Annotated in this window: 92 protein-coding genes (1 of these 92 cut by a window edge); 44 read left to right on the top strand and 48 right to left on the bottom strand. The window is 60.7% G+C overall.

Features of this window, described 5'->3' with window-relative positions:
• Window positions 1–75: 75 nt before the first annotated feature.
• The 6 genes from ABD937_RS06010 to ABD937_RS05985 form a co-directional block, all read right to left on the bottom strand.
• Window positions 76–651, bottom strand: coding sequence for a Crp/Fnr family transcriptional regulator (locus ABD937_RS06010; RefSeq protein ID WP_345254232.1), 576 nt, complete (start codon window positions 649–651; stop codon window positions 76–78).
• Between the two features lie 24 nt (window positions 652–675).
• Window positions 676–1,827 (bottom strand): L-dopachrome tautomerase-related protein, encoded by a 1,152-nt coding sequence (locus tag ABD937_RS06005; RefSeq protein WP_345254230.1) that lies wholly within the window; start codon window positions 1,825–1,827, stop codon window positions 676–678.
• Window positions 1,828–2,127: 300 nt separating this feature from the next.
• Entirely contained in the window at window positions 2,128–2,736 is a 609-nt protein-coding gene (locus tag ABD937_RS06000) for a superoxide dismutase (RefSeq protein WP_345254229.1), read from the bottom strand.
• Complete coding sequence (locus ABD937_RS05995) at window positions 2,699–4,519, bottom strand: sensor histidine kinase (protein WP_345254227.1); 1,821 nt, start codon at window positions 4,517–4,519, stop codon at window positions 2,699–2,701. The genes ABD937_RS06000 and ABD937_RS05995 overlap by 38 nt, the downstream gene beginning before the upstream one ends.
• A gap of 69 nt (window positions 4,520–4,588) precedes the next feature.
• Entirely contained in the window at window positions 4,589–5,026 is a 438-nt protein-coding gene (locus ABD937_RS05990; RefSeq protein ID WP_345254226.1) for a nucleoside deaminase, read from the bottom strand.
• 597 nt (window positions 5,027–5,623) lie between these two features.
• Window positions 5,624–7,597: an LTA synthase family protein gene (locus ABD937_RS05985; protein WP_345254224.1), complete on the bottom strand. Its 1,974-nt coding sequence runs from the start codon at window positions 7,595–7,597 to the stop codon at window positions 5,624–5,626.
• 270 nt (window positions 7,598–7,867) lie between these two features.
• Between ABD937_RS05985 and ABD937_RS05980 the strand changes: the two genes are divergently transcribed.
• Entirely contained in the window at window positions 7,868–9,157 is a 1,290-nt protein-coding gene (locus tag ABD937_RS05980) for a hemolysin family protein (protein ID WP_345254222.1), read from the top strand.
• Window positions 9,158–9,412: 255 nt separating this feature from the next.
• Here ABD937_RS05980 and ABD937_RS05975 read toward each other — a convergent pair whose 3' ends face one another.
• Window positions 9,413–9,901 carry a DUF6702 family protein gene (locus ABD937_RS05975; protein WP_345254221.1) on the bottom strand — a complete coding sequence of 163 codons (489 nt, stop codon included), beginning with the start codon at window positions 9,899–9,901 and terminating at the stop codon, window positions 9,413–9,415.
• An 86-nt stretch (window positions 9,902–9,987) separates the two neighbouring features.
• Between ABD937_RS05975 and ABD937_RS05970 the strand changes: the two genes are divergently transcribed.
• The 6 genes from ABD937_RS05970 to ABD937_RS05945 all read left to right on the top strand — a co-directional run bounded on the left by ABD937_RS05970 (window position 9,988) and on the right by ABD937_RS05945 (window position 16,540).
• A complete protein-coding gene (locus tag ABD937_RS05970) occupies window positions 9,988–10,569 on the top strand; it encodes a HupE/UreJ family protein (RefSeq protein WP_345254219.1) in 582 nt (193 codons plus the stop codon).
• A 19-nt stretch (window positions 10,570–10,588) separates the two neighbouring features.
• A complete protein-coding gene (locus ABD937_RS05965; protein ID WP_345254217.1) occupies window positions 10,589–12,976 on the top strand; it encodes a M1 family metallopeptidase in 2,388 nt (795 codons plus the stop codon).
• A gap of 243 nt (window positions 12,977–13,219) precedes the next feature.
• Window positions 13,220–14,413, top strand: a complete 1,194-nt coding sequence (locus ABD937_RS05960) for an acetyltransferase domain-containing protein (RefSeq protein ID WP_345254215.1) — start codon at window positions 13,220–13,222, stop codon at window positions 14,411–14,413.
• An 83-nt stretch (window positions 14,414–14,496) separates the two neighbouring features.
• The gene (locus ABD937_RS05955; RefSeq protein ID WP_345254213.1) at window positions 14,497–14,826 is read left to right on the top strand and encodes a recombinase family protein; all 330 of its coding nucleotides are present in this window, start codon (window positions 14,497–14,499) and stop codon (window positions 14,824–14,826) included.
• 66 nt (window positions 14,827–14,892) lie between these two features.
• On the top strand, window positions 14,893–15,498 hold the full coding sequence (locus tag ABD937_RS05950) for a hypothetical protein (protein WP_345254211.1): 606 nt from the start codon (window positions 14,893–14,895) through the stop codon (window positions 15,496–15,498).
• On the top strand, window positions 15,470–16,540 hold the full coding sequence (locus ABD937_RS05945; protein ID WP_345254208.1) for a nucleotidyl transferase AbiEii/AbiGii toxin family protein: 1,071 nt from the start codon (window positions 15,470–15,472) through the stop codon (window positions 16,538–16,540). Before ABD937_RS05950 ends, ABD937_RS05945 begins: the two co-directional genes overlap by 29 nt.
• A 139-nt stretch (window positions 16,541–16,679) precedes the next feature.
• On the opposite strand, the gene ABD937_RS05940 is transcribed toward ABD937_RS05945, so the two are convergent.
• Window positions 16,680–16,874, bottom strand: coding sequence for a hypothetical protein (locus ABD937_RS05940; RefSeq protein WP_345254206.1), 195 nt, complete (start codon window positions 16,872–16,874; stop codon window positions 16,680–16,682).
• A 285-nt stretch (window positions 16,875–17,159) separates the two neighbouring features.
• On the opposite strand from ABD937_RS05940, the gene ABD937_RS05935 reads away from it, so the two are divergent.
• The 3 genes from ABD937_RS05935 (at window position 17,160) to ABD937_RS05925 (ending at window position 18,896) form a co-directional block, all read left to right on the top strand.
• Window positions 17,160–17,696, top strand: a complete 537-nt coding sequence (locus ABD937_RS05935) for a DUF2975 domain-containing protein (protein WP_345254204.1) — start codon at window positions 17,160–17,162, stop codon at window positions 17,694–17,696.
• Window positions 17,697–17,699: 3 nt separating this feature from the next.
• Entirely contained in the window at window positions 17,700–17,927 is a 228-nt protein-coding gene (locus ABD937_RS05930) for a helix-turn-helix domain-containing protein (protein ID WP_345254202.1), read from the top strand.
• A 147-nt stretch (window positions 17,928–18,074) separates the two neighbouring features.
• On the top strand, window positions 18,075–18,896 hold the full coding sequence (locus ABD937_RS05925; protein ID WP_345254201.1) for an alpha/beta hydrolase: 822 nt from the start codon (window positions 18,075–18,077) through the stop codon (window positions 18,894–18,896).
• A 262-nt stretch (window positions 18,897–19,158) separates the two neighbouring features.
• Here ABD937_RS05925 and ABD937_RS05920 read toward each other — a convergent pair whose 3' ends face one another.
• Window positions 19,159–19,932 (bottom strand): toxin-antitoxin system YwqK family antitoxin, encoded by a 774-nt coding sequence (locus ABD937_RS05920; protein WP_345254199.1) that lies wholly within the window; start codon window positions 19,930–19,932, stop codon window positions 19,159–19,161.
• 15 nt (window positions 19,933–19,947) lie between these two features.
• Here ABD937_RS05920 and ABD937_RS05915 point away from each other — a divergent pair, with 15 nt between their 5' ends.
• The gene (locus ABD937_RS05915) at window positions 19,948–22,503 is read left to right on the top strand and encodes a WD40/YVTN/BNR-like repeat-containing protein (RefSeq protein ID WP_345254197.1); all 2,556 of its coding nucleotides are present in this window, start codon (window positions 19,948–19,950) and stop codon (window positions 22,501–22,503) included.
• Between the two features lie 87 nt (window positions 22,504–22,590).
• Here the strand turns inward: ABD937_RS05915 and ABD937_RS05910 are convergent, their stop codons facing one another.
• Both ABD937_RS05910 and ABD937_RS05905 read right to left on the bottom strand, forming a co-directional pair.
• Window positions 22,591–23,556, bottom strand: a complete 966-nt coding sequence (locus tag ABD937_RS05910; RefSeq protein ID WP_345254195.1) for a peptidoglycan DD-metalloendopeptidase family protein — start codon at window positions 23,554–23,556, stop codon at window positions 22,591–22,593.
• 99 nt (window positions 23,557–23,655) lie between these two features.
• A complete protein-coding gene (locus ABD937_RS05905) occupies window positions 23,656–35,130 on the bottom strand; it encodes a CARDB domain-containing protein (RefSeq protein WP_345254193.1) in 11,475 nt (3,824 codons plus the stop codon).
• A 460-nt stretch (window positions 35,131–35,590) separates the two neighbouring features.
• Here ABD937_RS05905 and ABD937_RS05900 point away from each other — a divergent pair, with 460 nt between their 5' ends.
• Window positions 35,591–36,697 carry a mechanosensitive ion channel family protein gene (locus ABD937_RS05900; protein WP_345254191.1) on the top strand — a complete coding sequence of 369 codons (1,107 nt, stop codon included), beginning with the start codon at window positions 35,591–35,593 and terminating at the stop codon, window positions 36,695–36,697.
• A gap of 284 nt (window positions 36,698–36,981) precedes the next feature.
• Here ABD937_RS05900 and ABD937_RS05895 read toward each other — a convergent pair whose 3' ends face one another.
• Window positions 36,982–38,292 (bottom strand): acetyl-CoA hydrolase/transferase family protein, encoded by a 1,311-nt coding sequence (locus ABD937_RS05895; RefSeq protein WP_345254189.1) that lies wholly within the window; start codon window positions 38,290–38,292, stop codon window positions 36,982–36,984.
• Window positions 38,293–38,450: 158 nt separating this feature from the next.
• On the opposite strand from ABD937_RS05895, the gene ABD937_RS05890 reads away from it, so the two are divergent.
• Window positions 38,451–40,580, top strand: a complete 2,130-nt coding sequence (locus tag ABD937_RS05890) for an FUSC family membrane protein (RefSeq protein ID WP_345254187.1) — start codon at window positions 38,451–38,453, stop codon at window positions 40,578–40,580.
• On the opposite strand, the gene ABD937_RS05885 is transcribed toward ABD937_RS05890, so the two are convergent.
• The gene (locus tag ABD937_RS05885) at window positions 40,561–40,986 is read right to left on the bottom strand and encodes a type II 3-dehydroquinate dehydratase (protein ID WP_345254185.1); all 426 of its coding nucleotides are present in this window, start codon (window positions 40,984–40,986) and stop codon (window positions 40,561–40,563) included. The genes ABD937_RS05890 and ABD937_RS05885 overlap by 20 nt on opposite strands.
• Window positions 40,934–41,539: a GNAT family N-acetyltransferase gene (locus ABD937_RS05880; RefSeq protein ID WP_345254183.1), complete on the bottom strand. Its 606-nt coding sequence runs from the start codon at window positions 41,537–41,539 to the stop codon at window positions 40,934–40,936. Before ABD937_RS05880 ends, ABD937_RS05885 begins: the two co-directional genes overlap by 53 nt.
• Before the next feature lie 97 nt (window positions 41,540–41,636).
• Here ABD937_RS05880 and ABD937_RS05875 point away from each other — a divergent pair, with 97 nt between their 5' ends.
• A complete protein-coding gene (locus ABD937_RS05875; protein ID WP_345254181.1) occupies window positions 41,637–43,847 on the top strand; it encodes a TonB-dependent receptor plug domain-containing protein in 2,211 nt (736 codons plus the stop codon).
• A gap of 64 nt (window positions 43,848–43,911) precedes the next feature.
• Here ABD937_RS05875 and carA read toward each other — a convergent pair whose 3' ends face one another.
• The 10 genes from carA to ABD937_RS05825 all read right to left on the bottom strand — a co-directional run bounded on the left by carA (window position 43,912) and on the right by ABD937_RS05825 (window position 51,015).
• Window positions 43,912–45,018, bottom strand: coding sequence for a glutamine-hydrolyzing carbamoyl-phosphate synthase small subunit (gene carA, locus ABD937_RS05870; RefSeq protein WP_345254179.1), 1,107 nt, complete (start codon window positions 45,016–45,018; stop codon window positions 43,912–43,914).
• 171 nt (window positions 45,019–45,189) lie between these two features.
• The gene (locus tag ABD937_RS05865) at window positions 45,190–46,143 is read right to left on the bottom strand and encodes a DUF2167 domain-containing protein (protein ID WP_345254177.1); all 954 of its coding nucleotides are present in this window, start codon (window positions 46,141–46,143) and stop codon (window positions 45,190–45,192) included.
• A 276-nt stretch (window positions 46,144–46,419) separates the two neighbouring features.
• Window positions 46,420–46,950: a 50S ribosomal protein L17 gene (gene rplQ / locus ABD937_RS05860; RefSeq protein WP_345254175.1), complete on the bottom strand. Its 531-nt coding sequence runs from the start codon at window positions 46,948–46,950 to the stop codon at window positions 46,420–46,422.
• A gap of 161 nt (window positions 46,951–47,111) precedes the next feature.
• The gene (locus tag ABD937_RS05855) at window positions 47,112–48,113 is read right to left on the bottom strand and encodes a DNA-directed RNA polymerase subunit alpha (RefSeq protein WP_345254174.1); all 1,002 of its coding nucleotides are present in this window, start codon (window positions 48,111–48,113) and stop codon (window positions 47,112–47,114) included.
• A gap of 157 nt (window positions 48,114–48,270) precedes the next feature.
• Window positions 48,271–48,876, bottom strand: a complete 606-nt coding sequence (rpsD, locus tag ABD937_RS05850) for a 30S ribosomal protein S4 (protein WP_345254173.1) — start codon at window positions 48,874–48,876, stop codon at window positions 48,271–48,273.
• Window positions 48,877–49,037: 161 nt separating this feature from the next.
• Window positions 49,038–49,448: a 30S ribosomal protein S11 gene (gene rpsK / locus ABD937_RS05845; protein WP_345254172.1), complete on the bottom strand. Its 411-nt coding sequence runs from the start codon at window positions 49,446–49,448 to the stop codon at window positions 49,038–49,040.
• A 243-nt stretch (window positions 49,449–49,691) separates the two neighbouring features.
• Window positions 49,692–50,072 (bottom strand): 30S ribosomal protein S13, encoded by a 381-nt coding sequence (rpsM, locus tag ABD937_RS05840; protein WP_345254170.1) that lies wholly within the window; start codon window positions 50,070–50,072, stop codon window positions 49,692–49,694.
• 48 nt (window positions 50,073–50,120) lie between these two features.
• On the bottom strand, window positions 50,121–50,237 hold the full coding sequence (ykgO, locus tag ABD937_RS05835) for a type B 50S ribosomal protein L36 (RefSeq protein WP_345254168.1): 117 nt from the start codon (window positions 50,235–50,237) through the stop codon (window positions 50,121–50,123).
• Between the two features lie 44 nt (window positions 50,238–50,281).
• Window positions 50,282–50,500: a translation initiation factor IF-1 gene (gene infA / locus ABD937_RS05830; protein ID WP_026752042.1), complete on the bottom strand. Its 219-nt coding sequence runs from the start codon at window positions 50,498–50,500 to the stop codon at window positions 50,282–50,284.
• Between the two features lie 104 nt (window positions 50,501–50,604).
• Window positions 50,605–51,015 carry a hypothetical protein gene (locus ABD937_RS05825; RefSeq protein WP_345254142.1) on the bottom strand — a complete coding sequence of 137 codons (411 nt, stop codon included), beginning with the start codon at window positions 51,013–51,015 and terminating at the stop codon, window positions 50,605–50,607.
• Between the two features lie 120 nt (window positions 51,016–51,135).
• On the opposite strand from ABD937_RS05825, the gene ABD937_RS05820 reads away from it, so the two are divergent.
• On the top strand, window positions 51,136–52,725 hold the full coding sequence (locus tag ABD937_RS05820) for a DUF6770 family protein (RefSeq protein WP_345254141.1): 1,590 nt from the start codon (window positions 51,136–51,138) through the stop codon (window positions 52,723–52,725).
• 57 nt (window positions 52,726–52,782) lie between these two features.
• On the opposite strand, the gene ABD937_RS05815 is transcribed toward ABD937_RS05820, so the two are convergent.
• Window positions 52,783–53,940, bottom strand: a complete 1,158-nt coding sequence (locus ABD937_RS05815) for a homogentisate 1,2-dioxygenase (protein ID WP_345254140.1) — start codon at window positions 53,938–53,940, stop codon at window positions 52,783–52,785.
• A 262-nt stretch (window positions 53,941–54,202) separates the two neighbouring features.
• On the opposite strand from ABD937_RS05815, the gene ABD937_RS05810 reads away from it, so the two are divergent.
• Window positions 54,203–54,697, top strand: a complete 495-nt coding sequence (locus tag ABD937_RS05810) for a metallophosphoesterase family protein (protein WP_345254139.1) — start codon at window positions 54,203–54,205, stop codon at window positions 54,695–54,697.
• Window positions 54,698–54,859: 162 nt separating this feature from the next.
• On the opposite strand, the gene ABD937_RS05805 is transcribed toward ABD937_RS05810, so the two are convergent.
• The 3 genes from ABD937_RS05805 to ABD937_RS05795 form a co-directional block, all read right to left on the bottom strand.
• Complete coding sequence (locus tag ABD937_RS05805; protein WP_345254138.1) at window positions 54,860–55,312, bottom strand: hypothetical protein; 453 nt, start codon at window positions 55,310–55,312, stop codon at window positions 54,860–54,862.
• Between the two features lie 165 nt (window positions 55,313–55,477).
• The gene (locus tag ABD937_RS05800; protein ID WP_345254137.1) at window positions 55,478–56,227 is read right to left on the bottom strand and encodes a M12 family metallo-peptidase; all 750 of its coding nucleotides are present in this window, start codon (window positions 56,225–56,227) and stop codon (window positions 55,478–55,480) included.
• A gap of 310 nt (window positions 56,228–56,537) precedes the next feature.
• Window positions 56,538–57,605 (bottom strand): TolB family protein, encoded by a 1,068-nt coding sequence (locus tag ABD937_RS05795; protein WP_345254136.1) that lies wholly within the window; start codon window positions 57,603–57,605, stop codon window positions 56,538–56,540.
• A 74-nt stretch (window positions 57,606–57,679) separates the two neighbouring features.
• Here ABD937_RS05795 and ABD937_RS05790 point away from each other — a divergent pair, with 74 nt between their 5' ends.
• The 5 genes from ABD937_RS05790 (at window position 57,680) to ABD937_RS05770 (ending at window position 66,319) form a co-directional block, all read left to right on the top strand.
• Window positions 57,680–58,651: a tetratricopeptide repeat protein gene (locus ABD937_RS05790; RefSeq protein ID WP_345254135.1), complete on the top strand. Its 972-nt coding sequence runs from the start codon at window positions 57,680–57,682 to the stop codon at window positions 58,649–58,651.
• A 241-nt stretch (window positions 58,652–58,892) separates the two neighbouring features.
• Window positions 58,893–59,543, top strand: coding sequence for a ribulose-phosphate 3-epimerase (gene rpe / locus ABD937_RS05785; RefSeq protein ID WP_345254134.1), 651 nt, complete (start codon window positions 58,893–58,895; stop codon window positions 59,541–59,543).
• Window positions 59,544–59,603: 60 nt separating this feature from the next.
• Window positions 59,604–60,350, top strand: a complete 747-nt coding sequence (locus ABD937_RS05780; protein ID WP_345254133.1) for a class I SAM-dependent methyltransferase — start codon at window positions 59,604–59,606, stop codon at window positions 60,348–60,350.
• A gap of 49 nt (window positions 60,351–60,399) precedes the next feature.
• Entirely contained in the window at window positions 60,400–62,880 is a 2,481-nt protein-coding gene (locus tag ABD937_RS05775) for a TonB-dependent receptor (protein WP_345254132.1), read from the top strand.
• Between the two features lie 157 nt (window positions 62,881–63,037).
• Window positions 63,038–66,319, top strand: coding sequence for a carboxypeptidase regulatory-like domain-containing protein (locus tag ABD937_RS05770; protein ID WP_345254131.1), 3,282 nt, complete (start codon window positions 63,038–63,040; stop codon window positions 66,317–66,319).
• Between the two features lie 35 nt (window positions 66,320–66,354).
• On the opposite strand, the gene ABD937_RS05765 is transcribed toward ABD937_RS05770, so the two are convergent.
• Complete coding sequence (locus ABD937_RS05765; RefSeq protein WP_345254130.1) at window positions 66,355–66,828, bottom strand: hemerythrin domain-containing protein; 474 nt, start codon at window positions 66,826–66,828, stop codon at window positions 66,355–66,357.
• A gap of 289 nt (window positions 66,829–67,117) precedes the next feature.
• Here ABD937_RS05765 and gcvP point away from each other — a divergent pair, with 289 nt between their 5' ends.
• Together gcvP and ABD937_RS05755 are read left to right on the top strand one after the other, a co-directional pair.
• On the top strand, window positions 67,118–70,033 hold the full coding sequence (gcvP, locus tag ABD937_RS05760) for an aminomethyl-transferring glycine dehydrogenase (protein WP_345254128.1): 2,916 nt from the start codon (window positions 67,118–67,120) through the stop codon (window positions 70,031–70,033).
• A gap of 522 nt (window positions 70,034–70,555) precedes the next feature.
• Entirely contained in the window at window positions 70,556–71,209 is a 654-nt protein-coding gene (locus ABD937_RS05755) for a DUF1579 domain-containing protein (protein WP_345254126.1), read from the top strand.
• Between the two features lie 67 nt (window positions 71,210–71,276).
• Here the strand turns inward: ABD937_RS05755 and ABD937_RS05750 are convergent, their stop codons facing one another.
• The 4 genes from ABD937_RS05750 to ABD937_RS05735 form a co-directional block, all read right to left on the bottom strand.
• The gene (locus tag ABD937_RS05750; protein WP_345254124.1) at window positions 71,277–72,410 is read right to left on the bottom strand and encodes a YciE/YciF ferroxidase family protein; all 1,134 of its coding nucleotides are present in this window, start codon (window positions 72,408–72,410) and stop codon (window positions 71,277–71,279) included.
• A 365-nt stretch (window positions 72,411–72,775) separates the two neighbouring features.
• Window positions 72,776–73,516: an EcsC family protein gene (locus tag ABD937_RS05745; RefSeq protein ID WP_345254123.1), complete on the bottom strand. Its 741-nt coding sequence runs from the start codon at window positions 73,514–73,516 to the stop codon at window positions 72,776–72,778.
• Between the two features lie 409 nt (window positions 73,517–73,925).
• On the bottom strand, window positions 73,926–74,675 hold the full coding sequence (locus tag ABD937_RS05740) for a TerB family tellurite resistance protein (RefSeq protein ID WP_345254121.1): 750 nt from the start codon (window positions 74,673–74,675) through the stop codon (window positions 73,926–73,928).
• 46 nt (window positions 74,676–74,721) lie between these two features.
• Window positions 74,722–74,994, bottom strand: a complete 273-nt coding sequence (locus ABD937_RS05735; protein ID WP_345254119.1) for a hypothetical protein — start codon at window positions 74,992–74,994, stop codon at window positions 74,722–74,724.
• Window positions 74,995–75,093: 99 nt separating this feature from the next.
• On the opposite strand from ABD937_RS05735, the gene ABD937_RS05730 reads away from it, so the two are divergent.
• Window positions 75,094–75,510: a response regulator gene (locus tag ABD937_RS05730; RefSeq protein ID WP_345254117.1), complete on the top strand. Its 417-nt coding sequence runs from the start codon at window positions 75,094–75,096 to the stop codon at window positions 75,508–75,510.
• A 176-nt stretch (window positions 75,511–75,686) separates the two neighbouring features.
• Window positions 75,687–76,157, top strand: coding sequence for a YkgJ family cysteine cluster protein (locus tag ABD937_RS05725; protein WP_345254116.1), 471 nt, complete (start codon window positions 75,687–75,689; stop codon window positions 76,155–76,157).
• Between the two features lie 185 nt (window positions 76,158–76,342).
• Here the strand turns inward: ABD937_RS05725 and ABD937_RS05720 are convergent, their stop codons facing one another.
• From ABD937_RS05720 to folK, 4 genes are all read right to left on the bottom strand, one after another.
• On the bottom strand, window positions 76,343–77,245 hold the full coding sequence (locus ABD937_RS05720) for an MBL fold metallo-hydrolase (RefSeq protein WP_345254114.1): 903 nt from the start codon (window positions 77,243–77,245) through the stop codon (window positions 76,343–76,345).
• A 188-nt stretch (window positions 77,246–77,433) separates the two neighbouring features.
• On the bottom strand, window positions 77,434–78,681 hold the full coding sequence (locus ABD937_RS05715; RefSeq protein ID WP_345254112.1) for an MFS transporter: 1,248 nt from the start codon (window positions 78,679–78,681) through the stop codon (window positions 77,434–77,436).
• Between the two features lie 171 nt (window positions 78,682–78,852).
• On the bottom strand, window positions 78,853–79,488 hold the full coding sequence (locus ABD937_RS05710) for a deoxynucleoside kinase (protein ID WP_345254110.1): 636 nt from the start codon (window positions 79,486–79,488) through the stop codon (window positions 78,853–78,855).
• 53 nt (window positions 79,489–79,541) lie between these two features.
• Window positions 79,542–80,036 carry a 2-amino-4-hydroxy-6-hydroxymethyldihydropteridine diphosphokinase gene (gene folK / locus ABD937_RS05705; RefSeq protein WP_345254108.1) on the bottom strand — a complete coding sequence of 165 codons (495 nt, stop codon included), beginning with the start codon at window positions 80,034–80,036 and terminating at the stop codon, window positions 79,542–79,544.
• 45 nt (window positions 80,037–80,081) lie between these two features.
• Here folK and sppA point away from each other — a divergent pair, with 45 nt between their 5' ends.
• From sppA to ABD937_RS05655, 10 genes are all read left to right on the top strand, one after another.
• Window positions 80,082–81,827: a signal peptide peptidase SppA gene (gene sppA, locus ABD937_RS05700; RefSeq protein WP_345254107.1), complete on the top strand. Its 1,746-nt coding sequence runs from the start codon at window positions 80,082–80,084 to the stop codon at window positions 81,825–81,827.
• Between the two features lie 199 nt (window positions 81,828–82,026).
• Window positions 82,027–83,133: an ABC transporter permease gene (locus ABD937_RS05695; protein ID WP_345254105.1), complete on the top strand. Its 1,107-nt coding sequence runs from the start codon at window positions 82,027–82,029 to the stop codon at window positions 83,131–83,133.
• Window positions 83,134–83,532: 399 nt separating this feature from the next.
• Window positions 83,533–84,006: an SRPBCC family protein gene (locus ABD937_RS05690; RefSeq protein ID WP_345254103.1), complete on the top strand. Its 474-nt coding sequence runs from the start codon at window positions 83,533–83,535 to the stop codon at window positions 84,004–84,006.
• Between the two features lie 51 nt (window positions 84,007–84,057).
• Complete coding sequence (locus ABD937_RS05685; RefSeq protein ID WP_345254101.1) at window positions 84,058–84,618, top strand: RNA polymerase sigma factor; 561 nt, start codon at window positions 84,058–84,060, stop codon at window positions 84,616–84,618.
• On the top strand, window positions 84,605–86,122 hold the full coding sequence (locus ABD937_RS05680; RefSeq protein WP_345254099.1) for a hypothetical protein: 1,518 nt from the start codon (window positions 84,605–84,607) through the stop codon (window positions 86,120–86,122). Before ABD937_RS05685 ends, ABD937_RS05680 begins: the two co-directional genes overlap by 14 nt.
• Window positions 86,123–86,178: 56 nt before the next feature.
• Window positions 86,179–87,444 (top strand): LVIVD repeat-containing protein, encoded by a 1,266-nt coding sequence (locus ABD937_RS05675; RefSeq protein ID WP_345254098.1) that lies wholly within the window; start codon window positions 86,179–86,181, stop codon window positions 87,442–87,444.
• 5 nt (window positions 87,445–87,449) lie between these two features.
• Window positions 87,450–88,007 (top strand): hypothetical protein, encoded by a 558-nt coding sequence (locus ABD937_RS05670; protein ID WP_345254096.1) that lies wholly within the window; start codon window positions 87,450–87,452, stop codon window positions 88,005–88,007.
• Between the two features lie 324 nt (window positions 88,008–88,331).
• Entirely contained in the window at window positions 88,332–89,585 is a 1,254-nt protein-coding gene (locus ABD937_RS05665; RefSeq protein ID WP_345254095.1) for a serine hydrolase domain-containing protein, read from the top strand.
• Between the two features lie 41 nt (window positions 89,586–89,626).
• Window positions 89,627–90,667 (top strand): sensor histidine kinase, encoded by a 1,041-nt coding sequence (locus tag ABD937_RS05660; protein WP_345254093.1) that lies wholly within the window; start codon window positions 89,627–89,629, stop codon window positions 90,665–90,667.
• A complete protein-coding gene (locus ABD937_RS05655; RefSeq protein WP_345254091.1) occupies window positions 90,664–91,428 on the top strand; it encodes a LytR/AlgR family response regulator transcription factor in 765 nt (254 codons plus the stop codon). The genes ABD937_RS05660 and ABD937_RS05655 overlap by 4 nt, the downstream gene beginning before the upstream one ends.
• Window positions 91,429–91,764: 336 nt before the next feature.
• Here the strand turns inward: ABD937_RS05655 and queG are convergent, their stop codons facing one another.
• Window positions 91,765–92,694 (bottom strand): tRNA epoxyqueuosine(34) reductase QueG, encoded by a 930-nt coding sequence (gene queG / locus ABD937_RS05650; protein ID WP_345254089.1) that lies wholly within the window; start codon window positions 92,692–92,694, stop codon window positions 91,765–91,767.
• Between the two features lie 123 nt (window positions 92,695–92,817).
• Here queG and ABD937_RS05645 point away from each other — a divergent pair, with 123 nt between their 5' ends.
• A complete protein-coding gene (locus tag ABD937_RS05645; protein WP_345254088.1) occupies window positions 92,818–94,821 on the top strand; it encodes a DUF3857 domain-containing protein in 2,004 nt (667 codons plus the stop codon).
• The gene (locus ABD937_RS05640) at window positions 94,818–96,731 is read left to right on the top strand and encodes a DUF3857 domain-containing transglutaminase family protein (RefSeq protein WP_345254086.1); all 1,914 of its coding nucleotides are present in this window, start codon (window positions 94,818–94,820) and stop codon (window positions 96,729–96,731) included. Before ABD937_RS05645 ends, ABD937_RS05640 begins: the two co-directional genes overlap by 4 nt.
• A 159-nt stretch (window positions 96,732–96,890) precedes the next feature.
• Here the strand turns inward: ABD937_RS05640 and ABD937_RS05635 are convergent, their stop codons facing one another.
• A complete protein-coding gene (locus ABD937_RS05635) occupies window positions 96,891–97,934 on the bottom strand; it encodes a serine hydrolase domain-containing protein (protein WP_345254084.1) in 1,044 nt (347 codons plus the stop codon).
• Window positions 97,935–98,014: 80 nt separating this feature from the next.
• On the opposite strand from ABD937_RS05635, the gene clpB reads away from it, so the two are divergent.
• The 6 genes from clpB (at window position 98,015) to ABD937_RS05605 (ending at window position 106,850) form a co-directional block, all read left to right on the top strand.
• Window positions 98,015–100,636, top strand: a complete 2,622-nt coding sequence (gene clpB, locus ABD937_RS05630; RefSeq protein ID WP_345254082.1) for an ATP-dependent chaperone ClpB — start codon at window positions 98,015–98,017, stop codon at window positions 100,634–100,636.
• Window positions 100,637–101,291: 655 nt separating this feature from the next.
• A complete protein-coding gene (locus ABD937_RS05625) occupies window positions 101,292–102,803 on the top strand; it encodes a YfcC family protein (RefSeq protein WP_345254080.1) in 1,512 nt (503 codons plus the stop codon).
• Window positions 102,804–103,114: 311 nt separating this feature from the next.
• Window positions 103,115–104,086, top strand: coding sequence for an OmpH/Skp family outer membrane protein (locus ABD937_RS05620; protein WP_345254079.1), 972 nt, complete (start codon window positions 103,115–103,117; stop codon window positions 104,084–104,086).
• Between the two features lie 236 nt (window positions 104,087–104,322).
• Entirely contained in the window at window positions 104,323–105,168 is an 846-nt protein-coding gene (locus ABD937_RS05615; protein WP_345254077.1) for an SDR family NAD(P)-dependent oxidoreductase, read from the top strand.
• A 103-nt stretch (window positions 105,169–105,271) separates the two neighbouring features.
• Entirely contained in the window at window positions 105,272–105,937 is a 666-nt protein-coding gene (locus ABD937_RS05610) for a hypothetical protein (protein WP_345254076.1), read from the top strand.
• Between the two features lie 94 nt (window positions 105,938–106,031).
• On the top strand, window positions 106,032–106,850 hold the full coding sequence (locus ABD937_RS05605) for an MBL fold metallo-hydrolase (RefSeq protein WP_345254075.1): 819 nt from the start codon (window positions 106,032–106,034) through the stop codon (window positions 106,848–106,850).
• 12 nt (window positions 106,851–106,862) lie between these two features.
• Here the strand turns inward: ABD937_RS05605 and ABD937_RS05600 are convergent, their stop codons facing one another.
• Complete coding sequence (locus ABD937_RS05600) at window positions 106,863–107,636, bottom strand: oxygenase MpaB family protein (RefSeq protein ID WP_345254073.1); 774 nt, start codon at window positions 107,634–107,636, stop codon at window positions 106,863–106,865.
• A gap of 327 nt (window positions 107,637–107,963) precedes the next feature.
• Between ABD937_RS05600 and ABD937_RS05595 the strand changes: the two genes are divergently transcribed.
• The gene (locus ABD937_RS05595) at window positions 107,964–108,221 is read left to right on the top strand and encodes a hypothetical protein (protein ID WP_345254071.1); all 258 of its coding nucleotides are present in this window, start codon (window positions 107,964–107,966) and stop codon (window positions 108,219–108,221) included.
• Window positions 108,222–108,330: 109 nt separating this feature from the next.
• On the opposite strand, the gene ABD937_RS05590 is transcribed toward ABD937_RS05595, so the two are convergent.
• From ABD937_RS05590 to ABD937_RS05555, 8 genes are all read right to left on the bottom strand, one after another.
• Window positions 108,331–108,528: a hypothetical protein gene (locus tag ABD937_RS05590; protein WP_345254069.1), complete on the bottom strand. Its 198-nt coding sequence runs from the start codon at window positions 108,526–108,528 to the stop codon at window positions 108,331–108,333.
• A 63-nt stretch (window positions 108,529–108,591) separates the two neighbouring features.
• Window positions 108,592–109,005, bottom strand: a complete 414-nt coding sequence (locus ABD937_RS05585; RefSeq protein WP_345254067.1) for a response regulator — start codon at window positions 109,003–109,005, stop codon at window positions 108,592–108,594.
• A gap of 112 nt (window positions 109,006–109,117) precedes the next feature.
• Window positions 109,118–109,336 (bottom strand): hypothetical protein, encoded by a 219-nt coding sequence (locus tag ABD937_RS05580; protein ID WP_345254065.1) that lies wholly within the window; start codon window positions 109,334–109,336, stop codon window positions 109,118–109,120.
• A gap of 75 nt (window positions 109,337–109,411) precedes the next feature.
• Window positions 109,412–110,785: a sensor histidine kinase gene (locus ABD937_RS05575; RefSeq protein ID WP_345254063.1), complete on the bottom strand. Its 1,374-nt coding sequence runs from the start codon at window positions 110,783–110,785 to the stop codon at window positions 109,412–109,414.
• Window positions 110,786–110,787: 2 nt separating this feature from the next.
• On the bottom strand, window positions 110,788–111,480 hold the full coding sequence (locus ABD937_RS05570) for a response regulator transcription factor (RefSeq protein WP_345254060.1): 693 nt from the start codon (window positions 111,478–111,480) through the stop codon (window positions 110,788–110,790).
• Between the two features lie 520 nt (window positions 111,481–112,000).
• The gene (locus ABD937_RS05565; RefSeq protein ID WP_345254059.1) at window positions 112,001–114,364 is read right to left on the bottom strand and encodes an outer membrane beta-barrel protein; all 2,364 of its coding nucleotides are present in this window, start codon (window positions 114,362–114,364) and stop codon (window positions 112,001–112,003) included.
• A gap of 426 nt (window positions 114,365–114,790) precedes the next feature.
• Window positions 114,791–115,051 carry a hypothetical protein gene (locus ABD937_RS05560; protein WP_345254057.1) on the bottom strand — a complete coding sequence of 87 codons (261 nt, stop codon included), beginning with the start codon at window positions 115,049–115,051 and terminating at the stop codon, window positions 114,791–114,793.
• 119 nt (window positions 115,052–115,170) lie between these two features.
• On the bottom strand, window positions 115,171–115,343 hold the 3' portion of the coding sequence (locus tag ABD937_RS05555) for a hypothetical protein (protein ID WP_345254055.1). Its footprint extends 4 nt past the window's final position; only the last 173 of its 177 coding nucleotides appear in the window; the start codon falls outside the window, past its right edge; its stop codon occupies window positions 115,171–115,173.

The following is a 115,343-nucleotide window of genomic DNA, read 5'->3' as shown; positions in this document are numbered from 1 at the left end:
TTCAAACAGCCTTTAAGGCGTAGCCCTAAGGCCAAACGGGGAGGCCGGCATCGGAGCGCGACCGCCACATGCATACTATTTCATCCGTTGCTTGCGGATGCGGCTCAGCGACTCGGGGGTGATGCCGAGGTAGGAGGCGATCTGGTGCTGCGGAAGGCGTTGCTCAAATTGCGGGTAGCGTTCCTGGAACTGCCCGTAGCGCTCTTCGGCCGTAGCACTGAGTGCCGAGGTCACGCGCTCCTGCAGGGTGATGAAGGCGCGCTCGAGCAGCATCCGGAAAAAGCGCTCGAACTTCGGCACCCGCTCCAGCAGCGCAGTCCAGCCTGCCTTGTCGATGCAGTACACCTCCGAGTCTTCCAGCGCATCGATGGCCAGGCGCGCGGGCTTCTGGTCGATGAAGCTTTGCATGTCGCCGATCCACCAGTCCTCGATGGCAAACTGCAGCACCCGCTCCACGCCTTTGGCATCCACCACGTAAGCGCGCAGGCAACCCTTGTTCACGAAATACTCGTAGCGGCACACATCGCCCTCCTGCAGCAGGAACTGGCGCTTCCGGACCGTACGTACCTGCAGCAGCGAAGTGAAATACTGCTGCTCGTCTTCGGTGAGCTCGATACGACGGCCGATGCTTTCCAGGATGCGCTCGTACATCCCTCAAAAATAGGACAAGCTCCGTCAGGGAAGCCGAACGCGGTAAATGGTGTAGGGACTCGTACGCTTGTTGACGCCCGCGTTGAAATCCGGCTGCAGGTGGATCTGCGAGCAGGAGATGTACAGGTAGCCGTCGGCGATGGAATAGCTGTCGGGCCAAAGCAGGCGGCGGTCCTGCACGAGGGTCGTCATTTTGTGATTGCGGTCGATGCGCACGATGCGGTAGTGCTGCAGGTCGCCGAGGTAGAGGTTGCCGGCCTTGTCGAAGATCATCCCGTCGGTGGTGGTAAACCGTCCGAGGTCTTCCACTTTGGCGCCGAGCGCCGTATCCGCGAGCGACCAGTTGCGCAGGTGCTCCGTAGCAATACGGTATAGCTTGTCGTCGGTGAGCGGCTTGTAATAAAGCCAGTTGCCGTCGGGGGTGAGCGCGATGCCGTCGGAGTGGAACTTTGCCGGCTTGCCGTCTTTCATGAGCTCGCGCCCGTCGATGATGAATTTGAACGCGGTGTCCGAAAGCGTGGAGGGATGCGCCCTCAGCACTTCGCGCATCTTACCGGAACGCAGGTCCACCACCACGATGCCGCCCGTTTTGGAGTCGGTGATATAGGCGAAGCCGCGGCCGACGTCGACGCGGATATCGTTCACGTAGCTCGTGTCGGTGATCACTCCGTTGAAGGAGTAGCTGCGCTCCATCTTTCCTTCGGCACTCATGCGCACCAGCTTGGCGCCCCCGCCCGTCACGCGCTTCAGCTGCGGCGCGGCAGGGTCGAGCACCCAGGTACGCGCACTATCGTCTACATATACCGACTGCACGCAAACCCATTTTTTAGTGCCGGGCTGACCGGGCTTCCACACATTCGTCAGCGAGTCGGGGTACGGTACGCGCGTCGTATCGCCCGTAGCCTCCACTACGGCATAGCGGTAGGGCCCGCCCCAGAGCGGGTAATTCACGAGCAGGCGGCCACCGGGCTCCTTGGCCACGCCGGTGAGCTGGTAGTGATGATCGCTGAACACCAACTCGAGCTGCGCCGAAGCCGAGTCGGTGCGGGCTTCCGTAGTTGTGGTCACTGTGCTGTCGGTGGTGGTGGCCGTCGACGTGGCCGCTTGCTCGCCATCGTTGCAGGCTGCCAGCAGCAGCGTACCCGCAAACAGGATCGACCGGAGGTGCATGCGCATAGAGGATGTTTGCTCCCGACGCAAAAAAATCATACCCGGAAAAGGTGTATTGGTCTATTGGTTTATTCGTTTATTAGTCTAGTGGCCTAATGGTAAGGTCGTGTTGATGGAAAATGCATTCGGACTGTCGGAGGCTGTTTCTATTGGAGCCGAAAGCCGCTTTCAGGTCGCCCATTGCTCCGCTTTGCAGAAGCCGGGCTTGAACGAACGACGAGCATATTTCTATGCCGAATCTTCCCGGCAAAAAAGAGAGCCTGCACCAGCAGACTCTCTTACAAATAGACAAATTAGACAAATAAACTATTTCCCCGCAGCTTCATAGAGCTCGGACACCTTGCTCCAGTTCACGGCGTTCCAGAAGGCGGCGAGGTACTCGGGACGGCGATTCTGGTACTTGAGGTAATAGGCGTGCTCCCACACGTCGCAGCCGAGGAGGGGCGTGCCCTTCACTTCCGCGATCTCCATCAGCGGGTTGTCCTGGTTGGGCGTCGAGGTGACCTCGAGGTTGCCGTCGCGGACCACGAGCCAGGCCCAGCCGGAGCCGAAGCGGGTAGCGCCGGCGGTGTTGAACTTCTCCTTGAAGGCCTCGAAAGAGCCGAAGGTCTTGGTGATGGCCTCGGCCAGGGCGCCCGTGGGCTGGCCGCCGGCATTAGGGCCGAGGATGGTCCAGAAGAAAGAGTGGTTCCAGTGGCCGCCACCGTTGTTGCGCACAGCGGGCGAGATGGATCCGGCGTTCTTCACCAGCTCCTCGAGCGACTTGTTCTCGTGCTCGGTGCCGGCGATGGCTTTGTTCAGGTTGTCGACGTAGGCCTGGTGGTGCTTGCCGTGGTGGATCTGCATCGTTTGCGTATCGATATGCGGCTCCAGTGCATCATGTGCATAGGGCAGTGCAGGAAGGGTAAATGCCATAACAAAGGTTTTTTAGTTGGGCAAATGTAGTGACGAAACGAAGAGAAGATCTCAGAACTGAGATCGCAGATCTGAGATCATATTCCGCGGCATCGGGCAGCAGGATGTGAAAGGTGGTGCCTTCGCCGGGCCTGCTGTCGGCCCAGATATGCCCGCCGTGGTTATCGACCACCTTGCGCACGATCGAAAGCCCGACCCCGGTGCCGCGGTATTCGGCATTGCCGTGGAGGCGGGTAAACATGTTGAAGATGCGCTCGGCATCGCTTTGCTCGAAGCCAATGCCATTGTCGGCGACCTCGACGTGGTGCACGAAGGGCGGGTTGCCCGCTTCCGGCAGGTATTGCTGCACGAGCGGATCGCTTCCCGGCAGCCGCCCGGCGCGGATCTCGACCACCGGGGGAACGCCGGGCCGGCTGTACTTGAGTGCGTTGGACACCAGGTTCTGGAACAGCTGCTGAAACTGGCGCCCGTTGCCCCGCAGCGTCGGCAGTGGACCTACCTGTACCCGCGCGCCTTTCTGCTCGATCTCAAGCTCGAGGTCATGAAGCACCTGCTCGAGGCGCCGGTTGAGGTCGATGGTTTCCTGCTCCGCCGCGCCACGCGTTGCCTGCGAATAGGTCAGCAGGTCGTCGATGAGTGCCCCCATGCGGCGGGAGGCGCTCTCGAGCCGCTCGAAGAGGAGGCGCTGGTTGTCGCTCAGCTGCGGCTGCAGCTCCCCGCGGAGCCGGTCGGCAAAAAAGTGGATCTTCCGGATCGGCTCCTTCATGTCGTGGGAAGCGGCATAGGCAAACTCCTCCAGGTTATTGTTGGAGCGCTTCAGCTCCTGGTTGCTTTTGATGAGGGCGTCGTTTGCGGTGGCCAGCTCACCGGTGCGCTGCACCACGATCTCCTCGATCTGTCGGCGTGCCCGCACCTGCTCGCTGACGTCCACGGCCACGGCGATGAGGCCGGTGATGTTGCCGTCGCCATCGCGAAAGGGCTCGTATACGAAGTTGATGTAGACCGTTTGTACGCTTCCGTCGCGCGGGAGCTGCACGGGCCGCTCGTTGGCGGTAAAGGCGACGCCGTTGCCGACCACGTTCTGGAGAATCTCTTCCAGCCCCTGGTGGCGGGCCTCGGGCAGGCCCTCGAAGATCGGCTTGCCCTGCAGCTCGGCCTGCCCTCTTCCCCAAAGGGCATACATCCGTTCGTTGGCGATCTCCACCACGAAGCCAGGGTTGCGCAGGATGCACATGGCCACCGGGGCCTGCAGGATGGTATTGCGGAGGTTCTGCTCGCTCTCGAGGATGCGGCGGGCCGCCAGCACCTTCCCGGTGGTTTCGATACAGGCGCAGAAAAGGCCGCCCACGGCACCTTCGTCGTTGAGCACCGGGCTGTAGGAGAACGTGAAATAGGTCTCTTCGAAATAGCCGCGCCGGTTCATCACGAGCAACTGGTCCTCCGACCACGTAGAGATACCGGCAAAGACCGAGTCCACCAGCGAGCCGAGGTCGGACCAGATCTCTTCCCAGGCGATGCGGCCGGATTGGCCGAGCATGGTCGGGTGCTTCTCGCCGGCGATGGGAACGTAGGCGTCGTTGTAGAGGGCAATGAGCTCGGGGCCCCACCAAACAAACATCGGGAACTGGGAGTTGAGGAGCAGGCTGACGGTGGTGCGCAAGCTTTGCGGCCAGGTCTCTGGTGGCCCGAGCGGGGTACGGCTCCAGTCTTTTGACCGGATCAGCGCACCCATTTCGCCGCCTCCGTTGAGGAAGGGAAGCGCTCCGTGCGTGGGATTATTCATTCAGGTATGGTCGGGTTCTAGGCGGCAAAATTAGACTAAAGCGACCAAGATGTATGGCTGAGCTCGCGATCAGCGCTTCCGGGCGAAGAACTCCTTCATGAGCGAGCGGCATTCGTCGGCCAGGATACCGCTGTCTACGATGGTTTTGGGATGAAACGGCGAGTGCGGCCCGGTGACGCGGCGGTGGCCGTTCTTTTCGTCGGCGGTTCCGTACACGATGCGGCCGATCTTGCTCCAGTACAACGCGCCGGCACACATCAGGCAGGGCTCCACGGTAACATAGAGTGTGGCGTCGGTCAGGTACTTGGCGCCGAGAAACGAGAAGGCGGAGGTAACGGCGATCATCTCGGCGTGGGCGGTACAATCGTTGAGGCGCTCCACCTGGTTATACCCGCGCGCGATGATCTTTCCGCCCAGCACCACCACGGCGCCTACGGGCACTTCGTCTTCCTCAAATGCCCGCTGCGCCTGCACGAGGGCCTGCCGCATGAAGTATTCATCGTCCATGGGGCGAAGATACGGCCCCGCCCCGGCCCCCGGCCCCCTGTCCCCCTAAGGGGGAACTTGGGGCGGTGGGTTCTTTTTTCCTTCGATCTTTTCCTATGTGGCTGGATGCGTCATCGGTGCGCTGTGCCTGGAGTTGACGCCGCTTAACAAACTGGTCGTGTGAGAACGGCAACGTTTGGCACTCCACTCTTCCACCGCGCGGAGTGCCTGAGGCGTGAAGTCATTGCGAGGCAGCAGGCGCCGATGGCAGCCTGCAACGAAGCAATTTCCTGCGTAACGCTTGAGTAAAAACAGACGCCCACTGCACTGCAGGCTCTACCGGACCTGCCGCAAGAACTTGTCGTAATCCGCATGCCTCGGTTTTCAAACACTCCACGTAACGGTGGAGATGGCTTCTCCGCCAGCAGGCGGATCGCAATAACGAGAAGGGCATAGCGCGGGAAATGGCTTCGTTGATAAGTCCTTACGGAGTCAGAAAGTTAATTTGCGTCTCCGCGTCTTTGCGTCTCCGCACGAAACCCGCGTCAAAATTTGGGAAAAGACAGCCGCTTGCGGCGGTCAAAACATCGTTGCGAGAAACGGCGAGCGGAGCGAACCCTACTTCTTCACGTATGCCTTCTTGTTATTCAGCAACATCCACCGGGCCGTTTCGTACACCCCTTGCGTGGCAGGCCCCATTCGCTTTTTGATGGAGTCGAGCGCGGCGCGCGAGAAGGCGGGCGCGCCGGGCAGCAGGTGCACCTCCTCTTTCGGAAAGTTGAGGTTGCGGGTGTAATAATACTGGTCGGTGACGAGGCCGATGCGGCCCTCGTCGTGGTGGATGATGAAGGCAAACGCATCGCCTTCGCGGCGCAGCACGTCGCGGCCCAGGGTTGTGTTGGTGTACCGCACCCCGGCAAGGCCGGCAATGGTGGGCAGCACGTCGATCTGCGACACCACGTCGTGGCGGCGCTGCGGCGCGAGGCGGCCCGGCGCATAGATCAGGAAGGGAATGTGCTCGTCGGTGAGGCGCTCGCGCGTCCAGGTGTCGCCATAGAGCGCAGCAGCATTACCCGACACGCCATGATCGCCGATGAAAACGAAGATGGTGTTGTTGAAATAAGGCTTCCGGCGCGCGGCCTCCATGAAGGTTTCGATGCAATGGTCGGCATAGCGGAAGGCGTTGTATTCGGGCAGCGACTCGAACCCGTATTTCTTCAGGCTGTCGTCGGGAACGGTTACGGGAACGAAGTCCCGCTCCCCTGCCGGAATCGTGAACGGACGGTGGTTGTCGGCCGTCTGAATCAGTGCGAAAAAGGGCTCCGTCTGCTGCGCCAGCATCTGGTCGGCGTTCAGGAAGAGGTCCTTGTCGGAGATCCCCCATACGTCCACCGGTTTTTGCGGAAACTGCCCCTCGGTCACCATCTGCAGGCCGTCGATGTTCTTCAGGATGCCCGAGAAGTTGTTGAAGCCGGGATCGCCCCCGAGGAAATAGAGTTTTTTATAGCCCTCGAAATCGTTGATGATGCAGTGCTGGTCGAGGGCCGCTTCGTTGCGGGTCGAGAACTTGGAGAGCTGCACGTCGGGGATGCCGGTGAGCGTGGCGAAGAGTCCGCGGGCCGTGGAGAAGTGGGGCGAAAAGCAGCGGTCGAAGAGCACGCCGCCCCTGGCCAGCGAATCGACGTAGGGCGTGGTACGCAGCGGGTTGCCCGACAGGCTGCTCTTGTACATGCTGAACGACTCGCAGAGCACCAGCACCACGTTGGGTCGATCCATCGAAGCCGATGCAGGCGTCACGCGGCGCTGGTAATAAAAGCCGTCGCTCTGAAGGCCCAGCAATGCCTTTACCTCCGGGAAATGATCACGGGCAGCGCTTTCGTTGGCCTGCGGCTTCCGGAATTTCAGCGTGGTGAAGAAGTTCTGCAGCGGGTTGAGGGCCAGATAGGCGCGGAAGGAGTCGTGCAGGCCGAAGGCATCTTTCCACCGCAGCGGGGCCGTAACGCCGCCCCAGCTCCAGAAGCCAAGCAGCAGGGCGAAGCCCAGCACTGCCTTGCGGTTGTAGGGAATGCCTTTCCCTTCGGTCTTCGAAACTACGTACCCATGCGTCTGCCGGAAGATCCAGCGCAGGAAGAACACGGCTACCAGGAGGCCCAGCAGCATCCAAACGATGGGATACGATTGCCAGAGCATCCGGGCCGAGATGCCGGGGTCTTCGGCGAAGTTGAGGGCGGAGGCGTTGAGGCGGGTGTTGTTGTACGAAAAGCAGCCGAAGTCGGCAGCGAAGAAGAAGATGACGAAAAAGGTGACGGCGGCGAGGTAGCCGGTCCAGAACTTTTTGTTGCGTAGCGAATAGAAGGGCGACAGCGCCGGCACCAGGCTCAGCAGCACCACCGGAAGCAGGAGGAGCGAGATCCAGCGGAGGTCGTAGCGGAAGCCGAGCAGAAAGGACGGCAGCAGGTCGAGCCAGCCTTCGGTGCCGGGCTTGAATACGAGGCCCATCACGAGGCGGAAGCCGGTGAACAGCACGGCATAGATCAACAGGAGGTTGCTGACCCAGAGCAGGGTTTTCGGAAGACGCGTACGCACGAGCATGGCTGGGCTTGTTGAGGCAGCAAAATTGACGCATCCGGACCGTATTTCTATGGAGAAAACGACAGAAGGCCGCTTTGGAACGACAGAGAACAAAGGTTTTGGGGGTTTCGAAGGTTCTGAAGGTTCGGAGTCCGTTCAACCATGGGTGGGCTGCCTACCCCCTAAAACCACCAAATCCTTCAAAACCCTTAAAAACCTCCGGGCTCGCCTTGGCCCTGTCTTTGTTTTAAAACCGGTAGCTTTACCGCTGATTAATCAACGAATCCGTAGATGGAGATATTCATATTGCTGGGCCTGATCCTGTTGAACGGTCTGTTCGTCATGTCTGAGATCGCGCTCGTATCGGCCCGCAAACCCCGCCTGGAGGCTGCCGCCGACAAAGGCGATGCCCGCGCCCGGCGTGCCCTTGAGCTGTCGCAGAACCCCGAGATCTTTCTTTCCGCCGCCCAGATCGGCATCACCCTCATCGCCATTCTTACCGGTCTCTATTCCGGCGAAAGCTTCGGCTCCTACCTCGAGCCGTTCTACCGCGGCATTTCCTTCCTGGCCCGTTACGCGGAGGGCCTCTCCAAGGCTACTGTGGTCGTGATTGTCACTTTCCTGTCCATCGTCTTCGGAGAACTCATCCCGAAGCGCATCGGCCTGCAGCGCGCGGAGACCATCTCCAAGCTCATGGCCGGCCCCATGGGCGTATTCGCCAGATTCACGCACCCGATCGTATGGCTGCTGAATAAGACGAGCTCCCTGTTCTTCAAGGTCTTCAAGATCCGCGCGGCCACCGACGATGCCGTAACCGAGGAGGAGATCAAGGCGATCATCACCGAAGGCACCGAGGCGGGCACCATCGAAGAAGAAGAACGCGAGATGATCGAGCGCATCTTCCACCTCGGCGACCGCAACATCACCTCGCTGATGACCCACCGCTCCGACATCGCCTGGTTCGACGTCAACGACACCGAGGTGGCCATCCGCGACCGCATCTCCGCGGAACCGCACTCCATCTTCCCGGTGTGCGAGGGCGATATCGACTCCATAAAAGGCATCGTGTCGATCAAGGACCTCTACGTTTCGAGCGACCTTACGAAGTTCAAGGACCTTATGAAGCCGGCGCTCTTCGTACCCAATAACAACTCGGCCTACCAGGTGATGGAAAAGCTGCGCGCCACCAAGAACTACGCGGCCTTCATCGTGGACGAATACGGCTCCGTGCTCGGCATGATCACGCTTTCCGACATCATGGAGGCGATCATCGGCGACATGCCCGACGTGGAGGACGAGGAAGACTACTCCATCGTGCCGCGCGAAGACGGCTCCTACCTCGTGGACGCGCAGATCAACTTCTACGACTTCCTGTCCCACTTCGACAAGACGCAGCTCCTCAACGACGACTACAGCTTCGACACTTTGGCCGGCTGCATCCTCCACGAGCTCGAGCACATCCCGCATACCGGCGAAACCCTCGACTGGGAAGGCTTCCATATCGAGATCATCGACATGGACGGCCACCGCATCGATAAGGTGCTCGTAACGACAGAGACGGCGGCGGAAGAAGAGGAATAGCAGCCCCCTGTCCCCCCGTAGGGGGAACTTAGGTCGGGGCTGTTCCAACGGTAGCGGTGACTTCTGGAGTAGTAAAAAGCTTAATGTTCAATTGGGCACCGCTGGAGCATTGATCGTTGAACATTGAGCATTGAATATTTGAAGTAGAAAGCCCCGACATCGTCGCGGCTTTCGTATCAAACAAATTTGAGAAGGGACAAAACAAAAGAAGTATGATCGACCTAAGTTCCCCCTACGGGGGACAGGGGGCCGGATCTAAAACTGGAAACTCGCCGTCTTCACCGGGTAATCGATCTTGGTGCTCTGGCGCTTGCCGTTCACGGTGGCGTGGATGATGTTCATTTGCTTGTCGGTGAAGTCATGCAGCACCTCGTTCTTCACGTCGATCCGTTTCGGGGCGGCGGCGCCCGGCACATCAAAATAGCAATAGAGCGATTCCCGCTCCTGCTCGAAGCCCAGGTAATGCAGCGGCAAGGGCTTGCCGTCGGCGGATACGGCGAGGTGCTTGCGGAAATAATCCTCCACGTACTTGTTGTGCTGCGCCTCCTGGCCCTTCGCGGTGAGGTCGAAGGAGATGTTGTAGTTCTTCCGGATCGCGGCCTCGAGGTCTTCCGTGAATACCTTGCAGGACACCTCGTACTCCTTGTTCGCGGCCACGTGGTTGATCTCCGTCACGGAAACGAAGAAGGGATGGAAGAGGGAAGCGACGAACGGGAGGAACCATTTAAACGACAAGAGCGCCATTGACGGATTTATTTTTGGGTAGGTACAAAACTCTGGATTAATTTGAAGCCCTTCGATAAAAACACGTTAAAAGGCGATTTTCCGGCATGAATGATTTCGGGTTCTATTTCGGCCTCGGCTGGGGGCATATCATGAGCATCGACGCTCTGGACCATATCCTCTTTGTGTGGGTACTCGCGGCCATCTACCTCCTGCGCGACTGGAAGCAGGTGCTCATCCTGGTCACCGCCTTTACGATCGGCCACTCCATCACCCTCGCCCTCAGCGTCCTCGACCTGATCGACGTGCCGGCCGAATGGACCGAGTTCTTCATCCCGGTCACCATCGCTATCACCGCCCTCGTCAACATTTTCCGGAAAGAATACACGACGCGCCACCTCCGGCTCAACTATATCCTCGCCCTGCTCTTCGGCCTCGTGCACGGCCTCGGCTTCGCCAACACCCTCCGGTCGATGCTGCTGGTAAAGGGTCAGAGCCTCGGCTGGAGCCTCTTCGGCTTCAACGTAGGCCTCGAGGCCGGGCAGCTCGTGGTGGTGGCGGTCATCCTGCTGCTCGCCTCCCTCGTGGTAGACCGCCTCCGGGCGCCGCGCCGCGAATGGGTGCTGTTCGTGTCGGCAGGTGTATTTAGTTTAGCTTTGAAAATGGCGCTTGAACGCTTACCCTCATAATTCCAAACACATGATCCAAATGAAACAGCTTCTGTTGGCTTGCGGCCTCCCCCTCGTGGCGGGAAGTGCGCTCGCGCAGAACACGCAGAACAACCCGGGCTCGAACCACGGAAACAAATTCGAGCAGCTCGCAGGCACCCTGCCCACGCCGAACGAGTACCGCACCGCCTCCGGTGCCCCCGGCCCCAAGTACTGGCAGCAGCGCGCCGACTACGACATCAAGGCCACGCTCGACGAGCCGAACCTGATGCTCAAAGGCGCAGAGACCGTGACCTATTACAACAACTCGCCCGACGTACTTACCTACATCTGGCTGCAGCTGGATGAGAACGAACACAGCTCCACCAAGAACGCGGGCTACCAGAACAGCAACTCGATGCCCCGCGTGGTGACGCCCTCCACCATCGAAGCGCAGGCACAGGCGAAGCAGGACAACGGCTTCGGCGTGAACATCACGAAGCTCACCGACGCCACAGGGAAGCCCCTGAAGTCGATCGTGAACAAGACGATGATGCGCGTGGAGCTCCCCGCCCCCCTGAAGCCGGGCCAGAAGTTCGTCTTCAACTGCGAATGGAACTATAAGATCCCCGACCGCCTCACCCTTGGCGGCCGCGGCGGCTACGAGTACTTCCCCGAAGACGGCAACCACCTCTTCACCATCACCCAGTGGTATCCGCGCCTGTGCGTCTACAGCGACGTGCAGGGCTGGCAGAACCACCAGTTCACCGGCCGCGGCGAGTTCGCCCTCACCTTCGGCAACTTCAAGGTGGCCATGACCGTACCCAACGACCACGTGGTGGCCGCTACGGGCCTTTGCCAGAACCTGCAGCAGGTGCTGACGCCCGCCCAGCATGCCCGCTGGATCAAGGCGCAGAACGCCTCCGAGCCCATCGAGATCGTAACGCTCGACGAGGCCAAGCGCGCCGAGAAGTCGAAGAGCAAGACCATGGAGACTTGGGTCTTCAAGGCCGACAACGTGCGCGACTTTGCCTGGGGCTCCTCCCGTAAGTTCATCTGGGACGGCTTCGCCACTACCGTGGAAGGCAAGAAGGTGATGTGCATGAGCCAGTACGGCAAGGAAGCCTACGGCCTCTACCGCAAGTACTCGTCCAAGGCCGTTGCCCACACCATCAAGACCTACTCGAAGTTCACCATCCCCTACCCCTACCCCGTTGCCCAGTCGGTTGAGGCTTCCAACGGCATGGAGTACCCGATGATCTGCTTCAACTACGGCCGCACCGAGAAGGACGGCTCCTATACCGAAAGCACCAAGAACGGCATGCTCGGTGTGATCATCCACGAAGTGGGCCACAACTTCTTCCCGATGATCATCAACTCCGACGAGCGCCAGTGGAGCTGGATGGACGAAGGCCTCAACACGTTCGTTGAGTACCTGACGGAAGAACTCTACGACAACAAGTTCCCCTCCCGCCGCGGGCCGGCCTGGACCATCACCGACTACATGAAGCTCCCGAAGGACCAGCTCGAGCCGATCATGACGAACTCCGAGAACATCGTGCAGTTCGGACCCAATGCCTACTCGAAGCCTGCTACCGGCCTCAACATCCTCCGCGAGACCGTAATGGGCCGCGAGCTGTTCGACTATGCCTTTAAAGAGTATGCGCGCCGCTGGGCCTTCAAGCACCCCGAGCCCGCCGACTTCTTCCGCACGATGGAAGACGCCTCCGCCGAAGACCTCGACTGGTTCTGGCGCGGCTGGTTCTACAGCACCGATGTGACCGATATGTCGCTCGACTCCGTGCGCTACGCGAAGCCTGACTTCACCGGCGCTGCTCCTGCCGGCGTCCGCCTCCGCGATACCGTCGTGATGCAGAACCTGCCCAAGCCCATCCAGAACAGCTTCGAGGACGTGAGCAAGATCCGCAACCGCGAAGACAAGAGCATCAGGTTCCAGACCGACGTAGATACGTCGCTCCGTGATTTCTACTGGCGCTACGACCGCGGCCTCGAGCCGTATGACTCGGCGAAGTACCAGGTAGCCCTGCCCGCCCAGGCCGAGACGGTGACCGATGCCGAGCGCCAGAAGTACGCCAACAAGCACCTCTACGAGATCACCGTAGGCAACAAAGGCGGCCTCGTGATGCCCATCATCGTGGAGTGGACCTTCGAGGACGGCACCAAGGAGATCGACCGCATCCCCGCCCAGGTCTGGCGCCTCAACGAAAGCAAGGTCACCAAGTTCTTCGTGAAGGACAAGCGCGTCACCAACATCAAGCTGGACCCGATGCGCGAAACGGCCGACGTGAACGAAGCCAACAACAGTTGGGCCGGCACTTCCGCCGAGCCGAGCCGCGTGCAGATGTTCAAGCAAAAGGCTGCCGCCGGCCGCGGACAAAGCACCGGTATCAACCCGATGCAGAAATCGGCTGAAAAGAAAGGATTCTAACGCCGTTGTTCGTAGTTGTCCGTAGTCTTTGATTACGGACCGACTACGGACCAGCATACTCGAAAAAGGCCTCCCCTCGCGGGAGGCCTTTTTATTGAAGAAAGGCGGCCGTTACGGTACCGGCACTACTGGCCGTCAGCGACCCGGCAGCGAAGCACCCGTCATCTTCGCCCGGAGGCGACCAACCCCGCTTAGACGCAGCTATGGCAGAAATTGTATCTTGAAGGAACCAAACGCTGCTTCATGAACGACCTGCACTCCCCTGCTTCCCGGATCGGCGCTATCGACCTGCTACGTGGGCTCGTGATGGTAATTATGGCGCTCGACCACACCCGTGATTTCTTTCACGCCGACGCCCTACGCTACGATCCGACCGACCTGTCGCAAACAAACAGCTTTCTGTTTTTTACCCGGTGGATCACCCATTACTGCGCTCCGGTCTTCTACTTTCTTGCAGGCACCTCCGCCTATCTGACCGGCAGAAGGCGCAGCAAGAAAAAGCTGGCCATCTTCCTGCTGACCCGCGGAATCTGGCTAATGCTGCTGGAGCTTACCGTGGTTCATGTTGGCTGGACCTTCAATCTCACGCTCCCTTTTTTTGCCCTCGCTACGATCTGGGCTTTAGGCCTCGCCATGGCAGCACTCTCGCTGCTCATATTTCTGCCCATGCCGGTGTTGCTGGCAACGGGGGTGCTTATCGTAGCCGGGCACAACCTGCTCGACGGGGTGCATGTGCCCGGCACCGGAGCCGGTGCCTTTATCTGGTCGGTGCTGCACGACACCCGCTTCATACCCGAGCAATTCACCTTTCTAGGCCGGCCGATGGAGGTAGCCTACCCGGTATTGCCCTGGATAGGGGTCATGGCCCTCGGGTATTGCTTCGGAACCTTTTACCGGAATGAAGTGCCGGCGGCAACGCGACGCAAAGCAACCCTCCTCGCCGGCCTCGCAGCGCTGGCCCTGTTCGTGGTGCTGCGCACGCTCAATGTGTACGGCGATCCGCAGCCCTGGTCTCCGCAGACAACGACCGTTTTTACACTGCTTTCTTTCCTCAACACGACCAAGTATCCTCCCTCGCTCCTTTTCCTGCTGATGACGCTGGGACCGGCGCTTTTGCTTCTTCGCCTGGTGGACACGGCAAGCGGACGGGTGGCCCGTGCAGCGATCACGATCGGACGCGTGCCGATGTTCTTTTACCTGCTGCACATCTACCTGATCCACCTGCTCGCCCTTTTCGTTGCCGTGCTCACCGGATATCATTGGAGCGATATGGTGTCGCAGGTACCTTTTACCCCAGCGCCCAGGAATTGGGGGCAACCCCTCGCGGTGGTCTATTTGGTTTGGATGCTCGTTGTGGCGCTGCTGTACCCACTCTGTCGCTGGTATGAGCGGTACAAGAGCAGTCACCGCGAACAATGGTGGCTTAGTTATGTGTAAGCTACCGGGGCGACGATAAACAGGGGTTGGATGAAACGCCTACCTTCACGGCTCGTTTCCCTTTCCTTTGCCAAACCCGCTACATGCCGCAACCGCCCCGCGCCGCCCTGCTCGCCCGCTGCTCCTCCGAAGCCAATGTGTGCAGCCAGATCCTGGCGTTAAGGCAGTTTGCTGCCGGCAACTTTGTGGTGAATGAAGAGGACGTGTACGGCGACCAGATCAGCGGCGCTTCGGCCTTGTCTGAGCGGCCGGCGCTTTCCCGGCTGATGCAGGAGTTCGGAGCCGGAACAAAAAAATATGACGTAGTGTTGGTGCAGGACCGCGCGCGGATCGGCCGAACTCCGGAGCAGGTGCAGGAGGTATTGGATTGGCTGACGCAGAAAGGCGTAATCGTCCCTTTCCTCCAGGACTGACCGCCGTGTATACTTGCTTCTATGAGCCCACCATTGAAGACGCTTTTTCGGCTATCTTGAGCGCCCATGCCCGCTCCCTTCCTGTTCGAATTGCACCTCACCGTTGCCCCGCTGCCTCTGGCGCAGGAAGCCGCCTTCGAGGCCACCTGCACGGCACTCGCAGGCCGTGCGTTGCTCATCGAGCTTGCCCGCGGCGCGCACGCGCAGCAGCCGATGTTGAGCAAGGTGATCGCGGCGGAAAGCCTTGGAGCCGCGTTGCAGGAAGCAGGCCGTCTGGCAAAAGAGCTTGGCCGGGCTGGCTTCCTCGTATGCCGGAGCAAGATCGAGATACCGGCTACCGAGGCATGTCGATTCAAGGAGAGCACCGAAAGCTTTACTCCTTATTTTGAATGGCACGGGCGCGTGCATAGCGAGCGCACGCGGGAGCTGGAAACGCTCTGCATCGGGCACGGCGCTCACCTCTCGCGCAACACCCTGCGCACCGACCCGCTGCGCCGCTTCGTAACACTCCGGGAACATGGCGCGCAAGCGATCTTTACGGCACGCGTCGCCGCATTGGAAACGGACCTGGTGCAGCACGGCTGGGCTGTCGCGAAACAACAATCCGAATACTGCATTTACGACAATCACCAACCGCTTGACCATGGATGGCTACTACCTGCCGCTTACTGACGACCAGGCATCGGAACTCCGCGCTAACGAGGCCTTTATCCGCCGCGCCGCGCTCGTCGACGCACCGTTTATGCTGAAGGGAAGCTACGTGACGCGCCAGTATTTCCACGACAAGCGCGCCCGCATTCCCGGCGACCTCGACTGGGTATACCTCGAACCACTCGCCGACGTGCCCGCGGCACGGTCGGTGTTCGATGCCTGGGCCAATGCAGTCACCAATGAGCACGTGGCCGACGGGGTTGTTTTTGAGAACTTCCTGAAGAATGCCTTCTGGCGCTCCATCGACTACGCGATGGCCGAAGACTTCCCCACAGTGAACACCGATCTTATCTGCTACGTAGACGGTGAAGAAGTGGCGCTGAGCATCGACATCTCGTTCAACCTGGGAGGCGGGCAACGGCCGGTGACGCTGCGCTACGAGCCGCTTACAGGTGCGCCCTTCGAAGTGCCGCGCACGGTGCCGATCTCCCTGCAGGTATCGTGGAAGATCCACCAGACGCTCGTGCGCCCGCGCTTCAAGGACCTCTTCGATCTGATGCACCTCGTGCGCCATAAGGATTTCTCGCCACGCGCCCGCGCCCAGTGCCTGCAAGCCTTGATGGACGAATGCGCGGCCGACGGTCTGAAACCGGAAAAGCTCCTATGCTTTTTCAACCACCAGCTCGAGTACCTGTACCCGCCCCACTCCTTCGAAGAGAACTGGAAACACTGGCGGTTCCGCAACCATTCGTCGTTTAGTCATCACCACGATGTTGTGGAATACGAGCAGGCCCACCGCATCACGGATGCCGACCGTCTTCCCGGTCTGCTGTCGCAGTTTGTCGAGCAGTGGAGCGCCGCCCTGACGGAGGCAGGACTAGGTGCTTCTGCCCTCCAGGAGCTTCCGCCCCCCACACGGGCGCGGCACGGAGGGGAGCCGTCTCAAAGCGACGTGATGACCGAAGATACCGAGGCTGAAGTCGTCGACACCGCACCCACCTCGTCTCTTTTGGAACGTTTCCGGGCTTGGCTCGGAATAAAGAAAGAAGGCAACAACAGTTGAATAAGATCAGTACTTATACAGTAAGTAACTCAAGAACCGTGGTTCTTCTCTGTCCTTTTCCTCATGGCCCTGCATGGCATAGTGGACGCAGTAGCGGATTAGCCTAAGGGAAGCTCGGGCACGATTGTCGACCCGGTATTCACTTCCCCCCAAGTACATCCGTGGCGATCGCCCCGTACTTGTTGATCGCCGTGGCGACGTCCACCATCCGGCAATCGCAGATCACGGTCAGTTCCGCGATATTGAACGAAAGGATCTTACCATCGGCCATCTTTCGGAACTTCTGGAAATCCTGCGGCGTCTGGAACTGCAACTTTACCTTTTCTGCTTCCATGGATGCAAGATAAGCTACGTGCAGGCCCGTATCGGGCAGATGCACAAAATCGCACCACAGCGGCGAGCAAGGCTGCCCTGCAAAACCGGCTGTTCGAAGATGGCGGGATTCGATCACCAAGCACTTTTACCCGGAGGGGCTTCAGCGGAAACAGCAACGCTACAGGCGCAAGCTTGGGCAACCGGCTCCTGACCACATTCATGAAAATTTCTCCTTTTCAATACAATTTTATTGTTTTTCAATAAATATTTATTACTATTGTGCTCTCACCAAAGCATCTCGTTTATGTCATCCACCAACAATTTCGTATTCAAAGTGCTGCAGGTTATTGCCTGGATCATCTTCGTGGGGTTGTGCATCGAGGCAGGAGGCCTGCTCGTCAACTTCCTGTTCAGCATTTTCAAGCCGCAGTCGGTTCCCAACCTTTACCAGAAGCTGGACCTGAGCCACCTGTATGAAGGGAACAAGGCGGTCTTCTTCGGCATGTACAGCTTTATCCTGGCCATTGCGCTATCAAAAGCCTACCTGTTTTACATCGTGATCCGGCTATTGAGCAAGCTGGACCTGGCGCGCCCCTTCAGCCATTATGTGGCAGAACAGATCGCGCAGATCAGCCATTACACCTTTTTAATCGGCATCCTGGGCTACATTGCCCGGGAAATAGCCCGGAACCAGCAGCACCACGGCTTCGCTGCGGGCCACCTGAACGGATTTTGGGCCGACAGCCAGGCGTTCATCCTTATGGCTGCGGTCGTGTATATCATCGCCACCATCTTCCGGAAGGGCGTAGAGCTCCAGAAGGAAATCGACTTAACCGTATAACCTATGCCGATCGTTGTAAACCTGGACGTCATGATGGCAAGGCGGAAGATGTCGCTGAACGAGTTGTCGGAAAAAGTAGACCTTACCTTATCCAATCTCTCGATCCTGAAGACCGGGAAGGCCAGGGCCATCCGGTTCAGCACGCTGGAGGCCATCTGCAAAGCGCTTGACTGCCAGCCGGCGGATATCCTGGAATATGTTCCCGAGAAGGACCGGCCTACCGGCAATTGAACCGGCGCCCCGGCAGGTGCGGACGGCTGCCGGCAGCCGGATGCCCTGTTCTTTTCCGAAAACCCAAGCGGGACGCTCCGCCAGACCTTTCTTGCCGGCGTACTGTCATCTTCTTCCGCTACCCTACCTTTAGGCCCACACTTTATCATGAAACGAATACTCCTCCTGGCTACGCTCCTCTCCTCCCTCTATGCCCGCTCGGCAGACGTCGACACCGTTTCGATCGCGTCTGCGGCCATGGGTCGGTCGCTGAAATGCGTCGTCATCCGTCCGGATGCTTATGCGCGGGGCACCGACTCCTTTGCTACCGTATATCTACTGCATGGCCTCACCGGCCGCTACGACAACTGGGTGCAGAAAGCCCGGTCGCTCAAAGAATATGTAGACCGCTACAACGTGGTCGTGGTTTGTCCGGACGGCGCCTTCAACTCCTGGTACCTCGACAGTCCTGAAGACCCGAAGCACCGATTCGAGACCTACATCGCGCAGGAGGTGCCGGCTTTTATCGAATCGCGCTACCGGGTGCGCCGCGCGCGCGGGCAACGGGCCATCACCGGGCTGTCGATGGGCGGCCACGGCGGGCTGTACCTGGGCCTGCGCCACAGCCGGTTCTTCGGGGCGGCCGGCGGCATGAGCGGCGCCTATGCGATCGAGAACATCACGGAAAAGCAGTATGGCGTGAGCCGGCTGCTGGGCGATACGGCCAGCAAGGCCCGCTACCGCGCCCACTCCATCTTCGGCGAGCTGGAGAAGCCGCGTACCGATACGCTGGCGCTCATCCTCGACTGCGGCGTCGACGACTTCATCGTCGACATGAGCCGCGCCGCCCACAAGCGCCTCCTCGAACTGAAGATCGCCCACGATTACACCGAGCGACCCGGCAAGCACGACTGGCCCTATTGGAATAACGCCGTGCAATACCAGCTGCTCTTCTTCCGGAACTATTTCGACCGCAATGCATCGCGCTAAACACATCAAAGGCTGCCTCCGGCAGCCTTTGATGTGTTTATTAATCCCATGGCTGAAGCCATGGGCTGGTGAATTTTCGAAAACCCACGGATGAAGCCGTGGGCTGGTGCTCCAAACCTGCGACGTTACCGGGCCTAACCGACCCTCGTGCTTAACAAAAAAGAGCGCCGCAGCGCTCTTCCCTACATTCGAAACTATTCCATCAAAAGGGGCATCGCCGCATTAGCACATTACCCCATTAGCACATTACCCCATTAGCACATTATCCTCCCGTTGCTCCGTCGCGCACATCGTACTTCTTCTTGCCCGAGTGTTTTTTCTCGAAGGCCTGTACGGCGGCGGGCTTCGTCACCTTCTCCTTTTTTTCGTAGGCGGGGCGGGTGGCGTCCAGGGCTTCCTTGACGCTTTTGCTGGCCGTACCCTCCGATGCGGCGGGCATGATCGGCTCCAGGCCCTCGTCGGGTCCCTTGGCAAGGTCGCTCTTGCGCTTGTCGTTGATCCATTCTTCCTTTGCGGCAAAGCGGCCCGTGCGCTCGTCGTAGTAGGTCCAGGTGCCGTGCTTGCGCGCCGTGGGCTCCACCTTGATGATCTTGGTGCCGGTGACGCGGGTGGGGTCGTTGATATCGAAGATCTGCACCGTGTCGTACGGGTTCTGCGGGTCTATCGCGCGCCAGCTTTCTTCGCGGATCGGGTGGCCGGCGAGGTTGAAATAGACGCATTTGCCGTTCTTCATACCGAAACGGAAGTTCTCCAACGCCTCGAGGTCACCCTCGAGCGTATAGCGGCGCCAGGGGCCGGTTTTCTGGTCGTCGGCATAAAAGCCTTCTTCCTCGTAGCCGCGCTCGCTGCGCACCGCCTCCTGCCGCACGACCCAGGGGCCCTGGCGGAGCCCTTTCCTGTCTACCCGGTTGATGGTGTCGCCCTTCACGCTGATCTTGTAATCCTTCCACTTCCCCTGTGCAAAACTTTGCAGGGAAAGGAGCGTCAGTAGCAGCATCCAATACCGGAGGTGGCGTATGTTTGAAAAGTTCCTCATAACCGAACGGAAATTATGAACCTAAAAGTAACCCAAACCCTTTTAACCGTTGCCCTGCTGGCCGTTACAATTTTCACAAAGGCCCAGGGGCCAACGCCCGCAGCCCAGCGGTGGAAAGGCCTCGAACAGAAAAAGGTCCTCCGCCAGCGCTCGGTGCTCGACAGCGTCGCCTTTCGCAACGTAGGCCCCACGATCATGAGCGGGCGCGTCTCCGACCTCGACGTCAACCCCGAGGATCCCACCGAGTTCTACGTGGCTTATGCCTCCGGCGGCCTCTGGCATACCCGCAACAACGGGCAGTCCTTCTCCCCTGTTTTCGACAGTGCCGAGACCCTCACCATCGGCGACATTGCCGTCAACTGGCGCACCGGCTCCATCTGGGTGGGCACCGGCGAGGTCAACAGCAGCCGCTCCTCCTATGCCGGCCTCGGCATGTACCGCAGTGCCGACCGGGGCAAGACCTGGCGCTATATCGGGCTTCCCGAGTCGCACCATATCGGCAAGGTGCAGCTGCACCCCACCGACGACAACACCGCCTGGGTGGCCGTGCTCGGGCACCTCTACTCGCCCAACCGCGAGCGTGGCGTGTACAAGACCACCGATGGCGGGCAATCGTGGAAGCAAACGCTGTTTGTCGACGACAATACGGGCGCGGTAGACCTCGAGGTGAATCCGCAGAACCCCAACGAGCTTTATGCGGCTGCCTGGTACCGCACCCGCCGCGCCTGGAGCTTCGTGCCCAGCGGCGCCGCGAGCGGCATCTTCAAGAGCACCGACGGCGGCAACACCTGGAACCGCGTGAGCGCCGCCGGCTCCGGCTTCCCGCAGGGCGACGTAGTGGGGCGTATCGGCCTTGCCGTGTACCCGAAAAACCCGCAGGTCGTATACGCCATCGTCGACAACCAGACGCCGACGCCCGACACCACGCTCAACGACACCACCCGCTACTACCTCCGCCAGTTCAAGGACATCACCCAGGAACGCTTCCGCGGGCTCGAGGAGCGCAAGCTCGACTCCTTCCTGAAGCGAAACGGGCTGCACCGTAGATATACGGCCAAATACATCATGGAATCGGTGGCCAACGGCACGGTGAAGCCCACCGCGCTGTATGAATACCTCTACGTAAACACCGGGTTCGAGACGACGCCCGAGGGCGCCGAGATCTACCGCAGCGAGGACGGCGGCCGCAGCTGGCGCAAGATGAACGAGAAGCGCCTGCCTACGTTCAGCTCCTATGGATACTACTTCGGGAAGATCTTCGTATCGCCCATGAACGACCAGAAGCTCGTGGTCACCGGCTTCAACCTCGACATGTCTACCGACGGCGGCAAGACCTGGAAGCATATCGACAAGAGTCATATCCACGCCGATCACCACGTGGCCTGGATCAACCCGCGCCGCGACGACCACATCATCGACGGCAACGACGGCGGGCTCGGCATCACGTTCGACAACGGCGCCAACTGGGTGCTGGCCAACACGCCGCCTGTGGGCCAGTTTTATGCCGTTACCACCGACGACGCCAAACCCTACAATGTATACGGCGGCCTGCAGGACAATGGCACCTGGGTAGGGCCCTCCACGTATAAATACAGCCCTTCGTGGCTGGCCGATGGGCAATACCCCTACAAGCAGATCATGGGCGGCGACGGTATGCAGGTGCAGGCCGACCCGCGCGACAACGTGACCACCTACACCGGTTTCCAGTTCGGCAACTACTACCGCCTGAACCGCAACAACCCGGATGCCACGGCCAAAAAGATCACCCCGGTGCATGCGCTCGGGCAGAAGCCGTACCGCTTTAACTGGCAGACCCCGGTGCTCCTCAGCAAGCACAACCCCGACATCGTGTATTTCGGCGGCGAGCGCCTCTTCCGCTCCTTTAACAAGGCCGACACGCTCATTCCCGTTACCGGCGACCTCAGCAAGGGCGATGGCGGCGGCAACGTACCCTATGGCACCATCACCAGCATTTCGGAGTCACCCCTCCGCATGAGCCTGCTCTATGCCGGTACCGACGATGGCCGCCTTCACGTGAGCCACGACGGCGGCTACAACTGGAAGTCGCTCAACGAGGCCGTTGGGAAGAAGAAGGCACCCCTCCCGCAGGGACTCTGGGTGAGCCGCGTGCTGGCTTCACATTGGAGCGAGCCCCGCGTATACCTGGCGCTCAACGGCTACCGCAACGACGACTTCCGACCGTATCTATACGTCAGCGAGGACGCCGGCGACACCTGGCAACCCATTGGCGCCGACCTGCCGCATGAGCCGGTAAACGTGGTGCGCGAGGACCCGAAGAACCCCGAGATCCTGTATGTAGGCACCGACGGCGGCATCTACGTCTCCTTCGACCGCGGCCGCTCCTTCATGGCCTGGACGGCAGGCCTTCCCTTCTCCGTTCCCGTACACGACATCGCCATCCAGCAACGGGAGAACGAGCTCCTGCTCGGCACCCATGGCCGCAGCCTGTACATCGCCAAACTCGAGGACGTTCAGGGCCTGCAGAAAGACCCCGACTGGCTGAAAAAGAAAGCGGCCAGAGCAAAGGAAAAGGCCGCCGCGGGCAAGTAACAGGCTGACCCCTCCGATACATCAATTGAAAATAGCAGCGCCGGTCCTTTGCAGGACCGGCGCTTTGTATGTATACGGTTGCGCGGATCATTCCCTGCGAATCCGATCGCCACGCACGGGCGAGTAGTCGGTACGCGCAGCGCCGTTCACCTGCAGCATCCGGAAGTAACACTTGATCCCGCGCGCCGTCTGCGGGTCGGGCTTATCCTGCAGGTGCAGGTGCAGATGTGGCTCCGAGGAGTTGCCCGAGTTGCCGACCGCGCCCAGCCGCATGCCCGCTTTCACCCGCTGTCCGCGTTTCACCGCCACCGTGCCGCGCCGGAAGTGGGCCAACACGACGTACTCGCCCGCGTCGGAGCGAATGACCACGGCATTGCCAAGGGGCGTCTGCGCGTTCATCACCCCCGGCACATTGTCGGCAATACCATCGGTAGCCAGTACCACTTCCCCGTCGCAGGGCGCGAGCAGGGGCTGGCCAAAGGCATAGAAGTCCTCGTTACGGGCACCGTTTGTTCGGAAGCTGCGCCGGTCGGGGCCCCGCATCACGAAGTCGAAGGCACCTTGCTGCGCCGGTGCCACCACATGGTAGTTTTGTTCGCGGGTGTCGCCGCCCCAAAACACGAACCACTCACCCGAAAGCGGAAAGGTCATGAGCGTGCGCGCTTTGGGCAGCACCGGCAGCGGCGCCTCGGTGTCGGGCTTGATCAGCAGGCCGGCGATACGTCCGTCGCGGGCGAGCACAAGCTCCGTGAGGAAGGCGCCGCGCTCGTAGGTGCTGCGGTAGATCGCGGCAGCACCCTGTATGCGTACGAACTGCTGTGCGGTGATCTTACCCGCATCTTTCCTGAGGCCGCCAAAGAAATCCGCCGTGGCAGGCTTCGGCAATGCCTGCTGCATTTCGGGAGCAAAAGAGAGGAAGATACTGTCGTAGGCCCCGGCGTTATACTGGCGCAGCAAGCGCTGTGCGGCGGCATCGCTGGCGCGCCGGTCGGCCTGCGCACAGGCCTGGATCAGGAACATCGATAGAAAGGCCCCGCAAAAGAGGAAACGCATAGGTAAACGTTTTCACTAAAATAGTACGCCCGCCCTATTTACGCATATAAAAGGCCGCCCCGGGTGGGGCGGCCTTGACGTTTCAAAAAGTATCGGCCTTTAGAACTTGATCACTTTGCGCTGGAGGCTTTCGCCCGTCTTCGGGTCGGTGAGCTGCACGAAGTAGGTGCCTGCCGCGAGGCCCGAAAGATCGAGTGTATACGAGTTGCCCGTGAAGGTCGCCGGCTTTTGGAGCGACATCCCGTTTCCATCAAGCAGGCGCACCGTGTAGGTAGCAGCCGTCTTGCCTTCCAGGAACAGCGTCACGCGCCGGTCGGTCGGGTTAGGACCGATCACTACGTTGGGCAGTGCCGAAGCCGTGCGGGCCGTCGCCTCACCACCAGCACCCATACCGCCGCTCTGCGTCACGCAATTACCCACCTGGAACTGGAAGGTAACGGGTGCCCCCGGGCACTTGTTGGCGATACCGGTCACGGTAACCGTGGACATAAGCGTGGAGGCTGTTGCGTTCTGCGTCAGGAACGAGGAGATGTTGCCGGTGCCGGAGTTGGCGAGGCCGATGGCGGCCGGGGTGCGGCTCCAGGAGAAGGTGGTGGTTGGAACGTTCGAAGTGAACGTCACCGGAGCCGTGTTGACGCCACGGCAATATACCTGTACCGGCACGGCGGCGACCACCACTTTCGGATGAACGATGATGCGGAAGGTGATGGGCTTCCCGGAGGGGCAGCCAGCACTGCCGAGCGGGGTCACGGTAACCGTGCCGGAGATGCTGCTGGTGCCGTTGTTCACCGTCACGAACGAGGGCAACGACGTTCCGGTGCCGGAGGCGGCAAGGCCGATAGCCGTGTTGTTGTTCGACCAGGAATAGGAAGCAGCCGTGCCCGTGAACGGGATCGCGGACGTCGTGACGCCGGCGCAGAAGACCTTGCCCCCGATCGTGTTCACGGAGGTGGCGCCGTTGAGTACCAGCTGCGTAGTGGCCACGTTGCTGCATCCCGCGCCGCCGGCGCCCACGGTGTACGTGACGGTGTAGGTGCCGGGGTTTGAAAGCGCGAGGTTCGCAGCACCCGTAGCCGGGTCGATCGCCAGGCCGCCCGGCGCTGCCGTAAAGGTGCCGCCGGTAGAGCCGGAATGCTGGACGTAGGCCCAGCCCGTGGCGCAATAAGGAGACCCGGTATACGCGATCGTACCTGCCGACGGATGCACCGTGATGGCGAAGGTTCCCGAAGCGCCCGTGCAGCCCCCGCTGATCGGCGTTACCGTGATGGTGGACGTCTGCGTGCTCCCGGTATTGTTCACCGCCGTAACGGAGGGCACCGATCCCGTACCGGATGCCGGCAGACCTGTCGCATTGTTGTCGTTGGTCCAGGTATACGTTGCGGCGGCACCGAGGCTACCGGTAAGCGCCACTGCCGTTGTAGCCGTGCCCGCGCAGACCACCTGTCCCGAAGGCATGCTCACTGTCGGTGTTGGCTTCACGGTGATGCGGAAGGTCATTGGCTTGGAGGTGCATGCACCTGTGACCGCCGTTACCGTGAGGTTGGCCACCAGGCTTCCCGTGGTCCCATTCTGCGCCGTGAAGGCCGGAATGTTGCCCGTTCCGGTTGCGGCGAGGCCAATGGCGCTGTTGTCGTTGGTCCAGGTATACGAGGCACCGGTGCCGGAGAAGACGGTCGTGCCGATCGTTGTGCCCGCGCACACCACTTCGTTGGAGACGGCATTCACCGACGGGAGCGGAAGCACCGTAACCGTTTCCGTGGCGACCTCATGGTAGCCATAGCTCGTGTACGCGTAGCTCACCGTATAAGTACCGGGCGTGGAGCCGGCCAGGTCGATCACGCCGTTGGCCGGATCGATGGAGAGGCCGGCGGCAGCCGAGAACGTGCCGCCACTCACCCCGCCGATCACCGGCGCGGCCACACCGCGGGCGCAGTAGGGCGAACCGGCATAAGCGATCGTTGCCGGCGTAAACGGATTAACGGTGATCGTGAAGGCCTGCGGGGTACCGGTGCAGGTTCCGCCGTGGGCAGTGTATGCAGGCGTCACCGAGAACGTCGCCGTTACCGGCGTGGCGCCATTGTTCACGGCAGCGAAGGACGCAATGTTACCCGATCCCGAAGCGGCGAGGCCGATCGTAGGCTGGCTGTTGGTCCAGTTGTAGGCAGTGCCGGCCACGGAACCCGAGAAGCTCACCGCACCCGTAAGGGCGCCGTTCCGTACTGTCTGGCTGCTCACTGGCTGCACGTCGGGCACCGGGTTGATGATGACCGGGGCGGTGGCCTGCACCTGCGGGCATTGTCCGCTTGCCGCCAACGTATAGGTCACCACGTAGGCGCCCGGTTGCGAGGTACCCAGGTTGATGGCACCGCTGCCCGCATCGAGGCTGAGCCCCGCGGTGGACGAGAAGGTGCCGCCGGTGGCGCCGGTGACCGAAACGGCAGCCGTACCGCTGGCGCAATAGGGGGAGCCGCTATAGGCGATGCCGGCCGACGGCGGCGCGCTGAGCGTTACCTGTGTGCTCGTGCTGAATGCCGGGCAACTGCCGGAGGCCGCTACGGTGTACGTAACCGTATAGCTACCTGGCTGTGAGCTGCCCGGGTTGATGGCGCCGGTGGAGGCGTTGATGGAAAGACCGGCAGGAGCACTGTAGGTGCCGCCACTCGTTCCCGTACGCGTTACCGCGATGCTGCCGCTGCCGGTGCAGAAGGGGGCGCCGTTGTAGGCAATGGTGGCGGAAACCGCGGTGTTGATCGCAAAGCTGTAGCCGTTGTCGGCGCCCGTAGTGGCCGGCGACGTGCTCACTACGCGGATGCGGTAGTTAGTGCCGGGTAGCGTACCCGCCGGGATGGCGGCATTGATCTGGCCGTTGCCCGTTCCGTTGGCCGAACCGATTGCGACCGGGTTGGCGAAGGAGCCGGACGAGTCGGAGAGCTGTGCGATGAATTGGTTGCCCGCGCCGAAGGTGCCGGTTACTTCGTACTCCACGGCAATGCCGCTGCCGGCACAGAAGTCACCGCCTTCAATGAAGGTAGTGATCGTGTTACAGGCCACTCCAGTAGTTACCTGGATGCTGGCGGTGCGCACCGTGCCTTCCTGGTCCACCACGGTCACGGAATACACGCCGGGCCCTACGACGATACTGTCGCCGGTGCTGCCGTTGCTCCACATGCGCTGGTACGGGGCTACGCCTCCGTCGATGTGTACGCGTGCCACGCCATCGGCTACGTTGCCGCAGCTGGCCGGCGATGCTGTTGCCGAAATGCTCATGGAGCCGATGGCAACGGTGTCTTCATTATCATCGAGGTTGTATTCGAGCGGGTTGCCATTGACGATGCGGGCGATGATGCGCGTGTTGGCATCGGTGACGCGCCAGTTGGCCACCACGTCGAGCGTGTCTGCAGAATCCACGGTGATGGAGCGTTGCGTGATAAGCACCTCCTGCTGGTTGTTGTCGAGGTAGAAGAACTGCAGCGAAGCCACGCAATCGGAGGCGCCCGCATTCTTTATCACCGCGTGCAGCGTGAGGTCGGTGCCTGCCGCGGGCGCCGTGTTGTTGACTTCGAAGGTCTGAAACAGCAGGTTCGGGGCATGGCCCACCACGATGGCGCGGGTAGCTTCGTTATTGAGCTCGTCGTTCTCGTCCACTTCCTGGTGCTTGTCTACGATCGCGCGGATCACGTGCACGCCGCGGAGCGACGACGACCAGGTCCGGGCCATATGCACCGTGTTGAGCGTTCCGGCAGCCATGCCCGGCACCCGAACGGAATCGAGGGCGTCATTGTTCACTTTCGCAAGTACCCAGAACGAATCGAACCCGCTTACGCCCTGGTTCCGGTACGAGATGTCGATCGAGATCGGCTCGTCCACATCCGGGTTGAGCTTGGAAGGTGCAATGAACTCGGAGCGGGTGAGGTAGTCGGGCTTCGGCTGGTACACGTTGATCGTATGCAGCAGCACGTTGTTGCCTTCGTTGCATTCGGTGTATTCGCCGCCCGGATCCGCGATCACCCGCAGGACGTACTGGCCGGTCTGCGTAAATACATACGGATTGGGCAGACCCACTCCTACCGGGCAGCCGCAGTTGGAGCCGATGGCCGTGCTGGCGGTGCCGAGGTGCAGCCAGCCGCTGATGCCGGGTCCGCTCAGCTCGAACCGGACGTCGGCGCTGCTGGCCTTGTACAGGCCTGAGTTGACCAGGCCCATCCGGATCGGCACCGCGTTGTTGATCGGAGCCGCATGCGACATGTATTGGCCGAGGCCGCAGCTCGTGTTTGTGAGGCTGAATTCCGTGCAGAGCTTTTCGGTCGCCGTGTTGTTGTGCTCGTTCGATTCCGCAAGCGCAGCGCCCGCATCAACCGTCACTATGAGCGTATTGTCACCGTGCGCAGGCGTAGCGGCGGAGATCGTCACCGGAACCGAGTTGCCCGGGCTCAGGGTGCCGTTCCAGGTTGTGTGGTAAAGTGTGCCGGCCACGTTGAAGCGTACCACGATCGGGCCGGATACCGGCACCTGGCCGCTGTTCACGAGCTGCGCCGTGATGCTGATCGTTCCTGGCGACTGCGGATCCACCGGGTCTACGTTGAGGTTGCCGCAGCCATACACCGTGAGGTCGGCGGTGCAGGACACGACGTTCACCTGGAAGGCGGTGCTGTTGTTGCCCTCGTTGTATTCGGCAACGGCATGCGGCAGGTCGCAGTCGAGTGTCAGCGTATACAGGCCGGTAGCGCCGCTATGCACATACGGGAAGGAGATGCTCCGGCTCCACAGCGGGTCGATGTTGGACACGGTCTGGAACAGCTCGGCTACCACCGTTGCGCCCTGGCGTACGGTGAGCTTGGCCTGGAACGAACCGGTCGGCATGCCGCCCAGGTTGCGCACGATATAGGAAGCCGACGGGAAGGGCGAGCAATTGTTGGTGTTGATGTAGGCATACTGGGCATTCTCGGCTGCGATATCCGGCTGCGCCGGCAGCACCACGATGGTCTGTGCGTCGGTATTGTTCGATTCGCCGTAGCCGCTGCAGTTCTCCGCATTGCTGTTCGTATGATCGGCCTCTGTCTGGATATAGGTGGTGCCAACCGTGTTGAACTGCATGGCCGGCAAGGATACGGGCTGGGCAGCGTTCGGGCTCAGCGCCGGTATGTTGAACGGACCCGGCACCGGTGTGCCGTCGGGAAGGTTGAGGTGCAGCACGGAGGGAGCCGAAGCCGTATTTCCATTGTTCGCGACCACGGCGGTGCCCGTCAGCTGGTCGCCCACCACGATGTAGCGGGTGTTGAAGGCCGGGAATTGCGGCGTTACGGTACCCGGGCTCAGGTTCACATCCGATACGAGGTCGGGCGCAACACAGGGCACGAAGAACGTACTGAACTGGGTGGTGGTGTCCCCCTCGAGCGTATAGTCGGTGATCGTTACAGAAACATGATAGGTGCCCGGGGTGGCCGGCGCGCTGAAGGTTACGCCGTACTGACCCAGGGAGTTGGTGTAGCTGCTGATCGTCTGGCCCGTCTCGATGATCTTCACCGTTACCGTAGCGCCCGCGCAGGAGGAATCCTGCAGCTGCACCGCCGTGTTCCGGTACCACGCCTTGCCATGGATCGAAACCGAATTGTTCACGTGAACCGAAGCCGGCGCAGGGGCGGCCGTGATGGCGATGTCGCCGGGCAGGTTGAATTCACCGTTGATGAATGGCCGGATCGCCTGGTTGTCGAGCTCGTTGCTTTCGTCGAGCGCATTGCCCTGGTCGATGATCACCTGCATCGGGCACCAGCTCGGGTTTGACGGCGTGGTGATGTTCCAGCTTACCTGGATCGCGCCGTTGCTGCCCGAGAGGAAGGGTACTGTGATATCCGGGTAAGTAGTCGTCGGATCGTTCTGGTTAAGCAGGCGCACGGTGAAGTTGGTCGCGTCGCGGCCCGAGTTGTTGTGGATCGTGGCGTACACCGTTTGCTGGCTGCTCGTGTCGGGATGGGCTACCGAGAAGGTGATGTCGTTGGCGAAGATCGTGATGTCGACACGCGGGAGCACAACGGGCCCGGCAAAGGGACCGAAGGCCGCGCTGCAGCCCTGCATGTCGGTGGCCTCGATGCGGGTATGCCAGTTGGCCGATGCCGGGAGGGCGTCCGTGACGAAATAATAGTCCTTGCCGTCGGTGACGTTGTTGTCGGAAGGATCCTTGGCGGAGAGGTAATAGAGGCGGTCGTTGCCGTCGGTATAAGAGCCGTTACCCTGATAGTCGAGCAGCAGCTTGATGGTGTTGGACTGCGGCAGGTCGCCGTCGGCATCGGTATAGCGCACCTCGAAGCGGTATAGCGTGGTGGGCGTGCCGGAGGCCGGGCTTACGACAGCCGACGTGAAGCTCGTGGCACCGCTATAGGAAAGCGTCGGTGCGTTGTTCGCGCTGAACGTGACGGTTTTGGAAGCGGTGGCGGAGCAACCGTTGGCACCGGTCACCGTCACCGTATAAATACCGGAAGCGGAAACGGGGATGCTTTGGGTAGTTGCGCCGGTAGACCAAAGGTACTGCGCGCCCGCAGGGCTGGCGGTGAGCGTGGTAGCATGGCCGCCGCAGAGGGTACCGTCGCCGCCCTGGATGCTGGCAGCGGGCGTGCCCATCACCGTGATGGAGAAGGTACGCGACTGTCCCGGGCAGGCATTCGGATCAGGAGATACGGGCGTTACCACGATGGAGGCAACGATGCTGCCGCTGCCGCTGTTGATGGCGGTGAACGACGGGATGTCGCCGGTACCGGAGGCTGCAAGGCCTATCGAAGGAGCGTTGTTCGTCCAGGTGTAGGTGGTGCCCGCGGCGCCGCCGGTGAAGACCACCGGGCTCGTACTGGCGCCGTTGCAGACCGTCTGACCGGCTACGGCATCCAGGGTGGCGCCGGGCCCGCTGATGGTCACCTGAGCGGAAGTGCTGAACTGGGGGCAACCGCCGCTGGCCGGCACGGTGTAGGTGACCGTATACGTACCCGGTGTGCTTGCAGACGTGCTGATGGAGCCGTTGCCGCTGTGGAGGGTAAGGCCGGCGGGCGCAGATGTATAGGTGCCGCCGGTGGTGCCTGTATGCGTCACGTTTACGATACCGGCATTGGTGCAATACGGCGATCCGCCATAGGCGATGGTTGCCTGCGGCACGGCGGTGATCGTGATGTTGGTGGTGGCCGTCACCTCGTTGCGGCCGGGTGCCGCGGGCACATAGTACGTAATGGTGTAGGTGCCGGGCGTGGAAGTGCCCACGTTGATGTCGCCGGTGGTGGCGTTGAGGCTGAGACCCGCCGGCAGCGCACTGTAGGTGCCGCCGTTGATGCCGGTCTGGAGCACCGTCACGATGCCCAGGTTGCTGCAGAAGGGATTGCCGTTGTACGAGATCTGCGCGGAGGCGGTGGCCAGTATTTCTACGGTATCGGTGGCTACCGTGCCCGGGCAGGCTCCCGAGGGCAGCGTGTAGCTCACCACATACGTGCCTACGGAGGAGATGTTCAGGTTGACGGCGCCCGTGGTGGTGTTGATGCCGAGGCCGTTGGGCGTTGCGCTGTAGGTACCGCCGCTCGTGCCCGTCTGGCTCACGGACACCACGCCCCCGCCCACATAGTACGGCGAGTTGCTATAGGCGATCGTGGCCGTGGGCGCCGTGATGATCTGAACGTAGGTATAGGTCGTATACATCGGGCAGCCGGGTGTGCTCACCTCGTAATAGATGTAGTGCGATGACGCGTAGCTCTGCGCGGGATACAGCGTTCCTGTTTGCGCATTCAGCGAATAGCCGGCATAGTGGTAGAAATTGCCGCCGGGTGTACCGGTAAGCTGCACGGTCACCGAGTCCTGGTTGGTGCAGAAGGTAGTAGAAGGATAGGCGATCGAGGCGGACGCCGGCGCCGATACGGTCACCTGGGTCGTGTTCGTATAGGAGGCACAATCGCCGGTGGCGGGGATCAGATACGTCACCGTATAAATACCGGGTGTGCTGCTGCCGAGGTTGATCGCGCCGGTTGCCGTATCGAGGGCGAGGCCCGACGGGGCAGCGCTGTACACGCCGCCGCCCGAGCCGTCGCGGGTAACCTGTATGGTGCCGCCGGAGGTGCAGAAGGCGGGCTGGCTATAGGAGATCGAGGCAGAGGGAGCCGCCGAGATCACGATGTTCGTGGTGACCGAAATGGGAGGACAGCCGTTGATGCCGGGGAGCGTGTACGTCACCACGTGTGTTCCGGGCGTGGAAGCGTTCAGGTTGACGGCGCCGGTGCTCGCGTTGATGCTGAGGCCCGCAGGTGCCGAGTAGGTGCCGGTGCTGTCGCCCGTGCGCGTCACCGGGGCCGTACCACCGGTATTGCAATAAGGCGAGAGCGGGTAGCTGATCGATGCGGGTGCGATCCGCGTGAAGTTGAGCCCCCCGTTGGAGCCGCCGCCGCCCTCGGTGGCGCGGAACTCGATGCGTGACGTATCGTTCAGGTACCCGCGCCAGACGTTGCCGTGGCTGTCGCAGCAACCCTGGTGGCGCCACACGCGCTCCCCGTTGACCCAGAGCTCGGCCTCGTCGTCGTGGTCGGTGATGTCGATCTGGTAGTAGCCGCAGGGGAAGCCGGTGCGCTTGGCGCTCCACGAGTGATTGTCCCAGTTCACCCCGCAGCCCTGCCAGCCGGTTTGCGGCATACCGGGGTACGGCGAGACGGCGGAGGGCGAAGCATGGCCCGGCCAGCGCGCATGCGTCTTGAAGGCCAGCGTCGTGTCGATGTAGTAGCCGGCGTAGTTCAGGTTCCAGGAATTACCGTCGTTGTGGCTCGTGCCGCCATTCCAGCCATAGACGCGCCATTCATTGCTGCCGAATACGGTCGGGTTGCCGGCCGTTTGCGTGATGGTCATGGTAGTGGTGGCCCGGACGGTGTCGGGGCCGCAGTTGGAACCGAATGCGCGGTGGTAGTAGATCGTATAAGTGCCTCCCTGGCTGCTGCCTGGTGTCACCACACCCGTGGTGCTGTCGATGCTGAGGCCGGCAGGCGTCGCATAAAAATAACCGTTGCTGCCGCCGGGTGCTTCGGTGATGGTCGGTGTCAACGGATTTGCCGAGGAGCAATAGGTCGTAGCCGGGTACGAGAAGGTAGCCGCAGGTACGATCGTGAAATTGATCGAGCCATAAGAGCTGCCGCCGCCTTCCGTTACGCGGAATACTACGGTACTGGTATCGTTCAGGTAGCCGGTCCAGACGTTGCCGCTGCTGCAGCAGGTGTTATACACCAGCACGCCGTTCACGAACACCTGTGCATAGTCGTCGTGCGCGGGCAGCGTGATGCGGTAATAGCCGCAGGGGAAGCCTTTCCGCTTGGCGCTCCACGAGTGGTTATCGACGCGCACCGGGCAACCCTGGTAACCAGCCGCCGACGAAGGCGACGCGCTCGCGCCCCAGAAGTTCTGCGAGTTGTGGTTGACGGCAGAATCGATGAAGAAGCCCGAGTAGCTCATGTTCCAGGACGTGCCCTGGTCGTAGTACTGACCCGAGTTCCAGGCATAGACGCGCCAGGCGTTGATACCGAATTCGGCCGGGTCGCCCTGGCTGTAGCGGATGTTGATGGGCGCAGTGGCGGTAACGGTGTGGGTGCCGCAACCGGCCAGGTCTACCGTATAGGTCACGGTATAATCGCCCGGCGCGCTGGCCACCGGGTCTACGGCGCCGGTGAGCGAATCGATCACCAATCCGGCAGGTGCGGCCGTAAACCGGCCGGCAGGACTGTTGGCCGGCGCAACCACCGTGGGTGATACGGGGCCCTCTGAATTACAGCGGCTCAGCACCGGGTAGGTCATGCTGATCTCCGGAACGATCGTGAACTGCAGCGAGCCGAACGAACTGCCGCCACCTTCGGTTACGGAAAATTCGACCGTGCTGGTGTCGTTCAGGTAGCCGGTCCAGACGTTGGTATTGCTACAGCAGGAGTAATAGACCTGCACCCCGTTGATGAAGACCTTGGCATATTCGTCGTGGCTCGGTATCGAGATGCGGTAGTAGCCGCAGGGGAAGCCCTTGCGGCGGGCGCTCCAGGAATGATAGTCTGCGTTCACAGCGCATCCCTGGTAGCCCGGTGCCGAGGAAGGCGAAGCACCGGGTCCCCAGTCGTTCTGCGAGTTGAAGTTGAGGCCCGTGGCGGTATAGAAGCCGGAGTAGGAAACCCGCCAGGAGGCGCCGTTGTCGTAGTAATGACCGGCGTTCCAGGCATATACCTTCCATTCGTTGTCGCCGAACTGGGCCGGGTTGCCGGGAACGCTGTTCGAAACCGTCACCGTCTGGCTGCTGGCGGCACAACCGGGCGTGCTGCCGGTTACGGTGTACTGCTTGGTCTCGTTGGCGCTCAGGTTCACGAAGAACTGGTTGGGCGACTGGTAGTATTGCCACATGCTCGACTCCACCGAGGAGCGTACCGAGGGGGCAAGCACCGCATTGTACACAACGACGTCGTAGAATTCGCAGTCGGCATATTCACCATACCAGCCGCTTCCGTTCAGCTGTATACCGTTGGGCCCGCTGAGGCCACCGTTGTTCGCGTTGAGCATCGTGCCGTTCTCGTAAAATTCAGCAACGGTGCCGTTGGAATTGCCGGAATACACATAGCGGCTGTTGTCGCCGGGCTGGTAGCCCAGGTGCAGCCAGGCATCGAAATGGGCCATGCTCCGGTAGCTGCTCCACCAGCCGAGCAACCAGTTGTTGCTGACCGATGAGAGTACGCGACCGCGGGCGCCCCCGGTTTGCCGGGCCATGAACGTGGTGGTATAGGGCGGGGTAAAGTTGGTGGTGTTCCGCATGTACTGCGACGTATTGAACACGAGCGCGGGACGGTTGTTCGACGTACCGGTGAGCACGAGCTGGGGCTGGTTGGCGACATTGGATTGCACCACGTCGTTGCCGGACCCCGACTGGTCGTACAGGCGCACGCAAAAACCGTTGGCGCCGGCAAGCCAGGCACTGATCGCAGCGGCGTCGAGGTCGGCGCCCGAGGTACCGAAATCGGACTCGGCTCCATCCGAGCTGCGGCGGAGGCGGATGACCGCACCCGTATAAGTACTGCTCAGGCGACGAAGGCCCACGGCCAGCCTCGCATTGCCGGAGGCGGCATCCACCGGCAGGGGCGCAGGCGACCAGCTATAGGCCGTGGCACCGGAGGCCACCAGCACCGAGCTGGCGCCCGGGCACACCGTGGTGGCACCCGAGACGTTGATGCTGGGCGCCAGGCTGACACTGAGGTCGCCGCCGTTGTCGGTGCCCGTTGTTGCCGGGTGGCTGGCTACGACCCGGATCCGGAAGCCGTTGCCGGCGGCGCCGGAGGGAATGGTGGCGCTGATGACACCGGAAGCCGTGCCCGCCAGAGCACCGATCGATACGGGGCTGGCAAAGGAGCCCGACGAAGAGCTGAGCTGTGCGGTGAACACATTGGCCGTATCGAACGTTCCCGTGGCGGTGAACGGCACGTTGACGGTGGTGCCGGCGCAAAGCTGGGCGGGGTAAACGGTTCCTGTTTCGACCGTCTGCGCCTGGCTGAAACAGGCGGCGAGCAGGGTGAGCAACAGAATCAAACTCCTTTTCATCATATAGCAGTTTAGGTTTTGCGAGCGGGTGAAGCTACCGCAGCAGGCAAGGCAGGACCATACCCTGAACGCGGTATATCTGGTATCATTCAGAGGTTGATCTGACCGGGCGGCAACGTCCCCTTGGCCCGTAGTGGCAGGCTACCAGGGAAACGTAATGCGCAACGCCCCGCCCCGGAAACAAGCAGGTCGGACACGCAGGGGCGCAAGAGTATTCGGATCAGAAAGCAGGACTATTTCTGGCAGTTATGGGTGCAGGTCCAGGTTGGCAATCGCGCAGCGTACGCTTTGGTTGATCGTAGAGGTAGGATTTCGAACGACGACAGTGTTCAGAGAACAAGGTAAAAAAGTTTTCCGGACACCTTATGCGGATGCATCAATTATTTTTTTCTAATGTTCGTTGTGGCCGGGCGGAAGCAGAGCCTAGTACGATAGTTGCTGCGATGCGCGCAAAAAATCCGCCATGCATGACCTGATACAGGAACTCTGGCAACGCTGGCAGCCCGCTCACTGGCTCTGGAACCTCACCCTGCTGGCGGCTGCGCTGGCCATCGGGCTCCTCGTTGCGGCGCTGTTGTGGGCCACGGCGCGCTGGCAGCGCAGCGACGCGGGCTCCTTCTTCCTTGTCCGCTCGCTGGTGCGCCACCTCGGCACCCCGGTCAATGTGTTCCTGCCGCTCTTCATCCTCGACCTCCTGCTTCCCGAGATGCGCCTCACACGCTCCCTGCGCGGCAACATCGCCCATGCCGTCGAGATCGGCGAGATCCTCGCCTTTGCCTGGATCCTCATCCGCCTTCTCCGGGTACTCCAGGACGTTACCCACGCCCGGATCAACCTCCGCCAGTCCGACAACCTGCGGCAACGCCGCATCTTCACGCAACTGCTCTACATCCGGAGGGTGGCCGGGAGCATCATCGTGCTGCTGGCCATCGGCGCCGTGCTCCTCACCTTCAGTACCCTGCGCAAGCTGGGCACCGGCCTGCTCACCGGCGTCGGCATCGGCGGCATCATCGTGGGCTTCGCGGCGCAACGCTCCCTTGCCAACCTGCTCGCCGGCTTCCAGATCGCCTTCACGCAGCCGGTGCGCATCGACGATGAAGTAGTGGTGGAAGGGCATTTCGGCCGCATCGAGGAGATCACGCTGACCTATGTCGTGGTGCGGATCTGGGACGAGCGCCGCCTCGTGCTGCCGATCACGTACTTCTTGGAAAAACCCTTCGAGAACTGGACGCGCACCACGGCGCAGCTGATGGGCACCGTCTTCTTCTACACCGACCATACGGTGCCGGTAGCAGCCGTACGTACGGAGTTCCTCCGGATCGTGCACGACAGCCCGCTTTGGGATGGGCGCACGGCCGGCCTCATCGTTTCCGATGTAAAGGCGGATGCGCTCGAACTGCGCGGGCTCGTGAGCGCCGCCAACTCCTCCGCACTGTACGACCTGCGGTGCATTGCCCGCGAGGCCATCATGAAGTTCCTGGCCGACCACTACCCGGATTCCCTGCCCCGCCAGCGGGTAGACCTGCCGGGAAAACCCGGCGCTACCGGGGATACACCAGCATCCGCGTAGCAACCGTCATCCCCGATGCACAATGCATGCATCCTGCAGGCATTGTAAGAATTTAGGTGGCTTATCCGATCACTGCCAATCAGACCGTGCAAGCACGGCAGGACGGGCTGGCGCCCGTTTTCGCGACGTCACGAAGGCACAAAGGCACGATGGTCAACGGAAAGAACAATTCATTTTCCTTCGTCGCGCCGCCATGCCGTTGCGCCGTCGTGCATCGAGGCCGCTTGCGGCCGACCCGTTCCGCCTTTTTGCAGTCCCTTTTAACGGAAACAGCCGCCAAGAGGTTACGCCGGTAGCGCGCAGCGCGACTCGAAGACCTTGAAGCGCTCGAAACAAGCCCGCTCCAGCGCCTCGCGGTCGTCGGGGTGTGCGATCCCGATGAGCGCCTGCGCCCGTTGCCGCAGGTTCTTGCCGAACAGGTACGCCACGCCGTACTCCGTGACCACGTAGTGCATGTGTGCGCGCGTGGTGACCACACCGGCGCCGGGCTTCAGGAAGGGAACCAGCCGCGGCACGCCTTTGGCCGTGCGGGCCGGCAGGGCAATGATCGGCTTGCCGCCCTCGCTGAGTGCCGCGCCGCGCATGAAGTCCATCTGCCCGCCGACGCCCGAGTACTGGTAGGTGCCGATCGAGTCGGAGCATACCTGCCCGGTAAGGTCGATCTCGATCGCGCTGTTGATGGCCACTACTCGGGGGTTGCGGCGGATGATGTGCGGGTCGTTCACGTAGTCGATGTCGAGAAACTGGAAGGCGGGATTGTCGTCGACATAATCATACAGGCGCCGGGTGCCGAGGGCAAAGCCGGTGACCGCTTTGTTGGGATGAATGCGCTTGTAGCGGTTGGTGATGACGCCGCTCTCGAACAGGTCCACGATGCCGTCGGAGCACATCTCGGTATGAATGCCGAGGTCCTTGTGCCCGCTGAGGCATCTGAGCACCGCGTCAGGAATGGCACCGATCCCCATCTGCAGCGTAGCACGGTCCTCGATGAGCCCCGCCACGTGCTCCCCGATCCGCATTTCTACGGGCCCGGCCTTGTCGCCGAAGCGGGCTTCGTACAGCGGCTCGTTGCATTCCACGAGCGCATGGAAGCGGCTCACATGAATGAGGCCGTCGCCGTGTGTGCGCGGCACGTGTTTGTTCACCTGGGCGATCACGTATTTCGCGTTGTTGACGGCCGAACGCGCTACGTCCACCGACACGCCGAGCGAGCAGTAGCCGTGCGCGTCGGGCGGCGACACCTGCACGAGGGCGACGTCGACAGGCATAATGCCCTGGTTGAACAGGTTGGGGATCTCGCTCAGGAACACCGGGATATAGTCGGCCCGGCCTTCGCGCACGCCGTCGCGGATGGAGGCCGACACGAACATGGAGTTGATGCGGAAGGAGTCGGCGTATTCGGGGCGGTCGACGTGGATATCGCCGTATACAGTGATGAACACGAGCTCTACGTCGCGGAGGCGACCGGCCTGTGCAGCGAGGGCACGGAGCAGGCAAGTGGGCGTCTGGGCGCTGCCCTGTACGAACACACGCTGTCCCGATTGGATGACCGATAGGGCGTCTTCAGGCTTCCGGAAGGTGATGGGTGTTTTCATGCTGCAAAGAGCGGAAAAAAGCAGCGGACAGGGGCTGATGCGCCCGCCCCGAAAAACTGATCCTGCTCAGGTTTCAATGCGCACGGTGGCCCGGGCCGGCCCGGCCGGTTAGCTGGCATACCTGTATTTTCGCCCGGGCATTTTGCCCGGCGATCCACATGAACCTCCAAGCCCGGGAATTCCGTTATTTTCTGTACAGCCAGGCCTTTGCCGACGGCCTCCGCACCACCGTGGCGGTGCTGCTGCCGGCACTCGTCGGCTCGTTCTACGGGCAGTTCGAGACGGGTATGACCCTTTCGCTGGGCGCCCTCTGCGTAAGCCTCACCGACGCGCCCGGCCCCCTGCTCAACAAGCGCAACGGCATGCTGCTCTGCACGGTAGCCCTCTTCCTCGTAGCCACGCTCACGGCCTTTGCCCGCCAGCACCCGGTAACGATGGGGCTTGAGCTCGTAGGTGCCGGCTTTTTTTTCTCGATGTTCAACGCCTACGGGCCGCGCGCGGCCGCGGTGGGCAACGCGGTGCTGCTCATCGTGATCCTGACCATGGACAACCCGCTGCCGCCCGGCGGCGTGTGGGTGCACAGCGGGCTCATCGCGGCGGGCGGCCTCTGGTACTTTGCGCTGTCCTACTTCTTTTCGCTGGCCCTCCCCTACCGGCCGGGACAGCGCGTGCTCGGCGAATGCATCCGCGAGCTCGCCCGCTACCTCCATATCAAAGCTTCGTTCTACGATCCTTCGTCCGACCTCGACAGCGGGTACCGTCAGCTCGTGTCGCGCCAGGTGCTGGTGCACGAGAAGCAGGACGCCGTGCGCGACATCCTCTTCAAGACCCGCCAGATCACCCAGGAGTCGACCCTCGAGGGTCGCCGGCTCATCCTGATGTTCGTGGAAACGGTGGACCTGTTCGAAGACATCACCGCCGCCTATTACGATTATGCGTCGCTGCGCCGGCGCTTTGCACCCACCGGTATCCTGGAGCAGATCGCCGAGCAGATCCGCGAAATGGCGCGCCACCTCGATGATATCGGCGTAGCCGTGCAGATGGACCGTCCCTACCGCGCCGACGGCACACTCGAAGCAGCCCTGACCCGCTTGAAAAGCGCCATCGACGCCCTGCCGAAGCTCCCTTCCGAAAGCCACCTCGTACTGCGCAAGATCCTCGTGAACCTGCGCCGCCTTTCGGGCCGCCTTACCGAGCTGGAGCACTTCTTCGACCCCGAAACCATCCCCGAGCGGAAGAGCCGCCTCGACCACGGGCTCTTCGTGAGCCACCAGCCACTCGACCCGAAGATCTTCTGGAGCAACCTGACGCCCGAATCGGTGGTGTTCCGGCACTCGCTCCGCGTGGCCTTTGCCTGCCTGTTCGGCTATTTCCTGACGCGGCTCATCAACTACGGCGAGCACAGCTACTGGGTGCTGCTCACGATCGCGTTCATCCTCAAGCCTGCCTTCAGCCTCACGCGCGAGCGTAACGTGCAGCGCATCATCGGCACGCTGGGCGGCGGGCTCTTCGGCGTGGCCGTGCTCTACTTCATCCCAAGCCGCGAGGCGCAATTCGTGATCATGGTGCTTTGTATGCTCGGCACGTATTCGTTCCTGCGCATCAACTACCTGGCGATGGTCTGCTTTACCACGCCGTTCATGCTGATCCTATTCCACTTCCTGGGCATGCCCTTCATCGAGCTCGCCCAGGAGCGCATCTTCGATACCGTGCTGGGCTGCGCCATCGCCTTCGGCACCAGCGTGCTGCTGCTTCCCTCCTGGGAAGCCGATCAGCTGGGAGGCCACCTCAAAGGGCTTCTCCGCGCCAACGGCAACTACCTCGACCTGATCATTTCGGCACTCGAGGGACGCAAGGTGTCGCAGCTTTCCTACAAGCTCGCCCGCAAAGAGCTCTACGTGCAAACGGCCAACCTTTCGGCGGCCTTCCAGCGGATGCTCAACGAGCCACGCAACCTGCAGCGGAGCAAGAAGCACCTGCACCCCTTCATCGTGCTGCAGCATATTCTCTTTTCGAATATGGCCACGCTGGCCACCGACCTGCTGCGCCGCGAGCCACGCGCCCACGCGCCGGCGCTCGTACACAGCGCACAAAAAGCCCTCCGTACGCTCGAAGGCGGACTGGAGCGCATGCACGCCGAAAAGGAAGCGGTGTTGAAGGAAGTGGAATCGGTACCGGGGGTGGAGACTGCGCCCGCGGCCGAGGACGCTTTGATGAAGGAGCAGCTCGACTACATCAACCAGGTATGTACCGACATGGACAAGGCGCTCAGGCAGATCGGCCTTTGAGCCACTGAAGGGCCAGCGCGTAGCCTTCGAGACCGAGCCCGAAGATGGAGCCTGCCGCCTTGGCCGACACGTGGGAAAATTTGCGGAAGTCCTCACGCGCATGCACATTCGAAATATGTACTTCTACAACCGGCGCCGTGATGGCAGCCACGGCGTCGCCGATGGCCACCGAGGTATGGGTGTAGGCAGCGGGGTTGAGGATGATCCCATCGTGGTCGAATCCGACGCGTTGCAGCTCGCTCACGAGCTCGCCCTCGATGTTGCTCTGGAAGTAATGAAGCGTTACGTCGGGATGGCGCGCTTGCAGCTCCCCGAAAAAAACGTCGAAAGAGCGGCTGCCGTAAACGTCGGTCTCACGCTTGCCGAGCAGGTTCAGGTTCGGACCGTTGATGATGGCGATCTTCATGGCCCCAAAATAGGGCATTATCGGTTGCCAGCAGGCTCCAGCACCGGAACGAGATGGCGCGGCCTTCCTTTATTTCCCAGTCGCGCAGCAGGCCCTCGCAGGTAAAGCCCAGGCGCTCCAGCACGCGGCCGCTTGCGTCATTACCTGCCTCCACCAGGGCCTCGATGCGGTGGATGTTCCGTTCGTAACGGAGGTAGCGCAACAGCACCGGCGCCACCTCGGGCAGGATGCCCTGCTTCCAGAAGGGCGGCAGGAGCCAGTAGCCGATCTCGGCCTTGCGGTGCGCGGGCTGGTAGTGGTTGAAGCCGATGGCGCCCGCAAACGCATCGTCGGCCCGCCGCACGATCTTCCACCAGCCGCCGCTGCCCTCCTGCCAGATCCGCTCGTAAAAGTCCATCTGCGCGGCCGTGGCTTCCAGCGTCTCGTACCGCACGCCATAGAAGGGAATGACCTCGGGATGACTCAGTCCGGCGAACACGGAAGGCTGGTCGGCCGGCATGATGCGGCACAGGCGGAAGCGTTCTGTCTCAAATTCGGGAAACGGCGCGTTCATACCCTAAAGAAACGATAAGTCGCCTGCCCATCCGCCCGAAAAACGTAAATTCGCCATCTGCCCGGATGGGCTGTTATCGCTATACCGCTTACCGATCATGACCCCCTGGAAAAACCCTGCCCTGCTCCTTGCCGGCACCGCACTCAGCATTTCAGCCGCTGCCCAGCAAAAGGCCGACACGGCCCGCACGCTCGACGAGATCGTGATCTCCGCCAACCGCTGGGAGCAAAACCTCAACGAGGTACCTAACCAGGTGACGCGCATCGAAGCGCGCGACGTGCTTCAGAATAACCCGCAGACAACTGCCGACCTGCTGGGGCAGAGTGGCTCCGTATTCATCCAGAAAAGCCAGCTCGGCGGCGGCTCGCCCATGATCCGCGGCTTCGCCACCAACCGGGTGCTGCTGGTACTCGACGGCGTCCGCCTCAACAACGCCATCTACCGCAGCGGCAACCTGCAGAACGTGCTTTCGGTGGACCCATTGAGCCTCCGCGAGGCCGAGGTCATCTTCGGGCCCGGCTCGCTGATCTACGGCTCAGACGCCATCGGCGGGGTGATGGATTTCCATACGTTGCCCGCACGGCTTTCCACCGACGGCAAAACGCTCGTCAGCGCCTCGGGTCTTGCCCGCTATTCCTCGGCCAACAGCGAGAAGACCTACCATGCCGACGTCAATGTGGGCGGCCGAAAATGGTCGTTCCTGGCGTCCGCCACCTTCAGCCAGTTCGGTGACCTGCGGATGGGGCGTAGCGGGGGCCCCGACTCCTACCTCCGCCCCGAATACATCGTGCGCCTTCGCGGCACCGACAGCATCGTGAAGAACAGCGACCCGCTCGTGCAGCGCTTCAGTGGCTACGAGCAGGCGAACCTGCTCTACAAGCTGCGCTTCCGCGCCACGGAACACCTCGACCTGCAATACAGCTTCAACTATGCAAGAACCGGCAACGCGCCGCGCTACGACCGCCTCATTCAATACCGCAACGGCCGCCTGCGTTTTGCCGAATGGAACTACGGGCCAATGCTGCTGCAACAGCACCAGCTCCTGCTCACGCACAACCGCAAGAACGCCCTGTACGACGAGGCCCGGTACTCGGTTGCCCTCCAGGATTACGAGGAGAGCCGCATCGACCGCTCCTACCGCAGCAACAACCGCAACGTGCAGGCCGAGACCGTAAAAGCCATTGTGAGCAACGTGGACCTGAACAAGGGGATCGGCCGCGGGCAGCTGTTCTACGGCGCCGAGTTCGTACACAACAAGGTTGGTTCCACCGGCCTGCAAACGCATATCGGAACCGGCGCCCAAACACCCATCGGCTCCCGCTACCCGGATGGCAGCACCTGGACCTCCTCGGGCCTCTATGCGAGCTACAAGATCAACGTGCAGCCGAAGCTGACCCTTACCGGCGGCCTCCGCTACAGCTTCAACACGCTCAATGCCACCTTCGATACCACGTTCTTAAAGTTTCCCTTCCGGAGGGCCGAACTGCGCACCGGCGCCCTCACCGGCAATGCGGGCCTCGTGTACCGCCCGGCCCAGGGCTGGCAGCTCAATGCCCTCGTGTCCACCGGCTACCGTATGCCCAATATCGACGACATCGGCAAAGTATTCGAGAGCACGCCGGGGATGCTGTCGGTACCCAACCCCGGGCTGCGCCCCGAGTACGCCTGGAACTTCGAGGCCGGGGTGGTGAAATCACATGCCGACAAGTACCGCTTTGAGGTCAATGCATTTTACACGCTGCTCGACGATGCCATCGTGCGCCGGCCCTTCTCCCTTAACGGCAAGGACAGCCTGCCCTTCGGTGGCGCCATGAGCCGCGTGGAGGCGCTCCAAAACGTGGCGAAGGCTACCGTGTGGGGCGTGCAGGCCAGCGCCGAGTGGTCGTTTACCCGCGCGCTCTCGCTGCGCACCCATGCCAACTGGATCCAGGGTAAGGAAACCGATGATGCGAAAAACGAGCAGGTGCCCCTGCGCCATGCCGCGCCCTTCTACGGCAGCAGCTTCCTGCGCTACCGCGTTGGCAAGCTCTTTACGGAAGTGGGAGCGTACTACAACAGCAAGATCAAAGCGAAGGACCTCCCCCCTTCCGAGCAGGCCAAGACGGACATCTATGCCAAGGACGCGGATGGCAAGCCCTACGTGCCCGCCTGGCATACCTGGAACCTGCGGGCTTCCTACCAGTTCACGAAGCACATCGGCCTTACCGCTGCCTGGGAGAACATCGGCGACAAACGCTACCGCCCTTACTCCTCGGGCATCGTAGCGGCCGGCTCCAACGTCGTTGTGTCGCTGCGCGCATCGTTGTAAGTTCTTCGTCCACGACATAGAAAAAGCCCCGACGGTATACCGTCGGGGCTTTTCTCTTGTCGCATTACTTACCCGTATAATTACGGACCATCTCCACAAAATCGTCGAAGAGGTAGCGGCTGTCGTGCGGGCCGGGATTGCTCTCGGGGTGGTATTGCACCGAGAAGGCGGGCTTGCCCTTCACCTTGATGCCTTCGATGGACTGGTCGTTGAGGTTGATGTGCGTGATCTCAATGTGTTCGGCGGTGCGCACGGCATCGGGGTCTACGCCGAAGCCGTGGTTCTGCGAGGTGATCTCGCAGCGGCCGGTCAGCAAATTCTTCACCGGGTGGTTAAGCCCGCGGTGGCCGTGGTGCATCTTGAAGGTCGGGATGTCGTTGGCGAGGGCCAGCAGCTGGTGGCCGAGGCAGATGCCGAACGTCGGCTTGTTGTCTTCGAGCAGTCCTTTAACCGTACCGATGGCATAGTCCATAGCGGCGGGGTCGCCGGGGCCGTTGGAGATGAAGTAGCCGTTGGCGCCGAAGGCGCGGATCTCTTCGAGCGAGGCTTTTGCGGGAAACACCTTTACGTAGGCGCCGCGGTCGGTCATGCAGTTGAGGATATTGCGCTTGATGCCGTAGTCGAGCACCGCGATGCGCACCGGGGCGGCGGGGTCGCCGAGCTCGTAGGCCACGCGGGTGCTCACCACCGAGGCGAGCTCCAGACCATCCATATCGGGCACTTCTTCGAGCTTCTTTTTCAGCTCCTCCGGATCTAGGATCTCGGAGGATATGATGCAATTCTGCGCGCCCTTGTTGCGGATGGAGGCCACCAGCGCGCGCGTGTCGACGCCTTCGATGGCCACGATGTTCTGCTTTTTCAGGTATTCGTCGAGCGAGCCCTGGGCCTGCTGGCGGGAGAAGAGCTCCTCGAGGTTGCGGCCGATGAGGCCCTTGATCTTGATACTTTCGCTTTCCACGTCGGCCTCCTTGACGCCGTAGTTGCCGATATGCACGTTGTTCATGATCAGCACCTGGCCGTAGTAGCTCGGGTCGGTGAACACTTCCTGGTAGCCGGTCATGCCGGTGTTGAAACAGATCTCGCCGCCGGTGGTGCCGATGGCGCCGAAAGCTTGTCCGCGGCACACGGTGCCGTCTTCGAGTACGAGCAGGGCTTCACGTTGAGGGGTCATAAAAAAACAAATTGCGCAAATATAGGACCGGCCCCTGTCTTCCCAAGGGAGAACTTAGTTTATCCCGCTTTTATCTCTACAGCCTTCCCACAGGACGAGATCAAAACAAAAGAGCCGATGCGCGTTGCGCATCGGCTCTTACTATAGTGTTGAGCTGCAAAAAAGGAGGCCTTATTGGGCGGGCTCCTCCTGCGGTACGGCGGGAGTGGCCGGCTCGTATGCAGGCTCTTCCTCCTGCTTTTTCCGGCCGGTGAAGAAACGGAAGATCGCGCCGCCGGCGAGTACGACGCCCGCGATGATGAACTTCAGAAACTTCATGATGACGGCGAAGAATCCCGCCTTGGCGAGCACCTTACCGGCTACAAGACCACCGATGGTCCAGGCGGCGATGTCGTCGGTCTTGGAGTCGAAGTCTGCGTAGCGCTCGCCCTGGTTGAATTGCGCCATGGCGATGATCGAGGGGATCTGCTTGTTTACGGAATCGATCTGGCTCATGCCGGAAACGGCCTGCAGCACCAGTACGCCCCGGCGGCCGAGTACGCGGATATCGTAGTTGAGCGTGTTCTCCTCCTTCCCTTCGACTTTGAATTCCTTGGCCCAGTAGAGGATCTTCTGCTCCTTGTTGTAATAGGGTTTGGCAGCCCAGCCCACGAGGTCCATCGACTCCATGCCGAGGCGCTTGCGCTCCTCGTTACCGGCAACCGCGTCTTTCTTCAGCTCAATGAGGAGGTCGTCGTAGTTGATCTTGTCGGCGTCGTCGTCCTTCACGAAGCCCATGGCCTCGTACTCCACCACGAAGGCGTAGTCGGCGAGTACGGCGCCTGTATTGGCCGGCACGATGAGGCCCAGCGCTTTCTGGCCTTTGGGGTTGCCCCAGATGTCTTCGATGATGAGGCGGGCCTCAGTGGAATCGAGGAACTTAAAGCCCGCCGGCAGGTTGAGCGTGGCAAGGTTGCTGCCCACGACCACGGTACCGGTCTTGTAATGGAGGCTCTTTTCGATCGAATCGACGGCGCGGAGCTGTTCGGCCATGGCCGCCTGTTCGCGCTTGAGGGAGTCAGTGGGGTCGCCGGCGCGCACGACAAGGGCCGCCAGTAGGAGTACGGAGAGGCAAAGCGTTCTCATATGCAGTATTTAGTTGATCTGTAAAACTACGGGAATTAGTCGAGACAGGGCAGAGCTGGACGGCACACGGCGTCGTTTTCTAAGCACCCTGTCACCCAACGGGAGAACTCAGGTTTATCCCGCTTTTATCTCCACAGCCTTTTCACAGGACTAGCTCAAAACAAAAAGCCGATGCGCAATGCGCATCGGCTTTCTAAATGATACTCTTTAGGAAGGTAACCGATCCGAAAGAATGTGCGCCCCAGGTTCCCCCTTGGGGGGACAGGGGGCCGGGGCTTAGGAAGGCTGCTGCTCCGTAGCTTCCGTAGCGTCGGCTGCGGGTGCCTCGGGGGCTTGCTCCTGCGCTTCGGCAGCGGGTGCTGCCTCGGCGGCCTTCTTCTTGGCACCACCGGCGCGGCGGGTGCGCTTGGCGGGCTCGTCCTTCTTGGCGGTTGCCTTACCGTAGATCTCGTTGAAGTCTACGAGCTCGATGAGGGCGGTCTCCGCGGCATCACCGGGGCGGGTGCCCAACTTGATGATGCGGGTGTAGCCACCGGGGCGGCCAGCCACTTTCTCGGCTACAGTACCGAACAGTTCCTTGATGGCCTCTTTGTTCTGCAGGTAGGAGAATACAACGCGACGCTGGTGCGTGGTGTTTTCTTTCGCCTTCGTGATCAGGGGCTCGGCGTAAACGCGCAGGGCCTTGGCCTTGGCCAGGGTCGTTACGATACGCTTGTGCTCGATGAGCTGGCAGGTGAGGTTCATCAGAAGCGCATCGCGATGCGATTTGGTTCTGCTCAGGTTCTTGATCTTGTCTCCGTGACGCATGACATTTGGTTTTAATTCAGCTGCACCGTGTCAGGAATTGCAGCCTACGTTGTTAATGTGCTAATGTGTTGATATGCTAATGTGCTGATCCGAAGATCGAAGAATAGGGCAATGTGCGAATCATTAGCACATTAGCACATTACCCCATTAGCACATTGGGTTTAATATTCTTCGCGGTCGAGGCCCAGCTTGGAGAGGTCCATGCCGAAGTGGAGGCCGCGCTCGTTGAGCACCTGCTCGATCTCGGAGAGGGACTTCTGGCCGAAGTTGCGGAACTTCATCAGGTCTTCCTGCTCGTACTGCACCAGCTCGGAGAGCGAGTTGATCTTCGCCGCCTTGAGGCAGTTGAAGGCACGAACGGAAAGGTCGAGGTCTTCCAGCGGGGTCTTCAGCACCTTGCGGAGCTGGAGCGTCTGCTCGTCCACGATGTCTTCCTTCTTCTCTTCTTTCGAATCGAAGGTGATGTTCTCATCGGTGATGATCATGAGGTGCTGGATCAGGATGCGCGAAGCTTGCTTCACGGCCTCTTCCGGGTGAATGGTACCGTCGGTGGTCACGTCCATGACGAGCTTCTCGTAGTCGGTGCGCTGCTCCACGCGGGTATTCTCGATGGCGTACTTAACGTTCTTGATCGGGGTGTAGATCGCGTCCACCGGGATGAAGCCGAGGGCGGCATCCTTCGGGCGGTTCTCTTCGGCGGGCACGTAGCCACGGCCGCGGCCGATGGAGAGCTCGATGTCCAGCTTCGTGCTGTTGTCGAGGGTGCAGATAAGCAGCTCCGGGTTCATGATCTGGAAGGAGGAAGTACCCTCGCCCAGCATGCCGGCGGTCAGCTCCGTGCGGTTCTTCACCGACAGGGTGATCTTCTCGGACTGCACTTCGTGGTCGACGATCTTCTTGAAGCGAACCTGCTTCAGGTTCAGGATGATCTCTACCACGTCTTCAGAAACACCTTTGATCGTGGCGAACTCGTGGTCCACGCCTTCAATGCGTACGCCGGTGATGGCGTAGCCTTCGAGGGAGCTCAGGAGCACGCGGCGCAGGGCATTGCCCACGGTCACGCCATAGCCCGGCTCCAGCGGACGGAACTCGAATTGCGCTTCGAAGTCCGTGACTTTCTGAAGAACGATCTTGTCAGGTTTCTGAAAATTTAAAATGGCCATGTATTTCAGGTTTTAGAGTTTGAACAAGTCTTCGCTCCGCTCAGACTGACAAGAAAACAGTCCTTAAATCAGGCTGGGGGCGGTGCGTTGGAAACGGTAGCGAACGGACCGGAAATAAAAAACGGAAGACGATGCAAGCATCGTCTCCGTCTATTGATTACTTCGAGTACAGTTCGACGATCAGTTGCTCCTTGATGTTCTCGGGAACATTCTCACGCTCGGGATAGGTAATGAACGTGCCGGTGAAGGACGTTTCATTGAAATCGAGCCAGCCGTACTTGGGGTTCTTGCCGCGAACGAGGGCGGTAACAGCAGCATTGTCCTTCGACTTGTCCTTCAGCGCCACCACGTCACCGGGCTTCAGCTGGTAGGAAGGAACATTGACTACGATACCGTTCACGGTCACGTGCTTGTGCGACACAAGCTGGCGGGCGCCGGGGCGGGAGGGAGACATACCCATACGGAAAACGGTGTTGTCCAGACGGGCTTCCAATAACTTGATCAGGTTTTCACCTGTAACACCTTTGCGGCGGGCTGCTTCGTCAAACGTCTTGCGGAATTGTTTTTCGAGCAGGCCGTAAGTGTACTTGGCCTTTTGCTTTTCGCGGAGCTGCAGGGCGTACTCACCCAGGGTCTTGCGCTTGCGCTGTGCGCCGTGCTGACCGGGAGGGTTGGAGTTCTTGCTCAGCCATTTGCCATTGCCCAGGATGGGCTCCCCGAAAATGCGGGAGATTTTGGTCTTGGGACCAGTGTAACGTGCCATAGTTTATTTCATTTCCGCTTTTTAGAAACCGGCGGTCGCATCGTTGAAAGCGGTAAAAATTAATGCGGCGCCCTTTAGTTAAATGAAAGCCCCTGGCGGGAGAAATATGTAAGGATGTCAGACCGCAGATCTAAGATCTGCGATCTGACATCTGTAGATCATTATACGCGGCGCTTCTTGGGCGGACGGCAGCCGTTGTGGGGCAGCGGGGTCACGTCCTTGATCATCGCTACTTCGATACCGCTCTGGGCGAGGGCGCGGATGGCGCTTTCGCGACCGGCACCGGGGCCTTTCACGTATACGTCCACACGCTTCACGCCTGCGTCGATCGCTACTTTAGCGGCGTCGCTGGAAGCCATCTGGGCGGCATAGGGCGTGTTCTTCTTGGAACCGCGGAAGCCCATTTTACCGGCGCTGCTCCAGGAAATCACCTGGCCATGCTTGTTGGTCAGTGCGATGATGATGTTGTTGAAGGTTGCGTTGATGTGCGCGTCACCGTAGGCGTCCACCTTCACGATGCGCTTCTTGGCGGCGGCCTTAGCCGATTGTTGCGCCTTTTGTGCTTTTGCCATGTTTGAAACAGGTAATCTATGTGTTTAAAAAAGTCCCTCGTCGCTACTTCTCAAAGCCCTGGCCATTGTCAGCCTGAGCCTGTCGAAGGCCTGTCGAAGGCCGCTCCTACCCTCCCCCGGCACCATCGGGATCCAGCGTTTGGAACGGTAATTACGGGTGCTATAATGGGCCCTGCGTTTCAAGCAGCAAACTGCAAGCGGGATACGCTTGCAGTTTGACTGAAGAGCACGGGGCTCGTTATCTTACTTCTTGGGAGCCTTCTTCTTACCGGCAACCGTCTTACGCTTGCCCTTGCGGGTGCGGGAGTTGGTCTTGGTGCGCTGACCGCGAACGGGCAGGCCTTTACGGTGACGGAGGCCGCGGTAGCAGGCGATATCCAGCAGGCGCTTGATGGCCATCTGGGTCTCGGAGCGCAGCTGGCCTTCCACCTTGAACTCCTCGGTGATCGAGGTACGGATGTGGTTCAGCTCTTCGTCGTTCCACTCGTTCACACGCTTGGAGCGGTCGATATTCCCCTTGTCGAGGATGTAGCGGGCAGTGGCGGGACCGATACCGTAGATATAGGTCAGGCCGATTTCGCCTCTTTTGTTTTTGGGTAAGTCAACACCGGCAATACGAGCCATAATGTATGTTCAGTTTTACTTTTACGAATGTGGTATGCAAAGCCGGAATTAACCCTGGCGCTGCTTGAATCGGGGATTCTTCTTGTTGATCACGAACAGTTTCCCCTTGCGGCGCACGATCTTGCAGTCGGCGCTTCTTTTTTTGATGGATGCTCTTACTTTCATTTTGTTTGACGTTTGTGCGTGGGCTCATCGCCGCCGCTATGGTTTTATTTATAGCGGAAGATGATCCGTCCCCTTGAAAGATCGTAGGGACTCATCTCCACGCCCACTTTATCACCCGGAAGAATCCGTATGTAGTGCATCCGCATCTTTCCGGAGATGGTGGCGAGGATCTCATGGCCATTTTCCAGCTTTACCCGGAACATAGCGTTGGATAAAGCTTCTAAAATAACTCCGTCCTGTTTGATAAGTGGCTGCTTCGACATACAGATTTTGGGAGCGCAAAGATATGATCTTTATGTGGAAAAAAGAAAAAAGAGCCGCAGAATACGGCTCTCTCTTGCTGAATTTTCTTAAAAATAGGCAAAAATCAATGCGTAACGCCCCGCTCGAGGGTCATTTTGGTCATATCCAGGTGGTGGTTCTGGAGCTCGTGGAGGTACAGCGGGTTGTGGAAATGCCGATGGTCCTCGCGGTACCAGATCTCCAGGTTGGTGTAGTTGCCCGGCTCGCGCAGCAGGATGCGGAAAGGCCCTTTCTTGTACTTTACCTGGCCGTTCTCCATCAGCTCCTTTTCGAAGCCGAGGATGCCGGTAAGGGCGGCCTCCGACATGGGAATGGGCACGATCTGCTCGGGCGGGTACCAGAATTCCTGGATGCCGTTATCGATACACGCGAGGTTCTCGTTGCGGCTCGTGTTGGTTACGATGCCCTCGCGCTCTTCGCCGTCGTGTAATACCCGGACCACATCTCCGGCCTTTAAATCCGAAATCTTGATCATATAGCCTTATGTTTTTCCGAATATAAGCAGAAATCGGGCAGAAAATACCGGCCGCGGGTTACCCCGCCCCTTCCCTTGAGCCCCGAAAGAGCTATCTTCCTGCCCTCCAAAACAACGCTCATGTTCCGCCGTGCCCTCCTCCCCCTCCTCCTGCTCCTCCCCGCCCTGCTCCGTGCCCAGGCCCGCCACGAGATCTCCGACGTAACCGGCTTCCTCCTGCGCAACAGCGGCGCCTTCCTCCGGCACGACAGCGTCCGGGGCTATTACTTTCTGTACGAGACCGAAAAGCAGCATCAGGATACCCAGCGATATGCGCTCGCGCTCCTCGATGCCGCCCTGAAGCCGCTCCGCACCCTGCACTTCGACGGCACGAAAGCCCTCCACCTCGTGGAAACGGCCGATAACGGGCAGGAGCTCATGTTCCTCTTTTTCGATCCAAAGGCGAAACAGCTCCAGTACCGCGTGCTCCGGCCCGACACCGACTCGGTATCCCTGTTCACCAGGGTTCTCGAGCGGAATACCGTCGAAACCCTCCGCACCGCCTTCAAAGCGCCCGGCGGGAGCGCCCCTTCGGAGAACACCTACCTGGTGCCCGTGCCCGGCCGCGGCTTTCTCTCCACTATCCCCACCGGCGGCCCCTTCAGCGCCAGCTACGAGGTACAGTTCTTTGACGTGGCGGCAGACCGCACCTGGAGCTACGTTCCCGCTGCCGTTACCGACCTCACCCACGGCGCCCAGTACCTGGGGCAGACCGACTCGCTGGCGCTCTTCGAAACGCATACGCGCAACAGCGCGCTCTTCGCAAAAACGGAGTCCTTCCTGATGGCGCTGAGCCTCCGCACCGGGCAGCCCGCCTACGAGACGCGCCTTGCCGACAGCAGCTACCAGACCTACCCCATGTACGCCGGCCGCAAAGCCGGGAGCAACAACCTGCTCGTTATCGGGCCGCACTTCCTCGGCAGGAACAAGTATACCGCGTCGCGCAGCATGGGCATCGCCCTGTGGGAGCTCGATGAAACAGGCAAGGCCCTGCGCACGGTGTACAACTTCTACGCGGAAGATTTCAGCCGCTACATCGATGTCAGCAACGGCCACATCGACCGCCTCGGCTTCCTGTATTACCACGACATCCGCCAGCTGCCCGACGGGCGCATCGTGGTCTCGGGCGAAGGCTATTACAAGTCGCCCAACCCGGGCGGCATCCTGGCAAGCGCCCTCACGCTGGGCGCCGCCACCGCCCTGTCTACCGGCGGCCCCGTGGCCGGTAAGCTGACGCAGATGGTGGTGTCCGACATGGCGCTGCTCCAGTTCGACGACCAGTTCCGGCTTACCGGCTTCCGCATCTTTGAGAAAAAGAACAACATCGCCCGCTTCGCCTCCAGCCTCTTCTCGAGCCCGCACAACGATGCCCGCCGCATCCGGGCCCTGGGCTATTTCGACTACTGCTTCAGCCTCGGCAGCGGGCGCACCTCGTTTCGCACCGGCTACCTCGGACACGAAAAGAGCCGCAGCCACAAGATCCCCAGCTTCCAGTCGCTACACTACCGCGACGGACTGGTCATACACGAGAAGGCCCTCCTGCCCTCCCGGGCCGACCGGCAGCGGGTATACCCCGCCAATGGCGACCAGGTGCTCGTGGCCGAGGTGTTCCGGAAGGAGCGGCGCCTGGCACTGCGCCTCGAGCCCCTGCAGCCCGTTTTGGAGCAGTAAGAGCCGGAAATACAAAGGGACCGCGTTGCGGTCCCTTTTTCCTGGAGTGGGTGTTTCTTACTCGCTCCAGCTCATGGTGTAGTGGTCGTTCTCGATCTCGAGCGCCTGCTTCGTGAGCATCAGCGGGTGGAAGGTATCCACCATCACGGCGAGCTCCTTTGTTTCCGTTTTCCCGATGCTCTTTTCGACGGTGCCCGGGTGCGGGCCATGCGGGATGCCGGCCGGATGCAGCGTGATCATGCCGCGCGTCACGTTCTTGCGGCTCATAAAGTCGCCGTCCACGTAGTACAGCACCTCGTCGGAGTCGATGTTGCTGTGGTTATACGGTGCCGGGATGGCCTGCGGGTGATAGTCGTAAAGGCGCGGCACAAAAGAGCACACTACGAAGTTGTGGGCTTCGAAGGTCTGGTGCACCGGCGGCGGCTGGTGCACGCGGCCCGTGATGGGCTCGAAGTCGTGGATGGAGAAGGCATAGGGATAGCAGCAGCCGTCCCAGCCCACTACGTCGAAGGGATGGGTGCCGTAGTGGATGTTGTACAGCACGCCGCGCTTCTTCGCGCGGATGATGAAGTCGCCCGTCTCGTCGAAGGTCTCGAGGCCATGCGGTACGCGGAGGTCGCGCTCGCAGAAGGGCGAATGCTCGAGGAGCTGCCCGTATTTACTCTGGTAGCGCTTCGGGAAGCGGATGGGGCTGAACGATTCCACGATGAAGAGGCGGTTGTTCTCCGTTTTGAAATCGATCTGGTAGATGGTGCCGCGCGGGATCACGAGGTAGTCGCCGTATGCGAAGTCGAGCTGCCCGTAGGGCGTGCGGAGCGTGCCGGAGCCCTCGTGCACGAAGATCATCTCGTCGGCATCGGTGTTCTTGAAGAAGTAGTCCTTATTGCCTTCTTTGGGCGCGGCGAGCACGATGTGGAGGTCGTTATTGACCAGCACGGGCACGCGGCTTTCGAGGTAGTCGGCGGCGGGCTTTACATGAAAGCCTTCGAAGGAGCGGTGCTGCAGCATCTTCTCCTCGGCGATCTGCGGCGACACATCCTGCGGCTTTTCCACCTTGATGATCTTCGTAGGCGGGTGCACGTGGTAGAGCAGCGAGTAGTCGTTGGAGAAGCCCTCGGTAGAGAAGAGCTGCTCGGAATAAAGGCCGCCGTCGGGCTTGCGGAACTGCGTGTGGCGCTTCTGCGGTACGCTCCCCAGCTTATGGTAATAAGGCATACAATCGTGGGCGGCTTTTGGGCCGCCCAACAAATGTAACGGCTTGCGGGGGAATGACGGGGCTGAGCTTGGGAGGAGAGAAAGAACGCAGATTTTTTTATGATGCATACGATGAGCGCAGATCACCTTGTGCGATAGTCCGGTTTCGCATTCCCTGAAGCTGATCGATCTGGCTGTACCTGAAACCATGTAATACCCCCGCAAATCATAAAAACCGTAGCGATCCGCGTTCCTTCTCTTCCCCCTGCCCTACCTTGCCCCCATGACCCGAATCGGACTCTTTTCCGACACCCACGGCTGGCTCGACGAGCAGGTGTGGCGCCATTTCGAAGGCTGCGACGAGCTCTGGCATGCCGGCGACTTCGGCCCCGGCGTATCGGAACTGCTGCAGGGCGACGGGCGCCCGGTACGCGGCGTGTACGGCAATATCGACGGCCGCGACATCCGGCAACACTATCCCGAGGTTTTGTGCTGGAACTGTGAAGGCGTGCGGGTGTATATGAAGCATATCGGCGGCTACCCGGGCCGCTATGCGCCGGGAGTGAAGAACGCGCTCGCGCAGGAGGGCGCCCGGCTCTTCATCAGCGGGCACTCACATATCCTCAAAGTGGTCTACGATCCGAAGATCAACTGCCTCCACATGAACCCCGGCGCCGCCGGCCGGCAGGGCTGGCACACGGTGCGCACGCTGCTCCGGTTTTCGATCGACGGCGATCAGATCCAAGATCTTGAAGTGATCGAACTAGGCAGCAGGTAGACAAGGCAAACAGGTGTTTTTTACCGCCAAGAAAAAAGGGGCTAGGTGGTTGCGCCAAGAAAAGGGCCACGCTACGCGTGGCCCTTCAGAACGGTATCCTTAGCGAATACCTTAGCTTCTTCTTTTCTTGGCGGTAAACAAATCTTACCCTCTTGGTCCGACTTAAAACCAGCCGCGGCCTTCACCGACGGTGAGGAAGGGCCAGGGGATGGACGCGAGCATGATCAGCAGGGCGATCACGTAAAACATCAGGGCCTTGCGGTGCTTCCGGGCATCGGGGATATTCTTCTTGCCCTGTGCTTTTCCGATGTGCAGCAAGGCGATCGCCACCAGCATCCCGAACGAGTGCTCGAAGGTCTGGAACGACATCCGGCGCTTCAATTCAGCGATCTCGGGCTTCGCGCCCTGGATGTAGCTGAGCCCATAGGTGGGGCTGGTAAACCAGAGGTACAGCCCGATCAGGAGCATGATGTCGGCGGAGATGGTAAGCAGGAGGCCATTCTTGCGGCCATAGGGCTTATCGCCGGCTGTAGCGTGTCGGAAAATAGCGAGCAGGAGCAGGATCAGGACCACCCACCGGAGTCCGCTGTGGGCATGGAGCATTCCGTTATACATAACGTGATTTCGGTTTGGGGCCAAAGCTACGGGTTTACCAAGATCTCAGATCGATGATCTCGGATCTGTGATCTGCCGGCGCAACGCGAATGCGACGGCGGTGGGTAAAACCCGCTTAATGGTGGACTTAGCTAGATCCCATAGCTGCGATCCGAGATCTGAGATCTATCGCCCGCCGTTGCCCCGCAGGTCGTTGATGCAGGCCGCGTCGAGGGAGGGCACGGAGCCGGTGACGAGGAGGCCGAGGATGTCGGTGGTTTCGGCGGCATAGTACATGAGGCAATTCTGGTTGTTGCAGTGCGCCGACCCGCCGGGGTCCTTGTGGGGCGTTTGCATGGGCGTGCCAATGTCGACAAGCCCAAGCAGGTGCCCGATCTCGTGCTCCAGCACGGTGGCCTCGAGCTTCGTGCGGCTTGCCTGCCCCACGCCGCCGGAGTTGTCGTGGATCTTCTTTCCGAAGAGGGCCACAGCCGTGCCGCGGTAGGCCACGCCCAGCACATTGGATTCGGTGTAGGATCCGTTGGTGTACAGGATGTGGATCGTGGCGGTGCTGCCCGAGGAGCGCGCCGTGCGGTTGGCTCCTTCGATGGCCGCGAGGTCGCTCACCGATAGCACGGCGTTGGAGGCTGCGGGGATGGCGCGCGTCGTGACCGTAATGCCCCCGGGCTTGTTGAGGCGGGCCTGCAGGAACGTATTGAGCCGGCTCAGCGCGCCGGCATCAGGTGCATATCCAGGCATATAGGAGATCTCCACCTGCAGAGACGTATAGGTGCCGGCCGACAGAAGCGCATTGGCCGCGCGGCCCGTGTTTCGATCGTCGATCGGGCCATCGCTGGAAGTGCCGTTGTTGCGGTCGCTCTTCTTACAGGCCGCAAGTAGGGTTACCAGGGTCAGGGAAAGCAGGATCTTTTTCATGGGTTCGCTTTGTGCTGCACCAGCAAATTCTGTTCCATTGCACAGCTTGGCGGGCAAAATCTCCAGGGCTGCCGTTTGTCGGGAGGCGTCAGGCGTGAGGAGCAGGCGCTTTACAACAGCAGGCGTGCTCATCGTATCTCCTGCGTAAGAAGGCCTATGAAATTGTGTACGCTGGAACAGGCCATTCGAGGTCATGCACGAATGAATCGCTTCGCGCTTAAACGGAAAGTATTGCGCAGCGTCGGTACTTGGAGACCCACCGCCCATAAGAGTTTTCTGCGCACGCCTGACGCTTCACGCCTCACGCGCCTTACTCTACCCAGTCGGCAAGGAACAGGTTGGTGGCACGCGTGCCGCCGTTGTTGCGGTTGGAGCTGAAGAGGATCCGCTTCCCGTCGGGGCTGAACATCGGGAAGGCGTCGAAACCCTTGTCGCGCGAGATCTTCTCCGGCTTGCCCGCCGCATCCAGCAGGTACATGTTGAAGGGAAAACCGCGTGGGTACTCGTGGTTGCTGCAGAAGATGATGCGTCCATCGGGGGTGAAGTTAGGCGCCCAGTTCGCCTGCCCCAGCTCCGTCACCTGGCGCGCGTTGCCGCCGTCGGCATCGGCCACGAACACCTCCATCCGTGTAGGCGCTACCATGCCGTCGCGCAGCAGCTCCTGGTACTCCTTGATTTCAGCTTCCGTTTTCGGACGGCTGGCACGCCATACGATCCGTTTGCCGTCGGGACTGAACCAGGCGCCGCCGTCGTAGCCCAGCGTATGCGTGACGCGCTTCGTCTTGAAGGTGCGCAGGTCCATCACGTAAAGGTCCAGGTCGCCGTCGCGCATCGAGGTAAAGATCATCTTACGTCCGTCGGGCGAGATCGTGGCCTCGGCGTCGTAGCCCGGTGTTTCGGTAAGCTGTTTCACGATGCGGCCATCGAGACCGGCGAGGTAAATGTCGTAGCTCGCATATACGGGCCAGATGTAGCGGTTGCCGTATTTGCTGCGGTCAGGCGGCGGTGGGCAGCTGTCGGCCCCGCCATGTGTGGAGGCGTATACCACCTGCTCGCTGTTCTTCATAAAGAAGCCGCAGGTCGTACGCCCCTTGCCGGTACTGACCATCTGATACGTGAACGCTTCGCCGGGCGCAGGCACGCCCCCCACGAAGATCTGGTCGCAGGCGACGCCGTCGGCCGGCGCGGTACGCTGGAACACGATGTGCTTGCCGTCGGGGCTCCAGTAGTCCTCTGCATTGTCGGCGCCGAAGGTGAGCTGCCGCACATTACGGAAGTGCCGCTCCTCGGGGTAACGGAGCGTATCGGGGCCCAACTGCGCGGCGGCCGATAGTATCAGCAAGAAACTGCAGGCGGCAGTCATCAACGTGTTCTTCATAAGCAGGGGTTAAGATTTTCCAAAGAACGATAAAGTTACGCGTCGCGTGCCGCGGAACTTTAGTTTTGAGGATGATGAGGAATGTCCTTTTCTTTTTGACGCTCGTGCTGCTTGCTTCCTGCGCTTCCAACGAGCCGTCGCTGCTCGAGGAGCCGCCGTACCGCGCGCTTACCGACAGCATCCGCCAGAAGCCGGGCGAGCCCGAGTTGTTTTACCGGCGCGGACAGTTGCTCTTCGAAAACGGCGAGACCGAGCTGGCCCGCACCGATATCACCCGCGCCTGGGGCCTGCTCCCGCGCGAGGACTTCGCCCTCAGCATCGCTACCGTCCTCGAAAAAAAATCTTCCGACTCTGCCCTCCACTTCCTCGAAGGCGCGCACCGGCGCGTTCCCGGGAGCGTGGCCATCAGCATCGCGCTCGCCAAAGCCTACCGCGGCAAGGGACAGCCGGCAAACGCGTTGGCGCTCTGCGACTCCGTGATCCGCCGCTATCCCAACGCGCTCGACGCACTCGTACTCAAGTCGGAGCTGCAGAAAGAGGGCGGACAGGATGCGGACGCCATCCGGACGCTGGAGCAGGCCTACGGATATGCGCCCTTCGACGCCGAGCTCGCGCACAGCCTCGCCTTTTCCTATGCCCAGGCCGGCAACCCGAAAGCGCTTTCGTTGTCGGACTCCCTCATCCGGGCCGACAGCCTGAAGATCCACGCGGAGCCCTATTATTTCAAGGCGCTGTACCACGAAGGCCGGAGTGAGTCGGCCCAGGCGCTTGCGCTGCTCGACGAGGCTATCGCCCACGACTACAACTTCCTCGACGCGCATATGGAGAAGGGGCAGCTGCTCTATGCGCAAAAGCAGTATGCGCCTGCGCTGCAGGCTTTTCAGCTGGCGATCAGGATCACGCCCACCTTCGCCGATGCGTATTTCTGGATCGGCAAGAGCCTCGAAGCGATGGGCAACAACGCCGAAGCGAAGATCAATTACCAGCGTGCCTACGGGCTTGATAAAACGAACGCGGAAGCGAAGGCGGCAGCAGACCGGCTCTAAGAAGGTTTTTTGGGTTTTAGAGGTTTTAAAGGTTTTGGAAGGTTTAGTTGCGGCAGCTATTTCGCTGTTCCCTGTTCCTTATTCCCTGTTCTATTGTTTTCCGATCCCATGGCTGAAGCCATGGGCTGGTGCCGTGGGCTAGTGGGCCCACCAACATTCGATATTCCTTATTCGATATTCAACATTCAGTGTTCGATATCCGATATTCCGTGTTCGATATTCGATATTCCTATTTTTGCGCATGCCCCTCATCGCCCCTTCCCTCCTCTCCGCCAACTTCCTCCGCCTTGAAGACGATTGCCGGATGCTCAACGACAGTGCCGCCGACTGGTTTCACCTCGATGTGATGGACGGCCGCTTTGTACCGAATCTTTCCTTCGGCCTGCCGGTGATCGAGCACATCCGCAAAGCCACGAAAAAGGTGTGCGACGTGCACCTGATGATCCTGGAGCCCGAGCGCTATACCGAAGCCTTTGCAAAAGCCGGCGCCGACATCCTCACCGTGCACCTCGAAGCCTGCACCCACCTGCACCGCAACATCCAGCAGATCAAATCCCTCGGCATGAAGGCCGGCGTGGCCGTCAACCCGCATACGCGCGTGGAGCTGCTGCAGGACGTGCTCGAAGACATCGACCTCGTATGCCTCATGAGCGTCAACCCCGGCTTCGGCGGACAGGCCTTCATCCCCCGCACGCTGGAAAAGATCCGCACGCTGCGCCGGATGATCGATGAGGCCGGACTGAACATACACATCGAGATCGACGGCGGCGTGACCCTGGAAAATGCGCCGGCGATCGTAGCCGCCGGAGCCGACGTGCTGGTGGCCGGCAATACGGTGTTCCGCGCGGCCGACCCCACCGCCACGATACAGGCGCTCAAGAACCTTGGATAAGTCAGCAGGCATTAGGGGAACGGTTCCTCGGCAACGCCTCCTGCCCTTTTCAGATCAGCTATGGGAAAAGACCTTTTTTCGAAGCAGGCGGCCGACTATGCCCGTTACCGCCCCACCTACCCGCCTGAGCTTTATGCGTGGCTGCTGGAGCGGGTGCCGCACCGCGGGCACGCGCTCGATTGCGCCACCGGCAACGGGCAGGCGGCGGGCGCGCTGGCGGAGCACTTCGAAGCAGTAGCGGCGATCGACATCTCGCCCGCACAGCTGGACCAGGCGGTCCGGAAGCCGAATATCGACTATGCACTTTCCCGCGCCGAGGAAACACCTTTTCCTGATGACCACTTCGACTTGGTTACAATGGCGCAGGCCTTTCATTGGATCGATGCGACACGCTTCTGCGCCGAGATGAAGCGCGTAGGGCGCAACGGCGCGCTGGTTGCCTGCTGGTCGTATCAATTGCCGAAGACCGCCGACCCCGCCGTGAACACAATAATCAACGATTTCTACTACAACGTCACCGGCCCGTACTGGGAGCCCGAGCGGGCGCATGTCGACAACGACTATGCCGATCTTGAATTCAGCTTCGCCGGCGTGGAAACCGCCCGCTTCGAATCGGTATTCCGGTGGACCCGCGCTGAGCTGCTCGGCTATTTCGGCTCCTGGTCGGCCACGCAGAAATACATCCGGACGCACGGCCATTCGCCGGTGGACGGGGTGGCAGACCTGCTGGCCGGCGTTTTCCCCAACGGCCGATCGCTGGAGGTCCGCTTCCCGCTCTACCTCAAGGCCGGGTACGTACAGAAATAAGGCATTGCCGTCAATACGTTATTTTAGGCGCCAAATTCCCGTGACGCCCATGCTTCGTGCCGCCGCCCTCCTGCTGCTTTTCCTCTTCAGCACCCTCCTTGCAGGCGCGCAGCGCAAGATGGCCACGGTCAGCGGCACCGTGCTCGATGAACAGGAGCGCCGCCTCGCCAACGTATCGGTGACGGTACTCGGGCGTCAGCAAGGCATCCGCACCGGCGACTCGGGCACCTTTCGCCTGCAGGTGCCCGCCGACCGTGCCTTCGCCCTCGTGTTCACCTACAGCGGCTACCGCTCCTACCAGCAGAACTTCCTCCTCAACGAAGGCGAGCGCGACTCGGTGACCGTGCGCCTGGAGCCCGGCGCCACGGTGCTCGGTGAGGTGGTGGTGCAGGACGCGCGGGAGCGCACCGAAGCGGGACTCATCCGGCCCAACCCAAAGAACGTCATCAACCTGCCCACGCCCGTTACCGGCGTCGAAAGCCTCATCAAGGTGTTCGTAGGCTCGAGCAACGAGCTTACCTCGCAATACAACGTGCGCGGCGGCTCCTACGACGAGAACCTCATTTACGTAAACGATTTCGAGATCTTCCGCCCCTACCTCGTACGCAGCGGGCAGCAGGAAGGATTGTCGTTCATCAACCCCGCGCTCGTACGCAACATCTCCTTTTACAACGGGGGCTTCCAGGCCCGCTACGGCGATAAAATGAGCTCGGTGCTCGACATCCAGTACAACAAGCCCAAAGCCTTCGCCGGCTCGGCCTACGTGGGCCTCCTCGAGCAAGGCGTGCACGTGGAGGGCAGCGGTGCCCGCGAGCGCTTCACCTACCTGCTTGGCCTGCGCAACCGCTCCAACCGCAACCTCCTCAGCCGGCAGGAAACGCAGGGCGCCTATACTCCTGCCTCCAACGACGTTCAGGGCTTGTTTACCTACCAATGGAACGCGATGTGGAGCTCGGAAGTGCTGGTCAATTTTTCGCAGACGCGGTTCTCGCTGGTGCCTGCTTTCAGTCAGCTCACGAGCTCGGTGTTCTCGCCGCTCTTTACGTCCAACCTGGGCGTTGATATCTATTTCGAAGGACGGGAGAAAGACCAGTACAACACCGGCATGACGGGCCTCGCCACCACCTGGCAGCCCCGAAAGAACCTGCGCCTCAAGCTGCTCGCCTCGCGCTTCCGCAACCAGGAGTGGGAGAACCGCGACATCTCGGGAGCCTACCTGTTTGGCGACCGCGACTTCGATCCCAACAGCGCCACCTTCGGGCTCATCGTCAACCCGCTCGGCGCCGGTATCTCGCAGGACTTTGCGCGCAACCGCCTCGACATCACGAACGACAATATTTCGCACAAGGGGGCACTCGACGCCGGCCGCCACCAGTGGCAGTGGGGCCTCGTCTACGACCGCACGAAGATCTCCGACCGGCTGCACGAGTGGGAATACCAGGACTCCGCCGGATACTCGCTGCCCTACAGCCCCACGCTGCTGGCGCTCAACAAAGTGCTCCGCAACACGGCCCGCCTCGATGTGAACCGCTTCAGCGGCTACCTGCAAGACAACCTCGCATTCCGCAACGGGGCCCGTACTTATACGGTGCAGGCGGGCGTACGCTTCAACTACAACGACCTCAACGGGGAACTGCTGGTAAGCCCGCGCCTCGGGGCTTCGTGGAAGCCGGCCTGGAAAAAGGACATCATCTTCCGCGCGGCGGTGGGTGCCTACCACCAGCCGCCCTTCTACCGTGAGCTGCGCCGCTACGACGGCACCGTGAACCGCGACCTCAAAGCCCAACGCAGCCTCCAGGCCGTGGCCGGGCTCGACTACAACTTCATGGGCCTCGGCCGGCCGCTCCGCCTTACGATAGAGGGCTACTACAAGCACCTGACCAACGTGGTGCCTTACGATATCGACAATGTACGGGTACGCTATTTCGGCGAAAACAGCGCGAAGGCTTATGCCGCGGGGCTCGAGATGCGCCTCTTCGGCGAGATCGTGAAAGACGCCGAGAGCTGGCTCTCGATCGGCCTCATGCGCACCCGCGAAAACCTTGAGGGCGACACCTACAAAGTGTATACGCTGGATTCGCTGAAGCAGCCCATCGACAGCAGCACCGTGGAAGGCGGCTGGCTCCGCCGCCCGACGGACCGCCTCCTGACCGTAGGCTTGTTCTTCCAGGACTACCTGGCCACGAACAAGAACTTCAAGGTGTACCTCAATACCATCTACGGCACCAACCTGCCCTACAATATTCCGGGGAGCGTGAAGTACCGCAACGCGCTGTTCATCCAGCCCTACCTCCGGGTCGACATCGGCTTCAGCGCGCTGCTGCTCGACGGCGACAAGGCGAAGCGTCGGAGCCACAGCCCCTTCCGCAACTTCGAGAACATCTGGGCTTCGTTAGAAGTCTTCAACCTCATCGACCGGCCAAACACGATCTCCTACCTGCTGGTGAAAGATTTCGAAGGCAACACCTTCACGATGCCGAACCGGCTGACGCCGCGACTCCTCAACTTCAAGATCATCGCACGCTGGTGACCCGAATACCAGGTTATTTGCCGCTCGTGCAGCATTTCGACCGTTCCTCTTGCCTCAAGAGTAACCGCGCGCTTGCAAGCTGCGCCGGCCGCTAACCGGAACCCAGCACCTTTCCCGGGCGCCGTCAGCGCCTTTCCTTTCACGCAAATCCCCGCACATGAGACTATTTCTTTTGGCGCTGCTCCTGCTATGGGCGGCTGGCATCCACGCACAAACGATCGAGGTAAACGGACAGGTACGCGACGATCAAGGCAATGGAATTCCTTTTGCCACCATCACGGAAACAGGGACGCGCAATGCGGTAACGGCCGATGCCAACGGCAACTTCCGGATCCGCGTGGCACCCACAGCCCGCCTCAATGCAACTGCAGCCGGCTATGAGCCCGCAACCGTTGCCGTTGCCCACCAACGCACACTCCAGATCACGTTGAAACGCGGCGCCTACGAAATGCTGAACGAGGTAGTGGTCACTTCGCTTGGCCAGGCACGACGGACCAAAGAACTTGGCTACTCCACCGCCAAGGTGCGGACAGAAGAGGGGGATCCGGGCAAGCCGCTCCGCACCTGGAAAAGGTCGGGGCTCGAGGAAAACAGCGTGCGCCTTGCCGTGGGTGAAAAAGACCAGCTGCCGTTGCGCAGCGTGCAGGTGGCGGTGCAGGTAGACGGATTCAGGGCCCGCGTGCTGTTCGACTATTACTTTTACAACGACCGCAAGAAGCGACTGCGCGGATCGTTTCGCCTGAAGCTGCCGAATGGCGCGAGCCCCTGCTACCTGGCCTTCGGAGGAACCGAGGTAAAGCTGCGCGGCACCGAAGTACCCGCAGCCCCTACCCTCCACTACGACCGCCGTACTCCGCTCGATCTGCACAAGGATACGATCCGCGCCTTGCGCCGCACCTACGGCAGCAAGTTGCTCGAAGCCCGCGTGGCGCCAAAGGAAAAGGCCGCCTATGCATTCGGAGAGGTGGTGCGCGGGCAGGTAGACCCGGCGCTTGTTGAATGGGCAGGCGCTGATGTCTTCGCCTGCAGCGTATACCCGCTGGAGCCCGGCCGCCTGCACCACGTGGTGGTAGGCTACGACATCAACCTGCTGCAATCCGGCTATGAAGGGCTGCTCGAGTTGTCGCTCCCGTATAAATCCCTGCGCCCGAGGGTGGATGTGAGTATCAACGGCGCCGCCGGCCGGCCGCAACTGGAGCCTGCGCTCGCGGCAGACGCCGGAGCCGCGGGAAGCTGGCGGTATCATACAGACGGGTTTTCCGCGTCGGCGCTCCGCCTTTCGGTCAGCATGGGCGGGCCCGTACTTTTAGAAAAAGCCGGCGCAGATGCCTATACGGCCCTCTCCTATGTGCCCGACCTGTCCGAAGGCAGTGCTGCCACCCGGCCCGCCGACGCCGTATTTCTACTGGACGTGTCGTGGAGCAGCCAGCCCGACAAGTTCAACATTTGGCTAAAGACGGTGGAAAGCATCCTGCGCCAGAACCGCAACAGCATCCGCCAGTTTGCCGTGCTTTGCTTCAACGTGCAGACCTACTGGTGGCGGCCCTACTACAGCCGGAACAACGATAAGAACCTGGGCGACTTTCTCGACTTCGCTGACGGACTGAGCCTCGTGGGAGCCACCGATATCGGAGGCGCCCTCCGGGAAGCGGGCGCGCCGCAATGGCTACGCAACAAGCCCGGCCCGCGAAGCCTCTTTCTGCTCAGCGATGGCGATGCGAGCTGGGGCGAGCAGAATGGCTATCGCCTCGCCGCATTGCTTCCGGCCGGCAACCAGGTGTTTGCATTCACCACGGGGCTTTCCGGCACCGACACACGCCTGCTCGACCTCCTGAGCCGACAGACCGGCGGGGCCGTTTTCTCGGTGCTCAACGAGGAGGAAGTCGATTTTGCAGCCCGTGCAATCCGGTCGGAGCCCTGGCGGATCACCGGCGTCGGTGGCGAAGGACTTAGCGACGTGCTTATTGCCGGACGCCCTTACAACATCTACCCCGGACAAAAGCTACTGGTGAGCGCAAGGGGCCGCCTCGCCCCGGGGGCTGCCCTTATGCTGACGCTTCAGCAAGGCGACCGGAAACGCGAGTGGCGTATCGACCCGGTGAAGCGGCTACCCTCTGCACTCAGTACACGCATCTATGGACAGGTGGCCGTGGAGCAGCTGGAGGAGTTTGCATTTCAAACCGAAAAAGCAACACAGCATTACTCGTCCTACTACGATGTGGCGGGCAAGTCCTGCTCCTTCGTCATGCTCGAAAATGAAAGCCTGTACCGGCGCTTCGGGCTAGACAGCAGCCACTCGGCCGCGTTTATACTGGCCAACCCCGTTACCGGACTTGTAGACGCGGTACTTCGCGCCGAGGCCGCAACACCTACACTCGCGAGCGCCAAGGCGGCACTCGTATCCTGGATCGAACGGATGAAACGCGACCGGCTGCTGAACTTCGAGCCCGACACGGCTTTTTACCGATACATCGCGGCGCTGCCCGGGGATGCTTTCGAGGTGCAGGTAGCACCGGTGCTTGTTCGAAACGTGACCTCGGCCAGCTGGCTGCCCGGCACCGTGCAGACCCTGCAGCAGCAAAGCCCCGACTACCAGGAGCTGCTTGCCGCTACGCGGCGCGAGAAAAGACGGCTGGGAAGCGGCGAGGCCTTCACGTTGCTCAGCACCGCTGCCGAAAGCAACCGCGAGGATCTCAACCTGCTTCGCGACGTAGCGTTCACGCTCGACAGCTGGCAGCTGGAGGCAAAATCCTACCAGTTGCTGCGGCAGGTGCTCGAGATGCGCCCTGCAGAGCCGGCCACCTACGCGCTGCTTGCCGGCGCGCTGCAAAAAATGGGACGGACGGAGCTCGCACTCGTGTATTACGACATTGCCTTTCATACGAAATGGGACAGCCGCTTCGACGGTTTCGACCTCATCACCGCTATGGGCTACCTGCGCTTCCTCAATAGCCTGAAGCCGGAAAGCGTGCGGGACACGGCCTTTACACGGCAGCGCATGAGCGAGCTCCGCGCCTTCCTGAAGAGCGAAGGTGTAGACAGCCAGGAAGCAGACCTGATGGTGGTGATCACCTGGAACACCGACAATACCGACGTTGACCTGCACCTGCGCGAGCCCTCGGGTGAAGAATGCAGTTACGCACACCCCAAGACCCGCTCCGGAGGCTTCCTGAGCAACGACGCCACGGACGGCTTCGGGCCGGAGATGTACTACCTGAAAAAAGCGCCGCCCGGAAGCTACCATCTTGACCTTATCTACTATTCCGACAGCCGGGTCGAGACAAGGGCAAGCTCCAAGATCTTCGTGCAGGCATACAAGAACTGGGGACGCCCCAACGAGGAGCGCTTTGAGAAAGTAGTGGAACTGGGCCGCCGGAAGAAGGATGCCGACGAAGAACGCAAGGTGACCGACGCCTTGGTCATCACCTTCGGCAAGTAGGTGCGCAGGAGGCGGACCCTGTGAACCGGACTTTCCTAATGTATCCGCACCCAGAACTCGTCGGCCCAGGCACCGCACTCCTTCCTGGGCTCCGACTCGAGTTGGGCATGCAACGCATCCAACTGCTCCGGGGATAGTTGTCGCTCGATGGCCGGGAACAAAGTCCGCTCCTCGAAGCGAATGTGATGGTTAAGCAGGTTGGCGATCTCGTCGAGCAGCGCGGGATCGGCGATCTGCGCGTTGACGTGCAGCAGGCCTTCGATCGTCTCGTGTTCTTCCTGCATGCGGGCCAGCAGCGGCTCACCGGGCACAAAGCGGGCGAATGCTTCTTCCTCGCGCCGAAAATGGGCTTCGAGGTCGTTCTCCCAGGCCCATTGCAGGTAAGCACCGATGCGCGCCGTCTCGATGCCTTTTGCCAGTCCCTGGCGGATCTTCCAGACGATCAGTAATCCTTCGTGGTGCTCTCGGGAGAGCGGCGCGAGCTGCGGGGAGCGTTTAATGGGGGCCATGGCGCAAAGCTAGAATCGGTTTCGACAGGTTTTGATGAGTTTTGACAGGTTTCGGAAAAGGTTTTGAAGGATTCTGACCGGTTTGGGGAGGTTTTGGAAGGTTTTGGAAGGTCAGGTTTCGACAAGCTCAAGTCGTTGGAAAAGGCAACCATACAAAAACTATCAAAACCTCCCGAAACCCTCCAAAACCTTGAACAAAAAGACGGTTTATCAACAAAAGCCCAAACCTTTCCACCGGCCGCTTCTGACCCCTATATTCACCTAACTTTGCGGCTCATAAATCTATTTCATGAGCCTTTTCGAAGCCCAAGCGAATGAATTCCACCAGCGGCATATCGGTCCGAGCCACGCGGAAACCATCGAGATGCTGCGCACCATCGGTGCCCCGAGCATCGACGACCTCGTCGACAAGACCGTACCCGCCGGTATCCGCATGCAACAAGGTCTGGACCTGCCGCCCGCGATGAGCGAGCACGAGTACCTCCAGCACGTCAAGGAGATCTCACTGAAGAACCAGGTATTCCGGACCTATATCGGGCAGGGCTATTACGACACCATCACCCCGCCGGTGATCGGGCGCAACCTCTTCGAGAACCCCGCCTGGTACACGCAATACACTCCCTACCAGGCCGAGATCGCACAGGGCCGCCTCGAGAGCCTGCTCAACTTCCAGACGATGGTGAGCGATCTTACGGGCCTCCCCCTCGCCAACGCCTCCCTCCTCGACGAAGGCACTGCCGCCGCGGAGGCCATGAGCATGTTCTTCAATATGCTCAACAAAGACATCAACTCCATCACGCGTCCCAGGTTCTTCGTAGACGAAGAGACCTTCCCGCAAACGAAGGACGTGGTGCTCACCCGTGCCCAGCCCATCGGCATCGAGGTGGTGTTCGGCGACTACCGCAACACGGAGCTCGACGGCTCCTACTTCGGCGCCCTCATCCAGTACCCCAACGACAAGGGCTCCGTGGAAGACTACCGCGCCTTCATCCAGCAAGCCCATTCCGCCGGTGCCTACGTAGCCATGGCGACCGACCTGCTGGCCCTGACGCTCCTCACTTCCCCCGGAGAGCTCGGCGCCGACTGCGCCCTCGGCTCGGCCCAGCGCTTCGGCGTTCCGCTCGGCTTCGGCGGGCCGCATGCGGCCTTCTTCGCTGCCAAGGACGACTTCAAGCGCAACATCCCAGGCCGCATCATCGGCGTCAGCATCGATGCGCAGGGCAACCGCGCGCTCCGTATGGCGCTCCAGACCCGCGAGCAGCACATCAAGCGCGAAAAAGCGACCTCCAATATCTGCACCGCACAGGCCCTGCTGGCCAATATGGCGGCCATGTACGCCGTTTTCCACGGCCCCGACGGCCTGCGCAACATCGCCAAGCGCACCGCCCTGCTGGCCCAGACGCTCGCCAACGCGCTCGAGGAGCGCGGCTTCGAGCTGCTCAACCAATACTTCTTCGACACCGTGGTACTGAAGGTGCCCGACGTGGCCGCCCTTCGCGAGAAGGCCGAAGCTGCCGGGGTCAACTTCCGCTACTTCACGGGCTCCAACCTTGTGGGCATCGCGCTCGACGAGACCACGGCTCCCTCCGACCTGCTGGACCTCCTCCGCCTGTTCACCGGCGACGACGGCGCCGCCGTATCCTTCCAGGTGGAGCACGAAGGATCGATCGACATCATCCCCACGTCGCTCACCCGCACCTCGGAGTTCCTGACGCATCCCGTATTCAACACGCACCACAGCGAAACGAAGATGATGCGCTACATGCGCAGCCTGGAGAGCAAGGACTATTCGCTCGTGCACGGCATGATCCCGCTGGGCTCCTGCACCATGAAGCTGAACGCCGCGGCCGAGATGATGCCGCTCTCCTGGGCACATTGGAGCAAGATCCACCCCTTTGCACCCGCCCGCCAGGCCGAGGGCTACGGCTACCTCGTACGCGAGCTGAGCCGCTACCTCTGCGAGATCACCGCGTTCGACGCCTGCAGCCTGCAGCCCAACTCGGGCGCCCAGGGCGAATACGCCGGTCTGCTCACCATCAAGCGCTTCCACGAAGCCAATGGGGAAGGCCACCGCAACGTGATGCTGATCCCGATTTCCGCCCACGGCACCAACCCCGCCACCGCCGTCATGTGCGGCATGCAGGTAGTGGTGGTGAAGGCCCTCGAAAACGGCTACATCGACGTGGATGACCTGAAGGCCAAGGCGGCCCAGCACAGCGCCAACCTTGCCGGCATCATGATCACCTATCCCTCCACCTATGGCGTGTACGAAGAAACCGTGACCGAGATCACGCAGATCGTGCATGAAAACGGAGGCCAGGTGTATATGGACGGCGCCAATATGAACGCCCAGGTAGGTCTTACGGCCCCCGGGCTTATCGGCGCCGACGTGTGCCACCTCAACCTGCACAAGACCTTCGCCATCCCGCACGGCGGCGGCGGTCCCGGCATGGGCCCCATCTGCGTGAAGGCGCACCTGGCGCCGCACCTGCCGGGCCACGTGGAATCGTTCGGCAACGGCTCCGCGATGGGCGTCGACGAAGGCGACTTCAAGGGACGCGGCGCCGTATCGGCTGCCGAGTACGGCTCCGCCTCCATCCTGCTCATCTCCTACGGCTACATCCGCATGCTGGGCCGCGAGGGCGTGCGCAAGGCCACCGAATACGCAATCCTGAATGCCAACTACATGCTGGCGCGCCTCAAAGGCCAGTTCGAGATTCTCTATACCAACCACAGCGGCCAGTGCGCCCACGAGTTCATCGTGGACCTGCGTCCGTTCAAGAAGAGCGCCGAGGTGGAAGCGGAAGACGTGGCCAAGCGCCTCATCGACTACGGCTTCCACGCACCTACGATGTCGTTCCCGGTGCCGGGCACGATCATGATCGAGCCCACAGAGAGCGAGGACAAGGCCGAGCTCGACCGCTTCTGCGATGCGCTGCTGGGTATCCGGAGCGAGATCGCCCTCATCGAAGAAGGCACCGCCGACAAGAAGGACAACGTACTCAAACATGCTCCGCATACACAGGCGATGGTGTGCTCCGACGAGTGGAACCGCCCGTACAGCCGCGAGGTAGCAGCGTTCCCGCACCCGGCGGTAAAGGCCAACAAGTTCTGGCCGTCCGTAGCCCGCGTCAACAACACCTACGGCGACCGCAACCTCGTGTGCGTGTGCCTGCCTACGGAAATGTATGCCGAACAGGCGTAACGATGGAAAGCTTGCCCAATGAGAGGTCCCTTCGGGGACCTTTTTTTTATGTCAGATGTGAGATTTCGGATTTAAGATTCAGGGACCAAAGCCGACCGATCGCACGATGGTGGCGTCAATGCAAGGCAGGCCGAAGGAGAAGAAGTGTTTGTTTACCGCTAAGAAAAGAAGAGGCTAAGGGATTCGCTAAGAATAGAAAAGGAAAATTGAAATACGCATCTAAAGCGTCTGGCTGGAGGATATTGAAAAGCGAATACCGAACCGATGTGCCCGAATGGGCCGTGCATTATCGGGATCTTTCGTTCAGTAATAAGACAGCCCCACAGAAACGGCCTTACCAATAAACAAATAAACCAATAGACCAATAAACAAAAAACCCCCACCGAAGTGAAGGTTAATTGCCTTGGTTCTTGTACAGGTACAAAGATAATGACCATAAGGGTTGCCTCTGAGCAAGAGTGAAAAAACTTCACGAATTCTTTACACAAGGCAGAGTTTTGTATTTTTAGCCAAACCCTGTTTATGAAAAAGATGATCCTCCCACTCTTTGCCCTGGCGGCGCTTGCCTCCTGCCAGGAAGAGAAAAAGCCCGCCGAAGCCCCTGTAGTGGCCGCGGCAAATACCGAGAACAAGACGGAAGCCCCCGCCCCCGCGAAGGCGATGCCCGACCAGGCCACCATGGAGAAGAACTGGAAGGACTATATGACGCCCGGCACCGAGCACGGGCTGCTGGCCGAAGCCAAGGGCGATTGGGTTGGTGAGATGAAGATGTGGCAGGCACCCGGCGCTCCCCCGGACTCCTCTACGATCCAGCAGGAGAACCGGATGCTGCTCGGAGGCCGCTACCAGCAGAGCATCGCCAAAGGCAACGTGATGACCATGCCCTTCGAAGGCATCAGCACCGTCGGTTTCGATAACCACAAGAAAAAGTACGTGTCTACCTGGATCGACAATATGGGCACCGGTGTGATGAACATGGAAGGCAGCTGGGACGCGACTACGAAGACCATCAACTTTACCGGCAAAATGATCAACCCCGCCACGAAAGCCGAAGAAGACGTGCGCGAAACCTTCACCATCCTCGATAAGGACCACCACCTGATGACGATGTATGGTACCGGCCCGGACGGCAAGGAGTTCAAGACGATGCAGATCCACTACACGCGTAAGAAATAATGCGGCCTTGCCGATAATGAAAAGGCCTCCCGATCGGGAGGCCTTTTCTTATTGCGATCCAAATGTATCAACGCGTGCGGGAGCTGTTGCCCGAACCACGGCCGGTGCCCGAGGTGCGGCCCGAGCTGCCCGTAGAGCCGGAGGCGCCGCCGGAGCCGCGGCCTGCCGAACGGGTGCTGCCCGAGGTGCTGCCGGTGCTGCCCGAGCTGCGTCCTTTGCTGCCCGACGTACCCGAGGTGCCGGTAGTATCGGCGCCCGAGGAAGAGCCGCTGATGGAGCGGCCGGTGCCGGAGGCGCCGCGACCGGTACCGCCGGAGGCGGCAGCCGTGCGGCCACCGGTGCCGGAGGCCTTGCTGGGAGCCGATGCGGATTGGGAAGACGCCGTGCTGCGGGCGGAGCCGATCGTGCTCTTGTTGCCGCCGCCGGCCGAGGTGCCTGCGCTGCCGCGCCCGGTGCTGCCCCCCTGCTCGGGGAGCGCGCCGCCGGAGATCGGGTTGCCGGTGTCGCCACCGGCTGCGCTGCGGCCTGCGGTGTTGCCCCGGCCTTTTGCACCGCGGGTAGTGGCCGCCATTTCGAGTTCCATCTCGGGCTGTTCCTGGCGCACCGAGGCACCGCTGCGTCCGTTGCCGCTGCTGGCGGAGCCGCCTTTGCCGGCGCTGCTCTTACTGCCCTTTTCGGCCTGACGGTTGAGGCGCGTGGTGGCCAGCACCGTAAGGCGGTCGTCGGCGTCGTATTCTTCGTTCAGGGTCTGGTCGAGCACGCGGGCCACGTCGGTGAGGTTCAGCTCCTCGGCGTAGGCTTTGGCGGTGCCGTAGCCGCAGATCTCGTAGTGCTCGACCTTCTGGGCACAGGCGATAATGGCGGCATCCATCACGTCGGGATTCATGTTTTCGCTAAGGATCTTGTTGCTCTCCTTGATGATGCCCTGCATGCCCTCGCAGACCATCCGCGATTTGAACAGGCGGCCGAGCAGGCTCGGGCTCTCCTGGCTGCTGCCGGCATCCATCTGCTGCTGCAGGCCTTCGAGGCGGGCCTTCTGCTGCTCCGTGATGCGGAGGTGCTCTTTCAGCGCGGTCTTCAGCTCCTTGTTGGTCGCCTTCTCGATCATCTTCGGGAGCGCCGCGATGATCTGTTCTTCTACGGAATAGAGGTCCTGCAATTCGTGTTTGAGCAGGTCACGGAGATCGTTCATTTTTTCCATAACGAAGATTTAGTAGTTTAAGCAGGCAGGTGTAAAAAAATTATGCCGGGGTAAGCCGCTACGCGGCTGTCTATTGGTTTATTTGTCTATTGGTTTATTTGTCTATTGGTTTATTGGCCCCGACGAAGCGTAGCTTGTCGGGATGCCGGCCGAAGCGCCGGCATAAGAGGTCGCCTCAGTGCTGCATTCGTTACGGACGGTTGCATATCACGTAGTGAGCCCCTTACGTTAGCAGCACGTTCGGAGAGACGCATATGAATGCGTCTTTACGGTTCCCTGTTCCTTATTCCCTGTTCGCTTGTTCTCTTCCACCAGCCGAAGCTCCATCTGGTACTCACTGCCCGATACATCTGAGATCTGAGATCTCACATCTGAGATCCCAGCCTCCCTTCTTCCTGCCAGCGCATGCGGTAGGCGTTCATGGCGGTGGTGCCGAGGCGGTCGAGGAGGCGGTAGTTGACCACGAAGCCGACCACCGCCCCGATGCCGGGCACCATCTGCGCCAGCTTCGCGAGGTCGATGTGGTCGCGGTACTCCTGCTGAAACGAGCGCCAGTTGAAATCATCCACCTTGTCGGGCAGGAGCGTCGCCTGCTCCTTCCAGCCCTGCATCCGCGCAAATACGGTGCGGCGGTGCGGGCGGCTGCTGAAGGCCAGCTCGAATACGTGCAGCAGGTACACCCGCTCGGTGTAGTCGCGCGCCGGGTAGCCATACAGCGCTGCGATCTCGGAGAGGAGCTTCAGCTTGATGCCGAGCAGCAGCGGAAAGTCGGCCAGCGATGCCAGGAAGCCCCCCGCCCCGGTGACGCCGCCCTCGGCCGCCGCGGCCTGCTTGTGTGATTCGATACGGCGGCGCACCTCCGCCTCCACTACCGACAAGGGCCCGTCGACCGGCGCCGCACCGCTCAGGGCACGGGTTCCGAAGAGTACGCCGCGCACCATCTGCCGGATGGCCGCCGTGATGGCCACGTGCACCCGCTCCGGGATATAGCTGTTGAGCTTTTGCTGCACCCCGCGCGACAACCCGCCAAGCAGCGTTGGCCGCCGCTGCATGTCGCGCTGCCACTCACGGCACTCCTTCAGGGCATATTCCTCGTAGGTCATCATGTAGCGTTTTGTTGCAAAAACGGAGCCCGGCCCATCCCCCCGCCAGTGCTTCGCGCGCAACTTTCGCCCGGGGCTCAGTTGTCCTAAGGGAAGGGCAGACTCTGTGCGGTGGCTCTCTTTTCCGCCATCAGCTCGTAAGTTAAAAATCGTAATCGGGAAGCGTAGCAGCGTGAATGTGCGAAAAGAAAGACCAAGACAGGAACTGGGTGCAACTCCTGCCCCTATGTATCTGCGTCAATCGGATAGATCGTAAAACCCTGAGGCCTCGGGGCAGCGTTCCTTCTCTTCGCCAATCCTTCCACCAAAGTGAAAGGGAGCGCTCTCACACTCCCTTCAACATTCACTATTCCTTGTCCCGACGCTCTGGTTGGGATGCAGGCCACCGCGCCTGCATTCGGTATTCGCTATTCTAAAAGCCGAACAGCCCGCCGAGCATACCGCCGCGGCGTCCGAAGCCGCTGCCGCGGTAGCCGCCGCCACCGAGCATGCCCGTGAGGGAGCCGAGGCCGCCGAGGAGGCCGCCGCCCATCATACCGCCACCGAGCATCCCGCCGCCAAAGCCACTACCGTAGCCACCGCCGAACATGCCGCCACGACGGCGGCCGCCGCTGAGCATCCCGGCGAGGAGGATGGGCCCCATCACCCCTGCAAGCCCTTTGAGCAGCCCCGAGGTGCTGATGCCGGCGCGCTCCATCTTTTCACCAAGCACCGACGATTGCAGGAACTGGGGCGTTGCCGCTGCCTCCGGTGTCTGACCCTGGGCCTTCGCTTCCTGCGCAAACTGCCCGAGTAGCGAGAACTGCTCCTTGTCGACGCCGAGGTGCTGCGCGATCTTTTCGATCCGCTCCTTTTCTTCGGGGCTATACTCCTGGTCCGACTCCGCAAAGGCAATGAGGTCGGTCACGAGCGAGAAGCGCAGGTCGGTGCCCTTGATGATGTCGAGGCATTGCTGCAACTCTTCGGGGCCGAGCTCGGTGGCGGCGCGGCGGATCATGGCGGCCTGCTCTTCACCGAGGCCGGCGGCTTCGCTGAGCGCGTCGAGGTGTTCCAGCTCCTCTTCGGAGGCCGAGCGGTCGGCGGTGGCGATCGAGGCGATGGCGCCGAGATAGGCCGCCTTTTGCATGGGGGTATATCCTTCCAGTATGGTCTTTTGTTCCATGGTAGTATTACGGGTTTATTGTTCTAGAAAAATGCGTGACGGGAACTCAAGGGCGTCCGCCGCGGGTACGATCGTCGCCGCGGTCGCGGGTTTCGGGCGGCTTGATGAAGTCGGCATCGACGCCGAGCTCACGGATGCGGTGCTTTACCTGGTCGGGGGTGAGCTGCTGCGTCACGATCTGCAGCGGGCTCTCGGGGTTGGTCATGTCGATGTGCCAGGTATCGATCTCCTTGCTCTGTTCCCAGCGGTCGAGATGCGCCTTCACCTGTGCCATATTGCCGAGGCCGTGGATATTAGTGCGGAAAAAATACGTACTCATACGGTCAAAATTTCCCATTCTCCCGCCACTATTATGCCGAACGCGGCGGTGCCCCGCTTCCGGAAAATGGCACAGTTTTGTAAATACTCCCTCAGCAATATGGAATCGGAACACCTGATCGTAAGTATTGACGACGACAAAGACGACATCGAAATGCTGAAAGAGGCGTTCCGGTGCCTCCCCCATCCCTTTACCATCGTGGAAGCCAACGACGGGAAAGAGGGCATCGAAACCCTGCGGCAACTGCATGCAGGCGGTACGCCGCCCTGCCTTATCGTGCTCGACATCAACATGCCGCGGATGGACGGCCGCGAAGCGTTCAACGCGATCCGCCAGGATCCCCAGCTCAGCCAGACGCCCATCGTGATCTTCAGCACGTCCAACAGTCCTATGGACAAACTGTTCTTCAGCCACCGGAACGCCGCCTATTTCGTAAAGCCGATCAATTTTCAGAAGCTGATCCAGGTGGCCGCCGATTTTCTCGGGATGTGTAGTCACCGGAAGCGGGAATCGTGATCCTTCGACGAGCTCAGGATGACGAACGGAGTCAACAGTGAATGGGTTGCTCAACCCCAGGAAGTCGCTCCCGCTTCTACCTTCCAAAATCTTTTAAAGCCCTCCCATACCTTCCCAAACGCTCCTTTAACATCTTCCCTGCTTCCGATCCGGGGTGGAAACCCGAACTTCGCGGCATGCCGCGCCCCGCTGAAATAAGCTCGAAAGAACAGGTGAAGAAGTTCCAGCGCTTCCTGCAGCGTGCAGACAAGAACAAAGTGCTGCGCCGGCTTCCCGCCCTGCACGAGGAGGCGTTTGCGGCCAACGACTGCCTGCAGTGCGCCGCCTGTTGCAAGAATTACTCGCCCCGCTTCAAAACACCCGACGTAAAGCGCATCAGCAAGCACCTCCGGATGAAGGAGAGCGTCTTTATCGACACCTACCTCCATGTAGACAACGAGGGTGATTTCGTGGTAAAAAGCAGCCCCTGCCCCTTCCTCGGCGCCGATAACTGCTGCAGCATCTATGACGTACGCCCGTCCGACTGTGCCCGCTTTCCCTATACCGACGAGGACGTGCTCCTCAAACGCCCCCAGCTCACGCTCAAGAACGCCACCTTCTGCCCCATCGTTTTCTCTGTACTTGATAAGCTGAGTGAAGGGAGTTAGGTTATTGGTCTATTGGTCTATTGGTAAGGGTCGCTTCCGTGCGGGGAGTTTTTCAGATAGGTGTCTGTCGTCCCAAGGAAGAGCGACGCATCATGATGCGTCGTTACGGTCGTCTGATGAAGGCTTCATGTATCTAACAGAGTTCACCATCCATTAGCACATTAACTCATTAGCACATCAGCACATTACTTCCCCGCTGTCAGCTCATCCCAGGCAGCGGTGAGGGGGCGTACGATGCCGTCGCCCTTCCATTCGGTTACGCCCGGGATCGCGGTATTCTTGAGAAACTCCTCCTTCGTGCGGCCGGCGGCGATCTCCTGGCGGGTAAAGTCGAGCACGCGCTGCAGGTAGTCGCGGAAGGCGAGCACGTCGGCACGCGATCCGGTGACCTCATAGCCTTCGGCGGCATGACCGAAGATGAAGAGCGTGTCGTTGTCGAACTCCTTGTGTATGTCGTTCAGCACCTCGATCCAGTGGGTCATGTTGGCGCCATAGGCCCGGTCTACGAAGGGGTGGCGGCGGTTGAACACGAGGTCGCCCACGTGGGCGATGTTGGCCTTCCGGAAGTGGTACACCGCGTCGCCATTGGTATGTGCCGCGCCGAAGTAGTGCCCGCGCAGCTTCTCATCGCCCAGCCTGATCCTGGTCTTCCGATCGAAGGTGGTATCCGGAAGGAGCTGCTTTTCGAGGGTCTTCGCCTTCTCGGCCACGGCGCGCATATTGGCCGCCGCGTTCTGGTGGGCGAGCACTTTGCCGGCCAGGCCTTTGAAGGCGATGTTGCCGCCGCTGTGGTCGCCGTGGTGGTGCGTATTGAGCAGGTAGGCAAAAGGAGCCTGCGACTGCTTCCGTATTTCTTCAATGAAGTGCGCCGCTGTGTCGGGAAACTGGCTGTCGATGGCCAGCACGCCGCCGCGGTCAAGGCAGAAGCCGATGGTACCACCGCGCTCCGTGAAGATGCCTACGTTGTTGCGGAGCATCCGCACCGTGCCGGCCGGGCGACCAAACATAGCGGCAAGTGCCTGCTGGCGGAAGAACAGGGAGCCGGCGGCAAGGAGGGCGGTATTCTTCAAAAAAGCGTTACGGTCCATAAGGAGGGTTTTGGAGGGTTTTGGAGGGTTTTGAAAGGTTTTGGAGGGTTTTAGCGGTTCGAAAGGCTTCGAATGTAAGGAACAGCCAACCAGGAAGTAAGGTTCACCATCCGGATTGCTGTCGTCACTTCAGAAACCTGTTGTGCCTTAGATCTCGCTCCCCTCCCCTTGGGAGGGCCGGGGGTGGGCTAATACTCGAACTTCCGGAGGCCGGGCGCGCGCCACCAGGTGAGGAGCACCACGAGCATCGTCATGCAGCCGCCGAAGATGACCGCCCGCACCGGGCCCATAAGCCTTGCCGTGAAGCCGCTCTCGAAGTAGCCGAGCTCGTTGGAGGAGTTGATGAACATCGAGTTCACCGAGCTGACGCGGCCGCGCATCTGGTCGGGCGTGGTCAGCTGCAGGATCGTGCCGCGGATCACCACCGAGATGCCGTCGAGCATGCCCGCTACCAGCAACGCAGTGAAGGCCATCCAGTATGCCGAACTGAGACCGAACACCACGATGCAGCCCCCGAAGCCGAAGACCGCGAACATCAGGATCGTGCCCTGCTTCCGGCGCAGGGGAAAGAACGTGTTGAACAGCAGCGTGGTGGCGGCCCCGATGTCGATGGCCGCATTGAGGAAGCCGAAGCCCTTCGGGCCCACGCTCAGGATACGGTCGGCGATCTCCGGGATGAGGGCCACCGCACCGCCGAAGAGCACCGCGAACAGGTCCAGCGACATCGCCCCCAGCATTACCTTGTTGTTCACAACGAAGCGCAATCCTTCCTTGACGCTGTCCCAGGCCCGCACGCCTGCGGTTGTATGCATGACGGGCTTCTTCGCGATAAAAGAGATGAGCAACGCGGCCAGCAGCACGTACCCGAGGATGATGATAAAGGTGACGTGCACGCCCCAGGCCGCTATGAAAAAGCCCGCGCTGGCGTGCCCCACGATGGAGGAGATGAGAAAGGTGGAGGAGCTCACCGCCGAGGCGAGGTGCAGGATGTTGCGCGGCACGAGCTGCGCGATGATGGCGCTCGAGGTTGGTCCCGCGAAGGCCCGGATGACGCCGGTGAAAAAGATGACGGCATAAAAGAACAGCGGCAGCGTCTTGCTGCCGATCGACTCCTGCACCTGCGGCAGCGTAAGCACCACGAGCGCCGCAACGCACAGGCTGTAAGAGCATATACCTTTCAACAGCAGCGTGCGCTTGTCGGAGCGATCGATGAGGTAGCCGGCATACAAGGCGAGGAGCACCACCGGCACAAACTCGGCAAGCCCGGAGATGCCGATGGCGAAGGAGTCGCGCGTGAGCTGGTAGAGCTGGTAGGCAACCACGGTGCCCACCATGCGCAGCGACATTGTATAGAAAAAGCGGGCGATGAGAAAGATCCGGAATTCCGGCACGTACAGGGGCGCGAGGCTATGGGGAGGCGTTGCTTGTTCCGCCATGAAGAAGGGATTACCGCGGGATAGCGCGGGGGTGAGGGGCAAAATTAGCTGGAAGCAGGTTGTTTGCCGCCCGAAGTTTAGCGGCTTCTGGGAATGACTTCTTTCCTACGGAGCACATCCCACCGTCTCCAGCCACCAACCTTCAAAACCCTTCAAAACCTCCTCCCCCTTCTACCCCGGCAACGTCAGGTAATGCTGCCCGTCCGTATAATCGCGGCCGAGGGCATCGAGGATCGTTTGGAAATGCGCCGGGTTGTAGAGGAAGTCGGCGTTCGAGACGTCCACGATCAGCGTCTTGATGTTGTGCTGCCTGATGTAATGCGTATAGGTTTCCTGGATGCTGAACAGGTAATCGTCGGGAATGTTCTGCTCGTAGGGGCGGCCGCGCTTCGCGATGTTCTTCTGAAGCTTGCTCACCGGCGCGTGCAGGTAGATCAGCAGCTCCGGCTGCACGAGCTGCTGGAGGATGATGTCGAAGAGGCGCTGGTACAGGCGGTACTCGTCTTCCGGCAGGTTCACGCGGGCAAAGAGCAGGCACTTCGTAAAAAGGTAGTCGGTGATCGTGACCGATTGGAACATGTCTTTCTGGCTCACGAGGTCCTTGAGCTGCTTGAAGCGCTCGGCCATGAAGAACAGCTCCAGCGGGAACGCATACTGGCCCGGGTTCTCGTAGAATTTCGGGAGGAAGGGGTTGTCGGCAAACTGCTCGAGCACGAGGCGGGCGTCGAAGTGCTTGGCCAGCAGGTTCGCCAAGGTGGTCTTGCCGGCGCCGATATTGCCTTCAATGGTGATGAAATTGTACTTCACAGATCCGGGGGTTCGTTGCGAACGGGCAAAATAAAGGAAATCCGTGCTGCCGCTCAGGAGAATTTATACACCGGCGTTTCGTCGGCGCAGGCGGCCAGCAGCTCGCTGATGGGGCGGCCCAGCACGGGGTGCCGGAGGCCCGGCGCGATGGCCGCCAGGGGCTCCAGGGCAAAGCGCCGGAGGTGCAGCTGCGGGTGCGGCACCTGGAGCGTCGGCGTGTCGATCACGGCGTCGTCGTAGAACAGGATGTCGATATCGAGGGTGCGCGGACCATAGCGTTCTGCCCGCACGCGCCCCAGTGTTTCCTCTATGCGGAGCGCCGCCGCCAGCAGGGCGTCCGGCGGGAGGGCCGTACGCAGCGCCAGGGCCTGGTTGAGGAAGGCGGGCTGCTCCTTCAGGCCCCAGGCCTCCGTTTCGAAGAGCGGCGAAGCGGCGATCACCGGCCCGGCGGCATCTGCCAGCGCGGCACGTGCGGCGGCAAGATTGCCGGGACGGTCGCCGAGGTTGCCGCCGAGCAGCAGGTAGGCCGTATGAAGCGTTTCGCTCATGGGGGGCAAATATCTTTAATTTTGAGCCCCAGCAACAGAATCACTATGCGCGCCTTCTTCAAGATCTTCTTCGCTTCCTTCCTGGCCCTTATCGTGTTCACGGCCATCCTGTTCTTCTTCTTCATCGCCGTCGTGGGCGCCATGGCCAGCAAAGACGCGCCGCAGGTGGCCGAGCGGTCGGTGCTCCAGATCGATCTTTCCGAGCACTTCTCCGAGCAGGCACGCAACAACCCGCTGAGCCGCCTGTCGGGCGGCGAGCGCAGCGCCCCCGGCCTTTACGACGTGGTGCGCCTCATCCGACATGCCGCCACCGACGAAAAGATCTCCGGCATCTACCTCGTGGCCAACGACAACGCCAACGGCTATGCCGCCAGCGAGGAGCTCCGGGCCGAGCTGCTGGCCTTCCGCCAAAAAAAGAAGTTCGTGATCGCCCACGGCGACCGTATGTCGCAAAAGGCCTACTACGTGGCTTCGGGCGCCGACCGCGTGTACCTGAGCCCCCAAGGCGCACTCGACTGGAAGGGCCTGTCCGTTGAATTACTGTTCTTCAAGAACGCGCTCGACCGCCTCAACATCCGGCCGCAGGTGTTCTATGCGGGCAAGTTCAAAAGCGCCACCGAGCCCTTCCGCGCCGAGCGCATGACCCCGGAGAACCGCCTGCAGACCACCGAGTGGCTCAACGATCTGTACAACGTGGTGCTGCAACGCGCCGCCGCCGCCCGCCGCACCGACACGGCCCGCCTGCGCCGCATCGCCAACGAAGGCCTCGTGCAGAACGCCGACGACGCCCTCCGCGAAGGACTCGTGGATGCGCTCAAATACGACGACCAGGTGCGCGACGAGCTCAAAGGAAAGGTGGGCGCCGGCAAGTACGACAAGCTGCACTTCATCACGCTCGATGATTACAAGGAAGTGGCCGCCTACCGAGGATCCGGCGACCGCATCGCGCTGATCTATGCCGAAGGAAATATCATCGATGGCAAGGGCGACAACGAGAGCATCGGCGATGCCGATTACATCAAGTGGATCCGCAAGGCCCGACTCGATAAGTCGATCAAGGCCATCGTGTTCCGCGTCAACTCGGGCGGGGGCAGCGCGCTGGCGTCGGAGCATATCTGGCGCGAGCTCACGCTGGCCAAGGCCGACAAGCCGCTGGTGGTCAGCTTCGGCGATGTGGCGGCCTCGGGCGGCTATTATATCGGCACCGCCGCCGACAGCATCTTCGCGCTGCCGAATACCATCACCGGCTCCATCGGCGTGTTCACCATGATCCCCGAGATGGGCGGCTTCTTTAACGAGAAGCTGGGCATCACCTTCGACGGCGTCAAGACCGGCACCTATGCCGATGCCCCCAACGTGTTCCGCCCCATGACCGCCGCGGAAGGCGCGCTGGCGCAGCGCGAGGTAGACCGCATCTACTCCGTCTTCAAGCAGCGCGTGGCTACCGGCCGCCGGAAGGATATCGCCTATATCGACTCCATCGCGCAGGGACGCGTCTACAGCGGTGCCCGCGCCCTCGAGCTCGGCCTCGTGGACCGCATCGGCTCGCTCGATGACGCCGTTCGCTGCGCGGCCCGCCTCGCAAAGACCGACGGCTACCGCCTGCGTGAATACCCCGAGGAGAAAGGCTGGTTTTCCGAGCTGCTGGACCGGGAGAAGGAGGAACCTGCCGTGCACCTGCAAAAGCAGCTCGGCGCCGAGCAGTTCGCGGCCTTCCGCCAGCTCGTGGAGCTCAACCGCCTCTGCCGCATCCCGCAGGCGCGGGTGCCCTTCCAGCTGCAGGTGCGGTAATTCAAAAGTCAAAAATCAAAAGTCAAAAGGGTGTCTTCAGTACGAAGCACCCTTTTCCATTTGGATGGTCTCGCCTGCTGCAGGTTAGGTCGTATTGAACGCTTTTGAATTTTGACGTGAATCCATCGGCAGAGCCGCATCAAGAAAGGATTCTGCCGCCAAAGACCGCCTTCCCTACCTTTGCGGCGCAATAACCCGTATGTCCCGACACTACAGCCAGGTACGGGCGATGCTCGCCATTACCGTGGCGAGCCTGCGCTCGACGTTCAAAAGCCCGCAGTCGATCTTTTTCGGACTGTTTTTCCCGATCGTGCTGATCGTGATCTTCGGCGCGCTTGGGCGCGGCGGCGGCGGCGGCGCCTCGGTGGACATCGCCTTTGAAAAGGGGACCGACACCACGAGCCTGCTTTATAAGGGGCTGCTGACGGCACCGCTTCACGTGGTGAAGGACCGTCCGGACCATTCGGTCGAGGACGATCTGCGCAAGGGACGTATTTCGGCCATCCTCGGGTTGCGCCCCCGCACCGACAGCGCATCGCCCCCCTTCGAGATCAATATCCGGACCTCGAAGGCGAGCATGAAGGACATGCAGCTGCTGAATACGGTGCTCAAGGAAGCCGTGCACGAAGTTGAGAAGAGTGTGTACCCCGACCGGCCGCGCTATGCCACCATCACCCAAACGGTGATGGAGGGGCGCGAGTACCGGATGATCGACTTCTTTCTGCCCGGCATGATCGGCTTCTCGCTCATCGGCTCCGCCGTATTCAGCGTGGCCTTCGTGTTCTTCTCGATGCGCGAAACGCTGGTGCTGAAGCGCCTCTACTCAACGCCCATCCGTAAAAGCTACATCATCCTGGGCGAGAGCCTGTCGCGGGTGCTGTTCCAGATGATGGTGGTGCTGCTGCTCATCGCCTTCGGTCATTTCTTTTACCGGTTTTACCTGTCGCAGGGCGTGCTGACGGTGCTGTACATGCTGTTCCTGAGCTTCCTGGCCCTGCTCGTGTTCATGGGATTCGGCTTTTTCGTGTCGTCGGTGGCCCGCAATCAGAACGTGATCCCGATCTACGCCAACCTCTTCATGTTCCCTCAGTATTTCCTGTCGGGCACCTTCTTCTCACGCGAGGCCCTGCCCGGCTTCCTGCAGCCCGTCATCAAATTCCTGCCGCTGACCGCCCTGAACGACGCCATGCGCAACGTCGCCTTCGAGGGCGCCGGACTCGGTTCCTGCCTCCCTCAAATCGCGGTGCTCCTCGCCTGGGGCCTCCTCGTTTTCTTTGCCACGGTGAAGGTGTTCCGCTGGGAGTGAGGCCGCTGCGCGGCGGTTTATTGGTCTATTAGTTTATTAGTTTATTAGTAAGGGGCGTTTCTGTTCGGTCAGTCATTGCGTAGCGCGTCCCGTCATTGCGATCCGCCGGTTGGCGGAGAACAATCGCTCCGTTGCGTGGAGGGTTAGCGATGGCGGCCATCCGATCCCATGGGTGATCCCTCGACAAGCTTGGGATGACAAGGTCCGGTTCATTTCGAAAACCCATGGCTGAAGCCATGGGCTGGTTTAAATCGAATACCCACGGCTAAAGCCGTGGGCTGGTGGCGTCGCTTGCGAAATCAAAAATCTGAAATCCGAAATCTGAAATCCAAGATCCGAGATCCCAGATCCGAGATCTGAGATCCATTGCGGTACCTTTGCCGCCAAAACCCGCTGCCCGTGCGCCTGATTCGCTTTATCCTGATCTCCATCGTGCTCCTGTTCGGCCTCTGGACGCTGATCTCCCTCATGATCCCGTCGCACGTGGTGATCTCACGGGCCACCAACATTGCGGCAGCGCCGTCAGCCATTTTCGGGCGCATTAACGACAGCAGCCAATGGAACCGCTGGCATCCGTGGTTCGCCCAGCGCACCGAGGAGAACGCCCGCGTGCGCTTTCTCTGGCAGCAGCGTACCGACACGCAGTCGACCGTAGTACTCACCTACCCCGGTGCCCGCAACCTGCACAACACCTGGAAGCTGCACAGTTACCCCGGCGCCGATTCGGCCACGCTGCAGTGGCGGATCGACTTTCACCTGCGCTGGTATCCCTGGGAAAAATTCAGCTCCCTCCTGTTTGAGAGCAACTACGGGGGCGTGATGCAGCAGGGGCTCGAGACCCTGAAAAAGGACATCGAAAGCGACGGAAAATAATTTTTCACCCGGCTGCAACGAAAGCCGCCAACCCGATGTCAGAGGGGCAGCATGGATCAACGTGAACTCGTCCGACAATGCCTGAAAGGAAAGCCGAGCGCTCAGAAAGCGCTCTACGACCTCTTCGCGCCCGACATGCTGGCCGTTTGCTACCGATACACCAAAAGCATGGCCGATGCCGAGGACGTGCTGCAGGAAGGCTTCGTCAAGGCCTTCCTGGCCCTGGAGCAGTACCGCGCCCAGGGTGAGCTGGGCGGCTGGATCCGCCGCATCATGGTGAACACCGCCCTCAACTACCTGAAGCGCAAATACCCCTACAACACCGACCTCTCTTTCGGCAGCGACCACCTCCACCCCGTGTCGCAGGAGAATCCCGAGGTGCGCCTCCATGCCAAGGAGCTGGCCGACCTGATCCGCCAGCTGCCCACCGGATACCAGACCATTTTCAACCTCTATGCCGTGGAAGGATTCAGCCATGCCGAGATCGGCACCCTGTTGGGCATCAGCGAAGGCACCTCGCGCTCGCAGTACGCCCGCGCCCGGGCCCTGCTGATCACCTGGATCCAGCGGTCGGAGGAGCACCCCAAAACGCAATCCTATGCAGGAAAATAATTTCGAAAAACAGGTGCAGCAAAAGATGGGCGAGCTTCGCTTCGAGCCCACAACCCCGGTGTGGGCCGCGGTGGAAGCGCGCATCCGCAAGAAAAAAGAGCGCCGCCGCCTCCTCTTCTGGATGTTCTTCGGCGTCCTGCTGCTCGGCGGGGCCGGCGCCTGGCTGCTGCAGGGCCGCCCCTCGGCCAGCAACCTCGCGCATACCTCGGCACAGCTCCCGCAAACACAGCCGACGACAACGCCGGGCACGCAGACGGCTGCTCCCGCAACACCGTCCGCAACGGGGGCCATGAGCAACGGCAGCAACGGACCGGCGGACGCCGGTACCACCACCGCAACGAAAGAAACAGTACTCCCCACGGTAGCAACAGCTACCGGGGAAATCGCGGTTGCCCGTACCGCAACGGCGAGCCCTGCACCGGCTACGCGGGCAACCAGCGAAGGCGCAAGCAAGGCCCGCATGGGCGCAGTGTCGCCGGTGCGCGCTTCCCGCAACGGGCGAACGGCTGCACGGCGCACAACAGGGCCGGCAACCGCGGGCCCGGTACCGGCGCAGCACCACGCTGACCGCCCGGGCGCAAACATCACTACAACGAACACTGCTGCCACGAAAGCAACCACAACTACCGCTACAGCCGACCCGGCGCCCGGAACAACGGAGGCAACCCGTATTTCTACGGCAAAGGCTCCGACGGCCGGCGTTCCCGCGCCTGGAGCCGACAGCACAAACACTGCCGCCACTACGCCGCAGGCCCCCGATGTTGCTGCGGCTGCTGCGCCTCCCGCAGCACCCCAGCACCGCAAAGCCCGTCCCTTCCAATGGCGCGTTTGGGCAGGAGCCGGCCGCAGTGCCTTTACGAGTCCGGGCCCGGGCACCAAGTCCAGCTACGACGTCGTACAAAACACCGGTGGCGGTGTGGGCAGCGGCAGCGGCAACCCTCCGCTTTCGGGCAGCTTCTCCTACCCCACTCCCGACCGCGACCCGGCGGCCTCCTTCCAGGCAGGCGTCAGCCTGATCTATCCACTCAGCAGGAACGTACAGCTCGAAGCCAGCATCGGCTATCACTACCTGAGCACCGTGCAGCAGGTGGGTGCGTTCCGTGCCGAGACCGGCTCCGCCACGCCCAGCAACAGCGCACGCACTTATTACAGCTATGGCTCCCAAACGAGCTACCGCAACCAGTTCCACACGCTCCAGCTTCCGCTGCAGCTGGGCTGGAAGCCGCACCCGCGCGTCACGCTCACCGGCGGGGCCAGCATCTCCTGGCTGGTGGCCACCAACGCGCTGCGCTTCGACGAGGGGAATGGCCGTTCGTATAAAGATGATTCCGAGTGGCAACGGACCGGTGTGTCGCTGCTCGGTGGCGCCCGCTACCAATTCTGGAAAAAAGGTGCCCGCTCAATCGATGCAGGCCCTGTGCTGCAGTACGGCCTCTCCCCGCTCGAGCGCAGCACCGGAAAACGCTTCTCCTATATTGGCCTCCAGGCCGGCTTTCAATTTTGATCACCGCTGATGCAACGCGGGCACCGCGCCCCGTGTCAGGTACAAAACGCTTCTTTATGAAATTGACCAGAACCGCTTCCTTCCTCGCGCTCCTGCTGCCGCTTTTCTTCCTCGGCAGCTGCGTCAAAGACACCTGCCGCAAAACCATCACGATGAAAATGCCGGTGTTCCGCTCGCTCACCGAAGTACGCAACGGCATGCGGAGCGGGGTGGCCCAACCCGTGCGTCATCCCGGTAAGATCTATACCCGCGGCGGCTACCTGTTCCTCAACGAGGTCGACAAAGGCATCCACGTCATCGACAACAGCAACCCGGCGAACCCGCAGAAGCTGGCCTTCATCCCGATCCCCGGCAACGTGGACCTCGCCGTGAAAGGACAATACCTCTATGCCGACTCCTACGCCGACCTCGTCGTGTTCGACCTGGGCAACCTCGCCGACATCCGCCCCGTGCGCTTCGTCGACAACGTATTCCCCTTCCGCTCCAACTACTATTTCGGCAATACAACGAACCCCGATTCGATGATGGTGGTGGTGGATTACACGCTTCGCGATACCGTGGTCGACTGCGACTCCTACGGCGGCCCCGAATTCTTCGACCGCGGGGGCGCAATGCCCATGAGCGGCCCCGGCGGCGTGCTTAACACGGCTGGCGGCGGCGGTGGTGGCACAGGCGGCTCCATGGCGCGCTTCGCCATCACGGGCGATCACCTCTACACCGTGTCTACCTATTCGCTCAGCACCTTCTCCATCAGCAACCCCGCGCAGCCGCAGCGTCTCGGCGAGCGCCAGCTCGGTGGGTGGAACATCGAGACCATCTTCCCCTTCCGCGACAAGCTGTTCATCGGCTCCGCCAACGGCATGATGATCTACGACATCTCGGTGCCCACCAACCCGTCGTTCATCAGCTCCTTTGCCCACGTCACTGCCTGCGACCCCGTGATCGCCGACGACCGCAATGCCTTCGTCACGCTCCGCACCGGCACCGCCTGCCGCGGCGTCAACGACCAGCTCGACGTACTCGACATCACCAACCTTTCGCAGCCCACCCCGGTGCGCACCTACGCGCTCACCAACCCGCACGGCCTTGCCAAGGATGGCGACCTGCTCTTCATCTGCGACGGCCGCGACGGCCTCCGCGTCTATAACGCCGCACAGCCATCGGCACTCGTGCCCCTGCAGCACATCACCGGTATCGACACCTACGACGCGATCGCCCTGGGCGGCACGTTGCTGGTGGTGGCGAAAGACGGCCTCTACCAGTATTCCTACAACTCCGGCGGCAACCTCGTACGCTTAAGCCGCATCGCCATCGAAAACTGATCCCGATGAAAAGACAGCTCCTGATCCTTCTGCTTTCCGGCGCCACCCTTGGTGCCGGCGCGCAGGGTGCCCGCAGCGGCCCGCGCTTTCGCAGCATCAACAGCGCCGGTCTTACGGTGGGCAGCTACGATACGCCAATTCAATTCCAGACGGTGAACGGCCTGCAGTGGGACGGCTGGTACGCCGGTATCGGCATCGCCTACGACCCCTACCGCATCCGCACGGTGCCCTACTTCCTCGACCTGCGTCGCCGCGTGGGCCCCGCGAAGCTGCCCTTCTTCCTGTATGCCGACGCGGGCAGTCAGCTGGTGCTCGCCGGCACCAACAAGGACGGCGCCAACCACCGCTGGAACGGGAAGCTGTACTTCGACGCGGGCGTCGGCTACACCGTGGCGCTGAAGGGCCGCAATGCCATCGAGCTGGCCCTCGGCTATTCGCGTAAAGCCGTGGGCGCCACGGTTACGGAGCCCACCTTCTGCCCCGGCGGCAACTGCCCCGACAACGTCTATCGCCTCGACCACACGCTGCGCCGCGTCATGATCCGCGCCGGCTGGTCGTTTTGAACATCGTCCCTTTCTTGTCGGTATATAGATGGGAATTCGAGCCCGGGCGTAAAAGCCTGGGTTTCTTTTTGCCAACTGGCAAAGGCAAAATTCAAAAGTCAAAAACTATTACGCTACCAACGGAACTAAACCGACTCATTGCCGGCGTCCGCCTTTTGACTTTTGACCTTTGAATTGGAGCCCGGGCGTAAATGCCCGGGTTTCTTTTTGCGGTTGCGCACCGTTGCCTCTTCCCGGCACTTCGCAGGGCTTATCCTGCACTTCGGGGTGATTTGACTTTCCCGCGGCAACGGCCTGTGGTTTCTTGCATGCAAAACAGCAAGTATGAAACCACAACCCAGCCAGGCTTTCCCGGCATACCCGCAGCGCCGGATCGGCGCCCCAAGGCCCGCCCTTGTACTTCTAACGATCCTCCTATTGACCGCCTCCTGTCACAGCGGCCTGTTCCGGGGCGCAGGCAACGATCAACCGTTCAACGAGGCAACACCGCACCGCGTCCACCCGATGGCCGACAGCATACAGGCACTGCTCGACAGCGCGGTGCGGCGGGGGCTTCCCGGCGCGCAGGTATTGCTTCGCAATGCGGCCGGTACGCTACACGTTACCGCCGGCTATGCCGACCCCGGCAGCCGCCGGTCCTATACGGCGGAAACGCCGTCCTGGCTGTTCAGTATCACCAAGACCTATTCCGCGGTGCTGGCCCTGCAGCTTTGGGAACAAAAAAAGCTTGACCTCGACGCACCCATCGGCACCATTCTGCCGAAGCACCTGCTTCCGCCGGTGCCGGGGCATGAAGCCATCACCGTTATAATGCTGCTGCAGCACAGCAGCGGGCTGCGGAACTTCACGGCGCTGCCCGCATTTATACAACGACAGTTCACCCGACCGATGGAGCAGCCTACCGTGCAAGAGCGGCTCGCCTTGCTGGAAGGAACGCAGCTCCTTTTCAAGCCCGGCAGCGATTACGATTACTCCAATACGAATTACCTGCTGCTGCAACTCGTGCTGGAGCGCGTATCGGGTAAGGACTACGCCACCCTGCTCCGGGACGGCATCCTGCAGCCTGCCGGGCTGCGCAACACCTGGTATGCGCCAGCAGAAGCACGGGTCAGCACGATGGGATTCCCATCGGCCTTCTTCGACCGGCAGGGTAAAGGACAACTCGAAGACGGAACGGCCTGGAACAGTGCGATCGGCCGCGGGAGTGAGGGTTACGGCGGCATTGCGGCGCGGCCCGATGATGTGCTCCGGTTCTACGCCACCCTGCGCCCCGGCGGACCGCTGCTTTCCGATACGGCGCTACGCCGGATGCAGCACTGGTTTCAGGGGAGCAAATCCACGCAGCCGGATTACGGCTTCGGTATCGAATACTTTCAATACGATCGCAATGGCGGCGCGCCCCAGTGGGGCCACGAGGGCGATGGGCTCGGCTGCAGCACGCTTGCCTTGTATGTACCGGCAAACGGGACCTACCTGTACCTCAATGTGAACGCCGGCCGCCAGCTACCCGGCCCGATGCTGTACACGATCACCGACCTCAAGAACGACCTGTGTCGCTACGTGGCGTCGCAACGCTAGGGGCGTCTGCACCCGGAACCTTACATTTACGGAACACTGCCATGGAGAAACAACTCAACGACATCCGTTTCCGGCTGCTGGGCGCACCGCTCGTGGCGATGATGGGCCATCTTATTTTCTACAACCGCAACGACGCGGGCGACGGCGACCCGTTCGGCTTCTGGGGCATCTATGCGTTCAGCCTGCTCGAGACGGTCCTACTCTGGGAAACAGCCCGCCTCGTGATCGGCTACTTCCGTCGCCGGTACCCACACCTGCGGCAGACGGCGAAGCGCATCGTGCTCAGCCTGCTTGCCTCCACAGCAGTTGCCGTAGTAATACGGATCGCCAACATCTGGGTCTACGACCAGACCTTGCTCTGGGGGTACAAGTTCCCGCTCGAGGGCTACCTGCAGGCCGTATTCGTGGCCCTGCTCTTCATCGTGGTCATCGGCGGCATCTACGAGGGCGCCTACTACCTGCGGATGTGGCACAGCACCGCCCTGGAGGCCGAACGGCTGAAGAAGGAGCACCTGCAAACCCAGCTCGACTCGCTGAAGGTGCAGATCAACCCGCACTTTCTGTTCAACAGCCTCGGCTCCCTGGCCTCCCTCATCCCCGAGGATCCAGACCGCGCCGTGGAATTCGTGGAGGAGCTCTCGCGGGTGTACCGGTACCTGCTGCAGGCGAATGAAAAGACCGTAACCACGGTAGCCGACGAGCTGCACTTCATCGCCTCCTATTACCGCCTGCAGAAGATCCGCTTCGGCGATGGCATCGAACTCGTGCAACAGGTGACCGACGAGGCACGGGGGGCCGGCATCCCGCCCCTGACGCTACAGTTGCTGGTGGAGAACGCGATCAAGCACAACGCCATTCTTCCCGCACGGCCGCTGCTGATCACGATCACCAGTACGAACGACTTGTCGCTTGTGGTCCGCAACAACCTGCAGCCCCGGACATCGGCAGCCGCCTCGGAGCGGTTAGGGCTGCGCAATATTTCGGAAAAATACCGCCTGCTCGAGCAGCCCGCAGTAGTGGTGGAGCAAACCGCGGACGCCTTCCAGGTTACCCTTCCCCTCATTCATCCCTTACCCGCATGAATATCCTGATCGTTGAAGACGAACCCCTGTTGCGCCGGCGCCTGCAGTCGCTGCTGGAGGACCTTGACCCCGAAGCGCGCGTGACCGGGCACACCGGTAGCGTGCAGCAAACCGTGGAGTGGCTGCAACGGAACGAAGCACCCGACCTGATCTTCCTGGACATCGAGCTTGGCGACGGGCGGGCCTTCGACATCCTGGAGCGGCACCCGGTAACGAGCCCCCTCATCTTCGTGACGGCCTATGACGAATTCGCGGTGCGCGCGTTCCGGGTCAACAGCCTCGACTACCTGCTCAAGCCGGTGCGCCGGGAGGAACTCGCCGCAGCGCTCGGGAAGTTCCGCCAGTGGCAACGGTCGCGCGAAGCAGTAGCAGGCTTGCAAGACCAGCTCGAGGCGCTGCTCCACAGCCTGCAGCCCGCCCGGCCACGTACGCGTTTTCTCGTGCGGCGCGGCCAGAAGATGCGCTCGGTGGAGGTTGCCGACGTGGCTTATATCATGGTCCACAACTCGCTCCAGTACATCGTGACCCGGGATAACCAGCGCTTCCTCATCGACCACTCGATCGACGACCTGGAGCGCGAGCTCGACGGGCAACGCTTCTTCCGCGCCAACCGCCAGGTGATCCTCGCACACGACATCATCGCCAACGTGCAGCCCGAGCCGCACTCCAAGCTCCGTGTGGAAGTGACGGTGCCCTTCGACGGCCCTATCATGATCAGCCGCAACCGGGCGAAAGAGTTCCGCGAGTGGATGGGAGCATGAGAACGGGGGTTGCTTTGATGACCACCGGCTTTCGTTTTGAAGTCAAAATTCAAAATTCAAAAAGAGTGTCCTTAGAGTCAATGCCGCTTCTTGTTTCGAGCATTTATTCCGGAAAGTCGAAATTCAAAAAAGGGTGTCATTAGTTCGGAGGCCTTTTGCTTTTTCGGAAATCCGTTCGAACGGGAATATCAAATCTGGAAAACGAGAGGTGGCCGGCAACGCTTTCTTCAATCAGCAGCCCATGACAACCTTGAATGGCTGCGGCACCCGGAGCTTTTGACTTTTGAATTTTGAATTTTGGCTTCCGAATGAGCGCAAGGATCGAACAAGAGTTGATCACCCGCGTTTCAGGAAATTAAGGTTCCGCCGGATGCCCTTGTACTTGGCGCGGCTCAGCGGAGAGCGCTTGAAGATCTTTTTAAAGGCTTCTTCCGACAGCGCTTCCCATTCACGGGTGCCGAGGTGCAGCACCTCGGAAATAGGCGCAAAGGCCGCCTCGCTGTGCGGCTTGCTGAAGCGGTTCCAAGGGCACACCTCCTGGCAGACGTCGCAGCCGAACATCCAGTTGCCGAACTTCCCTTGCTGCTCCGCCGGGATGAGCTCGTCTTTCAGCTCGATGGTAAAATAAGAGATGCACTGGCTGCCGTTGACGGTTTTGTCGGGCAGGATGGCCCCCGTAGGGCAGGCATCGATGCAGCGGCGACAGGAGCCGCAGAAGTCCTTGGCGAACGGATCGTCGTAAACGAGGTCGAGGTCGGTGATGAGGGTGGCGATGAAGAAGAACGACCCGCTTTCTTTGGTGATCAGGTTGCCGTTCTTGCCCACCCAGCCGAGGCCGCTGCGGCGTGCCCAGCTCCGCTCGAGCACGGGCGCCGAGTCTACAAAGCCCCGGCCACCGAACTGCCCGATGGCGCCCTGCGCCTCTTCCACGAGTGCGTTGAGCTGCCGCCGGATCACAGTATGGTAATCCTCGCCCCAGGCATAGCGAGCGATCTTAAGGTCGCCCTGCTGCGCTTCGGCCGGATAGTAGTTCTTCAGAAGCGTGATCACCGAGCGGGCGCCGGGAACCAGCTTGCGCGGGTCGGTGCGGAGGTCGAAATAGTTTTCCATATAACCCATGCTTCCGTGCATCCCTTGATGGAGCCAGGACTCGAGGCGGCGGGCGTCCTCTTCCAGGAACACGGCGGCGGCCACCCCGCAGTGGTCGAAGCCATGGCGGCGGGCGGCTTCCTTGAGCCAGCGGGTATGGGTTTCCTGGGGCGACATGGGCTTTGGCGGCGAAGTTCCCGCTTTCTTTTTTTAGTGTAGAACTACAGCCCGTTAAAGTTTGCGGCAATTCGCCCGTGCATGTTGAATTTTATGTATACATTGGGCCACCAATTCACCTGCATGAGAAAATACATCCTGCCCTTGCTGTGCGCTGCCCTTTCGCTGAGCGCAAGTGCCCAGAAACGCGCCGAAGCCTATAAATTCGAAAAGATCACACCCGAAATGCTCGAGCGTCGGGCATACCCCATCGACAGCAATGCCCACGCCGTGATCCTTGCCGACGTCGGCAGCACCGAAATCGAGGGCAACACGAAAGGCTGGTTCTCCTTCCTGTTCCGCCGCCACAAGCGGGTACACATCCTCGACAAGAACGGCTACGACGAAGCTACCTTCCGCATCGTACTCGACCACAGCGGCTTCGAAACCGAAGAACGCGTGGAGAACCTCAAGGCTGTAGCCTACAACCTGGAGAACGGCAAGGTGGTGGAGACCCGCCTCAGCAAGGAAAACATCTTCAACGAAAAGGAGAGCGACTACCGCAACATCAAGAAGTTCACGCTGCCGAACGTAAAGGAAGGCACCATCATCGACGTGGAGTACCGCGTGCACTCCGACTATATTTCGCTGCTCCAGCCCTGGAGCTTCCAGGACCTCATCCCCTGCCTCTGGAGCGACTACACCGTATCGATCCCTGAGTTCTTTGACTACAACAAGATCTACAAGGGCTACACCCCCTTTTACATCAGCGACAAGAAGGAGCGCACCGGCCAGTTCAACATCACCGAGCCCAATGCCACCGGCCCTTCAGAGCGCTTCTCGTTGCAGGCCAACATCATCGATCACCGCTGGGTGGCCAAGGACGTGCCCGCCTTCCGGACGGAGCCCTTCCTCTCCACTCCCGGCAACTACATCAGCCATATCGACTTCCAGCTGTCGGCCATGCGCGCCCCCCTGCAGTACCGCAACCTTGTTCCCTCCTGGGGCGGCATGACCCGGGCGCTGCTCAACTCGGAGGCCTTCGGCAAGAAGCTGGATGCCAACAACGGCTGGCTGAAGGACGTGATGACGCCGCTCATGAAAGGCACGCCCACCGAGCAGGCCCGCAACATCTACAACTACGTGCGCGACCATGTGACCTGCACCGGCGGCCAGGGCGTCTTCCTGTCGCAACCCGTGAAAAACGTCTTCAAGAACGGCACCGGCAACGTAGCCGACGTGAACCTCCTGCTGGTGACGATGCTGCGCTACGCCAACATCCAGGCGGACCCGGTGATGCTGAGCACACTCGAGCACGGCAAGGTGTTCACGATCTACCCGCTGCTGACGCGCTTCAACTACGTCATCGCCTCCTGCAGCACCGATGCCGGCACCTTCTACCTCGACGCCAGCAAGCCGCGTCTCGGCTTCGGCCGCCTGCAGTACAACTGCTACAACGGCATGGCCCGCACCATCAACAACACGGCCGACCCGGTAATGCTGGTGAGTGATTCCCTCCGGGAGCGCCGCTTCACCTCGGTGTTCCTGACCATGGACGACAAGAAGAAATGGGTAGGCACGAAAACCCGTACGGCCGGCTACTACGAATCCAGCGACCTGCGTCGCCTGCACCAGGAGAAAGGCAAGGACGCCGTGTTTGCCGACCTCCGAAAAGACATCGGCGGCCAGGTGCTCGCCAGCGGCTTCAGCATCGATTCGCTCGACCAGTACGAGCACCCGGTGACGGTGCGCCACCAGCTCGGCATGGAATACGAAGGAGAGCCCGTACTCTACATCGACCCGATGTTCGGCGAAGGCATCAAGGAGAATCCCTTCAAGTCGGCCGAGCGCTTGTTCCCGGTGGAGATGCCCTATACACTCAACCAGACCTATTCGCTCACGATCTATATCCCGGACGGGTACGAGGTGGACGAGCTGCCCAAGTCGATGCGCCTGCACTTCAACGAGGCCAAAGAGGGTGGCTTCGAATACCTCATCTCGCAGTCGGAAGGTGTGATCTCGATGCGCTCGGTGATCCGCCTCGACCGCACGGTGTTCACGCCCGAGGAATACGAGAACCTGCGCGAATTCTACACCATGATCGTGGCCAAGCAAAAGGAACAGATCGTACTTAAAAAGAAAAAATGATGCGCCGCCCTTTTTTGCTCCTGATCGCCGCCGCAGCCTGTCTGTGTGCCTCCGGCACGGAGGACCTTTCCGTGTCGGCCATCCCCGCGCCGCTGCTGGCCAATGCCCACGTGGTCAAACGGATCGAAGAGCAGCGCTACGAGGTCCACAGCCCCCGGGAGGCGGTGCTGTATAAACGCTACGTACTCACGATCCTCGACGAGAACGGCCGCCGAGCCGCGACCCTTCAGGAGCCTTACAGCCGCCTGTACCGGATCACCGATATCGAAGGCGCCCTTTATGATGCGCAGGGCCGGCTGCAGCGCCGCCTCAAGGAGCGCGACCTGGCCGACTTCAGCGCCGTGGGCGACGAAAGCCTCATGAGCGATACCCGGGTGAAAGCCCATCGCTTCGAGCACTCCTCTTACCCCTACACGATCGAGTACACCATCACCCAGCGCTTCAACAATACCTTCCTGTACCCCACCTGGATGCCTTTGGACGAGGAGCACCTGTCGGTACAGAAAAGCAGCTTCACGTTTATCTGCCCGGAGGAATATGCCTACCGCTTCCGCAACAGCGGCGGTGCAGGCGACCCCGTTACCAGCAAGGAAAAAGGGAAGGTGCTGCGTACCTGGCAGGTCAGCAACCTCGAGGCGGTGGTCCGCCCCTTCGCTTCGCCACTGTGGCGCGAGCTGGCACCGGTGGTGCACTTTGCGCCCGGCCCTTTCGAAATCGGGCAGTACCGCGGCGATGCCGCCAGCTGGGAAGGCCTTGGACATTTCCTCAACGAGCTCAATAAGGGACGCGACGGACTTCCGCCGGTGTTGAAGCAAAAGGTGCAGTCGCTCGTCGGCGGCCTCAGCGACCCGAAGGAAAAGGTGCGTGTGCTCTACGAATACCTACAGAAAAACACGCGCTACATCAGCATCCAGATGGGCATCGGCGGCTGGCAGACGTTCGACGCGGAATTCGTGGCCAGCAAGGGCTACGGCGACTGCAAGGCCCTCAGCAACTTCATGTACTCGCTGCTGAAGGAAGCGGGCATCCCCGCCTACTACACGCTTGTGCGTGCCGGCGACGCGCCTTCCGACCGGCTCCTGCTCGAGGATTTTCCTTCGAACCAGTTCAACCACGTGATCGTTTGCGTTCCCTTTGCGAAGGATTCGATGTGGCTGGAATGCACGAACCAGTCGGTACCCGCCGGCTATATGGGCTCCTTCACCGGAAACCGCAAGGCCCTGCTCATCACGCCCGAAGGCGGCAAGCTGGTGGCGACGCCCCGCTACGGCTGGCGCGACAACCTGCAGGTCCGCAACGTAGCCGGCAGCATCGACGCCGAAGGCAATCTCTCGCTGCAAACCCGCACCACCTTTTATGCCGAACAGCAGGACCAGCTGCACTCACTGGTGAACGGGCTTTCGAAAGACAAGCTAAAGGAATACCTGAACGAAAGGATCGGTCTCCCGAGCTACGAGGTCAATAGCTTTGCGTACAAACCCATTCCCGGTGCGCTGCCTGCGCTGGAGGAACACCTTGACCTCACCGTACGCAACTATGCCTCGCTCACCGGCAAGCGCCTCTTCCTCGTACCCAACGTGGTCAACCGCTCGGGCCGGCAGCTCCCGGCCGACGAGCGCCGCTACGACATCCGTCTTTCTTCTGAATTCCACGACATCGACTCGGTGAGCATCGAGGTGCCGGCAGGCTACACCGTAGAAGTACTGCCCAAGCCGGTGCAGCTCAGCACACCCTTTGGCACCTTCCGCAGCGAAGTGCTGGTGCGCGGCAACAAGGTGGTACTCGTGCGCGAGCGGAAGGCCTTTGCGGGCCTCTTCCCTGCCGCCAGGTGGAACGAGCTGAAGGAATTCTATAACGGTATGCACAAGGCCGATGCGGCCGCCGTGGTGCTGGTGAAGCAGGGATCGTAAATCGGGAATCGGGAATAGAGCCTGAAAGAACAAAAATTTCTTACCGGGTCCAATACAAGAAAAGCCTGTGCAACGCACAGGCTTTTCTTGTATTGGACAGATCGGTCGGACTATTTCAAGCAGCGAGGTTTCACGATTCCCTATTCCCGATTGCCGCCCTCACTGGCAACTCACCTCCCGACCGCCATCGAGGGTGGCCTTGATGTCTTGCAGCATGCTGCCGCGCTTTTCCTCTTCAAGCTCCTTCATCAGGTAGGCAAACGTATAGCCGCGGCAGAAATCCACCACGAAGGCGGTGCCGCCCAGGCTCGGGGCCAGCAGGGCGCTGGCGCTGCCGCCTTTTGCTTCGGGCGCCCAGGCACCCATGGCATAATCGTACGAAGCCATTTCCTTCGGTGCGCCTTTCAGGTCGGTGCTGGCGGCCGAAACCCGGCGCAGCTCCTTCAGGGCAACCTCGCTTAGTACGGTCTGCCCGTTCAGCTTTCCGCCGTTGAGCAGCATGCGGCCGAACAGCAGCAGGTCGGCGGCCGACGTGCGCGCGCCGTGGTTGAAGTTGGGCTGTGAGCCGTCCATCGTATTGAAGGTGGTGCTGCGCATTCCCAGCGGGCGGAACAGGCGCTGCTGCGCCAGCATCTCGAATTTCTTCTTGGTCACGAGCTCGCAGATGCGGGCCGCGATGGCATAGCCGCGCTCGCTCCAGCGCCACTCGGTGCCGGGGTTCGTCTGGATCTCCTTGGCAGCATAGCTGTTGGCCTCGTCTTCCAAACCCTTCGTTTTCTCGAACAGCGACAGCTTCGAGGGCACCTGGATGCCCGTGAAGTGCGTCAGGCAATGACGGATCGTGATGTAGTTCTTTCCGTATTTGGCATACTCGGGCAGGTACTGCGTGATCTTGTCGTCGAGGCTGATCTTGCCTTCATCGGCGATCATCAGCACCACGGCGGTGGTCAGCAGCTGGCTGACGTAGCCGGCCTGCCCTTGCCCGCGGGTAATGTTGAAGGTCTTGATGTCGTTTTTGTACACGAGCGTGTCTTTGCTGGCCACTGCGAGCACAACGTTGTTGTTTTTGAGTTGTCGTACCTTTTGCTCCATGAGGCCACTGAGCGATGCCGTATCGAGCTGGGCGGACGCGGCCTGAAAAAGCAGCAGGGAAGCCGCTACTGAACTGACTTTCAGGCAGAAAGAACGAGAAAACAGTGTCATAATTTCCGGATTGGGGGCTTGGAATTTAATTTGTGAACATACAGGAAAATACGCTAACACAACCTTAAATAGCTCAGCAGATGAACCTGTCCAACTATACCATCAAGGCGGCCGAAGCCATCCAGGCGGCGCAGCAGCTCGCCTTCAACCGGCAGCACGCCAATATCGAAACGGAGCACCTGCTCGGCGCCCTGCTCGACCAGAAGGATTCGCCCGTGGAGTTCCTGCTCAAAAAGAACGCGGTGAACATCACGGGCCTCGAGACCCGCCTGGCCACGCAGCTCGACGGACTGCCGCGCGTGCAGGGCGGCGAGCCGGCCCAGAACATCGGCCGCGACGCCAACAACACGCTCCTCCGCGCGGGCTCGGTGATCCAGCAGTTCAACGATGAGTTCGTGACGCCGGAACACCTCCTGCTGGCCCTCGTGCAGGGCAACGATAGCAGTGCCAAACTCCTGAAAGACTCGGGTCTTACCGAGAAGGGCCTCGTTACGGCCATCAAGGACCTCCGCAAGGGTGGCACCGTGACCTCGCAAACCCAGGAGACGCAGTACAACACGCTCCAGAAATACGCCAGGAACCTCAACGAGCTCGCCCGGCAAGGCAAGCTCGACCCGGTGATCGGCCGCGACGAGGAGATCCGCCGCACGCTGCACATCCTCTCGCGCCGCTCCAAGAACAACCCGATGCTCGTAGGTGAGCCGGGTGTGGGTAAGACCGCCATCGCCGAAGGCCTCGCCATGCGCATCGTCAACGGCGACGTGCCCGAGACGCTGAAGTCGAAGACCATCTACGGCCTCGACCTCGGCCAGCTCATTGCCGGGGCCAAGTACAAGGGTGAGTTCGAAGAGCGCCTCAAGGGCGTGGTCAAAGAGGTAAGCACCTCCGAGGGCGAGATCATCCTCTTCATCGACGAGATCCATACCCTGGTGGGTGCGGGCGGCGGCGAAGGGGCGATGGACGCGGCCAACATCCTGAAGCCGGCCCTTGCCCGCGGAGAGCTGCGCGCCATCGGCGCCACTACGCTCAACGAGTACCAGAAATACTTTGAAAAGGACAAGGCCCTCGAGCGCCGCTTCCAGAAGGTGATGATCGACGAGCCCTCGGTGGAGGACGCGATCTCGATCCTGCGCGGCCTCAAGGACCGCTACGAGACGCACCACCACGTACGAATCAAGGACGAGGCCATCATCGCCGCCGTGGAGCTCTCCACGCGCTACGTCACCGACTGCTTCCTCCCCGACAAGGCCATCGACCTCATCGACGAAAGCGCGGCCAAGCTGCGCCTCGAAATGAACTCGATGCCCGAGGAGCTCGACGAGCTCGAGCGCCGTATCCGCCAGCTCGAGATCGAGCGGGAAGCCATTAAAAGAGAGAACGACGAAGACAAGCTGCACGACCTCAATACCACGATCGCCAACCTCGCCGTGGAGCGCGATACGCTGAAGGCGAAGTGGAACGAGGAGAAGGAGCTCGTCGACAAGATCCAGAATGCGAAGGCCGAGATCGAGAATCTGAAGCAGCAGGCCGAGCAGGCCGAGCGCGAGGGCGATTACGGCAAGGTGGCCGAGATCCGCTACGGCCGCATCAAGGAACAGGAAGCGGCGATCGTAAAACTACAACAGGAGCTCGACGAGCTTTCGACCAATAGCCGCCGCCTCATGAAAGAGGAGGTGGATGCCGAGGACATCGCCGAAAGCGTGGCCAAGGCTACCGGCATCCCGGTGAGCAAGATGCTCCAGAGTGAGCGCGAGAAGCTGCTCCACCTCGAAGAGGAACTACACCAGCGCGTAGTGGGCCAGGACGAGGCCATCACCGCCGTGGCCGATGCGGTGCGCCGCAGCCGCGCCGGCCTGCAGGACCCGAAGCGCCCCATCGGCTCCTTCATCTTCCTCGGCACCACCGGCGTGGGTAAGACGGAGCTCGCGAAAGCGCTGGCCGATTACCTCTTCGACGACGAGCACATGATGACCCGCATCGACATGAGCGAGTACCAGGAGAAGCATACGGTGTCGCGCCTCGTGGGTGCCCCTCCGGGCTATGTAGGCTACGAGGAAGGCGGCCAGCTCACCGAGGCCGTGCGCCGCAAGCCCTACCAGGTGGTGCTGCTCGACGAGATCGAGAAGGCGCACCCGGATGTCTGGAACGTATTACTACAGGTACTCGACGACGGTCGCCTCACCGACAACAAGGGCCGCGTGGTGAACTTCAAGAACACGATCATCATCATGACCTCCAATATGGGCTCGGACATCATCCAGGAAAACTTCGCGGACGTGACCGAGCGCAACAAGGACGCCGTGATCGAGCGTACGAAGGAAGAAGTGCTGGTACGCCTGCGCGAGACGGTGCGCCCCGAGTTCCTCAACCGCGTGGACGAGATCATCCTCTTCCACCCGCTGATGAAAAGCGAGATCCGCGGCATCATCCGCATCCAGCTCGAGGCCCTGAAGCGTCTTGTTTCGGATAGCGGGATCCAACTGCACTTCTCCGACTACCTCGTCGATTTCCTCTCCGAGAACGGCTTCGACCCGCAGTATGGCGCGCGCCCGCTGAAGCGCCTCATCCAGAAGGAGATCGTGAACGCCCTGAGCAAGAAGATCCTTGCCGGCGCGGTAGACAAGAGCCACCCCGTGCTCGTAGACGTGTTCGACGGCGTGGTGGTCTTCCGCAACGACGTGGAGCAGGCGCAAAGCGTATAAGGATCGCCGATGTAGGATCTCAGATTTCAGATTTATGGAGCCCCGCCGTTGGCGGGGCTTTGCTTTGCTTTTTAGATACAATGGATCGCCGCAAGCGGCTTGCGTTTCTTAAAGCGTTAGCGGGTTTCACGCGGAGACGCAAAGACGCGGGGTACGCAAAAATTTTTGCGACACACGGAGTGCATGTCATTGCGAGCGCAGCGAAGTCATCTCCTACGTTCTGCGAGGTGTTCCGGAAACCGGCGTTACGCAACTTGTTGAAAGAGTAGGAGCGGTTTAACCTGGCAATTGAATGCGATGTGCTGCTTTGCCGGATTTCACGCGCAACAGAGGAGCCTTCGACAAGCTCAGGATGACAATGCTTTGTCGGCCTCTTACTTTCGGCAGGAAAGCTCCTCCCAATGACCACAACCAGCAGTCCTTACGTGTAAAGAAAGAGGTATCGCCCGATACAGCGCTGCGGCACGAAACGGCTTTCGGATAGCACGGCCAATCTTCTGTTTCCTCTGCGCCTTGGCGTCTTGGCGCCTTTGCGTGAAACCCGCGTCGGAGTGAAAAGAATGCCAGGCGCTTGCGCCGGGAAGACAGAAGCGACAAGTCCGGAGCCCTGACGCTATTGCTCACCGCTTGCGGCCTTTTTCCTACTTTGCCGCCCATGGCCCCCACCAAAAGAAGCATCCCGCATCCCATTACCATCCTGATGATCGTGATCGTGCTGGCCGCGATCGCGACCTGGCTGCTGCCGGCAGGCAAGTACGCGACGCTGTCGTACAACGACGATAAGACCTTTACGATCACCGCGATGGAGGGAGGCTCCACATCCACCAGCAGCGTGCCCGGTACCCAGCGCACGCTCGACTCCCTCGGCATCCGGATTCCCGTTGCCTCGTTCGAAAAGGGCGACATCCGGAAGCCCGTATCCGTGCCGGGCACTTATAAACCAATCGCCGCCAACCGGCAGGGCCCGCTCGACGTGCTGATGGCGCCCGTCAAAGGGATTCACGAATCGATCGACATCATCCTGTTCATCCTAGTCATCGGTGGCTTTATGAATGTATTCAACGAGTCGGGGGCACTCGTTCGGGGACTGGCGGCGCTCTCCTACCGCATGCGCGGGCGCGAGTCCTGGCTCATCATCATCCTCACCTTCCTGTTCGCCGTCGGCGGCGGCTCCTACGGCATGTCGGAGGAAGGCCTTGCCTTCTACCCGATCCTGGTACCGCTGTTCCTGGCCGCCGGCTACGACCTGCTTGTACCCGTGATGGTGATCTTCGGCGGCACGCAGCTCGGCACGCTCGCCTCCTTCACCAACCCCTTCTCCACCATCATCGCCTCCAATGCCGCCGGCGTTAACTGGGCCGACGGGCTCAATGGCCGGCTGCTGCTCTTTGTGCTGGCCGCTTCCCTGCTGATCGGCTATACCCTGCATTACGCGGCCCGCGTCAAAAAAGACCCGTCGCGCTCCTGGGTACGCCGCATTGACGGGGCCGTGGCACCGCCCTTCGACGCGACGCTCCCGGCCACGGCGCCCTCCCTTGCCGGCCGCGACGGGCTGCTGCTGCTCCTTTTTCTGGGCACCTTCGGCGCCATGATCTTTGGCGTGGTGCGCCTCGGGTGGTGGCTCACCGAAATGACGACGCTGTTCCTCGGCGCGTCGATCCTGCTGGCCGTATTATTACGGCTGCCCGAAAAGACCTTTATCCGCTCGTTCCTGAAAGGCGCCGAAGACCTGCTCGGCGTGGCCTTTATCGTGGGCATCGCCCGCGGCGTTACCCTGATCCTCAACGACGGCGCGATCTCCGATACGATCCTCTACTACACGTCTGGCGGACTGCGTGGCTTGTCGCCCGAGGTATTCCTGCTCTTCGTGTTCGGGACCTACCTCCTGTTCACCCTGTTCATTTCCTCTTCTTCCGGCATGGCCGTACTCACCATGCCGATCATGGGCGCGCTGGCGCTGATGGCCGGCGTCGGTGGCAGCGAACTCGTGAATGCGTACCTCTTCGGCATGGGCATCATGGGCTTCCTGACGCCTACAGGGCTCATCCTGCCTTCGCTGGCACTCGTGGGCGTGAGCTATACCGCCTGGTGGAAACTGGTCCGGATGCTTATGGTCTGGCTCACCCTGCTGTGCATGGCCTTCCTGCTGGCAGGAAGATTTCTTTGAGTGTGCCGCGGAATCAGAGAAACCTACGTAGATCCGGACCCACGCGAGCAAAGTACCCGCTTCCGGACTGCATCGCGGAAGCCGTGCCAGCAGATCGCTCCCATTCTTCCGTCGATCGGAGGCCAGGCACGGCGGGCAGGATAAGTAAGCGCGAAGATCATCCGCACGATCCGTAACCCGATCCTTGACATCCGCAGCCTGCCACGCCGGCTGTGAAGCTCCTCCGGCTTCTCTATCCCCCATAAATACTACTCTTGGTGCACAACGGGGCGTCTCCTTTTCCGGGAAACATTCACTGCAAACCAAACGTCATGAAAAGAATCGTTTCCCTTTTGTCTTTTTCGGTGCTCCTTGCGGCGCCCGGGGCCCTGCAGGCACAGGGTTATGTGAGCCCGTTCAAATACAAGGATGGCAATTTTGTGATGAAGCCAAAGAGCGAGATCCAGGCCGAGGAAAGCGCCCGCACCGTGGCGAAGCTGGAAAAGGAATTCGACAAGCCGAAGAAGGGCTACAACGGCAAAGGTGAGTTCTGGGTCGACGGATACTGCCGCTTTCGCCCGGCGTCGACCAGCAGGTCGAACTACGACGAATCCACATCCGAGATCGGGTACCACCGGGAGGTCTACCCCGCCGAGACGGAAGTCTTCTCCGACGACTTCAGCGGGAAGGGCACCATTCCCTGGGCCGGCAACGCGTGGAGCAGCAGCAAGCAGGCAGAGTGCGAAGCTTTTCTGAAACGCCTTCCCGGTTATGTGAACGATGGGATCCCCTTCCCTGTTTTTGATACCCTGAACCGCTTGTCGTCCTATGCCGGTGCTGCGAAGACCAGCATTTCTTCAGGCCGTCTTTATGAGTTCAGCAGGGCCGTCAGCATTTGGGTGAAGCGGAAGGAAGGCCCGGAAGGCATGTTCATCAAATACACCACCAGCTTCCCCTTCGTGAACAGCAAAGACCGCCTCGACCTGGAGATCAACGACAAGGGAAAGTTCCTGATCAAGGCATTCTGCGACAACTGCGAGAAGCAATACCGGGAAGTGGAATCCGGCACCGCCAAAGCCTGGCGCAAAGGCGACTGGAACGAGATCACGGTAAAAAAGGATGAATTCAACAACATCACGTTCTACCTCAACGAGGAAATGCTTTTTGCTTACCGCATCCCGCACGTGCCGCTCAGCGTGCATTTCGCCGGCTTTGAGCTCAGCATGCCCTACCAGTGGGAGAAGAAAGGACTGAAGTACCATGTCGGCCGGGTCAGTTCCGTGCATTATCCAAAGATGAACTGATGAGGCCTGACCGGAAACCAGTGCCCTCCCCGACGCCGCTGCGCTCTACCCACGATGACACGGGCCTTTCGTCAGGCTGAGCGCGGCCCTTTATCCTATCACCCAAGTAGCACATTGCCCTCCCTCGGCTACGTCCGGGACGACAAAACACCTTGTCAGTCTGAGCGAAGCCGAAGCCCGCATATGATCCCTTTGGCACCCCGATTGCGACAGGTTCTATCCCTAAATAGAACACTATGTATCAACGCAAGGCATACGCCGTCATCACTGGCGGCTCGAACGGTTTCGGGTGGGAATTCGCGCAGCTCTGCGCCAAAGACGGCTACGGGCTGGTGCTCGTGGCCCGTAATACGCAGGAGCTGGAGCGGGCTGCCGCCGAGCTGCGCGACCGCTACAGCGTGGATGTGGTGACGCTTTCGAAGGATCTCTTTGAAGCCGACGCCGCCTTCAGCGTGTACGAGGAAGTGAAAAGCCGCGAGCTCCCGGTAGAAATACTGATCAACAACGCCGGGCAGGGCGATTATGGCTCCTTTGCCGACACCAACCTGCAGCGCGACCTCGACCTCGTGCAGCTGAACGTTTCCTCGGTGCTGGTGCTGACGAAGCTCTTTTTAAAAGACATGCTGGCGCAGGGGCATGGGCGCATCCTCCAGGTATCGTCGTTGCTGGGGCAGATCCCCACACCCCTGATGGCCGTGTACGGTGCCAGCAAGGCCTTTGTGCTGAAGTTCAGCGAGGCGCTGGCACAGGAGCTCGAGGGGAGCGGCGTCACCGTAACCGTGCTGCAGCCAGGGGCCTCCGATACCGACTTCTTCCACAAGGCCGGCGCGGAAGCTACGAAAGAATACCAGGAAGCGACCCTGTCGGACCCGGCCGACGTTGCCCGTGACGGCTACTCTGCCCTGATGAGCGGCGACAGCCGGATCATTTCCGGCGCGAAGAACAAGATGATGGCAGTCTTAACGAACCTGATGCCCGACAGCGCCAATGCCGCGAATATGAAAAAGCAGATGCAGCCCACCGATGCCCGCAACCGCCCCGTGCACGGCGACCGGGAGAGCGACGGCTCCGGGAACGCCTGAACAAAGGAACTGCAAAAAGAGGCGACACTGCAATGCAGTGCCGCCTCTTTTTTATTGCCTACCGCTGTCGATAATTCGTTATTTTAAACAAACAAAACCGCTTATGAAACAGGTATTTTGCTTCTTCGCCGCGGGCCTGCTGCTGGCCTGCAACAACAATCCCTCGGAGCCGCGTGCCGCCGGGCAGCAAAGCGCATCGGGCAACAACACAACGGTCGGCAAACAACAGGAGAAGATCGAGTTCAAGGCAGGCGACCCTGTGGACGTGCTCTATGCAGGCTCCTACTACCCGGCTACGATCGTTTCCTTTGATGCCGGCAAGAACTGCTACGAAGTGAAATACGACGACCCGGCATCGTCCAACGCCTGCAAGGAGATCAGCCGCCTGAAGCCACGCGGAAAGTCCTATGCGGAGCCCTACTCCAACAAGCCCGAGGATGCCTATGGCACCTGGAAGCTCTCCACGGTAACACAAACCACGAGCTCGAACGATACGCATGTCATCACCGAAACCAATGCCTACGCCGGGCTCGGGACGCTCACGATCAACGCCGACAAAACGTTTGTCTGGAATGCGGCCGCCGGCGAGGTGATCGAAGGCACCTGGGACCTCAACCCGTCGCCCTCGCAGTACCGCGGCCCCATCCACATTGCAAAAGGCAAATCGGGCAAGGAGTGGTTCGTGGGCTACTATGGCAAGGACGACCAGGGTATCCCGTCGCTGTATGTAGCCAGCGCCGACGGGCTTCGCTACTTCGGCGGCAGATAAGCACCATACGGTCAGCGCTTGAAAAAAGGCAGTCCATCCGGACTGCCTTTTTTGGCGTCGGTGCATTCCGGAACTTTGTTGAAAGCCTGAAGCCATGTCGCTCACCCATTACCTCTGCGTTACCTGCGGCGCCCAATATGAAGCCAGCGCGGCACCTCCTTCTTCCTGCCGCATCTGCGCCGACGATCGCCAATACATCGGCCCCGGCGGCCAGCGCTGGACCACACTCGAAACCGTCAATGCGCAACACCGCAACATCCTGGAGCTCGTGGCGCCAGACCTGTACGCCCTTTACTCCACGCCGCATTTCGGCATCAACCAGCGCGCCCACCTGCTGCTGCGTCCTGAAGGGAATATCCTGTGGGATTGTATCAGCAACCTCGACGCAAGCACCCGCTCACTGGTGCAGGCCCTGGGCGGCATCAGCGCCATCGCCCTCTCCCACCCGCACTACTTCAGTACCCTCATCGAGTGGGCGCGGGCATTCGACGCGCCGGTATTCGTGAACGAAAAAGACGCCGGCTGGCTCACCCGCACCGGGCCGGAAGTGCTCACCTGGAACGGCAGGGAGAACTTAGGCAGCGATGTAACGCTGATCGAATGCGGCGGTCACTTCCCGGGCGCTTCCGTGCTGCACTGGAACAAGGGCGGCGGCATGCTGCTTTCCGGCGACACCATACAAGTAGCGCCGAACCGGAGCAGCGTTTCGTTCATGTACAGCTACCCGAATATGATCCCGCTCCCGAAGCGGGATGTGGAAGGCATTCGCGACGCGGTGGCGCCATTCGAATACGACGCGATCTACGGTGCTTTCGGGCTGTATATCCGCAGCGACGCCAAAAAATCGATGGAGGCATCCGTGAACCGCTACCTGGAGGTCTTCGAGGCGGAAGCCCCCATCATCAGCACATAATGCGAACCGTATTTATACGGAGGATGGAGGATGCACGTCGAGTGCGTCGATCTGCGCCTTGTAGGCTTTGGGCAAGAGTAATAGCCGGATGAAGCGGTCGATGCCGAATACACTGCCCAGCTTATACAACGGTACCGCGAGCCGAAGCGGTGAGAAGCGGCGCAGCCCCAGCAGTTCCCGCACGCTTGCGGGCACCAGCAGCACCTGCACCTCGCGCAGCAAGGTATAACGAAATCCGCCCAGCTGGCGGCGGTACTGCCGGTAGAGGTCGTCGGTGTATTTGCTGCGCACGAGGTCGTTACGGAGGTGCTGGGCCCTCGAGGGCAGCCAGGCAGCGTAGTCGGGCGGCAGCTCCTTCAGGCCCATGCGCAGGCCGATACCCAGGAATACTGCGTAAAGATCGTCTTTCTCAGGGTCGGTCATCGGGCGCTCGATGAGCTCAAACGCCGCTACCGAGTAGTGGATCAGCAGGTAGAGCACGTCGCGGTAGGCCCAGTCGGGGATGACGGCACCCCGGGCGGCCTCCACGCCTTTGTGGATGGCCGCGATCGTATCGATGGCCTTTTCGGCCGCAGCTTTTTCGGAGAACACGATCCGCCGCGCATACTGCACCGTGGAAAAGAGGCGCCCGAGCGGATCAGCCGGCAGTCTCCCCGTGAAATACAGCCAGTCTACGGCCTTATTGAGCGCAAACTCGGCTGAAGCGCCGGCAAAGATGAACAGCACGGTTTCGCTGCGTCCCCACACCTGGCGCACGATATTATCTCCGGGTACATAATCGGCCATAGCCAAATGTACGGGGGTTCTCAGCTTGTTGGGGCCCGATGCGGCGACGCCCGTTTGTGGCGCCCTCCGAAGCTTCGGAGCGGCGCACCCGCACCGATGGTTTGGGGCACTGCCGGCAGGGCTTGTGGCCACACTGCAGCTCCCGTTTTGTGGGGCGAATAAGAAGCGGCGCGGCCGTGCTTCTACAAGTAGCCGACTCACGGTACCGGATACGCGGAAGAAATGGGCCGATGGCTTCCGAAAGCTTCAACAAGGGGTTGGCGCGCAACTCTGCCCTTTCAGTTGGCAAGGAGTTTGACTTTAAAACAAGCACTAAAAGCAGAAGTTATGGCGACAAACTACAACCCGGCCTATCAAGAAGGTAAAGTGGCCGCAGCAATCGAGAAACAAACAGCGAAGATTCCCTCGGACGTATACCTGTGGACGGCAGTAGCCTGTATGGGTGTATCCCTGGCGCTGCAGCTGTTCCGCAAGCAGAAGACGAGCCTGTTCATCGGCCAGTGGCCGGCAGCGTTCCTGATCATGGGCCTGTACAACAAGCTCGTTAAGCTGGAAGGTACCGACGGTCTGCATCAGAACCCGTAAGCAGTACCTTTCACCAGGAAAAGAGGCTCCGCGGGGCCTCTTTTCTTTTGCGGCATCCCACCACATAAAAAGAGGCGCCTTGCGACGCCTCTTCACATTTCTTGCATCATCAGCGATGACCGCGCAGGCGATGAGCCGAAGGGTCGCCATAATGCCCCCCTTTGTCCATCTGCTGCGACAGTTGCAGGATGCGTTCCTTTTGCATTTCCAATTCCGAACTGGATGCGCCTGCACGCAGGCTTTGCAGATATTGCTTGGTCTGCTGTACGTAGAGCCGTTCCAGCTGGTGTCTTTCCCGATTTTCCATAACCCACAGTTTACGATCCACACATATCGATCGCTATGGAAAAACAAACAACGAGCCTGAAAATCAGCCCTTGGATTCGCCACACATTTGTAGCATAATTTGTACTACATGCAGCAGATCGCGGTATAAGGTGGGCTTTCTGAAAAACGTGCAGTTGTGGCTCTGGCAAAGCTTGATGTCCTCCTCGCGCGAGGAGGTGGTGAAGATCATGGTGGGGATCTCGCGGAAGGCTTCCGTTTCCTTCAGCCAAAGCAGGGTTTCCTTGCCGTCCATGATGGGCATATTGAGGTCGAGCACAATGAGGCAGGGAATGGGGCCTTTCTCGCCCTCGAGGTAGCTGATGACCTCACTGCCGTTCTTGGCGTGGGCCAGCTCATATTTATCGGTGATCTGTTCCAGTGCGTCCTTCAGCGCTTCGTAGTCGTCGAGATCGTCCTCCGCATATAGAAAGGTCGGTTTTGTGTTCGCTGTCGTCATGGGTTTCGTTCTTCCGGTAAGCTTTGCCTTGCCTGAGATGAAGGTACAAGATAAAAGATTATGCCAGAGAACCGAAGAGCTGGCCGACCGGCAATACTGTGTTCCTGCAGGCTCAGGGCTGCCGGGCCGACATGGCGCCGCCGCCTGAATCGGTGCGGGTTTGCTGCCGCAGAAAGAGGTTGGCGGAGAGCAGGGAGTCGTTCTGCAAAAGCAGTTGCCGGTTCTGGGCCTGTACCCTGCGCATCTGCGCGGTGGTGGCCAGCAGCCCCACCCCAAGCAGCACGATCACCGTACCCCAGGCTACCCGGGCGCCGTAACGCCTCCAATTCATTCGCTCCATGTAGCCTGTAAGATGCACCCCCCACCTAAACCCGGCGTTAAAAGGGCATTAAAAGCCAATTAAAACCTACCATGCGCAGGGAAGCATGACCTGGAATTGCGTGCCGCGGCCTACTTCCGAGGCGACCTCGATGCTCCCCTTATGTAGCTTGATGATCCGCTGCGTGAGCGACAGTCCGAGCCCGAAGCCGCCAGCCAGGTTCTCCTCCACCCGGAAGAAAGGCTGGAAGATCTTGTCGATCACCTCCCGCGGGATCCCGATGCCGTTGTCGGACACGCCGATGCGGATCTGGCGGCCGTCGGCACGCAACAGCACCTGCGCCTGTTTGTCCGACGAATACTTGCAGGCATTCAGCGCGAGGTTCCGGATGGCCGTGAACAGCAGCGCTTCATTGCCATACACGAAGAGCTGCGCCTCGTCCTCGGGCAGGTCCTCGAAGTCGAGCGTGACCACGTAGCCGGGGTCGGCCTTGGCGATCTCGGCAGGCAGGCGCAGGAGCACCTCGTCGATACGCACCCGCTGGATCTCGAGGCCGCCGCGGGTGCCGGAGGCCTTGGCAAACTCGAGCAGGGTCTGCGTCAGCTTGCTCATGTGCTGCACGTCCTGGTACACGGAGGCAAGCACGGCCCGGTAGTCGTGCGCGGAGCGCTCCCGCTGCAGCGCCACATCGAGCTGGCTCGAGAGCGAGGTGAGCGGGGTGAAGAGCTCGTGCGAGGCGTTGGCCACGAAGCGCTGCTGCATCTCGAAGCTTTCCTGGAGGCGGTCGAGCAGCGCATTGAGGGTGCTGGCGAGCTCGTTCCACTCGTCGCGGGTGTCACCGGTAGCCAGGCGGCGGGCGAGGTTCTGGGCGGAGATGTCCGCCACATCGGCAGTGATCCGTTGCACCGGACGGATGAGGCGCCCGGCAAAGAAATAGCCGCTCACAAGCACGAGGATCACAGCAGTGAGATAGGTAAGCAAAAGGAGGCGCGCGAGGCGACTCAGGAACAGCTCGCCATCGCCGTCGACGCCCGCCGATACGATCACGAGCCGGGTGTGCGCGTCTTTGTGATGATAGGCGATCGCCTCCTTGCCGTTGATGGTGAAATAATGGCGGCCCTTCAGGCGGGCTTCGTTGAGCACCTCGCGGTCCAGGGTCAGCGAATCACCCGGCAGGTCGGCATAGCTGTAGATCAGGCGGTTCTGGAAATCGTAGGCCTGCACCACCTTCCGCTTATAGGTCAGCGTCGTAAGCGAGTCCACACCCTTGACCACGTCGGGCGTGAAGAGCTCTTCCTGGCTCAGCAGGCGGGCGGTGGTGATGGCGCGGTTGCTGAGGCGGGTCGAGATCGTTTGCAGGCGCGCCTGCCAGGAAAAGTAGTAAACGCCGGCAAATACAACCCCCAGGATCAGGAATACCAGGAATGCGAACAGCAGGGTGATGCGCAGGCGTACCGGCATGATCAGGCGGTTTCCTTGAGGATGTAGCCCATACCTACCTGAGTGTGAATGAGCCGGTCGGCAAACGGCTTATCGACCTTGTTGCGGAGGTAATTGATGTACACGTCGATGACGTTGGTATTGGTGTCGAAGTCGATGTCCCACACGTTGAGCGCAATGTCCGCGCGCGACACCACGCGGTTCTTGTTGCGCAGCAGGTATTCGAGCAGTTGAAACTCCTTGGCGGTGAGGTTGATGGCCCGGCCCTCGCGCTTCACCTCCTTGCTGTGCAGGTTCACCTCGAGCTCCCCGGCGCGCAGGATATGTCCGGTGTCGCGTTGTTGCCCGGCGGAGCGCTTCAGCAGCACCCGCACCTTCATCAGCAGCTCGCGGAACTCGAACGGCTTCGTCAGGTAGTCGTCGGCGCCGGCATCATAGCCCTCGATCTTGTCGTTGAGGGAGCGCAGCGCCGTCAGCATGATTACAGGCACGTCGCTGCCTCCGGCGCGTACCTGGGTGCACAGCTCGTACCCGCTCAGGCCGGGCAGGTTGATGTCCACGATCAGCAGGTCGAACGCATCGGCACTGAACAGCTTGAGGGCAAGACGCCCGTCGTAGGCCACCTGCACGTCGTAGCCATGCTCCGCCAGCCCCTGACGCAGGGCGTCGGCAATCTTCTGTTCGTCTTCTACGATTAGGATCTTCGGATTGTTCATAGGCAATTACACAGGCAATTTAAGCATTCGCCAGCACTCCCTGTCCACCGGGCAGGGCGCCGGAAAAGTTAAAGCCCCTTGAAAGGGGCTTTATAAACCAAAACTAACTGACCAGAAAAACTGCTTCCTACTGTAAAAGAAGCAAGGCAAAACTAGCCCGCGCTCCCGGTCGTATCAATTAGAAAAATATTAGAAGTCTGGCCTGAATAACACAGCAGCCATGAGGCGTGAGCAAAAAATTACTTAGAGTCTGTTTGAATTAATATGCCTTCTGGAAATGCTGAAATGGGCGGCCGCAAGCGGCCTTGGCAGGCGACGGCGCAACGACGCGACGGCGCGACGATGAAATGCATAGAAGAGTTTTCAGCACGTTTCTACCTCGCTGCGTCCCCACCCGCTGCGTCGCCGCGAGAAAAAGGCCGCTTGCGGCCTATCGGGGCCATATAATAACTCAAACAGGCTTTTAGGCTGAAAACGCTTTGTAGCCATTCACAAAGGAGACGGAGCTAATCGCGTACTATTACCGCTCCGGCGACTCCAGGTTGAGCAGCGGCGTTTCTTCCTTCTTGCGGATGCCGAACTGGTAGCGCAGGTTGATGCCGAAGCGGCGCGTGTCGGAGCGGCGCTCGCCCCCGGCATTGACGGTGCCCTGCACCAGGGTGAAGCGGTTGTTGTTGGTGTACAACAGGTCGTTGCCGCTAAGGGTAAGCGCGAGCTTTTTCTTGAACAGTTGCTGCGTCACGCTCAGGTTGAGCGAGCCGAAGGTGCTGAGCTCGTAGAACTGGATCTGCCCGTTCATCCGCACAAAGCCATTGAGCGTAAGCTGGGTGAGCGGGCTGATCTTGAAGGTTTGGTACGAGAAGATCGTCCAGCTGCCGCGGCGGAACGAAAGCGGCGCGCCTTCGTAAAGTCCTTCGTAAAAATTACGGTTGTACTGCACCCCGGCCACGAGGAAGTAGCGCTTGCCTGGCGGGATGGCGCCCAGTGCCCGGAAGTAGAACTCCCGGTTCCGCCCGAGGTTGTCGTAGGTGCGGTAGGCCACCTTGCGGCTGTTGCTGTCGGGCTGGTAGAGCACCTGCGTGAAAATGTCCTTCGTATCGTTGAAGCCCAGCGCAATGATGGGCCGCTCGTCGACGGAGATGTTGGCCTCGTAATTCTGCGTGAACTGCGGGCGGAGCGACGGGTTGCCGCTCTCCTGCAGGTAGGGGTCGATGATGCGCGGGTAGGGATTGAGGTACTCGTAGGCGGGGCGGCTGATGCTGCGGCGGTATACGAGGTAGGCGCGCAGCTGGTAGCCCATGATCTTCATGATATCGCGCGATACGTAGATATACGGGAACAGGTCGGTGCGCTGCAGTCGGAACGAAGTATCGTCGGGCGCCAGCTGGCGGCCGTTCATATTCGTGTTCTCCACCCGGGTGCCGGCCTTCACGAGGATGGCGCCCATCTTTTTGGACGCCTGGAAGTACGCGGCATGAATGGACTCGCGGTAGCGGTAGGCATTGCTCCGGCGGTAGGTGGTGCTGTTGCGGAAGTCCACCGCGGTGGTCTTGAGACCGCCCTCGAGCGTCCAGTTGCGGGACAGCTTCTTGAGCACGTTCGACTGCGTCGAGAAAAAGGTGAGCTTGTTGTCGATGAGCCCGTCGAAGCTGTTCTCCGGGCCGGCGGGCAGCAGGAATACGGTGCGCAGGTCCTGCTCCGTGCGGTTGGGCGCATGGGTCACGGAGAGGTCGGTGGTCCATTCGGAGCCGGCACTGTCGATCCGGTACTTGGCCGAGAGCCCCTGTACCAGGCTCCAGTTACGGCCGCTGTTGGCAACGATCGCCTCGTTATCGGCCGTTTTGCCGCCGGTGCTGGCGGCGGCGATCTCCGAGCGGTTGGTGCTGCGGTTGGCGGTGCGGTTGATGCTGAGGCGTCCGTCCCAATTCAGGTCCCAGCGCTTCGTGAGGGCATAGCTCAAGCCAAAGCCCGTATAATAGGTCTCGCCGGGGTAGCGCGTGAACGACGACTGGCGCAGCACCGAGTCAGGCCGGAAGAAGCGCTGCGACTGCAGCTCCTCGTACGAATCGCGCCGGCTAAACTGGAGGTTGATATACGACTGCAGGCGGCCGCCGTTGTTGTTGAGCGACAGGCCCACGAACTGGTTCCCATAGCGGCCCTGGTTGGCGCCGGCATTGACCGAGCCGGTAAGGCCCGGCTTAACGCCCTTGCGGAGCACCACGTTCACGATGCCGCCGGAGCCGGAGGCATCGTAGCGGGCCGAGGGCGTGCGCAGGATCTCGATGCGGGAGATGGCGTTCGGCGGCAGGTTCTTGAGCATTGTGGCTACATCGGCCGTACTCATCTTTTGCTCGCGGCCGTTGATGTGGACGGTGGCCGGCGTAGTGCTGTTGAGGTAGATATTGCCGTCCTGGTCCATGAAAAGACCGGGCGTTTTTTCGATGAGCTCGTAGGCGTTGGTGGAGGTAGCCGCAAGGTTCTCAGGGTCGACGATGGTCTTGTCATCTTCCTGCCGGATGAGCGGGCGGTTGGACGTGACTACGACGGTGCCGAGCGTGGTCCCGGCGCTTCCCTCAAGGGTGAGGGTAAAGGTGGCCGGCTTCTCCGTAAGGCGGAGCGCCTTCTGCACTTCGGCGTAGCCCACCGACGATGCGCTGACCTTGTAGGCACCCGGGGCCGGCAACTCGAAGCGTGCACGGCCGTTACTGTCGGTGACGCGCTCCTGCGCTTTCGAAGAGTCTGCAAACGCTACGATGCGCACGCTGGCATAGGGCACCGGGGCCTTACGGCTGTCCTGCACCGCTACGGTCAGCGGTACCTGGGCAATGGCGGTGATGGAGCAAAAGACGAGCAGCAGCAGCAGGAGGTGGTGGCGGAGGTACATAAGCCCCCTAAAAGTAAACCGCCAGCCCGGGGAAGGGCGGGTGTTTAACAAGATGTTAGAGAAAGGTTTTGAAAGGTTTTTGGAGGTTGGCGCCTCACCAGCCCATGGCTTTAGCCATGGGTATTCGATATCCCACCAGCCCATGGTTTTAACCATGGGTGTCCAATATTCCACAAACCCACGGATTTAACCGTGGGACCAAAATGGAAAGAGCCGCGAAGCGGCTCTTAAATTCGTTGATCCCGGATCAAAGCACGAATAGTCAGAAGTTTGGTTGCGACCCCCATTTGGGCGAAGGAAATCAGTGATCTCCCTTAGAACACACTAAAGATAGTATCCTTTTCGGGTCAACGTGCATTTCCTTAGGCTAATGCGGGTCTGCGGGCGGCGGATCCGGGATTTTTCCCGTTAAAGCTTTCTTAAGGCTCAGCTGCCGATGGCGTTCTTGAGGTAGCCCTCGATGGCCGAGCAAGGGAGGAGGAACGGCTTCTCGGAGATGTCCACGATCATATTCCCGCCCGAAACCGTGTAGGAGCCGGAGATCGTGTTGCCGAATACCGACACGCTGAAGTTGCCGGCTGCCGTATCGCCGTTGAACGTGCCGCCCTGGCTCTGCACGGCCTTGCGGGCTTTGTCGAGGGTGGCCTGCGGCTCACCGCTGATGGGAAGGGAGAAGTTACAAGACATGCGTGTTTGCTGTTTGAAGTTTGTTGTTTGATGTTGTTGCTGCAATGATAGCGCAGAAACGGGTACAGCGGTCGTTACGGACCGCGGCACCTGTTTCCGGCTCCGGTATCAGCCCTGACCTATTGCTTGCCGGATTGCTCCACACTTTCCCGCTCGCTGCGCAGGCGCTCGGTGTCCGGCTCCTGCCCGATCGCGGCATCGCGCTCTTCCTGGCCCGGGTTGCGTTCGTTGTTCACGGTAACGACGCCATTGGCGCCCTGCCCCTGCTGGGGTTGCTGCTGTTGCTCTTTGC

The organism is Flaviaestuariibacter amylovorans, assembly GCF_039541815.1.
GTDB classification, from domain to species: domain Bacteria; phylum Bacteroidota; class Bacteroidia; order Chitinophagales; family Chitinophagaceae; genus Flavisolibacter; species Flavisolibacter amylovorans.
The sequence above is the reverse complement of the archived record's forward strand: the minus strand, read 5'-3'. Positions and strand labels throughout refer to the sequence as shown.

Bases quoted from the DNA above. Each gene is read 5' to 3' on its own strand.
- ABD937_RS06010 (WP_345254232.1), bottom strand. From the start codon at position 651: ATGTACGAGCGCATCCTGGAAAGCATCGGCCGTCGTATCGAGCTCACC.
- ABD937_RS06005 (WP_345254230.1), bottom strand. From the start codon at position 1,827: ATGCGCATGCACCTCCGGTCGATCCTGTTTGCGGGTACGCTGCTGCTG.
- ABD937_RS06000 (WP_345254229.1), bottom strand. From the start codon at position 2,736: ATGGCATTTACCCTTCCTGCACTGCCCTATGCACATGATGCACTGGAG.
- ABD937_RS05995 (WP_345254227.1), bottom strand. From the start codon at position 4,519: ATGAATAATCCCACGCACGGAGCGCTTCCCTTCCTCAACGGAGGCGGC.
- ABD937_RS05990 (WP_345254226.1), bottom strand. From the start codon at position 5,026: ATGGACGATGAATACTTCATGCGGCAGGCCCTCGTGCAGGCGCAGCGG.
- ABD937_RS05985 (WP_345254224.1), bottom strand. From the start codon at position 7,597: ATGCTCGTGCGTACGCGTCTTCCGAAAACCCTGCTCTGGGTCAGCAAC.
- ABD937_RS05980 (WP_345254222.1), top strand. From the start codon at position 7,868: ATGGAGATATTCATATTGCTGGGCCTGATCCTGTTGAACGGTCTGTTC.
- ABD937_RS05975 (WP_345254221.1), bottom strand. From the start codon at position 9,901: ATGGCGCTCTTGTCGTTTAAATGGTTCCTCCCGTTCGTCGCTTCCCTC.
- ABD937_RS05970 (WP_345254219.1), top strand. From the start codon at position 9,988: ATGAATGATTTCGGGTTCTATTTCGGCCTCGGCTGGGGGCATATCATG.
- ABD937_RS05965 (WP_345254217.1), top strand. From the start codon at position 10,589: ATGAAACAGCTTCTGTTGGCTTGCGGCCTCCCCCTCGTGGCGGGAAGT.
- ABD937_RS05960 (WP_345254215.1), top strand. From the start codon at position 13,220: ATGAACGACCTGCACTCCCCTGCTTCCCGGATCGGCGCTATCGACCTG.
- ABD937_RS05955 (WP_345254213.1), top strand. From the start codon at position 14,497: ATGCCGCAACCGCCCCGCGCCGCCCTGCTCGCCCGCTGCTCCTCCGAA.
- ABD937_RS05950 (WP_345254211.1), top strand. From the start codon at position 14,893: ATGCCCGCTCCCTTCCTGTTCGAATTGCACCTCACCGTTGCCCCGCTG.
- ABD937_RS05945 (WP_345254208.1), top strand. From the start codon at position 15,470: ATGGATGGCTACTACCTGCCGCTTACTGACGACCAGGCATCGGAACTC.
- ABD937_RS05940 (WP_345254206.1), bottom strand. From the start codon at position 16,874: ATGGAAGCAGAAAAGGTAAAGTTGCAGTTCCAGACGCCGCAGGATTTC.
- ABD937_RS05935 (WP_345254204.1), top strand. From the start codon at position 17,160: ATGTCATCCACCAACAATTTCGTATTCAAAGTGCTGCAGGTTATTGCC.
- ABD937_RS05930 (WP_345254202.1), top strand. From the start codon at position 17,700: ATGCCGATCGTTGTAAACCTGGACGTCATGATGGCAAGGCGGAAGATG.
- ABD937_RS05925 (WP_345254201.1), top strand. From the start codon at position 18,075: ATGAAACGAATACTCCTCCTGGCTACGCTCCTCTCCTCCCTCTATGCC.
- ABD937_RS05920 (WP_345254199.1), bottom strand. From the start codon at position 19,932: ATGAGGAACTTTTCAAACATACGCCACCTCCGGTATTGGATGCTGCTA.
- ABD937_RS05915 (WP_345254197.1), top strand. From the start codon at position 19,948: ATGAACCTAAAAGTAACCCAAACCCTTTTAACCGTTGCCCTGCTGGCC.
- ABD937_RS05910 (WP_345254195.1), bottom strand. From the start codon at position 23,556: ATGCGTTTCCTCTTTTGCGGGGCCTTTCTATCGATGTTCCTGATCCAG.
- ABD937_RS05905 (WP_345254193.1), bottom strand. From the start codon at position 35,130: ATGATGAAAAGGAGTTTGATTCTGTTGCTCACCCTGCTCGCCGCCTGT.
- ABD937_RS05900 (WP_345254191.1), top strand. From the start codon at position 35,591: ATGCATGACCTGATACAGGAACTCTGGCAACGCTGGCAGCCCGCTCAC.
- ABD937_RS05895 (WP_345254189.1), bottom strand. From the start codon at position 38,292: ATGAAAACACCCATCACCTTCCGGAAGCCTGAAGACGCCCTATCGGTC.
- ABD937_RS05890 (WP_345254187.1), top strand. From the start codon at position 38,451: ATGAACCTCCAAGCCCGGGAATTCCGTTATTTTCTGTACAGCCAGGCC.
- ABD937_RS05885 (WP_345254185.1), bottom strand. From the start codon at position 40,986: ATGAAGATCGCCATCATCAACGGTCCGAACCTGAACCTGCTCGGCAAG.
- ABD937_RS05880 (WP_345254183.1), bottom strand. From the start codon at position 41,539: ATGAACGCGCCGTTTCCCGAATTTGAGACAGAACGCTTCCGCCTGTGC.
- ABD937_RS05875 (WP_345254181.1), top strand. From the start codon at position 41,637: ATGACCCCCTGGAAAAACCCTGCCCTGCTCCTTGCCGGCACCGCACTC.
- carA (WP_345254179.1), bottom strand. From the start codon at position 45,018: ATGACCCCTCAACGTGAAGCCCTGCTCGTACTCGAAGACGGCACCGTG.
- ABD937_RS05865 (WP_345254177.1), bottom strand. From the start codon at position 46,143: ATGAGAACGCTTTGCCTCTCCGTACTCCTACTGGCGGCCCTTGTCGTG.
- rplQ (WP_345254175.1), bottom strand. From the start codon at position 46,950: ATGCGTCACGGAGACAAGATCAAGAACCTGAGCAGAACCAAATCGCAT.
- ABD937_RS05855 (WP_345254174.1), bottom strand. From the start codon at position 48,113: ATGGCCATTTTAAATTTTCAGAAACCTGACAAGATCGTTCTTCAGAAA.
- rpsD (WP_345254173.1), bottom strand. From the start codon at position 48,876: ATGGCACGTTACACTGGTCCCAAGACCAAAATCTCCCGCATTTTCGGG.
- rpsK (WP_345254172.1), bottom strand. From the start codon at position 49,448: ATGGCAAAAGCACAAAAGGCGCAACAATCGGCTAAGGCCGCCGCCAAG.
- rpsM (WP_345254170.1), bottom strand. From the start codon at position 50,072: ATGGCTCGTATTGCCGGTGTTGACTTACCCAAAAACAAAAGAGGCGAA.
- ykgO (WP_345254168.1), bottom strand. From the start codon at position 50,237: ATGAAAGTAAGAGCATCCATCAAAAAAAGAAGCGCCGACTGCAAGATC.
- infA (WP_026752042.1), bottom strand. From the start codon at position 50,500: ATGTCGAAGCAGCCACTTATCAAACAGGACGGAGTTATTTTAGAAGCT.
- ABD937_RS05825 (WP_345254142.1), bottom strand. From the start codon at position 51,015: ATGATCAAGATTTCGGATTTAAAGGCCGGAGATGTGGTCCGGGTATTA.
- ABD937_RS05820 (WP_345254141.1), top strand. From the start codon at position 51,136: ATGTTCCGCCGTGCCCTCCTCCCCCTCCTCCTGCTCCTCCCCGCCCTG.
- ABD937_RS05815 (WP_345254140.1), bottom strand. From the start codon at position 53,940: ATGCCTTATTACCATAAGCTGGGGAGCGTACCGCAGAAGCGCCACACG.
- ABD937_RS05810 (WP_345254139.1), top strand. From the start codon at position 54,203: ATGACCCGAATCGGACTCTTTTCCGACACCCACGGCTGGCTCGACGAG.
- ABD937_RS05805 (WP_345254138.1), bottom strand. From the start codon at position 55,312: ATGTATAACGGAATGCTCCATGCCCACAGCGGACTCCGGTGGGTGGTC.
- ABD937_RS05800 (WP_345254137.1), bottom strand. From the start codon at position 56,227: ATGAAAAAGATCCTGCTTTCCCTGACCCTGGTAACCCTACTTGCGGCC.
- ABD937_RS05795 (WP_345254136.1), bottom strand. From the start codon at position 57,605: ATGAAGAACACGTTGATGACTGCCGCCTGCAGTTTCTTGCTGATACTA.
- ABD937_RS05790 (WP_345254135.1), top strand. From the start codon at position 57,680: ATGAGGAATGTCCTTTTCTTTTTGACGCTCGTGCTGCTTGCTTCCTGC.
- rpe (WP_345254134.1), top strand. From the start codon at position 58,893: ATGCCCCTCATCGCCCCTTCCCTCCTCTCCGCCAACTTCCTCCGCCTT.
- ABD937_RS05780 (WP_345254133.1), top strand. From the start codon at position 59,604: ATGGGAAAAGACCTTTTTTCGAAGCAGGCGGCCGACTATGCCCGTTAC.
- ABD937_RS05775 (WP_345254132.1), top strand. From the start codon at position 60,400: ATGCTTCGTGCCGCCGCCCTCCTGCTGCTTTTCCTCTTCAGCACCCTC.
- ABD937_RS05770 (WP_345254131.1), top strand. From the start codon at position 63,038: ATGAGACTATTTCTTTTGGCGCTGCTCCTGCTATGGGCGGCTGGCATC.
- ABD937_RS05765 (WP_345254130.1), bottom strand. From the start codon at position 66,828: ATGGCCCCCATTAAACGCTCCCCGCAGCTCGCGCCGCTCTCCCGAGAG.
- gcvP (WP_345254128.1), top strand. From the start codon at position 67,118: ATGAGCCTTTTCGAAGCCCAAGCGAATGAATTCCACCAGCGGCATATC.
- ABD937_RS05755 (WP_345254126.1), top strand. From the start codon at position 70,556: ATGAAAAAGATGATCCTCCCACTCTTTGCCCTGGCGGCGCTTGCCTCC.
- ABD937_RS05750 (WP_345254124.1), bottom strand. From the start codon at position 72,410: ATGGAAAAAATGAACGATCTCCGTGACCTGCTCAAACACGAATTGCAG.
- ABD937_RS05745 (WP_345254123.1), bottom strand. From the start codon at position 73,516: ATGATGACCTACGAGGAATATGCCCTGAAGGAGTGCCGTGAGTGGCAG.
- ABD937_RS05740 (WP_345254121.1), bottom strand. From the start codon at position 74,675: ATGGAACAAAAGACCATACTGGAAGGATATACCCCCATGCAAAAGGCG.
- ABD937_RS05735 (WP_345254119.1), bottom strand. From the start codon at position 74,994: ATGAGTACGTATTTTTTCCGCACTAATATCCACGGCCTCGGCAATATG.
- ABD937_RS05730 (WP_345254117.1), top strand. From the start codon at position 75,094: ATGGAATCGGAACACCTGATCGTAAGTATTGACGACGACAAAGACGAC.
- ABD937_RS05725 (WP_345254116.1), top strand. From the start codon at position 75,687: ATGCCGCGCCCCGCTGAAATAAGCTCGAAAGAACAGGTGAAGAAGTTC.
- ABD937_RS05720 (WP_345254114.1), bottom strand. From the start codon at position 77,245: ATGGACCGTAACGCTTTTTTGAAGAATACCGCCCTCCTTGCCGCCGGC.
- ABD937_RS05715 (WP_345254112.1), bottom strand. From the start codon at position 78,681: ATGGCGGAACAAGCAACGCCTCCCCATAGCCTCGCGCCCCTGTACGTG.
- folK (WP_345254108.1), bottom strand. From the start codon at position 80,036: ATGAGCGAAACGCTTCATACGGCCTACCTGCTGCTCGGCGGCAACCTC.
- sppA (WP_345254107.1), top strand. From the start codon at position 80,082: ATGCGCGCCTTCTTCAAGATCTTCTTCGCTTCCTTCCTGGCCCTTATC.
- ABD937_RS05695 (WP_345254105.1), top strand. From the start codon at position 82,027: ATGTCCCGACACTACAGCCAGGTACGGGCGATGCTCGCCATTACCGTG.
- ABD937_RS05685 (WP_345254101.1), top strand. From the start codon at position 84,058: ATGGATCAACGTGAACTCGTCCGACAATGCCTGAAAGGAAAGCCGAGC.
- ABD937_RS05680 (WP_345254099.1), top strand. From the start codon at position 84,605: ATGCAGGAAAATAATTTCGAAAAACAGGTGCAGCAAAAGATGGGCGAG.
- ABD937_RS05675 (WP_345254098.1), top strand. From the start codon at position 86,179: ATGAAATTGACCAGAACCGCTTCCTTCCTCGCGCTCCTGCTGCCGCTT.
- ABD937_RS05670 (WP_345254096.1), top strand. From the start codon at position 87,450: ATGAAAAGACAGCTCCTGATCCTTCTGCTTTCCGGCGCCACCCTTGGT.
- ABD937_RS05665 (WP_345254095.1), top strand. From the start codon at position 88,332: ATGAAACCACAACCCAGCCAGGCTTTCCCGGCATACCCGCAGCGCCGG.
- ABD937_RS05660 (WP_345254093.1), top strand. From the start codon at position 89,627: ATGGAGAAACAACTCAACGACATCCGTTTCCGGCTGCTGGGCGCACCG.
- ABD937_RS05655 (WP_345254091.1), top strand. From the start codon at position 90,664: ATGAATATCCTGATCGTTGAAGACGAACCCCTGTTGCGCCGGCGCCTG.
- queG (WP_345254089.1), bottom strand. From the start codon at position 92,694: ATGTCGCCCCAGGAAACCCATACCCGCTGGCTCAAGGAAGCCGCCCGC.
- ABD937_RS05645 (WP_345254088.1), top strand. From the start codon at position 92,818: ATGAGAAAATACATCCTGCCCTTGCTGTGCGCTGCCCTTTCGCTGAGC.
- ABD937_RS05640 (WP_345254086.1), top strand. From the start codon at position 94,818: ATGATGCGCCGCCCTTTTTTGCTCCTGATCGCCGCCGCAGCCTGTCTG.
- ABD937_RS05635 (WP_345254084.1), bottom strand. From the start codon at position 97,934: ATGACACTGTTTTCTCGTTCTTTCTGCCTGAAAGTCAGTTCAGTAGCG.
- clpB (WP_345254082.1), top strand. From the start codon at position 98,015: ATGAACCTGTCCAACTATACCATCAAGGCGGCCGAAGCCATCCAGGCG.
- ABD937_RS05625 (WP_345254080.1), top strand. From the start codon at position 101,292: ATGGCCCCCACCAAAAGAAGCATCCCGCATCCCATTACCATCCTGATG.
- ABD937_RS05620 (WP_345254079.1), top strand. From the start codon at position 103,115: ATGAAAAGAATCGTTTCCCTTTTGTCTTTTTCGGTGCTCCTTGCGGCG.
- ABD937_RS05615 (WP_345254077.1), top strand. From the start codon at position 104,323: ATGTATCAACGCAAGGCATACGCCGTCATCACTGGCGGCTCGAACGGT.
- ABD937_RS05610 (WP_345254076.1), top strand. From the start codon at position 105,272: ATGAAACAGGTATTTTGCTTCTTCGCCGCGGGCCTGCTGCTGGCCTGC.
- ABD937_RS05605 (WP_345254075.1), top strand. From the start codon at position 106,032: ATGTCGCTCACCCATTACCTCTGCGTTACCTGCGGCGCCCAATATGAA.
- ABD937_RS05600 (WP_345254073.1), bottom strand. From the start codon at position 107,636: ATGGCCGATTATGTACCCGGAGATAATATCGTGCGCCAGGTGTGGGGA.
- ABD937_RS05595 (WP_345254071.1), top strand. From the start codon at position 107,964: ATGGCGACAAACTACAACCCGGCCTATCAAGAAGGTAAAGTGGCCGCA.
- ABD937_RS05590 (WP_345254069.1), bottom strand. From the start codon at position 108,528: ATGGAAAATCGGGAAAGACACCAGCTGGAACGGCTCTACGTACAGCAG.
- ABD937_RS05585 (WP_345254067.1), bottom strand. From the start codon at position 109,005: ATGACGACAGCGAACACAAAACCGACCTTTCTATATGCGGAGGACGAT.
- ABD937_RS05580 (WP_345254065.1), bottom strand. From the start codon at position 109,336: ATGAATTGGAGGCGTTACGGCGCCCGGGTAGCCTGGGGTACGGTGATC.
- ABD937_RS05575 (WP_345254063.1), bottom strand. From the start codon at position 110,785: ATGCCGGTACGCCTGCGCATCACCCTGCTGTTCGCATTCCTGGTATTC.
- ABD937_RS05570 (WP_345254060.1), bottom strand. From the start codon at position 111,480: ATGAACAATCCGAAGATCCTAATCGTAGAAGACGAACAGAAGATTGCC.
- ABD937_RS05565 (WP_345254059.1), bottom strand. From the start codon at position 114,364: ATGTACCTCCGCCACCACCTCCTGCTGCTGCTGCTCGTCTTTTGCTCC.
- ABD937_RS05560 (WP_345254057.1), bottom strand. From the start codon at position 115,051: ATGTCTTGTAACTTCTCCCTTCCCATCAGCGGTGAGCCGCAGGCCACC.